At 48.0% G+C, this 115343-nt stretch carries 70 protein-coding genes (2 of these 70 only partly in view); 23 read left to right on the forward strand and 47 right to left on the reverse strand.

Going from position 1 to position 115343, the window contains the following annotated elements:
• The 14 genes from KOD92_RS20640 to KOD92_RS20705 form a co-directional block, all read right to left on the reverse strand.
• Window positions 1–3164, reverse strand: the 5' portion of a protein-coding gene (locus KOD92_RS20640) for a VCBS repeat-containing protein (RefSeq protein ID WP_215235488.1). It extends 250 nt beyond the left edge of the window; 3164 of the gene's 3414 nt are visible here — the first part of the coding sequence; it begins with the start codon at window positions 3162–3164; the stop codon falls past the left edge of the window.
• Between the two features lie 100 nt (window positions 3165–3264).
• Window positions 3265–4806 (reverse strand): RagB/SusD family nutrient uptake outer membrane protein, encoded by a 1542-nt coding sequence (locus tag KOD92_RS20645; RefSeq protein ID WP_215235489.1) that lies wholly within the window; start codon window positions 4804–4806, stop codon window positions 3265–3267.
• A 25-nt stretch (window positions 4807–4831) separates the two neighbouring features.
• Complete coding sequence (locus KOD92_RS20650) at window positions 4832–7975, reverse strand: SusC/RagA family TonB-linked outer membrane protein (RefSeq protein ID WP_215235490.1); 3144 nt, start codon at window positions 7973–7975, stop codon at window positions 4832–4834.
• A gap of 228 nt (window positions 7976–8203) precedes the next feature.
• Window positions 8204–10336: an alpha-glucuronidase family glycosyl hydrolase gene (locus tag KOD92_RS20655; protein WP_215235491.1), complete on the reverse strand. Its 2133-nt coding sequence runs from the start codon at window positions 10334–10336 to the stop codon at window positions 8204–8206.
• A gap of 20 nt (window positions 10337–10356) precedes the next feature.
• Window positions 10357–13026 carry a sialate O-acetylesterase gene (locus KOD92_RS20660; RefSeq protein ID WP_215235492.1) on the reverse strand — a complete coding sequence of 890 codons (2670 nt, stop codon included), beginning with the start codon at window positions 13024–13026 and terminating at the stop codon, window positions 10357–10359.
• Window positions 13027–13055: 29 nt separating this feature from the next.
• Window positions 13056–14138, reverse strand: coding sequence for an endo-1,4-beta-xylanase (locus KOD92_RS20665; RefSeq protein ID WP_229254774.1), 1083 nt, complete (start codon window positions 14136–14138; stop codon window positions 13056–13058).
• Window positions 14139–14226: 88 nt separating this feature from the next.
• On the reverse strand, window positions 14227–16161 hold the full coding sequence (locus tag KOD92_RS20670) for an alpha/beta hydrolase-fold protein (protein WP_215235494.1): 1935 nt from the start codon (window positions 16159–16161) through the stop codon (window positions 14227–14229).
• A 46-nt stretch (window positions 16162–16207) separates the two neighbouring features.
• Complete coding sequence (locus KOD92_RS20675; protein WP_215235495.1) at window positions 16208–17125, reverse strand: ThuA domain-containing protein; 918 nt, start codon at window positions 17123–17125, stop codon at window positions 16208–16210.
• 74 nt (window positions 17126–17199) lie between these two features.
• A complete protein-coding gene (locus tag KOD92_RS20680) occupies window positions 17200–17721 on the reverse strand; it encodes a VOC family protein (RefSeq protein WP_215235496.1) in 522 nt (173 codons plus the stop codon).
• A gap of 3 nt (window positions 17722–17724) precedes the next feature.
• Entirely contained in the window at window positions 17725–19404 is a 1680-nt protein-coding gene (locus KOD92_RS20685) for a glycoside hydrolase family 43 protein (RefSeq protein WP_215235497.1), read from the reverse strand.
• 33 nt (window positions 19405–19437) lie between these two features.
• Window positions 19438–21897, reverse strand: a complete 2460-nt coding sequence (locus tag KOD92_RS20690; protein WP_215235498.1) for a glycoside hydrolase family 95 protein — start codon at window positions 21895–21897, stop codon at window positions 19438–19440.
• A gap of 156 nt (window positions 21898–22053) precedes the next feature.
• The gene (locus KOD92_RS20695) at window positions 22054–23109 is read right to left on the reverse strand and encodes a glycoside hydrolase family 43 protein (RefSeq protein WP_229254775.1); all 1056 of its coding nucleotides are present in this window, start codon (window positions 23107–23109) and stop codon (window positions 22054–22056) included.
• Between the two features lie 12 nt (window positions 23110–23121).
• Entirely contained in the window at window positions 23122–24936 is a 1815-nt protein-coding gene (locus tag KOD92_RS20700) for a RagB/SusD family nutrient uptake outer membrane protein (protein ID WP_215235499.1), read from the reverse strand.
• A gap of 7 nt (window positions 24937–24943) precedes the next feature.
• On the reverse strand, window positions 24944–28183 hold the full coding sequence (locus KOD92_RS20705; protein ID WP_229254776.1) for a SusC/RagA family TonB-linked outer membrane protein: 3240 nt from the start codon (window positions 28181–28183) through the stop codon (window positions 24944–24946).
• A gap of 318 nt (window positions 28184–28501) precedes the next feature.
• On the opposite strand from KOD92_RS20705, the gene KOD92_RS20710 reads away from it, so the two are divergent.
• From KOD92_RS20710 to KOD92_RS20720, 3 genes are all read left to right on the forward strand, one after another.
• Complete coding sequence (locus KOD92_RS20710) at window positions 28502–32617, forward strand: hybrid sensor histidine kinase/response regulator transcription factor (protein ID WP_215235500.1); 4116 nt, start codon at window positions 28502–28504, stop codon at window positions 32615–32617.
• Between the two features lie 89 nt (window positions 32618–32706).
• Window positions 32707–33402 carry an SIP domain-containing protein gene (locus tag KOD92_RS20715; protein WP_215235501.1) on the forward strand — a complete coding sequence of 232 codons (696 nt, stop codon included), beginning with the start codon at window positions 32707–32709 and terminating at the stop codon, window positions 33400–33402.
• A 3-nt stretch (window positions 33403–33405) separates the two neighbouring features.
• Complete coding sequence (locus KOD92_RS20720) at window positions 33406–34278, forward strand: helix-turn-helix domain-containing protein (protein ID WP_215235502.1); 873 nt, start codon at window positions 33406–33408, stop codon at window positions 34276–34278.
• Between the two features lie 107 nt (window positions 34279–34385).
• Here the strand turns inward: KOD92_RS20720 and KOD92_RS20725 are convergent, their stop codons facing one another.
• The 7 genes from KOD92_RS20725 to KOD92_RS20755 all read right to left on the reverse strand — a co-directional run bounded on the left by KOD92_RS20725 (window position 34386) and on the right by KOD92_RS20755 (window position 42673).
• Window positions 34386–39314 carry a T9SS type A sorting domain-containing protein gene (locus KOD92_RS20725; RefSeq protein WP_215235503.1) on the reverse strand — a complete coding sequence of 1643 codons (4929 nt, stop codon included), beginning with the start codon at window positions 39312–39314 and terminating at the stop codon, window positions 34386–34388.
• Between the two features lie 42 nt (window positions 39315–39356).
• Window positions 39357–39665: a DUF6916 family protein gene (locus KOD92_RS20730; RefSeq protein WP_215235504.1), complete on the reverse strand. Its 309-nt coding sequence runs from the start codon at window positions 39663–39665 to the stop codon at window positions 39357–39359.
• Window positions 39647–40150 (reverse strand): GNAT family N-acetyltransferase, encoded by a 504-nt coding sequence (locus tag KOD92_RS20735; RefSeq protein WP_215235505.1) that lies wholly within the window; start codon window positions 40148–40150, stop codon window positions 39647–39649. Before KOD92_RS20735 ends, KOD92_RS20730 begins: the two co-directional genes overlap by 19 nt.
• A 40-nt stretch (window positions 40151–40190) precedes the next feature.
• Window positions 40191–40709: a phage tail protein gene (locus KOD92_RS20740; RefSeq protein ID WP_215235506.1), complete on the reverse strand. Its 519-nt coding sequence runs from the start codon at window positions 40707–40709 to the stop codon at window positions 40191–40193.
• 49 nt (window positions 40710–40758) lie between these two features.
• Window positions 40759–41274, reverse strand: a complete 516-nt coding sequence (locus tag KOD92_RS20745; protein ID WP_215235507.1) for a phage tail protein — start codon at window positions 41272–41274, stop codon at window positions 40759–40761.
• 42 nt (window positions 41275–41316) lie between these two features.
• Window positions 41317–41835, reverse strand: a complete 519-nt coding sequence (locus tag KOD92_RS20750; protein WP_215235508.1) for a phage tail protein — start codon at window positions 41833–41835, stop codon at window positions 41317–41319.
• A 283-nt stretch (window positions 41836–42118) separates the two neighbouring features.
• Window positions 42119–42673 (reverse strand): dihydrofolate reductase family protein, encoded by a 555-nt coding sequence (locus KOD92_RS20755; RefSeq protein WP_215235509.1) that lies wholly within the window; start codon window positions 42671–42673, stop codon window positions 42119–42121.
• A gap of 190 nt (window positions 42674–42863) precedes the next feature.
• Between KOD92_RS20755 and KOD92_RS20760 the strand changes: the two genes are divergently transcribed.
• Both KOD92_RS20760 and nhaA read left to right on the forward strand, forming a co-directional pair.
• Window positions 42864–45224, forward strand: coding sequence for an ABC transporter permease (locus tag KOD92_RS20760; RefSeq protein ID WP_215235510.1), 2361 nt, complete (start codon window positions 42864–42866; stop codon window positions 45222–45224).
• A gap of 72 nt (window positions 45225–45296) precedes the next feature.
• Window positions 45297–46481, forward strand: a complete 1185-nt coding sequence (nhaA, locus tag KOD92_RS20765) for a Na+/H+ antiporter NhaA (protein ID WP_215235511.1) — start codon at window positions 45297–45299, stop codon at window positions 46479–46481.
• 11 nt (window positions 46482–46492) lie between these two features.
• On the opposite strand, the gene KOD92_RS20770 is transcribed toward nhaA, so the two are convergent.
• Window positions 46493–48157, reverse strand: a complete 1665-nt coding sequence (locus tag KOD92_RS20770) for a mechanosensitive ion channel family protein (protein ID WP_215235512.1) — start codon at window positions 48155–48157, stop codon at window positions 46493–46495.
• 195 nt (window positions 48158–48352) lie between these two features.
• On the opposite strand from KOD92_RS20770, the gene KOD92_RS20775 reads away from it, so the two are divergent.
• Window positions 48353–48769, forward strand: coding sequence for a BLUF domain-containing protein (locus KOD92_RS20775; protein WP_215235513.1), 417 nt, complete (start codon window positions 48353–48355; stop codon window positions 48767–48769).
• Between the two features lie 86 nt (window positions 48770–48855).
• Here KOD92_RS20775 and KOD92_RS20780 read toward each other — a convergent pair whose 3' ends face one another.
• From KOD92_RS20780 to KOD92_RS20800, 5 genes are all read right to left on the reverse strand, one after another.
• The gene (locus tag KOD92_RS20780; RefSeq protein ID WP_215235514.1) at window positions 48856–51336 is read right to left on the reverse strand and encodes a bifunctional YncE family protein/alkaline phosphatase family protein; all 2481 of its coding nucleotides are present in this window, start codon (window positions 51334–51336) and stop codon (window positions 48856–48858) included.
• A gap of 31 nt (window positions 51337–51367) precedes the next feature.
• Window positions 51368–53359: a TonB-dependent receptor plug domain-containing protein gene (locus KOD92_RS20785; protein ID WP_215235515.1), complete on the reverse strand. Its 1992-nt coding sequence runs from the start codon at window positions 53357–53359 to the stop codon at window positions 51368–51370.
• 280 nt (window positions 53360–53639) lie between these two features.
• Window positions 53640–55055 (reverse strand): TolC family protein, encoded by a 1416-nt coding sequence (locus tag KOD92_RS20790; RefSeq protein ID WP_229254777.1) that lies wholly within the window; start codon window positions 55053–55055, stop codon window positions 53640–53642.
• A gap of 14 nt (window positions 55056–55069) precedes the next feature.
• Entirely contained in the window at window positions 55070–56401 is a 1332-nt protein-coding gene (locus tag KOD92_RS20795; RefSeq protein ID WP_215235516.1) for an HlyD family secretion protein, read from the reverse strand.
• On the reverse strand, window positions 56382–58067 hold the full coding sequence (locus KOD92_RS20800) for an ATP-binding cassette domain-containing protein (RefSeq protein WP_215235517.1): 1686 nt from the start codon (window positions 58065–58067) through the stop codon (window positions 56382–56384). The genes KOD92_RS20795 and KOD92_RS20800 overlap by 20 nt, the downstream gene beginning before the upstream one ends.
• A gap of 145 nt (window positions 58068–58212) precedes the next feature.
• On the opposite strand from KOD92_RS20800, the gene KOD92_RS20805 reads away from it, so the two are divergent.
• From KOD92_RS20805 to KOD92_RS20830, 6 genes are all read left to right on the forward strand, one after another.
• Window positions 58213–58890, forward strand: a complete 678-nt coding sequence (locus KOD92_RS20805) for a TetR/AcrR family transcriptional regulator (protein ID WP_215235518.1) — start codon at window positions 58213–58215, stop codon at window positions 58888–58890.
• Between the two features lie 113 nt (window positions 58891–59003).
• Entirely contained in the window at window positions 59004–59321 is a 318-nt protein-coding gene (locus KOD92_RS20810) for a hypothetical protein (protein ID WP_215235519.1), read from the forward strand.
• 237 nt (window positions 59322–59558) lie between these two features.
• Complete coding sequence (locus KOD92_RS20815) at window positions 59559–60218, forward strand: RNA polymerase sigma-70 factor (protein ID WP_215235520.1); 660 nt, start codon at window positions 59559–59561, stop codon at window positions 60216–60218.
• Window positions 60219–60317: 99 nt separating this feature from the next.
• The gene (locus tag KOD92_RS20820) at window positions 60318–61343 is read left to right on the forward strand and encodes a FecR family protein (RefSeq protein ID WP_215235521.1); all 1026 of its coding nucleotides are present in this window, start codon (window positions 60318–60320) and stop codon (window positions 61341–61343) included.
• Entirely contained in the window at window positions 61336–64857 is a 3522-nt protein-coding gene (locus tag KOD92_RS20825) for a SusC/RagA family TonB-linked outer membrane protein (protein ID WP_215235522.1), read from the forward strand. Before KOD92_RS20820 ends, KOD92_RS20825 begins: the two co-directional genes overlap by 8 nt.
• A 30-nt stretch (window positions 64858–64887) precedes the next feature.
• Window positions 64888–66471 carry a RagB/SusD family nutrient uptake outer membrane protein gene (locus KOD92_RS20830; protein ID WP_215235523.1) on the forward strand — a complete coding sequence of 528 codons (1584 nt, stop codon included), beginning with the start codon at window positions 64888–64890 and terminating at the stop codon, window positions 66469–66471.
• 160 nt (window positions 66472–66631) lie between these two features.
• Here the strand turns inward: KOD92_RS20830 and KOD92_RS20835 are convergent, their stop codons facing one another.
• Genes KOD92_RS20835 through KOD92_RS20865 form a run of 7 tightly spaced genes read right to left on the reverse strand, consistent with a single transcriptional unit; the run spans window position 66632 to window position 79124 of the window.
• Entirely contained in the window at window positions 66632–67792 is a 1161-nt protein-coding gene (locus KOD92_RS20835; RefSeq protein WP_215235524.1) for a sialidase family protein, read from the reverse strand.
• Between the two features lie 2 nt (window positions 67793–67794).
• Window positions 67795–69021 carry an AGE family epimerase/isomerase gene (locus KOD92_RS20840; protein ID WP_215235525.1) on the reverse strand — a complete coding sequence of 409 codons (1227 nt, stop codon included), beginning with the start codon at window positions 69019–69021 and terminating at the stop codon, window positions 67795–67797.
• A 6-nt stretch (window positions 69022–69027) separates the two neighbouring features.
• Window positions 69028–70545: a sialate O-acetylesterase gene (locus KOD92_RS20845; protein ID WP_215235526.1), complete on the reverse strand. Its 1518-nt coding sequence runs from the start codon at window positions 70543–70545 to the stop codon at window positions 69028–69030.
• Window positions 70542–73145: a sodium:solute symporter family transporter gene (locus KOD92_RS20850; RefSeq protein WP_215235527.1), complete on the reverse strand. Its 2604-nt coding sequence runs from the start codon at window positions 73143–73145 to the stop codon at window positions 70542–70544. Before KOD92_RS20850 ends, KOD92_RS20845 begins: the two co-directional genes overlap by 4 nt.
• A gap of 47 nt (window positions 73146–73192) precedes the next feature.
• Entirely contained in the window at window positions 73193–74134 is a 942-nt protein-coding gene (locus tag KOD92_RS20855) for a dihydrodipicolinate synthase family protein (protein WP_215235528.1), read from the reverse strand.
• Between the two features lie 24 nt (window positions 74135–74158).
• A complete protein-coding gene (locus KOD92_RS20860) occupies window positions 74159–75739 on the reverse strand; it encodes a RagB/SusD family nutrient uptake outer membrane protein (RefSeq protein ID WP_215235529.1) in 1581 nt (526 codons plus the stop codon).
• A 1-nt stretch (window position 75740) separates the two neighbouring features.
• Entirely contained in the window at window positions 75741–79124 is a 3384-nt protein-coding gene (locus KOD92_RS20865; protein WP_215235530.1) for a SusC/RagA family TonB-linked outer membrane protein, read from the reverse strand.
• A gap of 181 nt (window positions 79125–79305) precedes the next feature.
• Here KOD92_RS20865 and KOD92_RS20870 point away from each other — a divergent pair, with 181 nt between their 5' ends.
• From KOD92_RS20870 to KOD92_RS20880, 3 genes are all read left to right on the forward strand, one after another.
• Window positions 79306–80007 carry a FadR/GntR family transcriptional regulator gene (locus KOD92_RS20870; RefSeq protein WP_215235531.1) on the forward strand — a complete coding sequence of 234 codons (702 nt, stop codon included), beginning with the start codon at window positions 79306–79308 and terminating at the stop codon, window positions 80005–80007.
• 16 nt (window positions 80008–80023) lie between these two features.
• Window positions 80024–80959, forward strand: coding sequence for a polysaccharide deacetylase family protein (locus KOD92_RS20875; RefSeq protein ID WP_215235532.1), 936 nt, complete (start codon window positions 80024–80026; stop codon window positions 80957–80959).
• A 115-nt stretch (window positions 80960–81074) separates the two neighbouring features.
• A complete protein-coding gene (locus KOD92_RS20880; RefSeq protein ID WP_229254778.1) occupies window positions 81075–82535 on the forward strand; it encodes an amidohydrolase in 1461 nt (486 codons plus the stop codon).
• Between the two features lie 62 nt (window positions 82536–82597).
• On the opposite strand, the gene KOD92_RS20885 is transcribed toward KOD92_RS20880, so the two are convergent.
• The 12 genes from KOD92_RS20885 to KOD92_RS20940 are packed head-to-tail and all read right to left on the reverse strand — an operon-like array spanning window position 82598 to window position 97863.
• Window positions 82598–83341 carry a 3-keto-disaccharide hydrolase gene (locus KOD92_RS20885; protein ID WP_215235533.1) on the reverse strand — a complete coding sequence of 248 codons (744 nt, stop codon included), beginning with the start codon at window positions 83339–83341 and terminating at the stop codon, window positions 82598–82600.
• Window positions 83342–83367: 26 nt separating this feature from the next.
• Entirely contained in the window at window positions 83368–84090 is a 723-nt protein-coding gene (locus KOD92_RS20890) for a hypothetical protein (RefSeq protein WP_215235534.1), read from the reverse strand.
• Between the two features lie 17 nt (window positions 84091–84107).
• The gene (locus tag KOD92_RS20895) at window positions 84108–84953 is read right to left on the reverse strand and encodes an N-acetylglucosamine kinase (protein ID WP_215235535.1); all 846 of its coding nucleotides are present in this window, start codon (window positions 84951–84953) and stop codon (window positions 84108–84110) included.
• 5 nt (window positions 84954–84958) lie between these two features.
• Window positions 84959–86206: a sugar MFS transporter gene (locus tag KOD92_RS20900; RefSeq protein WP_215235536.1), complete on the reverse strand. Its 1248-nt coding sequence runs from the start codon at window positions 86204–86206 to the stop codon at window positions 84959–84961.
• Between the two features lie 3 nt (window positions 86207–86209).
• Window positions 86210–87940 (reverse strand): hypothetical protein, encoded by a 1731-nt coding sequence (locus KOD92_RS20905; RefSeq protein WP_215235537.1) that lies wholly within the window; start codon window positions 87938–87940, stop codon window positions 86210–86212.
• Between the two features lie 3 nt (window positions 87941–87943).
• Window positions 87944–88756 carry an N-acetylmuramic acid 6-phosphate etherase gene (locus tag KOD92_RS20910; protein ID WP_215235538.1) on the reverse strand — a complete coding sequence of 271 codons (813 nt, stop codon included), beginning with the start codon at window positions 88754–88756 and terminating at the stop codon, window positions 87944–87946.
• 8 nt (window positions 88757–88764) lie between these two features.
• Entirely contained in the window at window positions 88765–90123 is a 1359-nt protein-coding gene (locus KOD92_RS20915) for a DegT/DnrJ/EryC1/StrS family aminotransferase (protein ID WP_215235539.1), read from the reverse strand.
• Window positions 90124–90165: 42 nt separating this feature from the next.
• On the reverse strand, window positions 90166–90840 hold the full coding sequence (locus KOD92_RS20920) for a DUF3823 domain-containing protein (protein WP_215235540.1): 675 nt from the start codon (window positions 90838–90840) through the stop codon (window positions 90166–90168).
• A gap of 32 nt (window positions 90841–90872) precedes the next feature.
• Window positions 90873–92645 carry a RagB/SusD family nutrient uptake outer membrane protein gene (locus KOD92_RS20925; RefSeq protein WP_215235541.1) on the reverse strand — a complete coding sequence of 591 codons (1773 nt, stop codon included), beginning with the start codon at window positions 92643–92645 and terminating at the stop codon, window positions 90873–90875.
• Window positions 92646–92654: 9 nt separating this feature from the next.
• Window positions 92655–96113, reverse strand: a complete 3459-nt coding sequence (locus KOD92_RS20930; protein WP_215235542.1) for a SusC/RagA family TonB-linked outer membrane protein — start codon at window positions 96111–96113, stop codon at window positions 92655–92657.
• A gap of 32 nt (window positions 96114–96145) precedes the next feature.
• Window positions 96146–97162 (reverse strand): FecR family protein, encoded by a 1017-nt coding sequence (locus tag KOD92_RS20935; RefSeq protein ID WP_215235543.1) that lies wholly within the window; start codon window positions 97160–97162, stop codon window positions 96146–96148.
• 53 nt (window positions 97163–97215) lie between these two features.
• Window positions 97216–97863, reverse strand: a complete 648-nt coding sequence (locus tag KOD92_RS20940; RefSeq protein ID WP_215235544.1) for an RNA polymerase sigma-70 factor — start codon at window positions 97861–97863, stop codon at window positions 97216–97218.
• Between the two features lie 210 nt (window positions 97864–98073).
• On the opposite strand from KOD92_RS20940, the gene KOD92_RS20945 reads away from it, so the two are divergent.
• The 8 genes from KOD92_RS20945 (at window position 98074) to KOD92_RS20980 (ending at window position 114017) form a co-directional block, all read left to right on the forward strand.
• Window positions 98074–98634: a DJ-1/PfpI family protein gene (locus tag KOD92_RS20945; protein ID WP_215235545.1), complete on the forward strand. Its 561-nt coding sequence runs from the start codon at window positions 98074–98076 to the stop codon at window positions 98632–98634.
• 53 nt (window positions 98635–98687) lie between these two features.
• A complete protein-coding gene (locus tag KOD92_RS20950; protein WP_215235546.1) occupies window positions 98688–99269 on the forward strand; it encodes an RNA polymerase sigma-70 factor in 582 nt (193 codons plus the stop codon).
• An 81-nt stretch (window positions 99270–99350) separates the two neighbouring features.
• Window positions 99351–100544, forward strand: a complete 1194-nt coding sequence (locus KOD92_RS20955) for a FecR family protein (RefSeq protein WP_215235547.1) — start codon at window positions 99351–99353, stop codon at window positions 100542–100544.
• Between the two features lie 273 nt (window positions 100545–100817).
• Entirely contained in the window at window positions 100818–104276 is a 3459-nt protein-coding gene (locus KOD92_RS20960) for a TonB-dependent receptor (protein ID WP_215235548.1), read from the forward strand.
• A gap of 32 nt (window positions 104277–104308) precedes the next feature.
• Complete coding sequence (locus tag KOD92_RS20965) at window positions 104309–106054, forward strand: RagB/SusD family nutrient uptake outer membrane protein (protein WP_215235549.1); 1746 nt, start codon at window positions 104309–104311, stop codon at window positions 106052–106054.
• A gap of 123 nt (window positions 106055–106177) precedes the next feature.
• Window positions 106178–108802, forward strand: a complete 2625-nt coding sequence (locus tag KOD92_RS20970) for a glycoside hydrolase domain-containing protein (protein ID WP_215235550.1) — start codon at window positions 106178–106180, stop codon at window positions 108800–108802.
• Between the two features lie 23 nt (window positions 108803–108825).
• Entirely contained in the window at window positions 108826–111687 is a 2862-nt protein-coding gene (locus KOD92_RS20975; protein ID WP_215235551.1) for a hypothetical protein, read from the forward strand.
• A gap of 32 nt (window positions 111688–111719) precedes the next feature.
• On the forward strand, window positions 111720–114017 hold the full coding sequence (locus KOD92_RS20980; RefSeq protein WP_215235552.1) for a hypothetical protein: 2298 nt from the start codon (window positions 111720–111722) through the stop codon (window positions 114015–114017).
• Between the two features lie 797 nt (window positions 114018–114814).
• Here the strand turns inward: KOD92_RS20980 and KOD92_RS20985 are convergent.
• Window positions 114815–115343, reverse strand: partial view of a zinc-dependent alcohol dehydrogenase family protein gene (locus KOD92_RS20985; protein ID WP_215235553.1) — the 3' portion only. The gene runs 440 nt beyond the window's last position; 529 of the gene's 969 nt are visible here — the last part of the coding sequence; the start codon falls outside the window, past its right edge — the gene reads right to left on this strand; its stop codon occupies window positions 114815–114817.

The following is a 115343-nucleotide window of genomic DNA, read 5'->3' on the forward strand; positions in this document are numbered from 1 at the left end:
ATCACATCTTCGTGCCCGTCCGCATTTACATCCGCTGTAACTATGCCAAAAACCGGCGATTTCTGGGCTTCTATGGGCAATGCATGGACTTTGAAATTTCCCTTACCCATATTTTCAATGTAAGCACTTTGCAGATAAGTTACCTCTGCTGAATAGGCGTCTTTCAATTCATCGGCCGAAAGCAGATCATCAAAGGTGACCTGCGCATAATCTGCGTAATGCGGGAATTTGCGGCGAAACTGGATTACCTGCTGGTTCAATGCATCGCGCGGAACACTCGGATACCGCTTACCCTGGATGAAATAGCCCATTAGCGGGTCAAAAGTCCCATCGCCGTTAAAATCCTTTGCTACAATTTTGATAGGTTCTTTTTCAGAGGCGCGGTAAAATGTATTCAAACCTTCATTTCCGGCGATAAAATCAATATCCCCATCGTGGTCGAAATCACCGGCTGCCAGGCTGTTCCACCAGCCCGTAAACTGGTTTAATCCAGTTGCAGCTTTTTGAGATTGCAGTGATTTCCCCTTTTTGTTTTCAAATATCCTAATAGGCATCCACTCTCCGGCGAGCACAAGATCGTCAAATCCATCCTGATTAGTATCAGCCCATAGTGCGCTGCAAACCATGCCGATATTGCGTAGTTCGGGACAAAATTTGGAAGTGATATCCGTAAAATGCGGCTGGCCATTTTTTGAGTCGTTTCGCAGCAGATAACTGCTCGCGGGAAGCGGATATTTTCCCGGAATACTCCGACCACCAATGAAAATATCCAGATCGCCGTCTTTGTCAAAATCGTTGGTCACCATGCAGGAACTGCTCAGCGAAATCGCGGGAAAGGCAGTTTGGGCGGCTGGCGTAAAATTTCCCTTACTATCGTTCAGATACAGTTGTAAACTGTAAAAAGACTTTTCTGTCACAGGCAGCTCGTTTCCTCCATTCGAAACCAGCAGATCTATATCTCCATCCCTGTCCGCGTCCAGAAACACAGCAGCTGCATTTTCGTGTAAAGAATCCTGGGAAACGACACGCTTTTCAAACCGGCCCGATGCCATTTGCAGAAAAATTGTCGGCTTGTCTCCCCTGTAACTTCCACCCGCAAAAATATCTTCCAAACCATCTCCATTCACATCACCCGACGCGATTGCAAAACCGCTTTTGGACAGCATTTTGTGCATGGTAGCAGTTTGTTTGAAATCTATAAAAGTGCTTTCCAAATGCTGAAAATCAATATTCAGTTCTTTGGAAATGTCGGTAAAGTATGGTTGTGACTTCGGCTTGACTGGGACAGGTTTGTCCGAATATAATGCGTCTTTCTGGTTCATAATCAGGCGTTTAGTCGCAGCAATCTTTAATAGCTTTTGTGATTTTCCGCCCGGCCACACCACTTCCAGACTATCAATGAATGCTCCGTTTCCAATTCCAAAATGCAATACCGGATCCACCGAAGACTGAAACCCCCTTACCACGCTCAATTCCGCATATTGCTTCGTCTTGCCCGTCCAGATCGTAACCTTGCTGCCGATTCCCGACAGGTTTCCCTTTGCTCCTTTCAATTCAATGGTCAGGAAATTCGCTGTTCCTTTTTCGCGACTATTGTTTTGATATATAAATGGCTCTGAATCAATATTGTTCACCACCAGATCAAGGTCGCCGTCTCCGTCCAGGTCTGCATAGGCGGCACCATTGGAATAAGAAAGCTCATCGAGTCCCCAATCTTTGGAAGTATTGGAAAACGTAAGGTTACCGGCGTTTTTATAGGCGTAATTGGCGATCTGCACCTCAGGCACTTTTTCGATCAGTTCCAATGCATTCTGCTGCTTGAAATTATTGGTACCAAAATTTGAAAAATCTTCTTTAAACTGAATAAAATCACGATCTGTCACGTCGCGGCGGTAACCGTTTGTGATGAAAATATCTTTTTGTCCATCGTTATCAAAATCTGCGATCAGCGGCGCCCAGCTCCAATCCGTTTTGGCAATGCCGGACAACAAACCAATCTCACTGAACATCGGTACGCCACCCGGATCGGCAGCTCCCTGATGCAGCTGCAACATATTGCGCATATACTGCAACTGGTAACCATACTGATCAGAAATACTCATTTCCTTCCGGTCGTAATCCTGGCCGGCAAGCATTTTCTTCTGTCGGAAATTATCTTCCGGAAGCATATCCAGCTGGAAAATATCGGGGTAAGTGTCATTATTAATATCAGCAATATCCAACCCCATTCCGTACAGACTCGTATGCGCAGTCGCTTCGCGGATCACATTGTTGAAGCCGGGCATTCCTGCATTTTTAACACCACTATTCAGATAAAATATGTCACTGCTGATGAAGTCGTTTGAACAGTAAATATCTGGGTAACCATCTTTGTTCAAGTCACTTACAGCCAGCCCAAGCCCAAGTCCCTCATACCTCACACCCGCTTCTTTTGAAATGTTTGCAAAAACAGGAATACCATTTCCACCTGTTCCTTCATTGCGAAACAACTTACCGGTACTGGGATACGAACCGTCGTGATAGGTCTTGCGGAGGTAATTGGGATTTTGCAGATCGGGCGCGGAATTCATCATAAATGCATCCAGATCGCCGTCGAGATCGACATCGAAAAATGCAGTTTGAACCGTAAATGAAGCATCATTCAATCCATAAATTTTCGCCATTTCCTTAAATACCGGCACCTTATTTTCCCCAGAACCCTGATTTACAAAAAGCAGATTTTCGGTATCTGCGGCAGGCATCTTGATATGTTTTGCGACAGAAACATAAATATCAAGCAATCCATCCTGATTAATATCCACCATAGAAATTCCCGTGCACCAGCGATCCGTTTTCACTCCAGCGGCCTCCGTAATATCTTCAAATGCCCAATTTTTAGATAGTGTATCAATTTTGCTCAGATATAACCGGCAGCTCACCTGGTTTCCACCAAAGAAAATATCCGGCTTACCATCATTATTCACATCCCCGATCCCTACCCCGCCGCCATTGTAGAAGTTTGTAAATGTGAAGGGGTTAATAGAGTCGTTGGGAGTTAATGTATTGGAAAACCTGATTCCGGTTTCGGACGATTTGTGGGAGGTAAAAAGGGTTTCCTGCTGCTTTTTACAAGACCAATTGAGGAGGAGGAAGAAGATGTAGCTTAGGAAGATACATTTTTGCATAGCAATGAAGCTGGATTTTAAACTTGTCACCCTGAACTTACCGGGCGGCCGGTATGCTCAGGGTGACAAAAGATAAGTGATTAGTAAGAACTATCCCGTTCTAATATCCAGGATTCTGATCTCCCGGCTCAATTTTCGCATTATTATCAACTTCCTGCTGCGGAATAGGCAGTAATTCATGCTTGTTAGCCTGGAAATAAGCCAGCGGTTCTGCTTTTTGCTTGGCCAATTTTCTCCATCTCACAATATCCCTGTTACGGATCTGTTCGCCGCTGTGCTCCACACGTTTCTCGTGGACGATAGCTGCAAAAACCTGGTCTTTATTGGAAACAGGAAATTTGGCTGTCGGATAAGGCGGCATACTTACGCTTTTGCGCGCGCGGGTCATATTCAGATATTTCACGGCTTCGGCTGTGTTACCCAGTTCGTTCTCCACTTCTGCAAGTGCCAGGATCGTTTCGGCAAATCGCATGATGCGCTGGTTAATACCGCCCGTCAGAAACGATTCGTTCATTTTATACATGAGCGAATATTTCTGCCAGCTCACTTTTTGCGTCACACCGTCCACAACCGATGCATTACCATTTTGCTGGCCGTCGGTCAAAGTATTGGCGCCTTTGTTGTATTTCTCTCCTGTAAAATAGAAAGAGTCGTCGTAACGAGGATCTGTCTTCGCGTCGCCTTTCGACGTTTTTTCAAATTCTGAAAGCAAACTGTTAGAAGGGATCACATTACGCCACCCTATTGCCGAATATTCCTGGGTGCGTACCGTTTCTGTACCGGCAGTAGCGCCGTTTCCGTCACCGTCCCAATTGTATACACCTCCGGAAGGAAAGAAATTTACCTCAAAAATAGACTCTTTATTAAACTCTGTTTCTTCCAGGAAGTTGTCATTATAGTTATCAACCAGCGCATATACATTGGAATTGTAAACTTTCAGTAACTCCGTTTTCGCGCTGGCATAATCTCCTTTTTGCATAAAAACCCTTGCTAAAAGCATCTGAGCTGCTCCTTTTGTAGCCCTACCCTGGTTTGCCGCATCGTAAGTTGCCGGCAGGTCAGCCTGGATCGCCTGCAATTCGGAGATGATATAGGCATAAACTTCCTCCGCCGGAGCGCGTGGCAAGCTGCCGTCGACAGTCAGTACATAGTTCTTGTAAAGTGGCACCCCGCCCCACATACTCACCAGCTCATAGTAAGAATAAGCCCTCAAAAAACGCGCTTCTCCCAGCAGTCTGCCTTTTTCTGCGGCCGAAATGTCCGTCACTTTTTCCGAGTTGTCCACCACTGCATTGGCACGGTGGATCAGCCGGTAATAGGCAAGCCACACAGTTCCTAAAACCGAATTGACAGCGTCGTGCGTCCCCAGCAGCAATTGGTTACGCGGCGTTTCGAGCTGGCCGCCACCCGCCGCCACATCGTCGCTCCGAAGATCGTGCAGGAAAAACCACTCCCGGGCTACCAGGTTGTTCGATTTCAGCATGGAATACACACTCGTCACGCCGCTGTTCAGCTCAGCCCCGTTTTTGTAGTAACCCTCCACGGTCACACCGTTTGGGTTGGTTTTTTCAAGGACATCGTCGTTACAGGCGAACACGATGCCAAACAGAAAAACATATAGGATAATCAGTCTCTTTTTCATTTCAATTCCTTTAAAAGTTTCAATGTCAAAATCCTACGCTCAATCCTACCTGCAAAGTTCTCGGCTGCGGATACATGCCGTAATCAATCCCGTTGATCAGCTGTGTTGCGGTATCGGTTGAAGATCCGTTCACGCCAATTTCAGGATCCAGTCCTGAGTACTTCGTGAAAGTCAGCAGGTTCGTTGCGGAAACGTAAATCCTTGCTTTCGTGATGAATTCATTTGTCAATGCAGATAGTACTTTCGTTGGCACAGCATAGCCGATGCTGATATTTTTAATCCGCATATAGGACCCGTTTTCCACAAAACGATCACTTGTACGACTGTTGTTGTTTGGGTCGCCACTGATCGCTCTTGGCACATCGGTATCCGTGTTGGTTGGTGTCCATGCATTCAGAACCTCCGTTCCTGCATTGAACAACCGCAGCATTCCCTGCTCGATCACCTTCGTTCCATTGTAAATTTTGTTACCCTGAACACCTTGCAGATACAATGTAAAATCGAAGTTTTTATAATTCCCTCCCAAATTCGCACCGTAGCTGAACTTTGGAATAAAGCTGCCCAGATAAGTCCTGTCCGCAGGCGTGATCTTGCCGTCGCCATCCCGATCTTTGAACCGGATATCCCCGGGTGCAGCTGCGTCCTGGTACTTGGTTTTGTCATCTCCATCCAGCGAATTGGCAGCATTGATCTCGCCAGCGTTCTGGAAAATGCCATCTACCTGGTATCCAAAAAATGACTGAATCGGATGTCCTGCTTCGGTTTTTGTAATGTCGCCGCCCCCAAAGTCTGCATTAGCACCTGAGAAAAGTGTCGCACTTTCTGACGCAAGGCTCAGCACTTTGTTTCTGGTAATGTCGAGGTTTGCAGAAGCATTCCATTTAAAATCACCGTCGTTCTTGCTATAACCCAACTGAAATTCATAACCCCAGTTTTTCATACTTCCAATGTTTGACAAAGGAGAGGTAGAATATCCCACCGAATTCGGGATCGGAACCTGCAACAATAGCCCGTCCGTATTACGCTGATAAGTTTCCGCAGTGAACGTGACGCTGTTATTGAACAAAGCCAGGTCTACACCCAGGTTGGTCATCGTAGTACTTTCCCATTTCAGCTGCGTATTGGCAAGTGAACTGAAATATGAACCCAGCACCTTATTCCCACCAAAAACATAATTACTGTTATCAGCTGACACAAGCGCCTGCCAGGCATAGCTACCGATACCATTGAAACCGGTTTGTCCGTAACTCGCGCGGATTTTCAGTTCGGAGATCTGCGGAACTGATTTCAGGAATTCCTCCTCGCTGATACGCCAGCCCAGTGAAAGAGACGGGAATGTACCCCATTTGTTGCCCGGTGCAAAACGGGAAGAACCGTCGCGGCGAATGGAGCCGCTCAGCAGGTATTTTCCGGCATATTCATAATTCAAACGTCCCACATACGAGAGCAGCGAACTTTCATCTAATGTACTCGTAGCATTTGGGTTGGAAGCGCCCTGCAATTCGTCGATGTCATTATTCGGGCGATATCCCGATCCATTCAGAGTACTGGTGCGGAAAGTTTGCTTGTCCACGATCGCCGTTACATTCAGTAAATGTTTGCCAAAATTCTTTTCAAATGTCAGCTGGTTAGTCAGCACCGGAGAGAAAAAGCTCGTGCGGTTGTCCTGGATCTCGTATTGTGTACGCGATTTAAAACCATCATTATAAATAGGAAACTGATTAACAGTGTTCGCAGAAACGATATCTGCACCAAAACTGAACCGGTATTTTAAGAAGCTGGCCAATCGCACTTCTGCAAAAATAGAGCCGAGCAATTTGAGGCGCTGGTTGCGGGTTACATCCATCAATGCAATGCGGACCGGATTGTCGGGGTCACTTCCATCTGCGGCGGTCGGCGAGCTGTAACCGCCGGGTTTTGTCGGGTCATTAACAGGCCAGTAAGGCAGGTTCCGTATCATTTGCATCACCGCAGTACGGCCTCCTCCGAATCCCTGTTCGCCGCGCGATCTGTCATAAGATACGGTCAAAGTCTGCCCGATATTCAGAAATTTAGCTACCTGGTGATCCGAGTTGAGACGCACATTGGCGCGTTTGTAATTGGTACCTATCAATATTCCTTCCTGGTCAAAATAGCCCGCAGACGTAAAGAACCGGGAAACAGCATTGCCGCCGGAAACGGAGATCTGGTGCTGCTGGATCGGCGCGTTGCGGAACATTACGTCCTGCCAGTTGGTATTGGTTTGCGCAAAAGTCTGCGTCGCTCCCGCATAAATAGGCTGGTTCAGATCTGTCAACCGGCCTGGCATTGCAATGCCCGCGTTACCCAGCAGTGCCGTCGCATATTGCTTATATTGGTCTGTATTGAGCACATCCAGCTTTTTCCAAGCAGATTGTGTACCTACATAAGTATCCAGGTTTACATGCAGCTTTCCGTCTTTTGATCCTTTTTTGGTTGTGATGATGATCACCCCATTGGAAGCCCTTGAACCGTAGATCGCGGCGGAACTTGCATCTTTTAAAACTTCCAGCGATTCAATATCTTTCGGATCGAGGTTATTCAGGTCACCCGCAGGAATTCCGTCGATCACATAGAGCGGCCCGGAAGCGTAATTAATGGAACCGATCCCCCTTATACGTACAACCGGCGTTTGCCCAGGACTACCGTTATTGACCACGCGAACACCGGGCACCCGGCCCTGCAAAGCCTGTTCCGCGCTCACTACCGGCAATGCAGTCAGTTCTTTGGGCGAAACCGAAGATACTGCTCCGGTTAGCGATGATTTCTTTTGGGATCCATATCCGATTACCACCATCTCTTCCAAAGCCTGGTCTTCGGCGGTAAGCCGGATATCTATCCGAGTTTTGGTACCTACCTCGACTTCCTGTTTGGCATAACCTATAAAGCTGAATACCAGCACGCTGCTTGGTGAAGGCACGCTGAGTGAGAACTCCCCTTTCGTATCTGTGGTGGTTCCTACACTACTGCCTTTCAAAGTAACATTCACTCCCGGCAAAGCCTCGCCATTGTCGGCAGTAACCTTACCAGCAACCTGTTGATCTGCAAATCCTCCGGCCCATACGACCTGAAAAGACAGTAGTAGCAAAATCACAGACCCGCTTAACCATGTACCCTTGAAACAGGGAAAAGTTTGTAATCGATTTTTCATAGATTCGACTTAAATGTTAAGATGACACTTGTTAAACAGCACAAAATTTTCCCTGAAAGGAACAAAAGAAAGAACAGCACGCGGAATAAGGAACGCTGAATTTATCCAATTTTTCACCAGATAGATCCTATATACAAATATAAACTCTTTTAATTATCTGTCAAGGCTACACTTAATAAAAATATTATTTTTTTACGATTATTTATTATTCTTTGAACAGAGAACGGTTTACCTGATCAGGTACACGTTTACAGACTTTTTTACTTCTTCCAAAGTCTGCTTAGGCGGTTCAAATCCTGTGGGAACAGGTTGTTTGGCAAATGTCTGCAAGTATAAAACCCAGGCATCCCGCCACCAGATAGCCTCCCGCCGCTGAACTTTTAACCGGTCTGCAACTTCAGCATACACTTGCAGATCAAGACCTGGTTTAGCCAGGTCCCATTGCTGCTGCATCCACATGACGGAATCCGCGCCCGTGTAAAATCGGGTGCACAGTTCCTCCCACAACGTTCGTCCTGTATTCAGTTTTTTGTCCCAGCGTACATGGTGGAACCACAGGAGGTAAGGCAAAGGTGTCTGGTCGGGATTGTGCCATTGTTGCTGCACTTGCGGGCGATACTGAGCCAGTGCATTGCTTCCCGAAACTGTCCGGTCAAAGCCAAGCCCGATAGAATCGGCGCGGTGATAATATACGGCAGTCCAGTCGGGCCGTGAACCCTTGTTTTGCCAGGGTTCGGGCGCAAAGTGAACGCCCATCCAAGGACGCGAAAGGCCGATCGGCGTGTTATAATCGACGTAAATTTCTCTTGATCGCAACATTAATGCAGTAATGTGCCCACTTGCTTTTTGATTTTGGGTCAAAGTCAATGCAATCCATTCACGCGCGATCTGCTCCGAACTCAGCTGATGGTCCCAACTCAATCGTCCGAATGCATACCAGTTGGCCTGTGCCAGCGGATGCCCGGTCCAGTTCCGGCTGTTGCCCGTATTGGCCACGCCCGCCATTAGCGTGCGTGCGTAACCATGCAAGCTTCCATCGACCACTTTCGCCACGGTGGATCCGGCACCATTTACATAAGTATCCGAATCCAGGCATTCTTTAAAAATAGGTGCTTCGTAAACGGCGTGGGTGGCAAATCCCAGATATTCCTGGGTGATCTGAAATTCCATTCCCAGGGGCGTTTTTGGCATATTTCCAAAAAGTGGGGAAAACGGCTCGCGGGGCTGAAAATCAATCGGCCCATTCTTAACCTGCACGATCACTTTCGGATCAAATTTGCCGTCGAGCGGCACAAATTCCTCGTAAGCGGCTTTGAACCGATCCGCATTGGGATCGGCTTTGTAAACAAACGCCCGCCAGACCACAATCCCTTCATAAGGTTGGAATGCTTCGGCCAGCATGTTGGCACCATCCGCGTGCGTGCGCCCATAATCCTGAGGCCCAGGCTCTCCTTCTGAATTTGCTTTTACCAAAAATCCCCCGAAATCAGGAATCTCTTTATAGATCTGCGCGACCTTTTCTTTCCACCAGGCACGCACCTGCGGGTCGAGCGGGTCGGAGGTTTTGAGCCCGCCTAAGGTTTTTGGCGCAGCAAAATAAACGGATAAGTAGGTCTTTATCCCATATTTACGCATCACATTGGCTACCGCAGCAACCTTTGCAATGTATTCCTGAGACATGAATCTGGCGCTGGCGTTCACATTGTTCAGGACCGTTCCGTTAATTCCCAGAGACGCATTGGCCCGCGCATAATCCGTGTACCGCGGGTCTACACGCTCGGGCAGTTCGTACCATTTCCAAAGCGATTGTCCTGCATAACCCCGCTCGATGGTCCCATCCGGGTTATCCCAATGATTCAGCATCCGGTAACGCACTTTGGGGCTACTGGCAATGCTTAGTCCCTTGATCGGAAGCTGCATCTGCATGTGTCTCAACAGGGCAAATGTTCCGTAAAGAATGCCGTTTTCCGATTTCGAGCTGATCACAATGTTGCCTCCCGAAAGCTGAACCTGATAACCTTCGGCTGGCTTTGTTGTATCCGCGCCGGGTTCGATTCTGAATATAATTCCGCCCGTTTTTCCACCGGATGAATTGGTAACATTAACCGTTTTGCCCAAAAGCTTTCCCAGTCCCATTTGCAGTTCCCGCGACGCACTTTGCAGGATTTCGCCTTTTCCTGGTTGCGTGATAAATGTTGTGTATTTGAGATATTCAGCTTTTACGGATGCGGTGCTAACCGACTCATATTTAAGCCATAAACGATAACCATCATCGCCATCAGAAGCCAAGGGATCAGCCGCAAGGATTTTTGAGCAAATCAAAAAACAGCTGAAAATTGCGAGTAAATGCTTTCTGGTCATGATGGATTTTTGGCAAAATTTTATTTCTTCAAATGTTGAATATGCTCCGATACATTGCGCATCGTATCAATGTAAATGTCCTTTTCATTTTCTTTCAAATAATGCAGTAACTCGCTGTGCGCCTGGTTGGAGACATTTAACGCGTGCTCTCCGCCCACGCCGTGAAAAAGAAAAACAAGCAACTTCCCGCGCTCTTGGGCTTGCTTAACCAGCCCGATCATTTCCTTTCCCGATTGTTCCACCATCGAATAGCAGTTAATGTCCATCAGCTTCTGTTCCTCAAAAGTGTGCATTTCATGCCTGACAGCTCGTGCGGCTATAAATTCGTTGGAAAGTGTTTGTATAAATTCGCCCTCGGCCACCTTTTTATGTCCGCAAGTGAAGGCGAATGTGCGCTTATCAAGACCATCGATAGACTTCAAAAATGCATTGCACATCCGGATTTCATCCTGGATCCGGCCCATGCTGTATTTGCTGAGATCATACTCCGGCTTCACCCAGCTCATGCCCGGTCCGGTTGCGTCACAGGGATGGTAAAGCGTGTGGTTACCCAGCTCGTGCCCGTTGGCAGCGGCGGCGCGCCAGTCTTTGATCCGGTTACGGGCAGCGTCCGAGGAAGCGGTCAGGTAAAATGATCCCTTCAAACTAAGCGAATCAAGCGCGGGGATTACATTGTCCAAATGGACGTTCAGGGCGTCATCATAGGTTAATACGACCGCACATTTTTTTCCTTTCCAGGGTTTGGTCTCGTCCAGCTGCTGCCCATCCGTGCGAAATGGCGATGCTGGAAGATTTGCAGCATTGTAAAAGTTGATTCCTTCCGGGTTATCCTGCCAGGCATAACGCACGTATTTGGGCGTTGCTACTTTTTCGCTACTTACCTCGACCTGATTTTTCCCAATGATTTTTGCATCAGCCCAAACAAATTTCTCATCATCAGCAGCGACTGCAAACCAGCGTAACGCTTCTCCGTCAATAGACTTTATGCCATCGGCTACATTGTCGAAAGTCAACACAATCTTGTCGCCCGAAATGCTTTGCGATTTCAGTGTCGGGCCGCTGTAAATCACATTCTTGTCTTCGTAAGCCAGGTTTCTGGCAGACAGCGCCAGTCTTTTTCCGATTTCCTTTTTGTTCAGCGGGTGAATGTCATTCCATTCTCCCAGATCGAGCGTGACTGTTACAGCCGTGTTTTTTAATGTCAGTGCCTTGTTTTGCGCTTCGCGAAGCAATGCCATATTGCTTTCCGCGGGAGAAAAATCAATGTCTTCAAAATTAGGAAGTTGCACAACCAGAAATGGCAAATCCTGATCATTCCAAAGGCTACGCCGGTCGTTGATCAGTGCGGGTAAAAAGGCATTGTATGGTTTGGGATCGCCGACATTCGTCTCGCCCTGATACCAAACGAAACCTTTCAATTTCATCGGCAGCACAGGTGCGATCATCGCATTGTAAAGTGCAGCGGGCTGGTTTTGCTCGACGAACGGAATTTGCTGACGATCTGCCATTTCCGCCCGTTCAAAAACCTGTCCGACCTTATATTGCCACGTTCCTTTCAGATCTATTTCCTCACCATTAGCTGTCATGAAATACGACTTATCCGGCACGAAACCGCCCTTTCCAGCTGAATTCGTAACCCGGATCACGAATGTATTTTTGCCAGCCTTCAACAAACTAGCCGGAATTTCATAGCGCCGGGGCGGATACTGGTAAGTTACCCTGCCAATGCTTTTTCCGTTGACAAACATTTCATCCGCATCCACAATGCGTCCCATATACAACTTTACCGGCTTGCCGATCCAGCTTTCGGGCACTTCAAAATCCCTGCGAAACCACACCACACCATTCAGATCTTTCAACCCCTGATCTTCCCAGTAACCCGGAATGTTGAAGTTGCGCCAGCTTTTCGGCTCATATGATTCGCTTTCCCAATGTTCTGCTAGTCCCCGATCTGATAATTTAGGCGTCTTAGGCGTATTGTTAAATGTGCTTTGCCTGCTGCTCTGCACGTAAGCAGTATCTTTATTTTGATTAATCACTTTTTGAATGTCGGCAAAATCCTTGTAGCCGCCTTCGCTGATCCACGCTTCAATCGGCGTGCCTCCTACCGAGCTATTAATGATGCCGATCGGCACTTTATATTGATCGTAAAGGTCTCTGGCGAAAAAATAGGAAACGGCTCCCATGCGCAGCACATCTTTTGGATTTGCCGACTTCCATTCCGCATTGGGGAAATCATCTTGCGGACTGTTAAGATCGGTTAATGTGGGGATAAAAAAATTGCGGATGTCGGGGTAATTGGCTGTGGCGATGTCATCGGGATAGCGTTCTTTCACCCGCTCCATGTTGATCACCATATTGCTCTGTCCGTTGCAAAGCCACACGTCGCCAAAAGCGATATTCTTTATGGTCAGCTGGTTTTTCCCCTTGAAGATCATTTCAAAACCGGTCCCGGCAGACTGTGCAGGCAGCTGAATTTTCCATTTGCCATCCGCACCCGTCACCGCACTGTAACTCTTGTTTTTGAATGTTACCGTCACCTTTTCCTTCGGCGCAGCCCACCCCCAGACCGTAATCGGCTGGTCGCGCTGCAAAACCATGTTGTCAGAGACCAGCTTAGGCAGCCGGACCTGGGCAAATGCATGGCCGGAGACGAAGATCAGTAACAGTAAAAACTTTACAATGCGCATTCGCAGGATGGGTAACAACATTAAGCTTTTCAGAAATTTACAACACCTTCAAAAGCCTTCTTAGGCTTGAAATTCTGATCAAAAAGCAATGGATAATCTTTACGGCCGGGAACCGGGAAGTTATCCAGCCAAGTCGTTTTATCTGAAACATTCCAGAAAGTAACACCTGTAATGGTGCCTTTGTGTTTTCTGAATGTGTCGAAGATCATCTTGTAATGCGCAGCTTGCTTCTGCTCCATTTCTGGGGTAAAAACACTGTTTTCATCGCCGGCCTTTCTTTGTCTGCGTTCATGCTCTTTTTGGTGAACGGAAACGTCCAGTTCCGTGATCTGAACGGCTAGTCCAAGGCTTGCAAATTGCGTGATTGACTTTTCAAGCTCGGCTTGGGTTGGTTCAAAAATAGACCAATGCGCTTGCAGGCCTACGCCATGAATCGGGACATTTTTTTCCTTTAATTTTTTGACCAACTGATAAATTTTCTCCCTTTTTACAGTGCTTTCCGTATTATAATCATTGTAAAAAAGCTTGGCATCAGGATCTGCGGCGTGCGCATATTCGAATGCTTTCTGAATATAATCCTCCCCGATGATCTGGTAAAATTTGGATTCCCTGTAAATGCCTTTTCCCGTATCCGGAACGGCCTCGTTGACAACGTCCCAGGCGTAAATCTTGCCTTTGTAATGCGTCATCACATCGGTAATGTGCTGTTTCAAACGCGCTAACAGTTCGTCACGCGAAACCTGCGCGCCGGTTGAATCTGTGAAGAACCATTTGGGCGTCTGGTTATGCCAGCAAAGCGTGTGGCCGCGCACCTTAATGCCGTTTGTTTCTCCAAATGCAACAATCGCATCCGCATCTTTCCAGTTGTAATGGTCCTTTTCGGGATGGATCGGCCCCATTTTCATCGCATTTTCAGGCGTAATACTGTTGAACTGCTGCTTGATAAGCTCCGCTTCCGGCCCTGCTACGCTTCTCGGCGAAACTGCTACTCCGATTGGAAAATAATCCTTATATGCTTCCTTAAGAGACTTTTGAGCCAGAAGATCTTGCGAAGAAAACAATGCCGCTGAAAGCGCCGCCGTTTTTAGCCAGGTGATTGATGATGAATACATGTCCATATTGACGATAAATGACTGAAATGATTAATGACTGAATTTCTAAACAACCAATGACCTAATGACCCTCTGACCCAATGACTGTTTATTTAAATAACACCTGCGAAAACCCGTGCAAGTCGTGGCGCCAGACTGGCCAGGTGTGGCCGCCGGGATATTCGCTGTATTGGTATTTGATGCCCAGTTCGTCATATTTTGAGAGCATGATCTTGCAGTTTTTGTACGCAATATCCTGCTCGCCGCCCATTGAGATCCAGAAGTTTTTCAGATTGCCATTGATCGCCTGCACATTGTCTTTGGCAAATGCATAATGCGGACCGGATAATGCGTCGTTATTGGCAAACCAGCCGGAACTGAAAACGCCGAGGGACGAGAACATATCGGTGTTTTTGACGCCTGCATATAATGTTTGAATGCCACCCATCGACAAGCCAGCCAATGCGCGGTGCGCTGCGTCGGCTTGTACGCGGAAAGTGCTTTCCACGAAGGGGACAGCGCCTTGTTTTAATTCATTTTCAAAAAGTTTGAGAAAACCATCACCCGCAGTCGACATACTTCCCGGCCCCATCGGGCTGCCTAGGTTTCCATCCATCATCACCACCAGCATTGGTTTCGCTTTGCCTTCTGCAATGAGATTATCGAGAATCAGGTTGGTTTTCCCTTGCGTGGCCCAGCCCCGCTGATCTTCGCCGCCGCCGTGCAACAGGTAAAGAACCGGATATTTTTCAGTGGATTGGTCGTAGCCGGGAGGCGTGTACACATACATTTCGCGCCAGGAGTTGCTGGCTTTGGACAAGTATTTTTTAACCCGGATATCACCGTGCGGCACATCCTTCATGGCATAATAGCCCCCGTTTCGGAAAGGAATTTCGATGCCGCTCGCCATGCGCCCCATGCCATAGAAAGATTCACTGGCAGGATCCGCCAATGCAACACCGTCGATGAGCAGCGAGTAATAATGAAAGCCTTCGCCAATGGAGTCCGTCGTCACCGACCATACACCCGCCGTGTCTTTCACCATATCATACTTTTTACCCAGATCGATCTGCACTTTTTGTGCATTGGGTGCTTTCGTGCGGAACACAACCCTGTTATCCGGCAGGATCTGCGGATATTTTACATTGCGGATGTTGGTTGCCGCAGGTGATCCGAGAATGGTGTATTTGGTCAATGAAGGAACATCGACGGGTTTGAACAAAAATTGAGAAAACATGTACAAACCATTTTTCCAAACTTTAAAATCATGCACACCCGGTTCAATGTAAAAAACGTGCGGGACATTGTTTTCAAACAGATAATCATGTGTCCGTTTGCTGAATGTAATGAGCCTGTCTTCGTCGCCGCATGATAGAAAAAGCAGTTTTAATTTTTTCTTGGCTTCCTCCGGATTCGGCATCAGTTCAGCAGGCGCTTTCGTATTGGGTGCGGAAGAGAACCCTCCTACCCACGCAAACTGATCCAGATTTCCCAAACCAAAGTTGAGTGACTGGCCGCCGCCCATCGAAAGTCCGGCTATCGCACGGTGCTCACGATCCTTCAAAACCGGATATTTACTTTCAACAAAAGGGATCAGATCTTTGAGCAGATCCTGCTCGAACGTAGCAAATGCAGCCACCTTATCAGCCGCCATAATGTTGCCCGTCGCCCTGTCGTCCTTCATGGCCCGGCCATTCGGCATGACCACGATCATCGGTTCTATTTTCTTTTCGGCATACAAATTATCCAGGATCAGCTGCGGATTTCCGCCTTTCAGCCACTCCTTTTCGTCCCCGCCAATGCCATGCAGCAGATAAAGGACAGGATATTTTTTCTTTTTACTAAAACCAGGGGGCGTATAAATCAGCGCCTTACGCTTGTTCCCAACGGTTTTGGAATCATACTGGACCGTATCAATTTTCCCCGCTGCAACACCCGCCTGCGCTGTGTCGTAACCTTTGGGCATTTCTTTCAAAATCTCCTGCGCCTGACTTGCGAAAGCGAGTAGTGCGAGGCACATTGCAATGGGAAAAAGTCGTTTCATGTTAAAAAGGATATTGGTTCTGTACTAATCGATCGGTTTTGATGTATTAAGGCATTTGGAAAGAATCTTCCGCACGCAGACGCTGAGTAGTGGCTGTCGGAAAATTAGCAGGAACGGGGAACGTTACATTACCTGTCGCCAGCCACTCTGCCGCCCTGATAACAGTGGTCTGATAACCAATGCAGCGATAAGCTGGCGGGTAACTTTCTCCTTTCCAAAGATGCCCCAAACTTGAATTGTAAACCCGCCCTTTGCCATATTTCACAACCCATTCCACCGGCCAGGTCCTTTTAGTGCTCGTACTGTCGAAAGCGCATGAAAGCACACGGATGTTTTCTGCCGGTCCGCGGGGAAAATAGTAAACTTCCGTGTTGGCCGTCTGCCACTTCTTGGGATATCCTTTATTAATCGGATGAGGTGTCAGGACCTGAATCAATGCATTGAACCTGTCGCCATGGCCGGTCCCTTTTCCTTCATTTGGTGCGATCCGGGTGATTTTTTTTGCCTCATCAACCTCCAAAGCATATCCTTCGGAAGCCCGCCGCCAACCCAGTCCGATCATTTTATCGTATTCTTTCCAATGGGAAAATGCATTGTTCGCTGAATGCAGAATGTACAAACCACCGCCGTTCCTGACATATTCTTCCAATTGCTTTTCGGCATGAGTTGGCCAGCGCAGATTGGGATTTTGAATGTTGTTGGTATTTTGAACAATCAATGCATACTTGGTGAAATCGGGGTTCCAAGCCCTTCGTTCCAAACTATCCGCAGGAACTGTACTGACCTCCACCAGAAAACGCCCACTTTCTTCCAGTATCCACTTGGTTACGGCCGTAGTTTGTTTCCAGTCATGGTTACTGAACCCATCGACGATCAAAACGCGTATCGGTTTCGGTTTTTGAGCCAGGACATTCAGGGAGACACAGGCAGACAGCATCAAAACAAGACAATTTCTAAGCATCATCGAATTATTAAATTAACCTAAAAAGCACCTGAGATTTATATTGACGGTCTGCTCAAAGCGAGGAACCGCCTTCCCTATTCAAGTGCGCCGATCAGCTCCACGAATGTGCCGTCGGGATCCTGAACCAGGACGAAATGCGAGTCTTTCGTCAGCGGTGTGGGCGTGCTTCCGAGGAAGGTCACATTTTGTTCTTTCAGCCTGTCGATGATTGGTTTCAAGGATTTAACCTGAATGGTAATATACTGCGGGCCCGTATCATCCTGGATGAACTTCGATTTGGGATGGTTTGCCTTTTTGCCGAAACTCATCAGCTTCCAATCCGTGCCTTCGGGGCCGTTTTCAAGTTTCAGAATATTAACTTCAACAGCTTCACCGCCCGTCAAACCACCTCGTTTACCAAATTCTGCATTGATCGTAAAGTTGCCCGTTTTGACCATGCCAATTCCTTTGACATAAAAATCAAGAGAACGCTGCATGTCCGACACCACCACGCCTACGCCGATGGATTTGCTTTTGAAGTTGGATTGTGCGTGAACGAAACCGCCAATAAGCAGCGCAGTAATCGTCAATAGATTCTTAAAAGTGGATATATTCATCAGTTATTTGCTTGTTTTGAAAATGGGATCATTGCCGCTGTATTTCAGGTATTTGAATGAAGCGGAATTAGTTGTTTGGTCACCGGCTGAAGTCGCATACATGCCGAACAAACAGCCGATAAAGCCGCCCGCAACCTCGGTACTCAGGAATTTGGCGTCAACTTTGTCTTTGAGCAGTTCCCAGGAAGCGCCTTTTGAAAAATAAAAACCGTAAGTGTCGCCTTCGGCAACAATGCGCAGCTTAACCGGCTTGGAATCGTCTGAAACAGGCTTTTCGGACACCAATTCCATTTCCTTACCGCCTGCCGCACTCTTAAAAAGCTGCACCATGGGCTTTCCTTCTTTTATTGATTTGCTCAAAAAGTAAAAATGCGATTCGTCCTGAAAAATGGTCAGGCCCGCTTTTTCCTTTTCTGTTTTGGGTGAAAAATCGAGTTCCGTTTCTGCGGTGCAGAACAAATGCTGCTGGCGCTTTCCGATGAATGATGGGTTGTTCAATTCCATGACAGTTTCAGGTTTTAGCTTCATGGTTAATCCCTTTTGCCTGGACAATGCAAAGGAGCTGCTGTCAATCGTCCGCATGAAAAGCAAAGCGGGATCGAGTTTATTTTCGAATGTTAGTGTATAAGCAAAATTGCCAGCCTGCGGAAGCGCGTCTTTTTGTTTTATTTCCTTATAGCTTACTTTATATTGATAATCCACATTCTTGCTAGGCGGGTTAATCACCGGCCAGTCGTTTTGCCATTCCACGGGCGCGATGAATGTTTCGCGGCCTGTGTTGTAATAATTGCCTTCATAAGGTCTTACTGCGAGGAAAATGGCGTAAGTTTTTCCATCCGGGCCATCCACAAATTGTGCGTGACCGGCAGAAGTAATCGGATCCTTGCGATCATCCGGCAATCCTTTTTGTGTAAGTATGGGATTGTTTTCATAAGGAACAAATGGTCCCCAAACCGACTTGCTGCGAAACACGACTTCTGTATGATTAACGGAAGTCCCGCCTTCGGCTGCGTACAAATAATACCAGCCATTTCGCTTCATAATATGCGGCGCTTCGATCCAGACCGGCTTTTTGCTCAGATCCACCCCACCATTAACCAGCTGTTTTTCCTCTCCAACGACTTTCAATGTGGCAGGATCAAGTTCATAAATGCGGATGGTTCTATGGCCGGAATACAAGGGTTTACGATCCGGTGCATCGCTGTTGTAAATAATGTAGGCTTTGTTATCGTCATCAAAAAAGAGCGAAGGATCGATGCCGCGTGCTTGCGGAATGCGGATTGGATTGCTCCACGGGCCAGCTGGATTTTTGGCAGTTACCACGAAGTTTCCATCATGATCAATGTCCGTGCAAGTCACGTAAAAGGTGCCCTTATGATAGCTGATTGCAGGTGCAAAAAGTCCTCTTGTCAGTTTCTCACCCATGAAATCCATTTGCGAAGCGCGGTCAATCACATTGCCGATCTGCTTCCAGTTTTTCAAGTCCTTACTGTGAAAAACCGGGATTCCGGGGAAATAAGAGAATGTTGAGTTGACCAGATAATAATCCGTCCCCACCTGCACGACGCTGGGATCGGGATAAAAACCAGTCAGGATGGGGTTAACCAATGTGGTTTGTGCCGATACAAATTGTCCCAGACAAAGCATGGCAACCAGCGTTGCAGAAATAAATTTTCTAATCATTACAAAAAGGACTAATCAACGAATACCAATAAATTACTGACCAGCAAAAACATAGGTTTTTCCAGCCTGCGTGGGAATGTCATATAGAAATGTTTGCTTCAAATCAGGCGCTGCTGCATTTGCTTTGGGAGAAATGACCGCATTGGCCACTGCTTCATTTTGATAAAATGCATTTGCATTCTGTCCGGAAGCAATTTTCACTGCCTTGTTATCAGCAGATTTTAGTGCGTTCGGCGTGCGTAAGCGGAGGTTGCCGCCTAGTTTGGATTTTACTTCAACCTTCGTGAGCTTGCCTTCTTTCCACTCCATATTTACAACCTCAAAACCGCCTTGCGCAAGTAATCCGCCTATATTTCCAGCTTGCCAAACATCCGGTAATGCCGGGAGCAAATGCACGGAGCCGTCTGCACTTTGCATGAGCATTTCGGTGATTCCTGACGTGCAGCCGAAGTTACCGTCGATCTGGAATGGCGGGTGTGCATCGAAGAGGTTGTTGTAAGTGCCGCCGCCTTCTTTGGAAGTTCCCAATGGCGAAAGCTGACTTTTGATCAATGTAAATGCGTGGTTTCCATCCTGTAATCTGGCCCACCAGTTCACTTTCCAGCCCATACTCCATCCCGTGGACACGTCGCCGCGGTGCAGCAATGTGGTGCGGGCAGCGGAGAACAATTCCGGCGTGCGGTAAGCTGATATCTGGTCTGATGGAAACAGACCGTACAAATGCGAAACGTGGCGGTGGTGATCGTTTGGATCGTCTACGTCGTCGAGCCATTCCTGCAATTGTCCGTGCTGGCCTACGTGCATAGGCGGCAGACGTTTGCGCATTTGTTTAAGTGAATCGGTGAATGCGGCGTCTTTTTTCAGAATTTCTGCTGCGCGGATGGTGCTGCTGAAAACGTCGAATGCGATCTGGTTATCCATCGTCGTTCCGGCGTCCAGCGACGAACCTTCGTGCGCGGCGGGTGCATTTTCGGGAGAACTTCCGGGGTTTACAACCAGCCATTTATACTTGGGATGTTCAATCAAAAAATCCGCGTAGAATGTGGCTGCGCCTTTCAGGATTGGGTAAATTTTGGCCAGATAGGCTTTGTCGCCGTGATAAAGATAATGTTGCCACAAATGCTGACTTGTCCAGCCACCGCCTGCGATCCACATGCCCCAGAATGCGCCGTCGATGGCACCTGTTGCACGCCAGATGTCGGTGTTATGGTGTGCCATCCAGCCCCGTGCGCCGTACATGGTTTTGGCCGTTTCCTTTCCGGTTTCTGAAAGTTCTTCCACCATTTTCAAAAAAGGCTCATGCAGCTCGCTGAGGTTTGTGCGCTCTGCTGGCCAATAATTCATCTGCGCATTGATGTTAATGGTGTATTTGCTGTCCCATGGCGGCATCATTTTATTGTTCCAAATCCCCTGCAAATTGGCAGGCTGCCCACCCGGTTGCGAGCTGGAAATCAGCAAGTAACGACCATATTGATAGTAAAGTGTAACCAGTTCGGGATCATTGACATTGCGGAAGTTTTTGAGCCTTTCGTCTGTCGGTAGTTTTCCCTGGTCGGTCGAGCCGAGATCAAATTTCACCCTTTTGAAATACTTTTGATAAGCTGCAATGTGCGGGTTGAGAATAGCGGCGAAAGATTTGGAAGATGCTTTTTCCAGATACGAAGCCGCGAGCGCGTTTTCATCTCCGCTTACATCATTATAGTTCTTAAAATTGGTAGCAATAGAAACGTAAATGGTCGCTGCATTCGCTCCTTTGACCACTAATAAAGTATCATTAGCAGTTACAGTGCCGCCTTCTGTTTTGATTCTCGCGATTCCCTTGAACCGAACCATTCCTTTTACACCCTCATGATCCTGGGTCGTTCCGGCAATGGTAAGGTCTTTCGAGGCAGTTGTTTTAATCGTTTTGATTTTGTGCAAAGAGGCATAGGAAGCATCAAATGTGAGCTTACCCGGCTTATCAGCAGTCAGCCGGATCACGATCACGCGATCCGGAAAGGAGGCGAGCACTTCGCGGGTGTAATTCACGCCATCGACCTGATAAGTGGTTTTGGCAACCGCCCGCTCAATGTCGAGTTCTCTGTAATAATTGGTAAAATTATCGTGTCCTGGAAATGTCAGCCGCAGGTCGCCCAGCGGCTGAAACATTTGTCCATGTGACTTTTTTGTAATGATGGCTTTGTTGGCAAGCTTTTCTGCTTCTTTTTGTTTTCCGTCAAAAATCAGTTTCCGGATTTCCGGCAAGGCTGCCAAGGCGTCAGGATTATCATTTCGGTTCGGTCCGCCTGACCATAATGTATGCTCATTCAGCTGGATCGCTTCGTTGACAACATTGCCATAGACCATCGCCCCGAGCCTGCCGTTTCCGACAGGCAAAGCATTCTCCCAGGTTTTCCCCGAAGGCTTATCATACCAAAGCTTTTGCACACGCGGCGTTTGCGCGTAGCTCGTAATTGTAATTGCCAGGAATAACAGGTAAAAAAACTTCCTCATAGTGAAATATGAAATTGAAAATTTATTAATGTGTCAATGTGACACTTTAATAAATACAATGGTATGAGGTATTTTAGAAAAAACAAAATTATTTCTTGATTAAAGGCAAGAAAATCGCGTTACAGCAAACCGTGTGCTCCTGTAACGCGATAATTTTTAAGGATTAATCGTTTTGATATTGCCGTTGCTATCCCGGAGCAATTCCCTCACTTTCACATTGCGCAAATGCGTCTTTCCCGAAATGGCTGCATCGTGATAAAAAATATACCATTTTCCTTCCACCTCAACGATTGAATGGTGCGTCGTCCAGCCTTCCACCGGATTCATAATCACGCCTTTGTAAGTGAATGGGCCGTAAGGCGAAGTTCCTTCGGCATAGCACAGCAAATGCGTGTCGCCGGTTGAATAGGAGAAATAATATTTACCATTAAACTTGTGCATCCAGGCCCCTTCAAAAAAACGGCGTTTGGTGTCTGATGCCAGGATTGGCTTACCATTTTCATCCAAAATTTGTACATCCTTCAGAGGCTCTCCGAAAGACAGCATATCTTCGCTCATCACCGCTATTTTGGCACTTAGCGCAGGCTCATTTTCATGACCTTTACCCAAATCCGTCATTAAAGATTTGTCATAAGTCCCTGTATGCCAGCGTTGCAACTGGCCGCCCCAGATTCCTCCGAGATACATATAGCTTTTGCCATCTGTATCCGTAAAAACCGCCGGATCAATGCTGTAACTTCCTTTCATCGGTTGAGGCTCAGCCTTGAACGGACCACTTGGTGATTTGCTGGTTGCCACACCCATCCGGAAAACGCCTTCCTTGTCTTTTACAGGAAAATAGAGATAGTAAGTCCCGTTTTTGAATGCTGCATCGGGTGCCCACATTTGTTTATCTGCCCAGGGCACGTCTTTTACATCCAGCGCCACGCCGTGATCGGTAACTTTGCCACCGATCTTATCCATCGAATACACATGATAATCGCGCATCTGGAAGTGCCCGCCTTCATCGTCCTGAGGCACATCGGCTTCAATGTCGTGGGATGGATAAATGTAAATTTTCCCGTTAAAAACATGCGCCGACGGGTCGGCGGTGTATAAGTCGGTTACCAATGGTTTTACATTGGTAACCTGACAAACACCATTTTGAACACCTAAACCGAACGCCACCACGGACGCCGATATATTTAATAGCAAACTGCGGTTTATCATCATTTGATTTTTTTATCAATATCCAGAATTTTGAGGGAATTTCGGTCCTTCTACAACCCTGTCAATCTGAGTTTGTGGAATGGGGCGGAGCATATTGAAATCTTTCACATAAGTCGCAGCCTCCTGATTCCATTCCTGCACCCGGCGTACAAGCGATCGCGTCCGAACGAGGTCATGCCAACGCTGCCACTCTCCGAAAAATTCGCGGCTGCGTTCGTCGAGGATAAAATCAAGCGTTACCTGCGCCGGGGTGATCGTCAGTGCTGTTGCTGCTGCGGCATTTTCTGCTGTTGAATTGGTTTTTTTGAATGCTGCGCGTTGACGAACCACATTGATCAATGCGGCTGCTTTTATATTGTTACCCGCTTTGAAATACGCCTCCGCGCCCGTCATATACACATCTGAGAACCGGTATAATACAACCGGACGCGTCGAAGGATCGTTGAAATTAGCGCCACGGCTTGGGTCCATGAATTTTTTCAAAGCCGGGAAAATGCTGTTATTCCAAAGACTTGGCGGCACTACAATGCCTTTAAATGGACGATTGCCTACAAATTGCGGCGCACCCGGCACCTCATAATCCGGCAACCAAACGGCAGTATCCACGCCCGGAACCGTTGTATAAGAAATTCCGCGAAGGTTATTCGTTGCATTTGCCTCGTTTTTTACAGCAGTATTTGAAATATAAACCGTGTAAAATGAATTGTTATAACGCGAATCTACATTACGGTTGGTGAATGCCTGATCCAGGAAATAGTTTTTACCAGCCCGCGGTCCGGTAGCGATTTTATCAGAATTAGGACGCATCCGAACATACGGACGGCCATAATACGAGTCACGGAGCATGCCGGAAGTTCCACTATGAACAAATGCACCGGCGGCATTTTTGATCGAGTTGATGCCGCTGTTGTTCGGGTAGTTCCAGTTGGTAAACCACGGGCTCAGGTTTTGCGCCGCGCCTCCCCCAGCCTGTCCGCCAACCTGGTAGTAACCATATTTCGGGTCGAGCACGTGGTCGCTTACAAACATGGTTTCTTTGCCATAATCGTTTGCAGGCACAAATGCATCTCCATAATCCTGCCATAAATCAAGTGCGTAATCTCCCTTTTTGGCGATTATATCATCGCAAATGGTCGCTGCCTGTGTAAAATCGGAAGCGGTGTTGTTCAACCAGCCGCGCGTTAGATATGCTTTGGCGAGCAGCAGTTGTGCAACTGGTTTGGTGGCTGCTTTTCCCAAAAATGGCGCAGTTGGTTGGTTAGGCAAATCAGCGGCTGCTTCGGTCAAGTCTTTAATAATAAGCTCGTAAACCTCCGCTGCCGGCTGACGTGATGCCGCCTGTGAAGGCACGGTAATGAACTCGGTATGCAACGGTACATCGCCCCAGGTCTGCACGAGATAGAAATACCAGAATGCTCTCAAAAACTTTGCCTGCGCCAGATATTGCTTCCGCGTGGCTTCCGGCAAATCAATCGTTGCGCCGTATTGGAGCACGCCGTTCAATGTATTAATGTCCTGAAAAGCAACGCCCCACGCTGCCCCGAAGTTGCTGCTATTGAGACCATTGTACGTATAAGCCGGCCCCCCGCCGCCATTCACGCCTTGAATGAATTCGTCGGTCCCGGCCTGCATTTCCACGGTGAAACCTTCGGTTCCCCACTGGCCGCGAATGTCATTGTAAACCCCGGCGATTCCACCTAGAACGCCCGAGGGGCTGTTGAAATAAGTCGGAACGATCTGTGATTGGGGATGTTCTTCGAGCACTTTTTCGCATCCCGAGCTGAATGAAGCGATCAGGGCTGCGGTGATCAGTATTTTTATGGATTTCATAGTCGGATTAGAATTTAAGGTTTACGCCCACAGTGAATTGTTTTACCGGCGGGGAATTCAGGTTTACCGAGATCTGGCGTTCCGGCGCGCCACGATCGCTGGCGCCTTGCGGATTCAGCGTAGACTGGCCCGTTGCGTAACTGTTTCCTTCGGGATCAACAGCCAGATCGTCTCTAACCAATGGTGAGTAAATAATAAACGGATTGGTAAGGTTGACATAGATCCTGGCCGAGGTCGCGCCGATTTTTTTAATCAGGTCACTTTCAAAAGTGTAACCCAGGTTAATGCTTCGGCATTTGATAAATGAACCGTCGTAGTAACCCAATGTCGAACCAAAGTTGGCCACAGCGCCGCCGGCATCAGGAGCCGGAAATGCATTGGTTGGGTTGGTTTCTGTCCAGTAATCTGTTTTCACCTGGTTTACACGGCCTTGGTTGAAGAATGCAAATCCGCCTGAACCCGTGGAGTTACCCGTCAAGTAAGGCACCAGCACCTTCATACCCATTCTCGCATAAGTCACGATAGAAGCATCAAAGTTTCTGAAACTGAAACGGCTCGTAAGTCCTCCCTCCCATTTCGGCTGGAAATTGCCCAGGATCTGGCGGTCGTTTGCATCGATCTTGTTATCCCCATTCAAATCTTCCACACGGATCTGTCCTGCAAATTGAACCGGTGAAGTTTGCTGCGCCAATGTTCCGTTTTCAGCGTCAGCGGTCTGCCAGATTCCTAATTTTTTGTAATCAAAAATCACAGAAAGCGGCTGCCCTACAAACCATCCCGCGCCCAGATTGGACTTTTCTTCCGGCGTTGTCAGCTGCGTAATTTTTTCGCGGTTGAAGAAATAGGTCGCGTCAATGCTCCAATTGAAGCCTTTTGGTTTTCTGACAATCTCAAAAGTTGCAGCCACTTCCAATCCCTTTCCTTCTGTTCTACCCAAATTTTTCAAAGTAGAACCTGCACCATTGCTTGGCGGGAGCGGCACAGATAGCAGGATATCCTTGGTTTTTTGGTGATACCAGTCCACTGAACCGGTGATGCGGTTGTTGAACAAACCAAAATCAATACCAATGTCCAGCTGCGAGGTCGATTGCCAGCTCAGATCGCTGGAAGGAAGGCTGGTTACGGTGTAAGCCAGTTGTTGCCCGGCTGTGCCCAATCCAAAGTTGTAATAACCCGCAGATAATGCACCCAATGTCGAGTAAGCTCCCACATTGCGGTTTCCGGAAATCCCCCATCCGCCGCGCAGTTTGAGGTTAGAAATGAATGGAGCCGTTTTCATAAAACCTTCTTCCACCACATTCCAGCCTAAACCAATCGCAGGATAATTGAAATATTGATTAGCCGGGGACAATGTTGAAGAGCCATCGCGACGCAGTGTCAATGTCAGCAAATATTTGTCGGCATAACTATAATTAAGCCTTCCCATGTAGGATAGCAAGCCGGTTTCTGAAAACGAGTTACCAAAGTCCGACGGCGCCACTGGCTGGCCGGCCGCGAGCGAGAAATTGGAAGTTTTGATATAATCGGCCGGCACACCTGTTACAGTGAAGCGGCTTCCCAGCGAGTGGTTTTTGGTGTATTCGTAAAGCGCCGTGAAACCCAGTTTGTGCTTGTCTGCAAATGTTTTATCGAAATAAAGCAAATGTTGTAGGTTCACATCCCAATATTCGGTGTTGCTGATCTCTGCTGTGGAGCCAGCCTGCGTCGTGGCCGTATTGAAATAGGTCAGCGGGCCATTGTAGTTATTCAGGTTGGACTGGCTGAAATTGAGACCAGCATTGAAACGATATTTCAATCCCGGCAAAATATTGACCTCTGCATAAAGGCTGTTGAATGTCCGTATTGACCGCGTGCGTCCCAATGCCGATTCCTTTTTAGACATGATCGTCAGCGGACTCACGATGGCTGCATCGATGGAACCTTCGGCCGGGAATGTGTTCACCGTTCCGTCTGCATTATAAGGCGAGGCTAACGGAGTAAGGCGCACAAGTCCGCCCGGCACACCTCCGCCACCCGGCGTATTGGTGTAAGTCAGCGTATTTAATGTATTCAGACCGATTTTGATGTTTTTACCAATCTTCTGATCAATGGTGGCGCGCAGGTTGTAACGCTGGAAACTCTGGTTTGGAATGATCCCGGTTTCGTTGAAATAACCCAAACCCAGCGAGTATTGGGTGTTTTCAACGCCGCCTTGCAAGCCCAATTGGTGATTGGTCATGAAACCCGGCTTGTAAATCAGATCCTGCCAGTCTGTGGAAACGCCATTGTCGAGTGCTTCCTGCTCTTTTTGGGTTAACAAATAGCCCGAAGTTCCCGGCGCTGTGCGGTTGTATTTGGCTGCATCGGCTTTGAACTGCGCATATTCCTGGCCATTCATGACATTGAATTTGCCCATCACCTGCGTTTGTCCATGATAGCCGTCGTAACTGAAAACGGGCTTTCCGATCTTTCCTCTTTTGGTCGTTACCAGGATCACCCCGCCTGCGCCGCGCGAACCGTAAATGGCTGTTGCAGAGGCATCTTTCAAAACTTCCAGGCTCAAAATATCATCCGGGTTAATGTCATTCAACCCACCAAATGGAATCCCATCGACCACCACAAGCGGACCATCCAGACCGTCGCTCGATCCTGAGCTGGTTGTTAATGTGCGGTTTCCACGGATCCGGATCTGTCCTTGCGAGCCCGGCGTACTTCCATTACTAATGATCGAAACGCCAGCCGCGCGGCCTTTGAGCTGGTTCACAAGATTAGGCGCAGGCACTTCTTTCAATGTGCTTTCACTAACCGATACCACCGAACCGGTAACGTCCCGCTTCCGCTGAACGCCGTAACCGACTACGACCACTTCTTCAAGTGTCTTGTTGTCAACCGCTAATGTTACATTAATGATCTGCTGCGTGCCTACAACCACTTCTTTCGGTGCGTAACCCACGAGTGAGAACACCAGAACGGCATTTGCATCCTGAACCGTCAGCCGGAAATTACCATCCTGATCTGCGCTCGTTCCTCTGGTTGTAGATTTCACGAGCACACTTACGCCAGGCAGCGCCTCGCCGTCCGGGCCGGTAACTTTTCCGGAAACCTCAATGTCGGCCGCGGGTGCTGACCTGTGTCTCGTGCCATAATCGGCCCAAGCTGCGCTGCTGGCAACCGCATCCATGGAAGCGCCTCCGAGCAGCAGGATCGGAAGACCAGAAAGTCCGAGCATTCTGGCCAGCGTTTTATTGGTTAATAAACGTTCATGCATTTTGTGTATGATTTGATGTTTAAATTAGATAGAATCATGTGGTTTAATTAGTGTTGTCTTGAAAGTGTCAATTTGACAATACTTGAATTGGGTGTAACTTAGGCTTTTGATCATCTAAATAACTGCATCACTTTTTCCAGATATTATTTGATTTATTGTCGACAAAAGTAGCGAAGCGGGGCAGCCTGCTGTGAGCACATTTGTTCATATTAAGGATACAATTGTTCAAATTGGCCAAAAAAATGCCTGATTCTGGGACAAACTTGCATTTTTGAGATAACTTTCGTCCTGGGCTCCGGTTTTAACCCACTCATATCAATGCGCTTGAAGATTCTGCTCACACTCCGTTTGCTCTACCTGATTGTTGCCTGTTTGGCAGCGACGATCACGGCGTGGGCGCAGCCTGCCGAACCCAAATTCACTTCACTCACTTCGACCGATGGATTGTCGTCCAACACCGTCACGGCTATCCTGAAAGATCGCTATGGATTGATGTGGTTCGGGACCGACGATGGCTTGAACCGGTTCGACGGAACGGATGTGATGGTTTATCGGCATAATAAAAAGGATTCGACATCGCTTAAGTCGAGCGACATTTCTTGCTTGCACCAGGACCAAAAAGGGCGGATCTGGGTGGGTACGATCGAAGGCGGACTGCACCTATATGATCGCCGGAAAGATGCATTCATAAGCATTCCGTCACCGCACAGTGTCATCAGCATGACCAGTGACGCTTCGGGCAAACTTTGGGTGGGAACAACAGCGGGCCTCATTCAGGTAAACCCGGAAAACTATCAGATTCGCACATTTACTTCGGTGGCCAACATGCCTGATCAGATCTCCAAAGGAATGATCCTGAGCATTGCCGTGGATCGTAAAAAAAGGGTCTGGGTGGGAACGCGGACGGGTTTGTATAAAATTGACCCGGCGGATAAAACCGGGGAATACATTAATTATCTGCAATCCTTGCCCGAAGAGGTCGGCGCTCGACCGGTAAAGTCCATTGTCGAGGATCAGGAAGGAAACATTTGGGCAGGCACATTCAGCGGCGTTTTTAAGCTCAATTCAAATGGGCAGATCATCAAACACTTTAAATACGAGCCGGATAACAAAAATTCGCTGAGCACGAATATGGTCTTTGCGGTGACGTGGGAAAATCCGCAGCGGCTCTGGATCTGCACGGATGCGGGGCTGAACATGCTCGATACGCGCACAGGCATCATTACGCGTTATGGCCCGGATGCGCGGACACAATTTAGTCTGAGCAACAAATCGGTGCGCAGTATTTTGTTTGATAATGAGGGCATTTGTTGGTTGGGGACTTATAAAGGTGGTGTCAATAAATATGATAAGAATCTGGCCATTTTTGGGTTAAAGCGTTCTGATGTAAATGATCCCTACGGTTTGAGCGGCCCGTTTGTTACTGCTTTTGCAGAGACCGAATCGGGCGAATTGTTTGTAGGAACAGACGGTGGCGGGCTGAATTTGTACAACCGCCAAACCAATCTTTTCAGGAAATTTCCCATTAACCCAAAAAACAAAAACGCTGCATCCGGACTCGCCATTTTAACATTAGAACTCACAGCCAGCAATGAGCTCTGGATCGGGACATTTGGAGATGGGTTATTTCAATTTAATCCCAAAACAGGCGGTTACACGCAGTTTTTAAAAGGAAAAGACTCCACCAGTTTGAGTAATAATGAGATTTTTTGTTTCGAAAAGGACAAGTCTGGCAAATTATGGGTGGGCACCAATGGCGGCGGCGTGCATTTGTACGATCCTTCTACCAACACTTTCAGGAGAATGTACGATCCAGGCATTCCGGTAACCCAACGGAGCATTCCGTTGAATGGTTATATCAGGGACTTGCTGCTGGATCGGAAAGGAAAGCTTTGGATTGCTTCGCACGGAACGGGGATTGCGGTTTTTGACCCGATAACCCAAAAATCAATGCTGCTTGACAGGCAAACCAGCGACCTGGCCAGTAACATCGTTTTCTCTCTTTTGGAGGATAGCAAAGGGAATATCTGGGCGGGCACTTCGGGTGAAGGATTGGCTTTGTATGATCCGCGTTCGAAGAAATTCATTACTTACGGAGCAAAGGAAGGCTTGGCCAGTAACATTGTCAACAAAGTGTTGGAAGATGCGCAGGGACGGATTTGGGTAAGTACCAACCAGGGAATCAGCTATTTTGATCTAAAGAACAAAAAATTCATTAACTACACGTCGTATAACGGCATTCAGGACCGGACATTTGTGCTCGGCTCGGGCATTCGCGCGAGTGATAACACGCTGTTTTTCGGTGGCATTGCCGGATTTAATTACATCGACACCCGCAGCCTGCCCAACAGCAAACGCATTCCACCGATCATTTTAAAGGATTTGAAAATCGGGAACCGCAGCATTACGCCCGCCGATTCCAATTTTATTGACGCGGACATTGCGGTTGCCAGAACCATCAGTTTGGATTACAAACAGAATTTTTCAATTGGTTTTGCAGCGCTGGATTACACCAATCCCAAACAAATGCATTACCGGCACCGGCTGGTCGGCATGCAATCGGAATGGAACGAGACGGGACTTACCAACTTTGCGAGTTACACCAATCTGAGCCCGGGCGAATATATTTTTGAAGTGCAGGCCAGCGGGGACGGTATCAACTGGGGGCCACAAACCAAGTCGGTGGCTGTGATCGTCAAACCGCCTTTTTATCTGACCATTTACGCCTACATTTTTTACATTCTTGCACCATTTGCAATTGTTTACTGGATGAGACGGCGCGGCATTCAGAAGCTGCAAAGACAGTTCAAAGAGCAGCAGCAACGTGCCGAAGTGGAACGGGCGTTAGAACTGGACCGGATGAAAATCAAGTTTCTGACCAATCTGAGCCACGAGTTCAGGACGCCGATTTCGCTCATTCTGGCGCCGGTCGATAACCTGCTCGTCAAAACCAAATCGACCGAGCTGCATCCGCCCGTCACGGCCATCAAACGGAATGCAAAACGACTGCTTAACCTCGTGGACCAGTTGCTGGATTTCAAGAATATGCAGGAGCAGGAAGTGAAGCTGGATTTGAAACGGCGCGACATTATTCTGTTCATCAAAGACACCTGCGAGCAGTTCAGCGATCTTTCCATTCGAAAAGGAATTCTGTTCAAAGTGGAAAGTACATTGGATCAGCTTGACATGGATTTTGACGCGGAAAAGCTCGAACGCGTTTTGTTCAATTTGCTTTCCAATGCATTTAAATTCACCCCAAAAGGCGGCGAAGTGGCTTTACAAGTGCAGCTGCAAACGGATCCCGAGGGAAAACACTGGCTGCAAATCAACATTGCGGATAATGGAATTGGCATTGCAGAGGATCAGCATGAAAAGATTTTCGACCGGTTCTTTCAAAGCGACACGGACCTGACCGTGCTGAACCAGGGAAGCGGCATTGGCTTGTCCATTGTGCGGGAATTTGTGCAGCTGCATCACGGAAAGATTAATGTAGCCAGTCAGCCTGGCGCAGGAAGCACATTCACGGTGGAGCTGCCTATTGCGGATGAACTTTTGCCTAAGGATGAGCAGCCCGTCGAAACACCAAAAACGCGTACTGGTGACATTGAAAACGGATTCAATAAGCAGGAAAAAGCCGGTTCGGAAGATCCTTCCAATGTGCTGATCATTGAGGATAATGATGAATTCAGGCATTACCTAAAAGAAAGTCTGGCGCCATTTTACCATGTTATCGAAGCAAGTAACGGAAAAGAAGGCTGGCAAAAAACGCTCAGTCACCACCCCGAACTGATCGTTAGCGACGTGGCCATGCCTGAAATGGACGGCATCGCGCTAAGCCAGAAAATCAAGTCGGACAAGCGCACCAAGCACATTCCCATCATTCTCCTGACCGCCAGCACCGGCGAGCAGCAACAACTTGAAGGCCTCAGCTCAGGAGCAAATGACTACTTGACTAAACCATTCAATTTTGACATTCTGAATGCAAAGATTAACAACTTGATCCTGCTTAACCGGCTGTTAAAAGGCGTTTATTCCAGACAGATACAGGTTGCTGGCAATGCACCGCAGATGGAATCGAGCCAGGAAAAGTTGCTGAAAGATATGTTATCCTATATTGAAGAAAATCTGCACACTGCACAGCTTAGCGTCGAAAATTTGAGCAAGCATGTAGGCATGAGCCGGGGAACATTATACAGCAAAGTCCTGGAAATGAGTGGTCAGACGCCTATTGAATTCATTCGCTCCATTAAACTGGAAAAAGCCGCATTGTTACTTGAAAACAGCGATCTAAGCATTTCGCAGATCTCTTACATGACCGGTTTTACGGCACCGAATTATTTTGCAAAATCGTTTAAAGCTAAGTTCAATATACTTCCTACTGAATACAAGCTCGCGAAGCGCAGACATCCAGAGGGAATGGCATCGGAGCGGTAACTTAATGCCATTCGTCCACCTACCCCTGCCTTTTGTTGGACAAATACCCTTTTTCGCTCCCGTACCTTTGTCGAAAAGAGAAAGGTAAAATGGTCAATATATTTAAAAAAGCAGCATCGGGATTAATGGAGCGAATGCTGAGCAGTGGCACTGTAACTTCCATCCAAAAGTGGGAACCCGGCACGCTGTACGAAATAGAGCTGCATATTCCACACATCAATATGAAAGGCTGGGATTCTATCAAACGGCTAAAATGCAAGGTGGACGAGCTGGAATACCGGGATTATACGCCTGTAAGCTGGAATTCAGAACTGAACATTTGTACCCTGCTGATCGACGGCGGACACGACGGAGCCGGAAGCCGCTGGGTACGGGCATTGAAATCGGGCGACCCGGTCCTGTTTGGTGCAGCGCATGCAGCTTCGCTACCCTCGGCGAAAGGGCCGGTATTAGGTTTGGCGGATGCCAGTGCGCTGGGGCATTTTCTGGCATTGAGACAACTGACAGATCCGAGTGAACATCCCATGGAAGTGGGCGTAATTGTGAATGGCGGTCAGGAAATACCAGACGCATTTACAGAGGAAAATCCTGAATTTCAGTTTATCCAAGATTCTCAAAATGAAGGAGCTGATTTACTGGAACAATGGTATAGCGGCAAATCGCTGGCGGATTATAATTCCATTTATATTGCAGGAAACATTCCTATGATGAAAGCGCTGAAAAGAAAATTGAAATCGGATCCCAGGGTGCACGCCAAGATATATGGTCACGGGTTCTGGTCTTAAAAAATGGCAAATCAGGATATTCAAATCAGGCATTTACAGCAGGACCTGACGGGCATTGAAATCACGTATGTCTCCGGCGATAAGCAAATCGGCGACATGGCAGGTCACCTCGGCCGCCCGCATCGTCATGACCATTATTTCTGTTTTTTGCTGGAAAGTGGCTCAGTGAGCGGCGCGATAGACTTTCATGATGTGGAAATGGACGAGCCTGCGCTGATGTTATCCTGTCCGGGACAGGTACACGATTTCAGGCGGGCCAAAAATGTCAAAGGCTGGGCGATTGCTTTTGATCCCAAATACATTGACCAAAATGCCCGAATGGTGATCGAACATTCGCTAGCCAATATTGCCATTATTCGTCTCAATGAGACTGATAAACAATGGTTTGCACACATTTTCCAGCTGCTATCTGCGGCGGTAAACGACAGTAAATCGGCTCAGTTTGAGCAGCAACTGGTACAGGCTTTGCTCAATGCGCTTTTTTACAAAACGGTCAACATTTTTCAATTTCAGGAAAACGAGCGTATCCAGGCGGTATCGTTACGGAGTGTCGAGATTGTCAAAGTTTTTAATCTGCTCGTCAGAGCGCATTTTCATGCATTAAAGAAACCCGCCGATTACGCTTCGCAAATGAACATTACGGTAAGCTATCTCAACGATACGGTAAAGTCGATCACCGGCTTTTCGTCCACCTGGCTCATCAGGCAGGAGATTTTACGCGAAGCGCAGCGCCTGTTGATGTATACGTCGAAAAGCGTGAAGGAGATCGCATTCCAACTGGGTTACGAAGATCATAAATATTTCATCCGGCTATTCAGCAAATCCATCGGGACGTCGCCGGCCATTTTCCGCAAACAACCCGGAAAACTGTCGTAATCGAAATAAAAAAAGGCCCTCTCTTTACATGGTAGAGAAAGGGCCTTCGCTTTTTTAGTGAGCAGCCTGACTAACTCGCCGGCTACTCAAATATGACATTCGCTCTATTACCTGTTGATCAGCAGTTTTCTACTCACCGTCTCGCCATTCGAGTGGGTGATATTCAGAATATACATGCCGACAGGCAGATCTCTCACCGATATGGTTTTCGATACCGTTTTAGCCGAACGATAAACTGAGGTTCCAGTCATGTTGTAAATTTCAACCGATTGGACCTGCTTCCATTTTGTACTTGACAGCGTGAGTACGTCGGCAACCGGATTTGGAAAAAATTCTGACTTCAAAACATCGTTAGCGAAACGCACTTTGATCACCTTGCTGTAAGCAAAAGTATTATCCAGATCTATCATTTTAAGGCGGTAAAAATTGTCCCCCTCCGCAGGTTCCTGGTCGATAAATGCATAAGATCTCACTGCATAACTTTCACCGTGCGATTTTTCCGTGCCAACGATCTGCCAGTTCCTACCATCAGTACTCCGTTCAATATCAAACCGGTCGCTATTGGTTTCTTCGGCAGTTTTCCATTGCAGAACAGCTGTGTTTTCGATTTTGGAGCCTGAGAAGCCGATCAGAGTTACCGGTAAATTACAGTCTTTGAAAACGCTAAGCGTAGTTGAACAGCCGCCGAAAGTCGCGGTCAGTATTGCCGTCTCACCGGTTGGAATGCCGGTGACCGTATTGCCGCTGACAATACCTTTGTCCGAAGTAACTACTGCTCCCGCCGACGCCGTGAAGAAAACCGTATAGGTATTCCGGTCGCTCATGCATGCGTACTGATCACCGGTGAGCGCAATCGTCGGTGCCACGTCCACTGTGATCGTAGCAGTTTGTCCCGCAACAGATGCGGATGCGTCGCCTGCGCCACTGACATTCGTCAGAGTGTAAACAAACGAACCCGTAGTTGTGGTAGGCGCAGCTACCGTGACAGTTGTGTTGACACCGGTTGTAGATATGGTCTGATCAGATCCCCCGTCGATGTTGTAAGTAAATGTAAACGGCCCGATCCCATTGACAGCTGTAAATGTGATCACCGGCTCGGTTGTGTTCTGGCATGCCGTTGCAGTGCCCGTTATCGTGGCGGAAAGGTCAGATGCGACGGTTACAACTGCCGTCTGCGCCGAAGGGGGGGTCAGCGAACAGGACTGTGCATCCGATACACTCACCAGTTCATACGTAAATACACCGATAACATTCGTCGGCTGGCTTACTGTTACAGTTGTCTGGATTCCCGTCGTAGAAACGGTCAGATTGCTGCCTCCGTTCACCGTGTAAGTAAATGTGTAAGGTAATGTACCACCCGTTGCCCCGAAGGTTACTACCGGCGCAGCTTCTCCCTGGTTAACACTCATTGTTCCGGTTAAAGAAGAGCCTGTGATCTCATTGACCGTCAGAATTGCAGCGGCGGAGGTAGTACTGTTGCATGGATTTGAAACAATGCAGCGGTATTCCGACTGGTTATCCTCAACCGGTACATTGGTAAGTGTCAGCGTCGCATCGTCAGCAGTTGCATTTGATTCAACAGTAATATCAGCAAATGCACCTCCGAAAGGTTTTTTCTGCCATTGGTAAATTACATCGCTCTGAGAAGACGCGACTGTGAATGAAGTTCCTGAACCCGCACAAATGGTCTGGTCATCAGGTTCATCCGTAACTGGTGGCGCTGGCGTAGGAGTGACAGTCACTGTGAATGAGCAGGTAGGAGCCGTTCCGATGCCATTCGAGGCTGTTACAAGCACTGTTGTAGCACCTGCCGGAAATGCGTACGGGAAAGTGATCGGATTTCCATCCACACTATATGTAACGGTCGCAGCAGGACAGGCATCTGCGGTTGCCGCCAGTGTTTGCGTAGATGTACAGGTACCTGCATCGGGCGATACCGTCTGGTCGCCAGGGCAGAAAGTGATCACTGGTACCGATACTACCGGTGTAACTGTCGGGTTGTTTGTCCCGGCTACGGTCGGATCGTCGGTCAGTACGTTGTCAAAATTGCTTCCGGAAACAGTACCCTGGGTCGAAACTTCGCAGGCGGCCGTCGGGATGTCGTCGTTTATAGTAGCCTTGAACACGATGATCACATTTTTGCCAGCCGGGATATTAAAACCGCTGCCGCTGCCATTGATTGTGATCGTCTCTCCGGCTTGTGTACCGTCCAAACGGGCAGGACTTGCCGTAGCGGCAGGTGCTGTTTGCACGACATCCTCCGTGACTGCTCCGTTTACAGCTGTCTGGCGCAATGGCGCAGGAGGGTTTTCTTTCGGTGCGGTTTGCGATATTTCTATTTCCTCGGCGCCCAGTCGTGCGTTTAGCGGAGGTACATTAGGTGTCGCGCAGGCTACGCCTGCACCGATTGTAAATGGTCCGTCACCGCTCTGGTTTACTGGTCCGACGCCGGGCGTATTGCCTCCGTTGTTCCAGGTTTCCGCGAAGGTAGTTCCTGTTCCCTGCAAGCGGATCTCGGTTGAGCCGATTACTCCTGACCGGGCTCTCGCTGCATAGTTAACAACAGGCGAAATGGTCACATCATTATTAATGATGTTGGCGCAAATCTTTGCATTGTTCGAGCCGCCGCCGGCAGTAATCACGTCGATTCCATAAAGCGCGTCGACACCCGTCATCGCTAAGGTGTTATTATCAATAGTAACGTTGCTCAGCGCGCTGGTAGAGGATGTTGCTTCTACCGCAATACCGTTCCCCGTAGACCAGCTATTAATAGTATTATCTTTAATCAGTACAATTGAGCGCGCGCTTGGCGTGTTGTTACTTACCCGGATTCCCGAACCTGCCTGGGCGGTTTTTGAAACAATATTGTTAAGAACGTTTCCTTCCAGATAGCCGTTGCCCGTCGTGAAGAAGTTCAGTGCCGGGCCGTTCCACGTAGATACTGTGTTGTTATTTACATTAAATTTCGCAGTAGCATTGCCTGAGCTGGCGATATCAATACCCGTTCCGACGTTATCAGTCGGGTTGACAATACAGTTAAGCACGTCAGCCTGGATCACTGCATTATCCGTCGCATAAGCTTCTACACCCGCTGTACGACATCTGGTGAACTGGGAATTATCAATCCGAAGGTTCATTGTTGAGCTCCCGCGGGCATACATTTGCAAGCCTGAACCGTTATCGGCATTATCGAAAGTGGAGCCGGAAACCGCAATCCTGGTAAGGTTGGTGTTTGTATTGTCAAAATAAACGGCACGTCCGCCGGGATTGGAAAAAGAAGAATTGGTGATCGTGCAGGTGCCGGTCGTGTTGATAGCGTAAATACATCCTTCTTCGCTTGTGATTGCCGAACCCCCATTAGCTATGGTACCATTGGTAAAACTAAAATTATTTACACCTCTCAGGTTAATACCTTCTTGCGAAACCGTGCCGGTGATCTCCACATTATCCAGTGACAATCCCGCTACCGAATTTGCATGAATTGCTGCATTGGCATTTGAATTGTCAAGGGCTACGGGCAAGGTCCCATCTGTGGTATTGGCGTTAAGCATATTCACGTTCTTAATCGTGATCCCGGCTGCCGAAATGAACTCCATGCCACGGCTCGTGATATTCTGGATCGTACCTCCGGATCCGTCTGTCGTCCCGTTACCGGTAATCTGGAAAGAACCTGTTGTACCCGAAACAGAGATACCTTTTGACGCGCCGGCGCTTGATACCGAAACGAAATTGACGTTCAAAGCCAGTGAGGTTCCCGAAATCCTGATCGCGCCTGAATTAACAGCGTTGAGAGTTCCTGTCGCGATCGTGACAGAACCACTGCCGGCTTCTATCGTAACCGACTCGCCTGACGCAGTAGAGCTCGAAGAAACTTCTGAAAACTGGGCGTCAAAAGTACCTCCTGATACCGCCAGTGCACGTCCGCTTCCGCTAAGAGCCATTTCCCTGATAGTCAGTGTACCCGTGAATGTGCCAGCAAGTTTGGAACCGGTAGTATTGCCGATGTCGAAACCCCTGATTGTGTTACCCGCTCCGAGTGTGACTGCGGTTCCGGAAGAAATAACGGTCGGACGTGTTCCGCCGGTAGCTGGCAGGAGGTTGTCACCGCTTGGTGTAGCGAATGGGCCAAGGGCAAGTATTGTCTCTCCCGCGCCCTGGCCGATCAGTTTTTGGCTGGCCAGCAACGTCACACTGCCGTCGTAACTTCCGGTGTAAAGAAAAACAAGATGCCCGGCTTTGGCGTTTACGCCTGTATTATTATTGATGCTCTGAAATGCGTTCAGGGAGTTGAATGGCTTGGATAGCGTTCCTGTTCCGCCTGCTGGGGCGTCGGCCTTGATGAACCAGACAGCGCCCGACGAAGTGATCGTAGCAGTAGCGGTGGATGCGGTACCTGAGTTATTTCCGATGGTATAGTCGAACGTATCTGCTCCGACATAACCCGCTGGTGCATCATAAGTGAATGCACCGGTATTCTGATCTAGTGTGATGCTTCCGCCCTGGGCAGTGGCAACCGTCGCGGAGCTGGTAATAGTCAGCGCAGTTCCGTTCGGACTGACATCATTGCTTAGCAAACCGCTACCTGCCGGGATGCTGAGCCCCACGTTACCGATCGTATTGTATGAGTCGTTGACAGCGATCGGGCTTACGGTTACTGAACCCGGCACCAGGGTGGTGTTTGGGTCAAGCGTTTCCGAGAATACTACTCCGGTAGCATCCGTGCCGCCATTGCTGATTGTGACAGTATAGGTGATTTCGTCACCTGCTGAGCCTCCGCTGAGCCCGGTATCATTGGAGATCACATAAGTATTGGTAGCCGAAATGCCGGGCACAAGCATTAATGCTGATCCCTTCTTTGCGGCACGGGATCTTGCGTAGGGAACTTTGACCGAAGCTGATTTTTCGGCGCGCACGCGGTCGTTCTGTGTCAGGGCGAATTGCTCTTTTCGGGTGCTGTCAGTACCGAGCCTGTCGACCATTTCGATGCCGGAAGCGAATAGCACCAGCCCTGTAAGATATAGGTAAAAATTTTTCATGCAGCTAGTTTGTTTGATGTAGCCTGTTGTGTTAGTTCAGTTTCAGGAAAATACAGCCTCATACCTCATCCCTTTTACATCGGTCCCGACCGGCACCAGGAACACTTCTATGTTCCCGATTTCAGGATGTGCGATCCTGTAAATTCCCTGGGGGCGGGGAGCGTGATCTCCGCTCGTCTGGAGTTCCAGCGAAAAGGGCCCGCGTTCGAGTGGCGTGTAGCTGCTGAGCCGGGTAACTCTCGTTAAAGCGGAGGGTACTATTTGTGTTTCAGCAAAATAGACGTCGAACGTCTGGTTCATGTATTTGCTGAAATCATCAGCCGTTATGGTACTTAGGTCGTATGCTTCCATTCCATTAAATGATAAACTCCGTTTGTTTCGCTTACAGTTTTAAATCCCAGGCGGGTATACAGATTCTTGGCAGGATTGAAAGTTTCAACATGAATGCTCAGCGGCCGTCCGAGTTGGGCGGCCCTGTTCATCAGGTCTTTCAGGATTGATTCGCCTATGCCGCGGTTCCGGTATAAAGGAGAAATCGTAATGTCAATGATCCGCATACCCTTATCCTGGTAGTTTTCGTGGAGGTAGAGCCTCCCTATATTGTTTCCTTTGTCTTCAATCACCCAGAAATTGCCCCCGACATAGTTTTTTTGATAGTAATCATGCTGGGCGTTGAATTGCCCCGTCACAAATTCCCGTTTCATCAGGTCGGTCCAATCCGGGACCCTTTCCAGTTCTTCCGCACGTGTACTTGCGTAGGTATCGAGCAGGAATGCCCTATCATTGGCGTTTATAGGCCTGACTTGGAGATCGGTGCGGGTAAAACTCAACTTCATAATGGTAACTATAAAAAATCGGTAATCAGGTGGTTGTCGATTATGGTCTTGGCGGGAATACGCCTTGCAAAGCGATATTGAAGTAGCAGGTAAGATAAGGCTGCATATTATTATGCGGCAGAGATCCGCCCGTCACTTGCAGGGAGTTAAGTGCCATTGGGCTGGTTGGAGTACCTCCTACATATACGCTACCTTCGTCTGCCTTTCCAAACGTGGTCGTGCTGCTGGGGGTAGCGGTTTCTGAAACGTCGCTGGCAGCGCGCAACTGGTGATTGTGAAGCGGCATTTCAGATTGGAGCAATGTTACGGATGTGCTTCCCGACATTTCCCCAAGATCGTGCAGCGACAAGCCAGCTCCCTGTCCGGGATGCATTGGCGCCGCGCCTTGCAGGTCTGGCAATGCAAATGTCGACTTGCCATCGCCGCCGTAGGTTGTGCCTAGCAACGAGAACAGTGCGGTATTTTGAGAAATCGGCATTAATTGACCATTACAAAAAGCCCAGCCCTTGGGCGCAAAATTGAATGGGAATATTCTTACTTCAGCTACGAATGGATCCATGATATTTTCTTGTTTTTAAATTTTTATACATCACCTTTCTTGCCGGATTTCAGGTCGGCGACGGGAATATCCCGAAGAGAGAAATGATAAAATTGAGACACAGATACGGTTGAAAATTGCTGTGTGGCTGGCTTCCGCCGGCAGGTCCGATATCGTTGGCGTTAAAATTTACCACAGGGGGATCCGCAAAGAAGATTTTCGCTTTGGTGGACACGCCGATGATAGAGCCGCTCGGACTGGGGACGTTCCCAATGTCGGTAGTCACCTGAAAATTGTGCGTATGGTTGGGAATCTGGTTACTTGTGAGCGTTTCTTGCTCAGTACCTGCCTTTTCCGCGATGATATAGCTGGTACCCTGGTTATTGCCCATGTGGACCGGCAAACGGCCCTGCATGTCAGGAAGGGCAAATGTAGACTCGCCGTCGCCTCCGTAAGAAGTGCCTATTAATTGAAAGAGGGTTTCGTTTTCGGAGATCGGCAATAATTGACCTTCGCAAAATTCCCATCCGGCAGGCGCAAAATTGCCCGCAAATATCCTTATTTCGCCAACATATGGTTGTGCCATGTATTTTCTGTGTTTGATGTGATCGACTGGAACACCGGGGGATTAATTCTGGCTGGGGAAAATTCCCTGCAGCGCTATGACGAAATTGAGCACCGAGTAAGGCTGCATATTATTGTGAGGCTGACTTCCCCCGACAGATGATACTGTGCCCGGTCGAAGCGACAGCAGATTGTCGTTGATCGCGTTGGAATACAGGTTACTAGGTTGGGAGTTTGAAAACGAATTTCCGGTAGGGTCGATCACATTGGTACTTGCATCCCCCGTGTCGCGCGCCTGCAACAGGTGGCTATGCTGCGGTAGTTCGTTCTGAGTGAGCGTGTGACTTATTTCGCCGCCCGTTTGCCCGAGATTAAACCCGTTTCCCACGTGAATGGGCACTTTTCCCTGGAAGTTGGGTAATGCAAAAGTTGTCTGTCCATTACCGCCATAAGTAGTGCCCAGTAAAGCGAACAATGCCTGGTTTTGATTGATAGGGAGAAACTGCCCGCTGGCATTTGCCCAGCCTTTTGGAGGGAAATTGAAACTCACCATTCGGATTTCAGATAGAAATGGTTCTGCCATGTAGAAATAGGTTAAAGGATGAAAAATGGATGTACGCCATCGATCCCGGGTGGTCAGCCGGGAGCGGTGTAAAGAAAAGTGTGCGGGAAAATATGTGGAAAGACCGGCCAGGAACCGGCTACACGCTACTCAGGAAGCAGCTGAATGTAATTTCGGAGAACTGTAAGAGGGGATGTACATTTTCATAGAGGTCAGTAAGTTAGGCTCGGAATATTTTCTTAGCCCAATATTAACACTATCCAAGAAAAAGTAGGAATTAACTTAGTTATCGGTAAAAGTTATTCTATTGCTGCGTCGACGGAGCATAGTAAAGTAATATAGCACCGCTGGCAAAGGTTTGCGTTTTTGTTAATTTCAAAACCACTCCGTCTGCGAGTTCGTCAAATAAAGGCAAACCTTTTCGCGCCACCACCGGGTGTACCATCAGCTGAAACTCATCCACGAGGCCCTGGTTGATTAGCGCAATGATCAGGCTGCGGCTGCAAATCAGAATGTTACCGCCCTCTTCTTCCCGGAGTGCCAGCGTCTCCGCTTCGAGGCTGCGGGTAGCAACCCGTGCGCTTTTCCAATCTACGCTTTGCAAGGTGCGGGAAAACACAACTTTCGGAATAGCATCCATATTCACTGCAAAATCATCCATCGATTTTTCTCCACTGGGCTGTTCTGCCAAGCCTTTCCAAAACTCCATAAGCAAATACGTTTTCCTGCCATACAATGCAGTATCGGCATTTTTAAGGAGCTCACCATAGTGAGCGTGCACTGCTTCGTCGGGCGAGACTGCGGTGTGATCGCAAAAACCGTCGAGCGTCATATTGATAGCGGCGATTATCTTTCTCATACTTAGCCAGATGTTTTGATTCGATTTTGGACAGCAGCAAAAATAGCGAACTTCAAATCCATTACTGCGGCCATTTCGAACATATAGAAGGGGTATTTGAGACAAAAATATCAGCCCTCAAAATTCGCGATGCTGCAACATTACTTCTAATGAGTTGGTAATACTTATAAACACTTAGTATCCATACCTCATGATCCGAAATTATTTAAATGTCGCGGTTCGCAATTTGCGTGCGGGCGGCTGGTATACGGCGCTGAACATCGGAGGCCTTGCCGTAGTGCTGGCTGTTAGTTTACTCTTGTTCTGGTGGGTCCGGAATGAGCTCAGCTTCGATCGCTTCCACACACATACCGACCGGATTTATCAGATCAATACTCATTTTGGCAAAGGTGAAGATGAGTATACATCTACATCGACACCGGGACCGATCGCAGTGTCGGCTCTTAGGGAAGTACCCGAAATAGAGAATGCCGTCCGCATCGGAGATTATCCTTCGGCTACATTCAGGGTTAACAACCAGACGTTTACTGAAAAGGGAAATCTTGCTTATACAGACTCTAATTTTATAGAGATATTCGATGGCTTCAAGGTGATCTTTGGTAATAAAAATGCGCTTTTTCCTGCGCCTAATTCTGTGGTATTGTCCGAAAAACTGGCTCACAAGTTCTTTGGCACTGCCGATGCGATCGGCAAATCGTTTGTTAGTGTTGAAAGCAACGCTACTTTCACAGTAAGTGCGATTTTGAAAGATGCTCCCTATAATTCATCATTCAGACGCGATATGTATGTCAATCTCGCCGTCTTGAAAAGTCTTGATCCGCAGAAAGGAGGCCGCCGCTCAGTTGATGACAACTGGGATGATTATAGTTTTACCACATATGTAAAGCTTGGTGCGAATACAGTTCCGACGAAAGTTGAAGGAAAGCTGACCGCCATACAAGGCAGGGCACACCGCGACGCAACTAACCCTTCGGACTTTGTCTTACAGCCTCTTTCTGAAATCCACCTATATCCGGTGGAAGGAAATGAATCAGCCAGTAAGCAGGTAGGCATGATGGGAGCTGTTGCCTTACTTTTGCTCAGTATCGGCTGCATTAACTATGTGAATCTTACCACCGCACGGGCCACCAGGCGGTCAAAGGAAATTGGCATTCGAAAAGTAGTAGGCGCGGGCTCGCGACAACTGGCCATGCAGCTACTGGTGGAATCACTGCTGACATTGAGCCTGTCGATGTTCCTTTCGGTCGGGCTGCTGCAAGGTATTATTCCTTTTTATGTAAGTATTACCGGCGAATCGGGTCACTTTTCACTTTTCGATCTGCACACGTGGCAGATTCTGCTAGGCGCACTGGCATTCTGTTTTGTTTTGGCAGGGCTTTACCCCGCGTTTCTGATCTCCGGATATAATCCGATCCAGGCCTTAAAGGGACGTTCCAGCAAGGCCGGTGGAGCGCTGCTTCGCAAATCATTGGTGGTAGCGCAGTTTGCGCTCGCAAACATGCTCATTGTGGGCACCTTTGTCATTGGCAGTCAAATGCGCTTTATCAGAGACCGCGATCCGGGGTTTGACAGAGAACATACCTTCACATTTGTTGGACGAAATTTTACACCGCAGTTTAAGCAAGCACTAAGAGCTGAGTCAAGCATTCTGGCCGTAAGCACTGCCACAGATACACCCGTCAATGTGCTGACTGGCACTGTGTCCACTGATTGGGATGGGAAAGCCAGGGACCGGACGATCATCATGGCGCAGCTAAGCGTAGATCAGGATTTCATCCCGAATTTTAAATTAAGACTAATTGCCGGCAGGAACTTCAGAGGCGACAAGACAGATTCAACCTCCATTATTTTAAATGAAACAGCTGTAAAACAGACTGGTATCAGAGACCCAATTGGCAAGAGATTCAAACTGGACGGTACAGAAGGGGTGATCATCGGTGTTGTGAAAGATTTCAATATCACCTCCATCCGCGAACCCATTATGCCGCTCGTTATATATAGTCACCCTAACCAAAATTACCGCGTTCATGTGCACACGACGGCACAACTTGCGCCAGTTGCTTTGGCGAAAGCCGAACGGTTATGGAAGCAATACATTCCGGGTTACCCATTTGAGTACGCTTTTCTGGATGCCGATTACAATGCACTCTACCGTACCGAGGAGAAAACCAGTCAGCTATTTAACTTTTTTGCAGGGATAGCAATTGTGATCTCATGCCTGGGATTATTGGGATTAACTTCCTTTACTACTGAACAGCGCACGAAAGAGATCGGCATTCGAAAGGTACTCGGAGCGACGGTTCTGAACATTACAACATTGCTTTCCAAAGATTTCATGAAACTGGTTGTGATCTCGATCGTCATAGCTTCGCCCATCGCCTGGATTGTAATGGACCACTGGCTGAAAGATTTTGCCTACAAAGTGGAGATTCAATGGTGGACTTTCCTGCTGGCCGGCCTGCTGGCATTGACAACTGCGTTAATTACCATTTGTTTTCAGAGTGTAAAAGCCGCCATGGTCAATCCGGTACAATCGATCAGTTCAGAGTAGAAGCGTTTTTTAGTCTCGCATTTTGACCAGGCTTTTGGAAGTAGTTTAAATGTTAGTTATTAGTTTTACCCCATGGCAAATCTAATTAACCTGAATTCGTTTAAGAAATTTTTCCAGTCCAGTTCAACGGGCGGCATCATCCTGATCATTTGTGTGATGATTTCGCTGATCATTGCAAATTCAAGCGCAGGGCCAGGCTTTGAGGCACTACTCGCTACGGAAATTGGCGCCGATATGGCTGGTGTTCACCTGCGCTACCCCGTCCTGCTCTGGATCAATGACGGATTAATGGCCGTTTTCTTTCTCTTGGTGGGCCTTGAAATCAAGCGGGAAATGGTGGAAGGTGAACTTTCATCTTTCAAGAAAGCATCACTGCCGATCCTGGCCGCTATCGGGGGCGTTCTGGCCCCTGCGTCGATTTATTTCTGGTTTAATTCAGGCACCCCGACCGCCAGCGGCTGGGGCATACCTATGGCGACAGATATTGCTTTTGCCATCGCCATTATCTCCATGCTCGGAAAGCGTGCGCCATCTTCCTTGAAAATATTCCTTTCCGCGCTGGCAATTGTTGATGATTTGATGGCAATCCTGGTGATTGCTATCTTCTATTCAACCGACATTCATTACACTTACCTTTTATATGCGTTTGGAATATTTATTTTCTTGTTGCTTCTCAACAGGCTTAAAGTCAAAAGTCTTGCAGCATATCTGATCCCGGGTCTTTTCATCTGGTATTTTATCCATCACTCAGGAGTCCATGCTACCATTGCTGGTGTGCTGACTGCCTTTGCGCTACCTACCACCCCGGATGCAACCGAGTCACCTCTTGAAAAGCTTGAACATATATTGGTCAACCCAGTGAACTTTGTCATTATGCCGATCTTCGCACTCGCCAATACGAATATTGAATTCGAGCCTGGCATGCTGCAAGGACTGACCACTGTGCTGGGCCTGGGTATCATCGCGGGGCTTGTAATTGGCAAGCCTTTTGGCATTACCCTGTTTTCATGGATTGCCGTTAAACTTGGAATCGGTAAAATGCCAAAGCATGCTTCCTGGATGCACATCATTGGTGTAGGTATGCTTGGAGGTATCGGCTTTACCATGTCGATATTCATCGCCTTGCTTTCTTTCGCTGGCGAGGAGCTGATCTTATCGGAAGCCAAGTTCTCAATATTAACTGCTTCGGTAACCTCCGGAATTTTAGGGTATTTCTGGCTGCAACAGGTGAACAAGAGAACGCATAAAAATAAATAACGACAGCCACCTCATTGTGGGGGAATGATCGGGCTTTCCTGCTGGGGTAGACCGTGATCTTTGGCATAATAAACGGTTTGGGAAGGAAGCATCAGGCTTGTACCGCTGCTGGTGATCACTTCCATCATTTTCAAAAGCAGCTCTTCCTGTATTTCAAGGAAAACATCGAAGTCCGCTGTGTCAACGTAAGCATATACCTCGATTTGGAGGCCGCCAGGCCCTACTTCTACAAACCTGACACGGGCAGGCGAGGGATTAACCCGTGGGTGGGTAAGCAATACCCTTCGCAGATCCTGGATCAGCTGACGGATCTGGTCCGGTGTGGTTTCAAGCCGCAGATTGAAAATGGGGTGAAACCACAGACGTTCGCGATGCGCATAGTTTTCAATTTTCAGTGATGAAAGTTCTCCATTGGGAATTGTAACAACGGTCCGGTCATTTGTACGGACCTGCGTAGCGCGCATTCCGATGCGCTCAATGGTTCCGGAAATGTCGCCTATCTTGCAAAAATCACCGACCCGAACAGGCTGATCCGCGATGATCGTCACGCTGCCTACAAAGTTTTCAACGGTTTTCTGAGTGCCTAGCGCCAGCGCAATACCACCTATCCCGAGCGCGGCAATACCGGTTGTTACATCAAAACCGAGCGTATCCAGGATCATAATCACACCCACAACGACTAATGCCGTTTTTAAAGCTCTTCTAAAAAAAAGGATCGCCGACACTGCTGCCTGATTGCGATGCTTTTTAAGGCGGTGTTCTGTTACCCCGCCAATTACATCGATTAACTGCCAGATGAGCAGCATTACCGCCACTACCCCAACAATGAGATTGAGGTTTCCGAACCGTTGCCGAACTACGAGCGAAATACCCGCCTCCCGGCTCAGGAACATAAATAACCAGGTTGAAAGGTATAACTGAACAGGCAGAGAAAAAGCCCGGATCACGCCTGCATGCGGATCTTCGCCTGCTTTTTTGTAGAATTTCGGCAATAAGAAAATAACGAGCCTGGCCAGCCCAAACGCCATCAGATAAGCAAAGATCAGCAGGATGATCGAAGCAACCCAGTGTGATACTGGCGCGCCTCCCCATTTGTTTTTTTGCATGAAGGCAGGCGAAATGTCACTGATCAGCGTACTCGTCTCGATATCACTCACATTGAGTGGAATGCGCTCTATGGTTTGTGTCGAAAACAGCCAGATTGGATTGCCTTGCTTGTCTTTAAAGCTTTCGAGGATCAGGTCAAAGGATTCATTTTCAATTGTGACGGCACCGATCCTGTCCAGGTTTGGGCCGAGGTTGTCGTCGGTTTTTCCTTCCGGCTCATTGCTGATCCAGGAATACGGGTAGATCCGGCCATTCACTTCCAGCAGCGCCTGCAATGCTTTTGCCTGCGCCAGGGTGTTCTGACGCTTTTTGAGCGCCGGGTCGCGGCGAATGTACAAGGCCGCTTTCCGGTAATCGTTTTCGTAGCTGGCTTTCAGGAAACCGTCGATGGTACCGCGTGGTGTACGTCGGCCGAGCGAATCGGGCGGATACACCGGTCGAGCTGGTTTCGCAGTATCCTCCGGCATCGGCGGCAGCTGCGCCATAACAGGAACCTGTGCTGCGATCATCAATATGATGCCCAAAAGCGGGCTGATCAGAAAGGCATTCAGTCTTTTTTTGTAACGCATTGTTCAAGGCAAATTGGTGCATCGCCCCGTGTAAATTGTATGCCAGCATGTGGGAGAATGCGAAAATGGCTGTAAAAATGGTTGCGACAGGATGCCCCCGATCATCACTTACACGAACTTCCAGTGGCATGATTTTAGTTATGAAACCACAAGTGACAAAAACTTTATCAAACGTTACAACAACCCAAACTATCGATGGAATTCTGCCTCGTCTACATTAGTTCTTCCGACATGCTTTCTGCTCCTGAACTAGATGAATTATTAAATAAAAGCCAGCAAAAGAACCGCAAATTGGGCATTACAGGCGTATTACTGTATTGCAACGGCAGCATCATACAAGTGCTCGAAGGGGAAGAGTCAACGGTAAGTAATCTTTACAGTGTCATTTCAAGCGATCCTCGGCACAGTCAGGTTATCAGATTATACAGTGGAAAAATTGGAGAAAGGTCGTTCCCAGACTGGCAGATGGGTTATAAAACTTTGACCCAAAACGAAATGACTTCCTTATCCGACCAGCTTCCATTTATAAGGAATCCGTACGTAAGTCCACCCGAAGGCGGTGTTATAATGTCGCTATTGAAGACTTTTTACGTAAATAATCACCGTAATTAACCTCTGCTTTAAATCTTCCCGCGCTGCGGTTTCAGGTGATTAATCGGTTTCAGGTGAATCTTTTCTGCTGAACATCATCGGGTCAATTAATCTTCCTCTTCTTCATCTTCTTTTTCAAGTCTTACAAATGCACCCCGGCGCGGCGCGGGCATAATGCTTTTTTCACCCCGCACCGTCTGCCACACAATCCGGCTGAAAACAAGGTCGTCAATCGCATCAGGCACGGATAGATCAAACTGATCGGATTGGCGCGAATTGGAATTCACTGCCACATTTTTTTGAGTCAAATCAACCCCTGCTTCCAGCGAAGTAAAGCCAGCCGGATTAGCCGTTTTGTTAAAACACCTCCACATCGGCGTGGCAGCAGCATCATACTGGCTCATGGGTTTTATGCCCAGGATCAGCTCCATCGTGCGGAGCATTCCAGAGGTTGAGTACATAGTATGGTCTACAAAACCTCTTTTGACAAAACCTCCTGCAACAAAAGCAATGGAGCGGTGTGCATCCACGTGATCCGGTCCGTTTTGCGCGTCGTCTTCCAGGATAAATACCACCGATTCATTCCAGACCTTACTTTTGGAAAGATGTTCAACAAAACGCCCTACGGCCAGGTCATTGTCGGCGACAGCCGCAAACGGCGTCGGTTTCCCAACACTGGCACCGGAAGTATGGTCATTCCCAAATCGCAGTGTATTTAACCTTGGAAGTTTGCCCGCTGCTAAAAGTTCATCAAAGTCCTTTTCCCAGGCAGCTTCCCGGTCTATATCCTTATAACCAAGATCGTAGCCTTTAAAAGTTGGACAATAGTTCCCTTCCAGTGTTTTGATATTTGCTTTTCCTTCGTCCGCAAACCAACCATAGCTCCTGAAAGTCAGGCCCGCACGCAATGCATGGTCCCATATAAATCCATCCCGTGGGTGTGCGATATCCTTGCTACCCTCATAGTCATAAGTGCCACCGCGACCGCCATAGCTTGTCACCCAGTTTTTTTCTACATAATCATTGGCATATGCAGCCGATGACCAGTTGTGCCCATCTGCGCTAACTTCGGCATCTACGTAAAAATTATCGAGTAACACAAATTGGCGGGCCAGCGCGTGCTGATTTGGCGTCACCTTTTCTGGAAAGAGGCAAAGTGAAGCATCGCCATTACCTTCTTTCATATCTCCCAGGATCTGGTCGTAAGTCCGGTTTTCCTTGATGATGTAAAAGACATATTTGATCGGTGACTTATCACCTACTTTCATCGGGATCGGGTTTCCGGCCTCCCCTTCTGCATTCAGTTCTTTGTTCTTTGTGTAGGGTGTATTTGCGTAAACAACCCGGGAATAAGCCGAAAGTGTCTCCGCAGAAGGTGAATCAATGATCGACAAAGTGCCTTTAAACAAGCCACCGATATACTGCTCTCTTCCCGTGTAAGCCTGGGGGTTAGGTCCTATCTGCTGGGGTACTTTTGATAAATTAGGATTGGGACCTTTTGGATTGGCCTTGGAAGAAAAGCCTTTTCCATTGGTAACAAAAATCTTTGAACCGATCGTTTTCACAGCGGTCGGATACCAGCCGGTAGGTATAAATCCGACGGAGTGGCTGCGCCCTTTGATTTCTACATCAAATACCGCCAGGCAGTTATTGTCTGCATTGGCAATGTAAAGTATTTTCTCATCTTCACTCAGCGCCAAGCCATTTGGAGTAGTTCCAACCGGCGCATCAGGGAAAAGTGAAGTTGTTAGTGTTTCCGATATCTGACGTTTGGTAAGATCGATGAGCCCGACGGTGTTATCATTACCATTGGCCACGTATAAAAATTTGCCGTCTTTGGTCAAAAGCAGATCGTTCGGGTTCTTGTTCGTCGCGATTTCTGCGGATATTTTTTGTGTTTCTGTGTTTACGATTACTACCCGCGATCCGCCCCAAAGCGAAACGTAAAGTTCCTTTTTATCATTGGATAGCAAACAGGTGTAAGCTGCTGCCCCCAGACTTAGTTTTCCAATGGTTTTTTTGGTTTGAGTATCACAAATGTAAAGCGAGCTATCTTCTTTGGTCACTACATAAATCCTATTCTTGGCATCGTCGACAGAAATTCCGGTAGGCGAAATCTTAACCGGCCAGGGCTTGCCCAACACGATCGGCTCAGCTGGCACAAGCTGCTGATTGTCAATTTTAAATACCAATATCTTATTATCATTCCCACCCGAAGCATAAATGGTTTTTTCATCCTGACTGAATGCCAAACCAAGGTAAGACTTGGCGACTATGGCTGAATCCAGCACTTTTTCCAAAGTCGCATCAATTAGGATAATGCTCTGCGTGCTTTGCCCGTTGTTGGTCACAGCCAAATATTTCTTGGACGGAGAAACTACCAAATTCAAAGGCAAATCATCCAGATCCAAACTTCTTCCAACCGGCGTAAGTGACCAACCATTGGGCAGACCAATGCGCTTGGACGAAAGCGCTTTAACTATGGCCGCCTCCTCGCGACCAGCCGACGAGCCGGCATTTTTCTTACAGCCGTAGGTGAGGACACCGCAGAGCAGCAAGCAAAGTCCGAGTTTCAAATAATTTGTCATGGTGAGTTATAAGACTTATGGATGAATGCGATTAAAATCTTCCTGTTAATGTCAGCCACAGGCTCCGACCGACGCCATTAATTCCCGACCCGTGCGTACGATAGTCTTCATTGGTAAGGTTCTGAGCAACAGCATTTACTGCGAAATGTTTGGTATCAAAACCGGCCATTAAATTCACGACTACCCAGCCCGGCGTGCCTCCTTTTGGAATGCGGTTATCACCGGCATCTCCGGCTGCCAGCCGTGTTTGTTTTTCTGCAAACCAGGCTTCGGGACGTACATACCATTGACTCCTGCGATATTCTAGTCCAAATCTTCCGTTTAATGGCGGAATGCGGCGGACCGGCTCATTTTTAGTAACATTCTTACCAAAATTATAAGCTCCTGATCCATAGATTTTCCAGTACTCGCTAAACACATATTCCACATCCAGCTCTGCGCCCCGAATGTAGGCGTGCTCCACATTTTCCTTCCGGTATACGTCAATGCCGTCTATTTTCTGTCCGGCAACTTGCACACGTGTAATCAGGTTACGCAGGTTATTTTGAAATAAAGCCGCGCTCATTGCAAAGCCGTCCGACCTAAATTTGTAACCCGCTTCAAAATTGTAGGATGTTTCAGGTTTGAGATCATAGGCGGGCAGCTCGTACCGAAAATCAACGATCCCTAATGTTCCCATATCATCAATATTGGGCGCCCTGAAACCGGAGTGAAAGGATGTATAAAAATTGGAATGGTCTTGAAGTAGATACGAAATAGAAGCATTTCCAACCAAAGCTGTTGGCTTCACAGACACATTACCCAGCGCTTCATCGGCAACTTTTATACGAAAACCATTAAAACGTCCCCCGAAAGAAAACCGCCAATCATCAAGCTTTAACTGGTGAAGCGAGTAAACCGCGTAATTGAGATATTTACTGTCGTCAGGATAAAGACCGCGGCTCGCGACCGGGCCAGCACCGTCAACCTGATCGATCTTGTCGCTTGCAACCTGATCATTATAGATTTCGATTCCGGAACTGGCATTCCAGAACTCGGCAATGTTAGATTGAACATTGAATATCAATCCCGAGGTTTGCACCTTATCCGTCTCTGTGCGCAGGCTGTTACTCCCCTTTTTTCGGCTGAGCCTACCCTCATTAGTCGCCTGCCACGATCCGGTCAGCGATATTTCCGAAGCCCATTTACTGGTTGTTGTACCATTAAGTTTAAAATAACTTAAAGACCGTTTTTGCGGATTGAACTCGTTTAAGGCGAAATTTTCGAGCTTATAGCGATAATAAAGTGGTACGTGTTTTTGAGAAACTGATTGATGCGCAAGGGTGAGCGTCCACGAGTCGCTTAGAGCGAAAAGCAACTTCGCATCGAAAGCCCGGTCCTTATAGCCACTCGGAGATTGTTTGCCGGTGGTATCCCCTCCTACCAAATCTCCAAAGTTGCGGATACTCACGCCGCCAGAGAATGCAACACGCGATGATGAGAGCGCAACTCCTGCCCGTAATGTTTTCTCCATATCGCTCGTCGCATACCGCGCAACTGCTTTGCCATGAACAGCCGGTTTTTCAGAAAAGGCAGGATTGGAAGTAAGCAGTTGAAGTGTTCCACCTAATGCATCGGAGCCGTATGCGACAGAACCGCCGCCCCTGAGGACTTCTATTTTGTCAATCGTGAAAGGGTCAATCGTGTTCAAATACTGGTTGGGGCCGTAGCGGAATGTGCTGTTATTGAGTCGGATACCGTCAATAAGAATGAGTGTTTGATTACCTGTCAATCCTCGTAGAAATGGCGAACCGGCTCCATGGGTTGTCTTTTGAACGAAGACGCCGGTAGAACCCATTAATGCCTCCGGCGTGGTGCGCGGCTGGTAGGTCTGCAAGGTTCTGGCAGAGATTACTGATATGGAGCCCGCTGTTTCCAGGGTCTTTTGTTGTACCCTATTCGCCGTGACATTTACTTGATTAAGCAGTTCGGTACGAAGTGAATCACGCTCCTGGGCGAAACTGGAAAGCGCGGATAGCACCATGAAAAAACAGCAGTAGAATACCCTCATAAGTGAATGCTAACATTAAAATGAGATCAAATAAGGGGGTAAAACTAAGTCTTCTGTTTGCAGAAAAGCCGGCAATAAGATTACCAATTTGTTAAGGTTGAATCCAGTTCCGCTCCCGACGTGACGGAATACCTTTTACAAAGATTTAATAAACGCCAGACCGGCAGTCCAGGTAATGTTAAGATAACGGTTATTGGCTAATGTTCGAAGCTGCGTTCTAAATATCTCCATCATTTCCAGACCCAGGCCTTTTTCAATTCAGCAAGCCTGCACTCCATTGTAAAGCATAAATAACCTTAAAGTATTTGGCTTTTAGCTCGATCAACTTCTGCCTTGCTTCAATGGCTTTATTTTCGCGGGTATTAATTAAAAACAGCGAGCTTTCGCCATTTTTGAACCTTACTTCTTCGGCTTTAACCAGTTGCTGGTAATTGCTCAGATTAAGATTCTGCAATTGGATCTGTTCCCTGAGGTTGAGCAGATCATTATGATACTGCCGGATCTTGACTTGCAGATCGAGCCGTTTTTGCATTTGCGCCAGTTGAGATTCTTCAATTTTTAGTTTAGCCTTTTTGTACTCACCGCGGCCGGCCGACAGTCGCATTGGGATTTCAAACTTGAACCCATACTGGTAGTTATTGTCAAAAATGGGAGCTTCGGAAACGCTGGCAAATGCATTGTAACCCTTGCTCAAATGGTTATATCTAAAATCCGCTTTGGGTAAAAGCTGCTGAAATTTGAGTTTTTTCTCAATGTCAAGCGCCCGTAATTTGAAATCATAAGCTTGTAATTCGGGATGGTTTTGCTCGGTTGTCGTAAGCAGGCTGGCCAGGTCAAGGTCAAAGTCCTTCGTACTTTGCTCGTTGTCCCAGTCTGCGGGAGGAACTATGGTTTCCGGTAAGTTATAGGGCTCGCCGCTCGCCGTCCATAAAAATGCAGAGAGTTGCAAACCAGCGTTGCGGAATTCTACGCGGTATTGATTCTGCTGATACTGAAAGCTTTGCAGTTGTGCCAGCGTCTCAATCGTGTCAATGGCCGCACGCTCGCCGTTCTGTAAGGATTTTCGCACGAAATCAAGCCGTTGCTTATTGATATCGACATTGGCCTGCATAAGGGTGTATTGATTGTAACTGCTCACCCATTGCCAATATGCATCCATCGCATTCATTAACAAGTCGTTGAGCACCAGTCTTTGCTCCGTATCCGCCAGTGTCCTGAATATCCGGGCCTGCTTCAAAACTGCGCGCCGTTTGTCCATCAGCAAATCTTTGGCAAGCGGAATACTCACACCCACGTAAGCCGATTGTCCTTTCGTCATCGTCGGATCCAGCCGCTCCCCGGTATAATTTTCAATACCACTGTGAATTTCAATGCCGTACCAGGTTGGAATAGCAATTTCTGGCGAGACCCGGTTGTAGTAATTGGTGCCGCCAAAACGCTTTCGGGCCACATACGCACCGAGCACAGGATCAAACCCGCCACGCGCCGTGACCAGGTCTGCCTCCGCCTGCCCGACCTGGATTGCTGACTGTTTGGCGACAGGATGAAACGCCCGCACCAATTCAAGAACCTGCTCAGCCCGTAAAGTATTGGCTGAATCCTGTGCGACGACGGGCGTAAAAATCCACGTCCCGAGCAGCATTTTTAGCACTATGACAAAGCTCTTCATAACGGACGGTTGTTTTATTTTTTTGTAGAACCTTTGCCCGCAGCATCGTCCAATGTGTAATAATCCGGCGGGAAGCCGTTGATATTACGCCATAGCTCATACCATACCGGCACATCTTTCAACAAGGCAATCCCCTGTGCACCCGTGCCCAGTTTCAGCTGCTGCGGCCAGGGCCTGTCCGTCGGATCTTCGGCTACCAGCACGCGGAACATTCCGTTGGCGCTGATCGTGTGCTCAAATGCAACCACTTTGCCCCCGAAAGTCCCGTAACTGTTTTCGGGCCAGCCGCTGAAAATGATCGCCGGAAATCCATCAAACATAAACCGAACCTTCTGCCCGATGCTAACCAGTGGCAGATCCACCGGCCGCACATACATCTCGACGGCATAGTTCACGCGGGTAGGAACAATAACGGTGATCCGTTCGCCGTCTTTGAGAATTTCGCCGATCCCGGCCTTGCTAGCCTGCACGATCTGGCCATCTTGCGGGGCCAGGATGAAATACATGCCATTGCGGATTTTGTAATTGGTCACCTGGTTTTCCAGCTTCGCCATTTCCCCCTGGCCGGAAGCAATGTTGCTCAGACTTTGCAGCCGGTCGCCCTCGGCCTTACTGATCTTTTCCGCATACTCCTGCTCTACCCCATTCTGGTCTATCTCCACAATCAGCAGTTCCTGTTTTGTCTGCGCGATCTTGTTTTCAGCGGTAATTTTTTTCGCCAATGCATTCTGAAAACTCGTATTGCGCTGTTGCAGCTGTGTCTGGGATACGAGTCCTTCCAGAAACATTTTTTGCTGGCGGTCATATTGATCTTTGGCCAAATTGAATTCGTTCGTGACCGCTTCCAGCTCGGCCTGCTCGCCATTAAGCTTGTTATTGAGTTGGACGATCTTGTTTTTAAGTTGTTCAAGCTTAAAATTCTTTGCTGCCAGCAGCGCTTGCATTTGTGATGACGACGTTGCTGCTTTTCCTTTATAAAAATTAATCGCGCCCTTTTTTGCTTCCACCTGTTCCTGGGTGCGGCCTACCAGATTGGGGTCCAGGTAATCCTCCTTGATTTCAGAAATCTGCATGATCGTGTCCCCCATTTTTACAAAATCGCCTTCCTTGACATACCATTTGGCTATTTTGCCGGGAATGGGTGAGTTGATATTTTGCGGGCGCTGCTCCTGAAATAAAGTCGTAATGTCACCTTTTGCCTGAATGTTCTGCGTCCAGGGCAGAAAAAGCGCAAGACCGAGCAACATAATGATGCCATAAAACCAATATCTGACCTTACTTTCCTGATCACGCAGATAAATGGTGTCCAGGGATTTAAGCGGGATTTTATACGTTGCCTGTTCCATTTTCATGATTGTTAAGGACGGTGATCGCTTTGTTGTCGAGTATAATCTGGTAATCGCATTGTCTGGAAAATTCCGGATCATCGGCAACCACAATGATAGTCGCGTTATTGGGTTCGCTCAACAGATATGCCATCATGCGCTGGCGCTCAGGCCCGGTGAGCATTTGCCAAGGATCTTCCAGAAGCAGCAGATCAGGCTGGCCCAGCAGCGCTCTTAACAGACAAATGCGCTTGATGTAGTCGCTGGGCAGGTTTTTACCATTTGGGTCAACCGGCGTCTCGAATCCATCAGGCAGCGAATCAAGGAAACCAGACAACCCACATTTAGCAGCGAGTGCCATGATTTCCTGTGAGCTGATGTTGTTTCTGCCCATTAAAATGTTGTCCAGGACCGAGCCGATGAAAATTTCCCGCTGATTCAGATACAGGCCGATCCTTTCCCTGAGCGATGAAAGTGAATAGTTGCCCAGGGGAATCTTGTTGATCAGCATGGAGCCCGAAAACTGCTGATAGTGCCCTGCCAGGATCTTCAAAAAGGTTGATTTACCCGAAAAATGATCCGACGAAACGGCGACCAGACTCCCTGCCGGAATGTGGATAAGGACATGATCAAACAGCTTGCGGCCATTCGGAAATGCAAATGAAAAGTCGATCAGATCAAGGGTAAGGCCTGCATTAGTGGGTTCCAGGGTAAGTTTCCCGTCCCGTTCCGTCAGGTTTTCGGTCACCGTTGCAATCTTTTCCAGACCAGTAGCCACATCATACACGCTATCCAGGTTGATGATCAGCTTTTCGACGGCATTTATCACCATAAGCACTACGATTTCGGCTGCGATAAACTCACCGATATTAAGCTGTTGCCGAAGCAGCAGGAACGAACCGCCCGCCAGCATGGCCAGCGTAATCGCCACTTTTGTGACCACCAGCGTCTTATATTGGACAAGCAGTACTTTGAAGTGATCCGTGCGCGAATGCAGATATTTGCTTACGTGGTCATCGGTTTTGGTCAAATTTAAATGCGATCCGTAGCTCAGCTTAAAGGGATTGATCACTTTGGCCATTTCTTCGAGCCAACCCACCGTTTTGTATTTATTGACGCTTTCCCGCAAACTCGTTTTCAACCCATTAACACCGGTAAACCTGAAAATCAGTGTCAGAACCAACAGTAATGTCAATCCGAAAACAATAAAGAAAGGGTGATAAACCGCCAGCAGCAGCAGACCGAAAATGAGTTGAATACTCGCAATAGGCACTTCCAGCAGCAGTTTTGACAAACTTTTCTGCACGATCAGCACATCAAAAAAACGGTTCACTTTCTCAGGCAGATAAAACCGGTCGGTTGTCAGCAGGTCGAAACGCGGGATCTTGTCGGCGAACTCAAATGCGTAGCGGGTGAATATCTTTTGCTGGATCTTCTCAATGATCTTCATCTGATTGATCTGCATAATGCCGACTGCGGCGACACCAAAAACGACGAGAATGATCAGTATATAAATCGAAGTGACCATTGAAGCACCGAGAACAAAGCCGATGATCGCCTGTATACCCAGGGGCAGACTGAGGTTGACCAGACCACTCAGCAAAGCATAAAAATAAACGGCGCCGATGTCGGACCGGTCCAGCGAGATCAGATTCCAAAACCTTAAAAAGGGGTTTACCTTTTCCATACCTATTGCGTTCAATATCCACAAATATAAAAAGCTTTCTTTTATTATAGTAATACTATCAATAAAAGTAGTTAAAGTATTTTTTACGATACATTAGCTGTTACTTGCAAATAGTTTACTATTTTCGATGAATAATCGGCTTCGTATGGATTTCCAGGTAAGTTTTAATTTAAATGAAAAGGTCTTTTTGAGAGACCCGGAGAGTAGTGAGGTAGGAAAAAAGCTTGTGAAAAGCGCAATAGACTTGATCTACGAGCTTGGATTTGAGCATTTTACCTTCAAAAAACTTGCGGCAGAAGTCAATACAACCGAGGCTACCGTATACCGGTATTTTGAAAACAAGCACCGCCTGCTGCTGTACATTCTCAATTGGTATTGGAATTACATGGAGTTTCTTCTGGAATTCAGATTGCAGAATGTGACGGATACCAGGGTGAAATTGCAGACCATCATTGAGCTGCTGACCCAGGAACTGCCTGAGAGCTCGGGGAAAATGGACTATAACAAGCGGTATCTGAACCAGATCATTATATCGGAAAGCAGCAAAGTTTACCTGGTCAAAGAGGTGAAGGAAATCAACAAGTCCGAAGTATTTAAGCCTTACAAAGACCTGTGCGGAAAAATCGCGGAGGTGGTCAGCGAATACAACCCTGCGTATCAGTTTCCAAGATCACTGAGCAGCACGCTTATCGAAACATCGCATTACCAACAGTTTTTTTGCAATTATCTTCCAAGACTTACCGACAGCAAAGGCGGAGATCAGAAAACCTTCACTGCCGGCTTTTTGTCCGACCTGTTATTTAAAACGCTGGATCATAGTTAGTTGAGAAAAAGCAAATTGACTTAATTGTAAAATATTAAGATTAAACATGGGGATTCTCCTAAGAAACTTGTCTATGAGAAGATGTTCTAATTTTCTCACCAAAGACTTGAAGTATGAAAAGATTACTCCGAATGATGAGCCTGTTGATTGCATTAACAGGAGCCCTGAATTTTGTAGCCAAGGCACAGACATACAACTGGAAACCTGTCCGGATTGGCGGCGGTGGTAATGTCACCAGTATCAAAGCACATCCCAAAGTGCCTAATCTCTATTTTATTACGACCGACGTAGGCACACCTTACCGCTGGAACCACGCGGCGCAGAAATGGGAAGATATGATGTGGTCTGGTAAAATTCCGACGACAATGCTATTCATATGCAGGAAGAGAAAGCCGAACATTAGAAATGGCGAGCCTCGCATTTCGACATAACAAAATGCGAGCTTCAACCCATAAGAAGTCGTAAAAATAATCCGTGAGTAAATTATCTATCCAACCGGCCTATGCCGGTTTTTTTAATTCTCTGAATTTCCATTCCACGCTAAACCACATCCTCTTCAAATAGAATTATTTTCTGAAAAAAAAATATTATTTATAGTATGGGGATAGAGCTAGTGGTTTTGTCTGTGTGAGAGAACTGCAAATGTGCAGCCGCGTTAATGAAACGATATGGCAATAAATTCTATCAAAAAACTACCGTCAGCCGAAAAAGACGTAGCGGACTTGTCTGCGCAGGATAACGGCCCCATGATGCTAGACGACGAATACCTGATCCGCAAGACGTTCAGCCAGGACCCGCAGAAAGGGTGCGAGCTGCTGTTCAAAAAGTATTACACCAATTTATGCAACCACGCGATCCGCTTTGTGCATTCCAGCGAAGTCGCGGAAGATATTGTATCAGAGGTCTTTGCAGCTTTCTGGCAAAGCCGGACTTTTGAGCTCATCAACACTTCCTACCGCGCATACCTCTACAAGTCTGTCCGGAACCGGTCCTATAATTACCTGAAATGGGACCTCAACCGCACGTCCCCCATGGAAGGTATGACCACGCCCTTCGAGGCCCATACGCTCAATCCGTGTGACGCTTTGTTATACAGCGAGTTGCACCAGCAAGTCGAGCGCATTGTGCAGGATATGCCGCCGCAGTGCAGGAAGGCTTATTTGCTTAAACGCGTTGAAGGCAAGTCGCTCGAAGAAATTGCAGCTGAGCTTCAGATTACGCCCAAGTCTGTCGAAGCGCTCATTACCCGCGCCATTGCAAGGCTTCGTACCGGCTTGAAGGACAGCTGGTTTATCTGCCTCGCGCTGATGATTTCAATTAAAGTATAAACCCGACATGGGGTTCGGGCCAGTGCACTTGTCTGTTGTTGACTGCCGCGAATTATCCAAGACAGCCCTCACAGGACTGTAAAAGCTAAAAAATATAAAATGAAAGAATCCCTATCCAAAGACGTCCTCTTCGATTTTTTTGACGGAAGGACCACATCCATTCAACGTAAGCTCGTCGAAGACTGGCTGGCCGACCCGCGGAATGAAGATCTTTACTATCAGTATCTCGACGAATGGGAAAGCCGCCATCCGCAGTTTACACCGCAGGTGGAAAGCGCTCTCTCTGAATTTGTTGCGCTGGTCAATGATCAGGATGCAGCGAAGGCAATCCCAATGTATCAGGCAGAAAAAACGCATTTCAGCATCTGGCAAAGTGCGTGGGCTTACCGTGCCGTGGCGGCCACTGCCGTAGCGGCTTGTTTCCTGGTGGTCGGTGGCTTTGTTTTCAATCAGGAATTGATGTACAAATCATTGACATCCGAAAACGGCCGCATATCTGCCTATGAACTTTCTGACGGAACGAAAGTCGTGCTCAATGCCAATTCAGTTTTACGCGTTCCAAGGTTGGGTTTCGGATCGGGTAACCGGGAAGTAATGCTGGAAGGCGAGGCGGAGTTCAAAGTCGTTCATACCGAGCAGGATAGCCGGTTCATAGTGAAAATGGATAAAGATTATTCTATCGAAGTGCTTGGTACTGAGTTTGTTGCTTACTCTCGTGAGCGTGGTACGAAGGTTTTTCTGACCAAGGGAAAAGTAAAGCTGAGCCTGCCGAAAGGAAAGCAGCTTTATATGAAACCCGGAAATCTCTTTTCAACCGAAAAAGACGGAAAATTCACCCTTACATCTTCATCGACACCAGCAAAGTTCGTGGCCTGGAAGCAGGACATGTTTTATTTCGACAATACGCTATTGTCCGAAGCGGTGCAACAGCTTAACGAACGCTTCAAAGTCGATGTGCGTATACTTGATCCCGTTCTTGGCAACCGTCGCATTGGTGGCGTGTACAAGGCCAGGCAAGCCGACGACCTGCTGGCCATTTTATCGGAACTGCTTCATCTGGAAGTGGTAAAACACAATGAATTTATTGAATTGAGAACATCAGTAACCAACCCTAACCATGAGTAGCAGATTTCTACAAAAAACCCGTATCGTGCTGACCATGTTATTTGTTCAGCAGCTTTGCACGGCGCAGGGTATCTCATTTGCAAGCCAGCCCACCCAACGGAGTGCCGCCCAACGGAATGCCGCCCAACTGAATGCCGCCCAACGCGAAGAAAGCAGCGCCAAAAACCTGAAAGATTTACTAGTAGATCTGGGCAAGCAGCACCAGGTAAGCATATTATTTGAGGAAGAAACCGTTAAAAATATCACCATTACCGGGGCGGATTTCCGTCAGGAAGGCGGTAAGCTGGAAAAGCAACTGACCGATCTGCTCAAACCATTCAATCTTCGTTTCAAAAAAGCAGGAAAAGAAGCATATGTGATCGTCTCACGATTTGAGAAAAAAGCTTCTGAGGCTGGAATAGCCACCATTGAAAGCGCTACCATCGCCCCAAGTGTGGCTCCTGAATCGTTGAGCAGGACTGATATTGCTGTTTCTAAAATAGCAAAGGAAAATCCAGCGGAAGAGACAATCAAGGGAAGGGTTACAGATGAGCGAGGCGATGGACTTCCGGGCGTGAATGTGGTGATTAAAGGTTCGCAGCGTGGCGTAACGACGGACATTGCGGGCAAATATGAGCTGACAGCAGCAGGTCCTGACGATATTCTGATATTTTCATTTGTAGGGTATCTGCCTAAGGAAGAGATCGTTGGGAATCGTTCTGTCGTGGATATTTCGCTTTCGGTGGATACAAAAGCGTTGGAAGAAGTGGTGGTCATTGGTTACGGAACGGCCAAGAAAAAAGACCTGACCGGCGCAGTTGCCGTGGTCGGCCGCAAGGAATTCGGGGATGTATCGGCTACATCTGCCCAGCAACTTTTGCAGGGCAAAATCGCCGGTGTACAGATCGTGAATACGGGCGGGTTACCAGGTTCGAATGCGAAAATCATCATTCGCGGCGTGGGCTCGCTCACCAATTCCGATCCGCTTTATGTGATCGACGGGATTCAGGGGGGCGATATTAATTCAGTAAGTCCTTATGATATTCAGGATATTACGGTGCTGAAAGATGCTGCTTCCGTGGCGATTTATGGCGCATCGGCAGCCAATGGGGTGGTGTTGATTACCACAAAAAAAGGCAAAGCCGGAACGCCGAAAGTAACTTACAATGGCTATGTAGGCGTGGCGCAGGCCTGGAAAAAGCTGGATATGCTCGATGCCGCGCAGTATGTGCAGCTCGTGAAAGACATTGATGCAGTACAGGGAAATAAGGTCCCTGACAAACTGAACACCCCCGACGTGCTGGTAACCCGGACCGACTGGCAGAAGGAGATTTTCAGGAATGGAAAAATCACCGAGCACCATGTGAATGTAACGGGCGGAAGTGATAAAGCGACCTACAATTTCTCGGCAGGTTATACCAATCAGGAGGGTATTATGCGGGATTATGGATACCAGCGGATCAATTTGCGGACGCAGCTCGAAGAGCAGATCGGCAAGAGAATTCGACTCGGACAGACCATTAACTTTAAATACAACAGGACAACGGGCAATGCAGCCAGCTTTGTAGAGGCGCTGCGTATGCCACCTTACGCACCGACAATGGATCCGACGAATTTGGGCGGGTACAGTAAAGTAACGACGATCATCGACCAGAACGACGCGCTCAATCCGCTACCAGGAATTTATCTCACGGAAAAACTCGGAAGAGGCGTTTCAAATCTGTTTCAACTATGGGGTGAGGTGGACATTATCAATGGCCTCAAATTCAGGACGCAGGCGAACATCGGCCTTTCCAATGCCAACAGCTACAATTACACAGGCGAATATCTGAACGGGAATACCAAAATTGACCGCAAGATCGAGGAAAGCTACTCATTCTCAGTGTCGCCGATCATTGAAAACATTCTGAGCTATACGAAAACGATTGGCCGCCACGATTTTTCACTCATGGCCGGTAACACCTACAATGAAGGCAACCGGAGTCGGAGCGTGAATATGACTGGTTCGGGTTTTACCAATGACCTCATCAAACAGATCGGTGTTTCCAAATCCAACAGCATTACCGGCACCGGATCGAGTATTTATGCGTCGCGCTCGTATTTTGGCCGTCTTACCTACGCTTTTCATGACAGGTATCTCGTGAATGCCTCTATCCGTCAGGACATTAACCCTGCATTTGGAAAGGCTTACCGCAAAGGGAATTTCCCATCGGTAGGTGTGGCCTGGAAAGTTGCTAATGAGGAGTTTATGAAAAATATCTCGTTTATCTCCGACCTTAAACTGCGCGGCAGCTGGGGCATTACCGGCAATGCGAATATCGGTTTGTTTCTTACTGATCCGACCGTTTATCGAGGCTATGGAAACAACAACATCGTGTATTCTTTTGGCGAAAACAAAGCATTCCAGCAGGGAGCGACCGTTACCCGCGTTCCTAACCCGTTCCTGAAATGGGAGGAAACCACGCAGATCGATTTCGGTGTTGATTTCGGCCTTTTGCAAAACAGACTTCAGGTGAGTCTGGATTATTACAAACGCGATAGCAAGGATTTGCTGCTGGATGTGAAACTGCCCGTTTCCACAGGTTTGGGAGATGTTTACAATGATGCGAGCATGGTTCAGAATGCAGCCAATGCAGTTAACAAAGGTTTTGAAGCCGCGTTATCTTATGCAGGGCAGTCAGGAGATTTCAGTTACAGCATTTCGGCTAATACAGGTTATAATAAAAACAATGTAGTGTCACTTGGCAATGGCGCGCCTATCGTGAGTGGCAGCACCAATGGCGGGATCAATATTACCAAAACAGATGTAGGCGCGGCGATTGGTTCATTCTACGGATACAAGGTGGATCAGGTGGTGTCCAGCGCTGCGGATGTGGCCAGGTATAATGAGCAGGCAGTTGCCAAAGGATTTGCAAGTTACCAGGATGGTTTGAAGGCGGGTGACATTGTTTATAAAGATCTGAATGGGGACGGACGCATTACCGACGCGGACCAGTCATTCCTCGGCTCGGCGATCCCAGTATGGACGTATGGTGGCTCGGTCAATTTGTCCTACAAAGCTTTTGACCTTTCAATGGGTTTGGCTGGAATCGGCGATGTGAAAGTTTACAATGCATTGCGTTACTGGACAGAAGGCACAACCCGCCCGTTTAACTCTTCAACGGCTGTGCTGAATGCCTGGAAAAAGGACGGTGACATGACGGATATGCCAAGGTCCGGCCAGAATACACCGTCGAACCTGCGTGCTTCCGACCGATTTCTGGAAAACGGCTCGTTCATGCGGTTGCGCAACCTGACCCTTGGATTCTCGGTCCCGAAAACAATTTTGAATTCGACAGGCGGCAAAGTGTTTTCAAGCTTCCGCATTTATGCCACCGCAATGAACCTGCTCACATTGACCAAATACAAAGGGTATGATCCCGAAGTGAGCGCCAGCGTGAACGATGCCAAGTCGTTTATTTTCACCAAAGGCGTCGATACAGGTCAGTATCCACAGCCGAGGACATTCCTTGTCGGATTGCAGGTCGGGTTTTAATTTTTTCTATTCAAATTCATTTTCATCATAATGAAAAAGCAAATACTTTCGCTGGGAACGCTGGCCTGCCTTACCCTCGCCGGCTGCGACAACTCACTGGATAATGTCAAAAACCAGTCGAGCTACAACGACGATACTTACTTTACAACGCCCGCTACGATTTCGGAAGCCGTTACAGCGACTTACGGGCTGCTGCTTTACAAAGGCTTGTATTCCAGGGATTTCTATTATTTAATGGATCTTACCGGCAATGAAGCGGAGGCTGATGCGCCGTTGCTGGGGGACGTTTTGCAGCTGCACGATTACAGTTATGCACCCAATCATGCGCAGATCAATGACCTTTGGTCTACCACTTATAAAATGACTTTCCGGGCGAATCTAGTGATCGATAAAGCTGCGAAAATAACGCCCGCAAATGACGCAGAGAAACAAAAACTAGCCCAGTATGTCTCAGAAGCCTATTTTTTGAAAGCCTATGCCGAGTTTTTGCTCGTAACGCTTTGGGGCAGGGTGCCAGTCCGCAAGGATTACAGTGGTAACGACGAATTTTATCTTCCAAGGGCGAGCACTGAGGAAGGCTGGAAAATGGTAGAATCCGACCTCGCCAATGCAATCAACGGACTGCCTGTCACGTACGCCAGTGCGGGTGACCTGGGCCGCGTTACCAAAGGTGCGGCGATTGCATTATTGGGTAAAACCTATTTATACCAAAAGAAATACGCCGAAGCTGCCGCGCAATTTGACCTACTTACAAAGGCGCCTTACACGTATGATCTGGTCAAAAATCTGGACGAGCTCTTCACTAAATCACCCGTGAAAAACGCAGAATCGGTTTTCGACGTCCCGCACAAAGAATGGGGCGGCTGGGCCGAAGGTAGTCCGTACTATATGTTTGGCTCGCAGGAAGGATCGGGAAGCGGTAAAAATACATTGACCGGCCGCGCTATGGAATACGGCTGGAACGACTGGCGAAACGTGTTCATCTCCGATGCCGCCGTGAAAGCATTCACTTACAAAGACGAAGCCGGCAAAGCTTATGTTGATCCGAGAGCCCAAAACACATTTTACGGTGACAAAGCCAGCGGAGGCGACGTGACCTATTGCGACAAATGCACGACTGGGGTGAAAACTTATCCGTTTGCAGAGAATGGCAACGGCTACCGGTGGAGGAAATACGAACCTTACGAATACAAGGAAAAAGGCGAACTACCGCAATCGGACATCAATTCCCAGATCATCCGCTTTGCCGATGTGCTGCTGATGCTCGCGGAGGCGCAGATCCAGGTCGGAAAAATGGGTGAAGCTTTGCCATTGATCAACAAAGTGCGCGCCCGGTCCGGCGCATTCGCTTACACCACGCTGGGCAGCAAGGACGAAGCAATGAAAAAGCTCATGCTGGAACGCCAGCTCGAACTCGTCGGTGAGCAGGTGCGCTGGTTCGACCTGATCCGCTGGGGTGTTGCCAAAGAAACGCTCAATGCTGAAAAGAAAGCGAAATATCCGGCATCAAGTCAGTCTTTCTTCCAGGACAAACACGTATTATTTCCTATTCCCTTAACCGAGAAGAACACCAATCCGCTCGTGGCCAAGGACGTTAGTAATGACTGGAATTGAGGATCAGGAGCTTGTAACCTTCATTTAGGCATATCGGGTCGGGAGCCGACTCTGGCTGCATACAGATCCTGGTGACTCAGTGATCAGTATGCAGCCAGGCCGCCGATTCGTGCAGACATATGTAAGCAATAGTTACCACCGTTTCACAACAGCAAGAACGCTATTCCTTCCAAACAATCTCTTTATAAACAATGGATTTGTAGCCATCAAACTCATACAAAACCCCAACGCTTTTCTTGCCCGTTTGCACCAGGTCCGAATAAGCTGTGTAATCCTTTTCGCCGCTTTTGCTTTTGTCAACCACGTAACTTTGCTTCCAGGTTTTGCCGTCGTCAAAGCTGATCCTTAATGTGAGGTTGTCGCGTTCTTTGGTGTCGGCTGCGTTGGAGAATGCGAGAATGTTGTGTTTTTTGGTTTTACCAATGGTTAAAATGCTTCCTTCGCAAACGGGATCAGGCAGGTTATGGTCAAAATAAGTGGTATCCCATTTCACTCCGCCATCGCTGCTTACCGCCACAATGCGCGCGCGGACATCGCCCTTTTGGTTTCTCGCATTGAACATGACCCTGCCTCCCGAAATTTCGGCGGCCGTGGATTCATTGGAACCTTCGAATGAAATCGTTTCGCTTAATTTGAATGTTTTGCCATGATCATCGCTGTAAAAACCGTGTGCCTGGTAATCCGCACCTTTGGGTTTGGGGTCACCGGCGGAGTGGTTGGCGGCAATGTAGATCCTGCCTTTAAACGGTCCTTCCGTCATTTGCATGCCGTGCCCGGGCGTGTTGGCGTAACTTCTCCAGTCCTCACTGAAATTGTAAGCCGCATTCACATCCGGCATTTTCGGTTTGTGAACTTGCGTCGTAATGTTGACAGGTTCGGCCCAGGTTGCGCCCGCATCCGTCGAGGTTTTATACCAAACCTCACGCAATCCTTTGCCTTTGCGCACTTCGCCTTCATGGTTATTTCCTGTGTTAAAAAACAAAAACAATCGTCCTTTTGGAAATGCCGGATCGCTCAGATCGAACACCGGGGCCGGATTTCCGGCTTGCAGCTTGTCGTAGCCCGCCACCACTTGTGATGCCGACCACGTTTTGCCTTTGTCTTTGCTACGTTTCATGACAATGTCAATGTCTCCAAAATCCCCGCTTCCGGCCACCCTACCCTCTGCAAATGCCAGCAGATCACCATTCGGTGCGCGCACAATGGCGGGAATACGGAAGGATTTATAACCTTCTGCGCCGGAAACAAAAACGGGCGTCTGCGCCTGAACGGCGAGCTGGCAAATGAGTAATGCAATGAGGGTTAGTTTTATGATTTTCATGTTCAAGCGTTCTGTTTTTCAGTTTCAAAAATGTTGTTCTCCACGCCCATTCCAACGAGTTCCTGCATCAGCTGCGCACAATACCATTCCTGCCTCGGCAGGTGGAACGGGCCTTTGAACAAGTTGCCTTTGGCGGTTTGCGCCACACTTCCGTCGCGGTGCAGGTAACCAAACCATTCCCCATTTTCCTGATCGTGAAAGTGGGTGTAGGCCCAATCGTGCACCATCGTGTGCATTTTCGCGTATTTTTTATCCTGGGTAAGCGTATAAGCCAGCAGCGTGGCAATAATTACTTCATTGTGCGGCCACCAGAACTTCATATCCTGCCAGTATTCCTGCACGGGCTTGCCATAGACATCCCTGAAATAGAATATGCCGCCAAATTCCTTGTCCCAGCCGCGCTCCCACATGTAATCGAGCATTTTGCAGCCGAGCGCGATCAGATGCGGGTCATTGTTCCGGTATTTGGCCTCGTGTAAAATAAACCACGCACCTTCTATCGCGTGGCCCGGATTGAGCGTGCGGCCGTCGATGTGGTCGATAATGCTGCCGTCGGGCGCGACTTGTTCCATCACGCATTGAATGTCTTCTTTGACAAAATCGGTTTCAATTTCCCTGATAAATTCGTCGATCAATCCGTCGCAGCGTGGGTCACCGATGGTTTCGCGCAGTTGCTGGGCGGTGTTCATCAGGATCATCGGCACGCCTATTCCCTTGGCTGGTCTTGTGGAAGCGAACTTGGGTTCGAGCAGTCCGGGTGTGGTTGCGTACTCCATGCATTTACCAAATAAATAGCGCGCCTTTTCCGCGGCTTGCTGGTCTCCGCTCGCTTTTGCATAAGCTGCATTGGCTATTACGGCGAACGTTTCTGAAAAAAAATAACGGCGTTTGCGGATGGGTTCACCGGCGCGCGTCATGTGGAAAAACATGCGTCCGTCGGTGTCAAAACAATGTTTATTCAAAAAATCAATTCCTGATTTGGCTCCTTCCAGCCATGCTTGTCTGGGCTCCACGGTGTTGTATAATGTCGCCAGCAACCATGCCGTGCGGCCTTGTATCCAAACGGCCTTGTCGTCATCGATCAATGTGCCGTCGTGATCGCGCATTAAAAGATATCCGCCAAACTCCTCATCCAGCGACCTCGGAAACCAGAATGGCAGCGTGTCGTTCAAGAGCTGATTTTTGTAAAAATCTCCCAGGTTTTGCAGTTCTGCTTTTGTGTAATGCATTTCTTTTTATTTTACTGCTATTGAAAAGGTCGAAGCAGGCAAGCCCGCCTCATTATAAAGATTAGCCCGCGTAAAAGGCTTATATGCGTACAAAACGGTGCTGATCCGTTCACCAGCCGGAACGTTGATCACGATTTCATTGCCTGAAATTTTTGCATTTGCAGACATTTGTTTCCCATTTTCCGTCAGTAATTCAAAGCCCGTCAGCGGTGCATTGTTTTTGGTCAAAAGGTTTTTTTGTTTTGACCAAAAACCTTTCCCATTAAAAAAACGAATCCTGATCTCGCCGTTTGTAAGTGTTGCCTTTTCAGGAACCGGCCCTTCGGCTACGACATTCTTTTTATATGTGTCCCGAAGTGCCAGCAATGCGAGCCGTTCGCCGACTTCCTTCTTTTGTGTGGGATGCACGTCCAGCGAATCGCCAAAATCGTAGCTGACCGCCATGCCGGAATTGGGGATTGTGGTCAAAAGCTTTCGTTGCGAATCCCTGAATTCGGGCCAATTGGGTCTTTCAATGCTGGATAACTGCACATAGTAAAACGGAAATGCATAACCCCACTTCTCCCGCCAGTTTTTGACCAGCATTTCGAAAAGCTGCTCGTGCAGCGAAACATTAAACACATTGCTTTCACCCTGATACCAGATCACGCCCGCAATGGGGAAGTCAGTCAGCGGAACAATGCTCGCCTGAAAGTTGTAACCTGGCTGAAATGGATGTTTTTGATCCTTTGATTGCGCGTTACTGATATTTTTCGCAGCACGTTCACGGCACCAATCCATGACTAGGTTTGAATGTTGCCAGTCGGTGAGCATTCCGGTAAATTGCTGATCTTGTTCGAGAAGCGCACGATCAATCCAAGATTCGGTTGGAGAACCGCCTAATGCAACCTGTATGAGGCCAATTGGGACGTTTGTTTCTTTTTTAATTTGTTTACCAAAATAATAACCGATTGCTGAGAACGTGGCTGCCGATGATTTATCCAGCGTTTTCCAGCTGCCCGCGAAGAATTTATATTGATTGATTTTATGGAGCGAAGCAGAATCCCAAGCTGCATTCCCAGTCGAAACGGTTCCGCTCATTTTCAACAAACGTAAGTTATAATCAAATTTTCCCGCTGCCAGTTCCTCCGGCCCTGTTTTCGCATCCTGCAATGCAAAAGCCATATTCGACTGCCCGGAGCAAAGCCATACATCGCCGATCAAAATGTCACGAACATTGACTTCCTGATTCTTCGTCGAAACTGAAATATCATACGGCCCGCCTTCTTTTGATGCCGGAAACGTCACGCTCCATTTTCCTGAACCGTCCGTTGTTACAGTCCGTATTCTTCCCAAAAACCCAACAGTTACGTCAGTTCCACTGGCCACATTTCCGTAGATCTTAATGGGTTTGTTTCGCTGCAAAACCATGTGGTCCGAAAATACGGGAGCCAATGTGAGCTCGGTTTCCGCCACATTTTGGGCTTTGGAAAAATTAAATGCTAATACATTCAGCAGCAATAAAAATACGATTCGCGCCATCATTCGTACATGGTTAAGCCTTTCAAATCGCGCTCGGCGGGCATGATCAAACTAAAAATGTAACCGAAAACCACGCAGCTTACCAGTCCGGTAAATGCGTACATGAGCAAGTGAATGTTGGTATAATGCTGGATCAGGATCTGCGTAAAACAGCTGATGACCATGCCGATCATCACGCCATTTCCGCTGGCTTTTTTGGTAAAAATTCCCAGAATAAATGCGCCACCAATGCAGCCGGTAAACAGGCCGAGAATGGTGTTAAACTTATCCCAGAGCGAAGAAACGCCCTTGTGCGCCATATACAGCGCGATGCAGGTGACAAAAATGCCGAGCAATAATGTGGTGGTTCTGGCAAAGAACAGCGTTTGTTTTGGCGTAACGCCGGGTTTGAATTTTTGATAAAAATCCGTCGTCAGCAATGTGGCAGTGGAGTTCATGCTGGCTTCCGTGCTGCTCATGGCCGCGGCGAAAATGCCTGCGATGAGCAACCCCGACAAACCGGCCGGAAGCTGGCTTACGATATACCACGGAAAAATGTTGTCCTGATCATTCAAAGCCATATTCACCTCATGCGGATGCTCGCGGAAAAACAAAAAGAGCAACGTGCCGATCGAGAAAAAGACCAATGTGGAAGGCAATGTCAGCCACGCGCCGAGTTTCAAGCTTTTGATAGATTCCTTCTCGGATTTGGTGGTCAGATAGCGCTGCACGGTGGTTTGATCGGTGCCATAAGTCAGCAAATTGATTGCTAACCCGCCGATTACTACAACCCAGAACGTCGGTTCGGTGAAATCGAAACGGAAGTCGAAAACCTTTAATTTATCAGCATGATTAATGGCATTGATGCCTGCATCCCGGTCGGTAATGTGAAATGGAAGATAAAACAGGCAGAACAATGCGCCCGTGGCCAGGATCAGAACCTGGATCACTTCCACCCAGATCACCGCCTCAATGCCGCCTTTGACCGTGAAGAAAATACTGATCGCACCGATCATAATGATGCAAATGTTGATGTCGATGCCCGTTACCAGCGTCAGCGCAATGCTCGGCAGCAGCACCACAATGCCCATCCGTCCGATTTGCAGCAACACGTAAAGCGCCGAAGCCATGACGCGTGAACCATAATTGAAGCGTTTGCCCAGATATTCGTATGCCGATGTCACCTGTAGTCGCCGGTAAAAAGGAATGAAAAATTTGGCAACCAGCGGCATTACCATAATGATCGTCATGAGCAGGAAAAAGTAAGTCCAATCCGTGCCGTAAGTCTTGGCCGGAATGCCCATGAATGTGATGGCGCTGAGCTTTGCACCAAAGATGCTGATGCCGGCAGCCCATTGCGGAATGCGCTCACCGCCTTTGAAATAATCGTCTGTGTTGCTGGTTTTGCCGGTGAACAAGAAGCGGCCTGCCGTCATTAATAAAAAGCAAATTCCCAAAACAGCCGAGTCGATCCAGGAAAAGAATGGCTTGTGCTGAATGCTGCCTTTCGTGATCACGGGCGTGCGGGTTCCGGGGCGGATCTCGCCGCTAGGAATGATAATGTCGTTGTTCCATTTTACCGCTGTGGTTGTCACCTGCGCTGCTCCCGGGAGCTCGCCCACGCTCGTCCAAGCGTTGGTAATGGTGTTGTATAAATAAATGTCCTTGCTAAAACCTTCGTGGGAATTCAGTAATGCGACTTTTTCCGCTTGCAGCTTTTGTTTCAGCTCGGCGGTTCCGGCTTTCGCAATTTGTGCATTGAATGTTTCGATCTGGTGAAACACATTCCCCTTATCGCCGCCGATCAGCAGAATGTAGGAAGCACCGCTGGCAACGCCCGTCCCGGCTGACCATGTGGTAACCTGCTTTCCATCGCTGATATCGCCGAGTTTTTGCCAGGATTTTTTAGCAGGATCATAACTAAAATTGCTGCTATGCAGATCACTGATCCCGCTCGCCGTAGCACTTCTGCCGCCGAGCACATACACCTGCGCATGCTTGCCATTATGCTGTGAAACCACCACCGAATGCGACATAGCAACCGGCAATGCAGGTAAAATCTCCCATTTCGGTGCTGCCTCAGAAAGATTCAATGCAAAAAACTGGTTGGACGGCTTGCCATTGTTTTCGCCGCCCGCCACATATATCGTGTTACCGATGCTGGTCGCGCCAGCATTGGCCAGCGCAACCGGCATATCCGGTAAGGGTTTAGAAATGATTTCATTTTTTGCAGCATTCCACTGCATCATAAAAGCCTTGTTAGTCACACCATTTTCCAGCTCTCCACCTAGACAAACGATCCCATCCGGCACGGAAACGCTGGCGCCATATGCTGCTTTTACGTGCAAACGAGGCATCTTTGGTGTAATCCACTCATAACTGTCCTGCTTTTTTTGCAAAACATACATTTCATCCCGATACACTTTTTTGCCACCTTCCCACGGCATTCCATTGGGGAAATTGGCTCCGCCGGCAACAATCAGCACGCCGTTATGGACGCCTGTGAATGCGCCGGCCACGCCCAGCTGTTCTTCGTCCTTTGCGGGAGCAGGCATGTTGGCAAGTTCCGACCAGACGATTTCATTCGCCTTCTGATCCTGGGCGCGCAGCGTTGGTGACCACATAAGTTGTAAGCAAAAAAGAAGACAGAAAAAAGCGGTTCCGAGCTGCATTAATGAATGGTTTTGGTCATAAGCTGACCTGATTTAAACGAATCGAAATCAAGCGCGGCCACATCCGATTGGAATGCTTCAAACTGCGCGTCGCTCATATTTTTTACGGGTAAGCGAAATTTACCACAATCCATCCCCACCACTTTCATATAAGCCTTACCGACTGAAATTCCACCATATTTGCCTAGCAAACGGATCATATCAATTGATTTCTGCTGTAATGTGCCTGCTTTAACAATATCGTTCTGTTCAAAAGCTTCTATTAATTCATAATAAAGCGGCGCCGCATAGTTGAATGTGCTGCCGACCGCGCCCTTCGCACCGACAGCCAGGGCAGAAAGCATGTTTTCATCGCGGCCCCAAAGCATATCGTATTTGCCATTCCGGAAATTCAGGCATGATTGAAAATCCATGAAATCCTCGTGCGTATACTTGATCCCGGCAAAGTTTGGAAGCCGCCCGTCGATGGCTTTCAGCAGATCAAACATTGGGAAACCTACGCCGGTGAGCACCGGAATGTGGTAATAATAGAAAGGCATTTGCGGCACCGTTTCGGCAACGGCGATGATGCATTCGGCCAGCATTTCCACATTAGCCGGTTTGAAATAAAAAGGACTCGTGAATGAAACCGCGTCCAAACCGATTTGCTCGGCATGTTTTGCCAATTCAATGCAATCGGCAATGCAAGTCCCGCCCAGCAAAGGCATAATGGTGAAATCCTGATCCGCTTTTGCACAAACTGCCCACGCCTCGGCCACCTGCATTTTCTCCGAAACCGTCAGCGAAACGCCTTCACCCGTGGAGCCGCAAATGAATGCGCCGGTCACGCCATTTTGTTTCAAAAATTGATAATACGCTGGAATCAGATCCAGGTTAAGGCTGCCGTCTGCGTGCATGGGTGTAAACGGAGCGGCAATGAGGCCTTTCAAATGTAAATTCATAATATAATGTTGATAATCTGATGCTTAATTTGGTCTTGCGGTTTGGTAACCCGGCGTTTGCGCCACGAGCGGATCATTGGTCCAGATGTTAGCCTCAATCGGCCATAGAATCCGGTAAGCTTGTGTGGCTTTGTCGAGCAGGCCGTAAGGATGGCTTGCACTCTTAAATATAAGTGGTTCAGCGCCATACTTCATCCTGCGGAGGTCGTACCAGCGTTTTCCCTCGTGCACAAATTCCTTGGTACGCTCTTCAAAAATTGCCAGTTCATTGGCATCTTTTCCGGCGTTTTTAAATGGCTTCGGATCCTTTGCAGGTGCAAAAGCGCGGTCGCGCACCGGCTGAATAAACGCAGCTGGATCACCGCCTTCTGCATTGGTAATTTCGGCAAGCATCAGCAAGCGGTCTGCCTCCCGATACACCGGCCAGTCGTCGGAAAAGTAGCGTTTGTTGGCATCGATGGTTCCCAGGAATTTCACCAGCGCGGTGTTTTTAATGGTTGTTACATAAGGCTTCACGTCCGTATTGACTTTATAAAAATCATAAAAAGTAGCATTCCGCCGCGTGTCGGCTATATCGTAAGATTGGAACAGCTCAAAAGTGTAAGCATAGCGCTGGATCACTTGCATGGAATTAGGCGCAGCCAATGTCAAAGGATCAACCAGAAAATTGCCCACTCCTGCGCTGACCGTTGAATCCTTGTAATGCAGTCCGTTGAAATTAAATGTGGAATAAGTGTAAGCCGCCACATTACCCATTTCAGCCTCACCTACCCGGAAGCGGATCGCAAAAATGATCTCAGCATTATTCTTTTGATTATAGGCAAAAACGTTGGCAAAATTGGGAAGTAACGCGCTGCCCGTCACCGCATTCAAAGCCGTTTTGGCTTCTGCCAGATCGGCTGTTGCATTATACACTTTGGCCGACCATAGGAAAACTTCTCCTTTGAGCATTAAAGCCGCATTCGGTGACCATTGACTTTTGTCCGTAGCCGCACCCTGCGCGCCAAATAACGAGATTGATTTGTTCACGTCCGCCTTGATCGCCGCCAGCACATCCGCCTCGGAAGCACGGGCTTTTCTGAGCAAAACCGCGTCCGTTGTGCCATTCAAAACATCCGCTTCGAGCACCAGCGGCACGCCGCCATATGTCCGCAGCAAGTGAAAATAATAGTAAGCACGCATCGCATAAGCTTGTCCTAAAAGATAGCTTTTGCGCGTTTCGGAAAGGAAAGAGATCGCTTCAACTTTCTGGATAAATAGATTTAGCTGCAAAATCGGGCCATAAAATCCTGCCCAGTTACTAACGCCGGAAGATGTTTCTTCCAAACGCTGCTCGATCACCGGAAGCTCATTCAATGAAGTCGCCTGACGGTCCACGGTGCTGTAATTGCCGCCGCGCATTTCGCCCAGGCGCAGAAACTGGAACTGGTTGTCCCGGAATTGCTTGTGCAAACCCACCATGAAATTGCTAACCTGCGATTCGTTTTGCCAAAAGTTGCTGTCGCCGAAATAATCCTGCGGCGTGAGTTCAAGCGCATCCTGGCAGGCGCTGCCCAGCACCGAAAGCAGAGCCCAGCAAATGTAAATTCTGATCTTTTTCATCATGTCAAAAAGTGAAATTGGCTCCAAGAATAAGGGTTGTAGGAATAGTATAAGCGCTGTTTTGTGAGCCGGTGCGCTCGGGCAGGCTCAGCATTTTGTTGGTAACATAGCCCAGGTTCTGCCCGGTGGCCGTGAATGTTAATCCCGCAATTTTTGCACGCTGCAAAAGGGAAGAAGGAACAGTGTAGCTTAACGAGATCTCACGGAATGCGAGGTAAGACGAGTTGACCCAGAACATGCTGCTAGGCCGGTCGAAATTCTTGGAATTCAGCTGATCTGCCCAAGTATAGCGCGGATATTTCGCATTAGGATTCTCCGGCGTCCAGGTGTCTTTTACCAATTCGGTTGCATTGAATTCTCCCTGGAAGCTGCCCAGTGCCCACATTTGCTGGAAGTCCATTTGTTTGTGACCCAAGGCAAAATCCATCCGGGCGAAAAGGGAAAGGTTTTTCCAGCGAACTGTTGTGTTGAAACCACCCGTCCATCTCGGGATTGTGCGCCCAAGTGAAACCATATCGCGGGTGTCGATGGTGTCGTTTTGATCCAGGTCTTTCCACATCATATCGCCCAGTTGGGTTGAAATGTAGGTGGCCCTGTTCAGGTTTCTGGAATTGATCAATGCATTGCTGGCCACCCGTTTTCCGGCGGATGCGCCATATTGCACTTCGCCGGCGGCAATGTCTATCTTATTGTATTTGTCCAGATCTTCGCCCGTGCGGATGATGCCATCGCTCACGTAACCGAAAATCTCGCCTGGCTCCTGCCCTTCCTGCAAGCCGCCCGCCCAGATCACATTACCCGACCTCGGATCATACACGCGCTGGCCGCCCTGACGGTTATTTTCATTGCCGTTGAATGGCAGTTTCAGGACCTTATTCTTGTTCCAGGCCGCGTTAGCACCGATTTGCACCGTAAAATCCTGCTTTTGAACTGCCTTAAAAACACCTTCCAGTTCTACCCCGCGGTTGCGCATGCTTCCATTGTTGGTGCGAACGCTGGCCACACCAGCAGACGTTGGCAACAATACGCTGGCGATTTTGTCCGTGGTTACGCGGTTGTAGACGGCAATGTTCGTGGTGATGCGGTTATTGAAAAATCCCATTTCCACGCCTGCTTCCACCGTGTTGCTCTTCTCCCATCTCAGGTTTGGATTGGCTACGCCGGTTTGCAAAAAGCCGATGCTGCCGTTGTAAGGAATTTGCGAACCATATGACCCTTGCAGTTCGTAAACGCCGATCCCATTGTTTGTGCCAATGCCAATGTTCCCGTTCTTGCCATAACTCGCGCGGAGTTTCAGGAAGGAAAGCCACTGCTGTGTAGAAGCCATAAATTCCTCTTTATGCACCAGCCAGCCAGCCGAGAATGCCGGGAAAGTACCAAACTGGTTGTTGCCAATCAATCGGGAATAGCCGTCACGCCTTACTGTAAACGAAGCAAGATATTTGCCGTCGTAATCGTAGTTCAACCTTGCAAAACCAGACATAATGCGCTCCTGCGTGTGGTAGGAATCAACGCTGCGCGTGTTTGCGTCATTGGTCGTCAGGCCCAGGTCCTGAAAATCGTCTGTGGGTGCGAGACGGCCTGCAGCACTGAAACCACGGGTGGCTTCATCGTAATATTCGAATCCTGCCATGGCGTCGATGTAATTCTTGCCGAAAGATTTTTTGTAGTTTAAAATGGCATTGTAAGTCTGGCGAATGGTGCGGTCGAAACCGGCCGATGATGCCCTGTCGCGGTTCCAGCCTGTATTCGGATTGGCCGGGTTCATAATTCCAATCCGGTAATCGCGGTTGAAAGATTCACTTTCGGCTTCGTCGTACATTAAGATCCCGCCGATCCTCAGAAACAAATCATCACTGAAATCGACCTTGAATGCCTGCCCGAGCGTGAATTTGTCCGACTGATTTCTTCTTTTGTACTTATCAATGTTCAGGCTTGGATTACCATCGCTGGCGTCGCGACCGAGGATCAGGTCGCCATTTACATTGGTACCACGCATGGTTGGCGGCGCAGAAAGCATCCTTCCCCAGTAATTGGCTTCACCGTTTTGAAGCGACTGATCGCGCCAGTTGGCTCTTGCAAAAGCAATGCTGCTTTCGGATTTCAGCCAGCTTTTGATCTTATAATCACCATTCAATGTGAAGGTTAACCTGCGGTAGAATGTGCCGAGCGAAAGTCCGTCTTCATTGTAGTAGCCCAAATTGGCATAGTAACCGCCTTTTTCATTCCCACCATTCATACCAATGTTATAATCCTGGGAAATAGCAGGCGATTTGAACGCATAATCACCGTAGTTAAAATCTTTGTAAATCAGGTCCGCATTTGTTCCGTTGGGGTCGTAGGCTCCTGCCTCATTGGTTTTGATGGGATCTTTCATCGTTTTCCAGCCGTCATTTGCACTAAGCAATTCGCGGTTCTGGTCGGTGAGGCGCATGGTGCTCCATATGGCGCGGGAATCATAATTTCCGTCCAGAATGGCTCCGTTCGCATCTTTATATAAGTTTCCTGTTCCGCGCGGACCAACGCCGCTGAGTAATGAGGAAGTAGTGACGCCGTTTTTGATAGCTTCCACCACGCCCATCCGTGTCCATTTGATGTAGTCCTCCGCATTGAGATAATCATAAGGAACATTCAGAAAATTGATCCCGGTTTTGGATTTGAATGTAATGGATGAGGAGCCGGCTTTTCCTCTTTTGGAAGTGATTAACACCACACCATTGCTTGCACGCGCTCCGTAAATGGCTGTGGCAGAAGCATCTTTCAACACTTCCATGCTTTCGATATCGTCCGGGTTAATGTCGCTTAGTGAACCGCGGACCTGGCCGTCCACCACGATGAGCGGGCTGCCGCTGCCGTCGAAGTTGGTGCCGCCGCGCAATGTAATGCTGGCAACCGAGCCCGGGCGGCCTGTTGAAGTGGCAACCCTTACGCCTGCGATGGTTCCCGCCAGAGCCTGCGCCGGGTTCGAGCGCATTCCCGTTTCCAGGACTTTGGAATCTAGCTTGGCAATGGAAGAAGTGATCTTGGTCCGGCTTGCGGAGCCATAACCGGTTACCACGACCTCATTTAATGAAGAAACATCCGGTTTTAGAAAAATATCGAGCTTTTCAGAAACACCGACGGGCACTTCCTGCATCACATAGCCAACCATCCTGAATTGTATCACATCACCACCGCTCACCTGGATCGAGTAATCACCGTCCACCGAAGTTTCCGTAGCAATGCTTTTTCCTTTGAGCAAAACCGTAACGTTGGGAAGCGGCTGGTTGTCGTCCTCGGAAATCACCTTGCCGGTGAGCAACCTGCCCGACTGCGCTTGCAAAGCCACTGCAAGGAACACGCCTGCGAGACTGAGAAGCACTTTTAAGCGCGTAATGTTGAATTTCATAAAAGGCTAAGTTTTAGGATTTGTATTATGTATGACATAATAAAGGTAAAGGGATCAGCGTGTTGATTCCAAGCTTCTTGTGAAAATTATTTTTTATGATGTTAAATTGATAATAAAAAAATCACTTGCAGATTGGAAGAAAACCACCACTTTTGTCAGACATAATACGCAATACGCATCAATGGACGACATTTTTCAGAGCATTAAGACGATTGACACGAGCTCGCTGGTAGACAAGGTTGAGAGTAACCTTATCGCATTATTTATTGAAAAGAATTTCAAAGTGGGTGATTCCATTCCAAAAGAATTGGAACTCGCACAGTCGCTTGGGGTAAGCCGGACGGTGGTTCGGGAAGCAATGTTACGCCTGCGCCTGATGGGTTTGGTGGAATCCAAAAAGCATCGCGGTGCCGTGATCACGAGTCCGGATCTGGTTTCGATTCTTGAAAAAAGCATGAACCCTAAAATCTTGGATGACAATACATTAAGGGAGATTTTCGAAATGCGCTTGTCGCTGGAAATCGGAATGGCCGATTTTATCATGGAGCGCGTTACGCCGGAAGACATTGCGGCATTGAAGGTGCTGGTCGAAAACGAGCCGTCGGCTTCGGACCGGATGCTTTTTCAGATCGAGCATGAGATCGCATTTCATGGCAAGCTCTATGAAATCACACGTAATGAAACGATGAAGAAATTCCAGCGGATGCTATTGCCTGTGTTTGATTATGTGCATAAAAGCGGCTTGCTCCGCAAATATTCGGCGAATGCGAGCTTTGTTTCCCATAAAGGCCTTGTTGACATTATAGAAAGCGGCAACTCGGAGCAGCTGCGCAATTCCATGCGAAGCCATTTGGAAAACCACTTTGCGAGACTTTTTGAATAACAAACCTGCCCTCCTCATGAAACTGCATATCCTGCTGCTAGTCATTTTTCTTCAATTTTGGTCAAAAGAAGTCTTCGCTCAAAAACAAATCGCCATCACCATCGACGACTTGCCGACAATTAGCAGGACCATGAATACCGATGCGTTGAGAGCGGAGCTGACAGATCAGCTTTTGGGTCATTTGAAACAACATAAAGTCCAGGCCACAGGGTATGTCATCGGGGAGAAACTTGTCAAGGACGGAAAAATTATTCCCGCTCAATATGGGTTACTTAGCAAATGGCTGAAAGGTGGCCATTCACTTGGTAACCATACTTTTGGACATTTAGGCATCAACGATATTTCGGCAGCTGCCTATGAAGCGGATGTGCTTGGTGGCGATACACTGCTTCGGGATTTTCTCCAAAAAGAAGGCGCTGAACTCAAATATTTCCGGCACCCCTATCTACACAGAGGAAATACGGTTGCGAAACGGGATTCGCTGGAAATGATATTGGCCAAACACAAATACATCCAGGCACCGGTAACGGTCGATAACGAAGAATACATTTTTGCCGCTGCCTTTGACAAGGCAATGGGCAGCAAAAACCAGCTCCTGGCCGATTCGATATCGAAGACATACGTCAACTATATGATGGATTATGTCCATTACTATGAATCCCAGGCGGATTCGCTATTCCACCGGCCCATTCCGCACATTCTGCTCATGCATGCCAACCTGCTCAATAGCAAGGCACTTGGCCAGTTGCTTTCCAGATTGGAAGCAGATGGTTATCAGTTTGTCACGATTCAAAAAGCGCTGCAAGATCCTTGTTACCTCACGGAAGATCAATATATCGGAAAGAGGGGCATCTCATGGATTCACCGCTGGGCTATTACCCAAGAAAAGAATGGTGCATTCTTCAAAGGCGAGCCAACAGTTCCAAAATTCATCTCCGATCTGATGCAATAGCAATTTTAACTTCACTGACGTTTCTCTTATAAAGTCCAGAAAGTCCTCTAAGGCGCTGGATCAGTTTCCGGCACTTTTAATTCTTTTACGGAACAATTTGCATTCAAACAAGCTGATGCTTAACTTATTGCAATATAGGCCGGTGCACGGATTTTCTCAACACAGAAAACTTACAGTGAAAAATCGCAGTCAATATTTTCCCATTATCTTAATTGCCGTCTTGGCAATTATTTCCTTATCAATCGCTGCAAATGGTCAGGCGCCAGCACCGGCAACCAAGGGCGTTTCGTCAATGCTGGCCGCGCTTGAAACTAAGATAAAGCAACAATCTAATGCCGTAGAAGCTAAATTAATAGCTTGGCGGCAGGACATCCATCGTAATCCGGAACTGGGTGATCAGGAACAACGAACAGCCAATCTGGTAGCAGACCACCTGCGTAGTCTTGGCATTCAGGTGCAGACAGCAGTTGGTGGGACGGGCGTCGTGGGCATTCTCAAAGGGGATAAGCCGGGCCGCTTGGTTGCCCTGCGCGCAGACATGGACGCCTTGCCCATTCAAGAGCCATCCGGATTACCATTTGCCTCAAAAGCCACTCAGCAGCAGAAGGGTGTAACTGTGCCTCTGATGCATGCCTGCGGACACGATACCCACACAGCCATGTTGATGGCCGCCGCCGAAGTACTCACCAGCTTGAAAAGCGATTTACCTGGCTCAGTCATGTTCATTTTCCAACCTGCCGAAGAAGGATCAAGCCTCGTCGAGCCTGGTAGCGGTAAGAGTTGGGGGGCCAAGCGGATGCTGGAAGATGGCTTGTTTGCCAAAAACAAACCGGAAGCTGTTTTCGGATTGCACGTTCATCCTGGCAAGTCAGGACAGATAGATTACAAACCAGGACCAGCCGCCGCGAGCAGCGACGTCCTGAATATCTCTGTAAGCGGCCAACAGGGTCATGGAGGGATGCCCTGGAACACGATTGATCCTGTTGTGGCTTCTGCCCTGGTGATTACGGGCTTACAAACCGTAGTTAGCCGCCGGACCGATTTGACAACCTCTCCGGCAGTCGTTTCGGTTGGCATGATCCACGGAGGGTCAAGTCAGAATGTTATACCGGATACCGTGAAAATGGTTGGGACGATCCGCACCTACGACGCTGACGTGCGCAAGCAGCTGCACGCGGATATTAAGCAGGCTGCGGAGCATATTGCCGAAGGCACATATGCCAAAGCTCAGGTTACCATTACGCCGATGTACGATGTTACAACAAACGACCCTATGCTGGCGAGCCAAATGTTGCCGGTACTGAAAAGGGTAGCCGAAGCGGGGGTGGTTCCGGGAACACTCCAGGGCGCATCTGAGGATTTCTCATATTTTGCCAAAGAAGTACCGGGCCTTTATATTTTTCTGGGTATTACGCCAGACGGTGAAGATCCCGCTCAGGCCGCTCCGAATCACAATCCTAAATTTTTCGTTGATGAAAAGGCACTAGTGGTAGGTACACGTGCAATGGCAACTATGGCTGTCAATTTTTTGCTCACTGGCCCCATGAAACCAGCAGCAATCAAACAAGAAAAGTGATGAGATCCTGCTTATTCGTCGGAGGTTCTGATCCGGAGATCAGAACCCCGAGCCTAGCTGGTTTAATTCAACTTCTTGATCCTGATATTCTTAAAATAGGCTTTGTTCCCGTGATCCTGTAGTGCGATCTTGCCTTCATCAGCAATCGCGTAATCCGGGAAATCATTCCACTTTCCGCTGTTCCGCTCTTTTTTCCACTCTTCTGAGCCTACCTCAAAAGAAAGAATAAGCGCGCCGTTGAGCCAATGTTGCACTTTTCCATTGTCGTACACAATCCGGCTGCTGTTCCATTCGCCTACGGGTTTCAGCTTTTTTTCAGGTCCCGCAATTTTCATCGCATAATCAGCACCCGTTTTTTGCCAGTCTTCCAGCTTTTCGGGAAAACCAATATCGTCAATGATCTGATATTCAGGTCCGGTTTCATATGGAGCTTTGTATTTCGGATCTTCTACCACATGGTACATCACGCCGCTGTTACTCCCTTTGTCCACCTTCCACTCCCAGCTGAGGTCGAAGTTCTTGAATGTGCCGTCGTACACCAGATCTCCCCCGTGCGCATCTTTGGCAGCGCCCAGACAAACCAATGCACTATCCTGCACAATCCAGTTCTTCACCTCCTTACCAGGCTGGTTGAATACGTGCCAGCCCGACAGCGAAGCCCCGTCAAACAAGACTAACTCCTCTCCTGCCCCCGACGATTCAATTGATACAGAATCCTGGTCATTTTCAGAATCCGACTCGGGTTTGGAAGTACAGGATAACGCAACGGCCACAGTCACAGCGGCTAAAAATGATGAAACTTTCATACAATTATATTTGGTTTGGTGATTTTTCAAATTGCCTTTTCCTGGCCGCATTCGCCTTCTTCCGGCCTTTCAATGAAGCCGTCTTTTGTATTGACCGGCATTTCAGCGTGATCGATTTTCTTAAACACTTTCCCCAGAGAATACGGACTGATCTTCGAAGAGGCTACAATTTGCCCGGAACCGGGCGGTGTACTGTCATACCAGAAGGTGCGCAGATCGCCGGGCGGAAGTTTGACGTTCAGGGTTTGCAGAATATCCACACAAATGCCCGCCCCTGTTCTGTCAGCCTGCATACTTCCCCTGTTTTCGAGTGAAGAAAGGTAGCTGACCAGCAAATCAAACTGGGCGCTATCCAGCTGAAAGCCGACAGCCAGATCGATACTTTGCAGCGGCCTGGCCATATTTACAATATGGGCCGCATTGTTGGTAGAATCTGCGTAAAAAGCGATGGTTCTCGTGATTATAGCGCCCTCCTGGTCCTCCGTACTCAACTGCATGTACACCCTGCCCGCAGGGTACCCGCTCGGATTGAACGGATTAAAAGGGAAATTGACATTTGCCACAGGCTGGTCGACCAGTATCCGTAGCGTGCGCATTACCTTCTTGTCCCGGACAAAACAAGCGAAGTAGGAATCGGGATCGGCGACCAGTTCGGCTGGCTGCTGCCTGGGTTCCACGGCTATAAAATTAATATAGCATATATACATCACCGGCAGCAGTACCGCCAGTATTTCCGGGAAGCGTTTCATGGATTTTTTGCTTTTAGTTAGTTGTCGTGAAGATGATATGCGACTAAATGATCGATTAAATTCGGCACAATTGCGCCGGTTTCCATGCCAAATGCATCTGCCGTTTCCCTGAGCGTATCTGCATAATAGTACCCGACCGAACCCACGCAATTGAAAATCAAAGTGCGAAACTCAGGATATGCACTGACGAGATTTTCAAAAAAATCATGGAAACTATCCCTGATCACACCTTCCGAGTAGGCTTTGTCCATCTCGGGATGGTTCAGAAATAATACATAGTTCGCACAATACCGATTCGGTAACGGAGTACTATATACTTCGTCCATGATTACGGCCGGTGTCTTTTTGTATTCCTGATAAAAAAGCTTTCGGGCGGCTTCGGGCATGCGGCCCCGGATATAGTCAGACAATATCTTTCTGCCCATATAAGAACCGCTGCCTTCGTCTCCCATTAAAAAACCTAGTGACTCGATTTGCTGGTCGATCTGCACACCATCGTAGGTACAGGTATTGGTGCCGGTACCGAGGATCGCTACAAAACCGGCGTTTCTTTGAAGCAAACCGCGGGCTGCTGCGAGCAGGTCCACCTCCACCTGTAATGCTGCTCCCCGAAAAAATTGTTCGAGTGCGTTGACCACCAGTACTTTCTTCTCGTCCTGACAACCTGCACCGTAGAATACCACTTCGCTGATTTTTGACGTATCTATAAACTGAGGAATGCTATTTCCAAGAGAATCAAAGATGTATTTTGAATCAACAAAAAATGGATTATATCCCTCTGTAGCAAACTTACAGACTTCCTGACCCGCACTGATCAGGCACCAATCTGTTTTGGTTGAGCCACTATCCGCAATCAATTTCATAGCAATCAGGCATTAATCGTTTGCTCCCGCTTGCCGGCTTTGTAACCCGACAGGGAGTAATAAAGAATAAATAAATAGCAGGGCACCAGCAGCCAATAGGCAGACTGCGGATCGTGGTGATCGGCATAGTAACCGTAAATCAGGGGGATTACCGCCCCGCCCGCGATCGCCATCACCAACAAAGCCGAGCCCAGATTGAGCAATGAACCAAGTCCGTCCAGCGCCAGCGGCCATATCGAAGGAAAAACGAGCGCATTGGCGAAACCCAGAAAAGCAATGAAGAAAACAGACGTACTGCCTTCGGTAAAAATCGCGGCCAGCGCAAAAGCAATTCCCAATACCGCAGAGCCTGTGAGTGCGGTGCGCTGACTGATGAACCGTGGAATAGTGAAAATTCCGATCAGATATCCAGCAAGCATGGAAGTGAGTGTGAATGAGGTAAAAAACCGCGCGCTCGCCATATCCACGCCTTTGAAAGATGCATAACCGATAATCGTATTGCCCGCGATCACCTCCACGCCGGTGTAGAAAAATAATGTTGCCACACCCAGCAGCAAATGTGCGTGAGACCATATTCCCGCAGGCTTTTTGTTATCCAAAATAACAGAATCGGTTGCTTCTCCGTCCAGTTCGGGTAGTGTTGATTGTTGCACAAAAATTGCAAGTGCAACGAGAACGATCGTAATGACAATGTATGGATTGATCACTTTAAGTGCCAGCGCATCCAGTTCCTGCGCGCGTTCCACAACTGACAGCAATGCGATCGCATCAATTTGTTCCTGGGTATTGTCAAGAAGCACAAAGCCCAGTGCGAGCGGCCCGAGTATGCCCGCGACGCCATTGCAGATCCCCATCAGACTGATCCGCTGCGCGGCACTTTCCATCGGCCCCAAAACGGTAACGTAAGGATTGGAAGCTGTTTGTAAAATAGCCAGACCTGTTCCCTGAATAAACAATCCGATCAGGAAAAGTTCGAATGTTCTTGCCAGAGCCGCCGGAATGAAAACCAGCGAGCCAACCGCCATAACCGCCAAACCCAGCGCCATTCCATTTTTAAAACCGGTTTTTTTCAAAAGCATTCCCGACGGTACCGCCATTACGAAATAGCTGATATAGAAAGCAAAGCCGACCAGCTGGGATTGAAAATGATTGAGCTCGCAGGCAATTTGCAGGTATGGTACCAGCACGGAATTCATCCAGGTCACAAACCCGAATACAAAAAACAGAAACCCGATGATAACGAGTGGGCGCATAACTTAATAGTTTTTAGTAGAGATCCGGTTCACCACGCGATCCAGAATATCCAATGGAAATACAGACGGAAGTCCGTACCAGAAACAAGATCCTTCGCCCTCATACACCCGCGTTTTAATATGCCGCTCCACGGGCAGGTAACTGGATACATCATTGCAATACCCGGCTACGGAAACCAGTTTTTCCGGCCAGAGCTTTTTAATCGCCAAACCATATTCCGTCACCACTTCGCGGGAAAGCCCGATCAGTTTCCACTCTCCTATGTTGATCGTCTGGATATAAACCGGCATTGATTTGGGCATCGTATTTTGTTCGAGGTGACTGAGCATCAGATCGGCCCAGGCTACATTCCGCTCCGGCTCCATTTGTGCACCGAGCTTACTATTTGTCTCCCGGAATTCGACCAGCTTCTCTTTGCTCCATGGCGTAGTTTCGGCCAGCACACTGTCCATGTGAAAGGTAACTGGCCCCGAAAGCGGCTTCATATTGCTGTCCATCACTTTTAATGCGTCGGCAGCAAGCTTTGCGCCTGTAATTTCAGGTTCGTCTATCGGGTTGATATCACCCGCGCAACCCTGCATAAAAAGCGCCGTAGTTTTGATCTTGCCAGCTTCTTCGAGTGCATTTCTCATAAATCCCGGATAGTTGCTGCTTACCGTGAAATGTTTGATACCGGCCGTACCCGCTACCGGGTGGCAGCCACTCAGCACCATGACCGTTTTTTCGCTTCCGTCTGTCCGCTCGGCGGTCAGCACGTCCACGGCGTTATCGTAAGGGGTAGCCAGCTCTCCGTTACTCCTGTTGCGGCCAATCGCGGTTGTGCCCCGGCCCACTTTCACGTATGAAGGCGCCGAAGAGGCTAATGCCCGGTCGGCCGCTTTCAGCATCGCGGGACGCACTACTTTGTTCATGTAAGCCTCGTCGGGATACCGGTTATGCGGAGCCCAGGTCAGCCATTTTTGTGTGCCCGGCGCAAAGTGCGTGTGCGACGCATTGATCAGGATCGCTTCCTCGGGTAACCGGTGCTTTTTAGCAATATCTTTCTTAATTTCATTGATAAAACTACCGTCAAACCCGCACAGGTCCAGGCACATCAGCAGCACCTGGCTTTGCTCGCTTTTCAATGCAAGCGCCCGCGCAAACAGTTGTTCCGGCTCCTTTCCGTGGATCACAGCAGCTTCAAAAAGTGAATCGGTTTTAGTTATTGCATATAATTTATCCTGCGACACAAAAATCTCTTTCGGCACCACACGCGGGATCTGTCCGTTGTGATATGCTGCCCGCATCCAGCCCCTTTCCGGATTGGGCAGATGCAGCCGGTACAGCGTGTCGCTTCCGGCAGCTGCGTACATATCATTGTTTTTGACGACAAAACCTGTGATTCCGGGTAATGCAGGAAGGCTCTTCCCGGACTTTCCGGCTGTGATATTTCCTTTGCTGTCGAGCTTGTAAGTTACTTTACCGACAACCGCAGTTTGCACAGAGCCTTTACCAACTTTGGGGATTGACCTGGAAATTGCAGGGTTGCTGCTTTTTAGTCCTTTTGGAAGCCAGGTGAATGCAAACCGCCCCGCCCACGGGCCGGCGTAGCCTGAAAGTGCGACGGAGAAAGACTCTTCTCCCGGTTCCAGACTTTCACTGGCAACACCTACCTGGTACACCTGCTGGGCATTTACCAACTCACAACCTCCGAGCAATACCATCAAAAACAATCTTGTCAGACTCCGCATCATTTTCTATTTTGTTTCCAAAAAATCCATTGCATTGCTCACGCTTCCCCGGCTCACCAGCAGTTCCTTCGCTTCGGTATAGTCTGAGATATTCCCCATCCGCATCAGCATTTTTACAGCGCGGTCCACGATCTTGTCGTTGATCAGCTTCACATTGACCATCTTATTGCCCTTCACCCTTCCCAGCCGGATCATGGTGGTTGTGCTGATCATATCAAAGATCATTTTCTGCGCAGTCCCGCATTTCATGCGCGTGCTGCCCGTGATGAACTCAGGGCCGGTAATTACTTCCACTGGAAAATCGGTGTAGCTGGCTATTTCCGAACCGGGGTTGCTCACAATGCAGCCGGTTGCAATCCCCGCCGCAATGCATTGCCGCAATGCGCCGAGCACAAAGGGCGTGCTGCCACTGGCCGAAATGCCCACGACGATGTCATTTGCATTTACTTCTGCCTCCCTAAGTGCATCCCACCCTGCTTCGGGATCATCTTCTTTTTCTTCGAGCGCATCCGCAAGTCTGGGGATTCCGCCTGCCAGGATTGCATTAAAAACACCTTTTTCGATACCATAAGTGGTGGGCAGCTCGATCACGTCCAATACCGAAAGTCGGCCGCCGCTGCCTGCACCGACGTAAAACAAGCGACCGCCCGTTTCAATCTTCTGTACAATGGCTGCGATCAGGTTTTGTAGAGCGGGCAATGCGACATCAATCGCCTCGGCCACCGTTTTATCTTCCTGGTTGATCAACGAGGTAATTTCTTCAATGCTCTTTTGTTCGAGGTGATCGTGCCGGGAATCACTTTCTGTAATTCTAGTCATATTCGTTATCATGCTTTGGCCAGCTGCGGCGCGTATTTTTGAATTCTTTTAATCGCATAGGCGATCTGCTCCATATCTTTTTTGGTACCCAGCAACATATTCTGGAAAAACCAGACTGATTCGTTGTTGGTCAGATAATCGTTTTGCGGACACTGGTTTCTTTCCAGCCAGTCTTTCATGGTTTTTTCTCCGTACACTTTCAGGTAATGCCGGTTGCTCGCCAATCCTGTCACATACGAATTCTTGTTCATTTGACCATAACCTACTGCGCACGGAACCCCTTCTGCATCAAGCGCTTTCAGGAATTTTTCACGACTTAAACCGGCAAAACCTTCTTTGTTATACCTGAACATATAAAGGTGGAATGCGCTCTTAGTAACTCCTTTATATAGTTTCGCGGGTGTGATTCCCTTTATTTCGTTCAAAAGGCTGGTAAGGTAAGCCGCATTCTTCCAGCGCGTTTCAGTCTGCTCCACCACGCGCGACATTTGCGCACGCAACAAATTTCCCTGAAACTCGGTCAGCCGCAGGTTTGTACCACGCGTACCAGACGAACCCGGCAGGAAACCCGTCGATTTTTCACCTTGTCCCTGGTTGTGAAAATCGTAGCAGGTTTGGGCAAACTTTTCATTGTTGGTAATGATAGCGCCGCCTTCGCCGGAGTTGAGGTTCTTGGTAGCCTGAAAACTGAATGCCCCGCCCAGGCCCAGGTTTCCCACTTTTTTGCCCTTCCATTCGGCCAAATGCGCCTGGCATGCATCTTCGATCACAGGTATCCCTGCTTTTTCCGCCATTGGAATAATGGTATCCAGATCAGCCGGGGAGCCGCCGATGTGCACGGGCATGATCAGCTTCGTTTGCTTCGTGATCGCCGGTGTGATTTTCGAAGGATCGATCTGAAAGCTTTCAGGATCAGTATCCACCAGGATCGGCAATGCGTAGTTGAGTGTCACCACATTGTAAGTGGCGATGAATGTGTACACAGGGATAATTACCTCGTCGCCGGGACCGATATCCAATGCGCCCAGCATGGTTTGCAGCGCGCTTGTTCCGCTTGAAACACCGAGTGCGTGCTTTGCGCCGAATAGCTTGCTGTATTCCTGTTCAAACTTATCGACAACGCTGTTACCGCCGAGCCGGCCCCAATTTTTGCTGTCCAATGTTTGTAAAATTGCGGTTTTCTCAGTGTTGTCGGCGATCGGCCAGGCTGCGAACGGGCCGGGATGCGCTTTACTGCCACCCAGTAATGCAGGCTTGGAATCGTCCGCCGTTTTTCCGATCGAGAACGTTGGAAAACTGACCGCAGCGCCCAATGTCGCGAGCGACGCGCTTTGTATAAATTCCCTTCTGTCAATATTCTGGTCCATTGTTAATATCTGTTTATTAAGAAAAAAAATAATAATGCTTTGTTACTCGGTTTTCAGCACCAGCTGCGGGCTGTAATTGTAATAGTTACCAGGGTTAACCGTCCGCGCAGCCGCCCTGATGTAATAGGTCGTTTTGGGGCTCAGGCCCGTGAGCTGATAGGTACGCTCGCCAGAATCAGGAATTTTATCAGCTGAAACATCATCCAGAATCGTTTTTCCGTGCGGGAAGACAAGCATATTGGGATTTGGAGAAGTGCTCCACGTAATGCCCAGCGCCGCGGCTTTCTGCTGCGCGTTCACTTTCTGGTACGAGATCTTCACCGTGGCAAAGGTCGCGGACGAGCTTACCAGCGTGCTTTTTACCCGCATATTTGGCATCACTTCAATATCCACATTTTCATTTTTGGAAAGAGAAACCGGTTGCTCGGCACGGACGAGCGTAAAAGGTCCCTCCGCCACCAGCCGGTACTCGGCCGGGAACATTTTGCTGTTCACAAAATTTCCGTCCGGGAAAGTGGTCAGCATCAGCGGCTGCTCCGAACTTCCTTCATAGGTTTTCACAACGGTACCTGCATTGATCCCGCCCGATTCCACCAGTTCTTTGCTTTCCGAATCGATGATCTTCCCCGTCAGTTGCAGGGAAGGTTTTTCGTAATTATCAATGGAGCAGCCGGAAAGCAATGCGGCTACCATGAAAATGCTTACAGATCGTTTCATAAGGTTGTCGTTTTTGATTACCATCCGGGGTCTTACCATCCTGGATTATTGCGAATGTTGGCATTGGAGCGGATATAGGCGGATAAATCGCTGTAATAGTCGCGCTCCTGGAACAGCCGCGTGTAGCCATTATCGATCGGCGCTCCCGACTGCTTCCTGAATGTGTACTTGTAATTTCCATCCTTGTATTGCAGGTAGGGCCACAATCCGTGCATCTGGGTATTGCGGAAAAGGCTGGTTCCGATGCGCCATCTTCTCATGTCCCAGAACCGTTTGTCTTCAAATGCCAGCTCTATCTTTCTCTCGTTGCGGACCTTTTCGAGCGTCAGCTGCGCGGTGGTCAGTTTGGCAATACCTGCCCTGGAACGTATCTGGTTGATCGCATTCAATGCAGCGGCTTTGTCAAGATTTGCCTCAAAATTGGCTTCTGCGAGGTTCAGCAGAATCTCTGCATATCTGAAATCAACGTAGTTTTGAGCTGAGCGTCCGTCCGGTACGATCCCTCCTTTTGTATTGATGTATTTACGCAGATAAAATCCTGTTTTCCCAACGTCGCCAAGCGGCGCAGGTCCGTCCAGTCCGACCTGCTTGCGGCTCGGATCTAATGGAAAATCAGCTCCCGGCGCATCGTACACAGTTCCGTTCGGTCCCACAATCCCGCGGTATATTTGGATATTCCTGCCAATAAACGGAGATTCAGACCTTGAAACCGTCGCTTTGAACCTGGGGTCTTTTTTCTCAAAAAGCGCATCTGGCGTTTCAAAAACCTTATTTTCATAGTCAAGCTTTCCAGGTGTACCATCGATATTCTCGTAAGATTCTACCATTTCCAGCGTCACCGAACCCACACTTCCGCAGCAGGCCGGCTTGAAACTATGCGGCAGCACGTAAGTATCATACAAATGCGTTTTGTTAGGATCACTGTATGCTTTTTGAAAGATTACTTCCACGTTGTTTTCATCCGTAAAAATGCTTTCATAGTTAGCCGCCGGATCGCCGGATCCACTTTCATGATCGTAGCTTTTTGCATAAAGCGAGTATTTTTTTCCATCGATAATCGCTTTGGAAGCACTCAATGAATGCTGGTAATATTGCTGGGCCTGGTCTGCCGGAATGCCTATCAACCCGTTGAGTTGAACCGCACCATACTTAGCGATCGACGCGGCGTACAGCATCGAACGTGATTTGAGCGCCAGTGCCGACCATTTGGTGGCTCTGTTAGAGTTGGTCGCATCCCAGCCTTCTGGCAATCCAGCCGCTGCCGCATCCAGTTCCGCGAGTATGTAATCATACACTTCCTTTTCGGTATTGCGCGAAACTTTGAGTGCCTCTATATCGCTGTCAAAGCTTTGCACTTCGGTAATAATCGGCATGCCGCCGTATTTTTTGACCAGATCAAAATAGTAGTAAGCGCGGATAAACCGGCACTCGGCAGTCCGTGTAGCGATTTCCTCCGCTGTAAGTGCGCTCGTCGGGATCATTTCCAGGAAATAATTGGCCTTTCTGATCCAGGAGTACATGGTCGTGTTCAGCGCCAGCGCCTGAATGCCATAATCGGATACGAATATAGAACCCGCGTAAGGGTGGGAAGCTTCGTCGGTATAATGGAATTCAAAGGTAGCGCCGCCTCTTACCATGCCCGTTGGAATGTTGTCGTAAAGCGCAACCAGGTAAAGATCGACCAGCTGGGTTGACTGCCACACATCCGCGTCTGACACCAGGTTCAGCGGCTTGCGGTCGAGCACATCATCAACGCAACCCATAAAGGCCAGCAGCATAAATGAAAGTAATATTTTGCTCTTCATCTTAGTCAATTAAAAAGTGATGTTAAAACCCAGGTTGTACGTTTTTTGCAGCGGGTAAACCGAATTTCTGCCGGTAGGCGTTTCCGGGTCCATGTATTCGAGACCTGAAAAAGTGACCAGATTTTGTCCGCTGAGAAAAGCTGTCAACGATTTCACTCCAATGCGTTTCAATTGCGGCAGGTCCACTGTATAGTTGATATTCAATGCTTTCAAACGAATGTAGGAGGCATCTTTTAACCAAAAAGAAGAAAACCGATTGTTGTTGTTCGTACCATTGTTGCGGATCGCCGGGTAGCGGCCAGGTATCCATTCCGAATCCGGGTTGGTAATATCCGCACGGTGCCACCGGTCCATAAAGTATGCGTAGGTACTCATATCGTTGGCAAAAGGCTGGATCAGGAAATGCTGCATTTGCATGACGAAATTGGCCCCGCCCTGCCAGTTCATTGTCACTGAAAATTTCTTCCAGGATGCATTGAGGTTCAGTCCGTACATGATCTCCGGAATCTCGCCACGCCCCAGCGGCTGACCATCGTAGTCGTTGATCACGCCGTCGTTGTTGAAATCCTGGTATTTAATATCTCCGGGAAGCAATGTCGAATTGCCAAGTGCGTCCTGTACTGGCGAGCTGAGAATTTCTTCTTCCGACTGAAACTGCCCGACCGCTTTCAATCCCCAGAACCTGTTTTTCCACCTGCCCTGCACGCTGTTCCGCCAGTAGGCATCCTGCGAGGGGAATTCTCCCTGTTCGTAATCCGTCCATTTCGATTTCGAGAAAGACACATTTCCCGAGATATTGAATTTCACCTGACTGATCTTGTTGGAATGACTTACCACAAGCTCCATCCCGGAAGTCTGGTCTGCATTCAGGTTCTCGGCAGGCAGTCCGGCGCCGAAAGTACTTGGCAACTGCAATGCCCTCGTACCCAGCATACCTTTGCGCTGGCGTCTGAAAATATCGAATTCAACGTCCAGCAGGTGATTTTTCAGGCCAAAATCAATACCCGCATTAAACATACTCGTACGCTCCCAGGTAATGTTGGGATTGGGCACACCTGCATCAACCAATCCGCTTGACACTTCATTACCGCCCATAATGTAGGTTTGCGAAGGATAATTATAACCCGCCAGGTATTGAAAAGCGCCGGTATTGTCATTCCCGGATTCCCCATACGAGCCGCGCAGTTTCAGGTTTCCGAGAAAAGGAAGGCGATCTGAAATGAATTTCTCTTCCGACAATCTCCACCCTGCTGAAACTCCCGAGAACAGTCCCCAGCGTCTCTCCACAGGAAAGCGCGGCGAGCCGTCGTAGCGAAAACTGTATTCAAGGAGGTATTTGCCATCGTAATCGTAGCTGAATCTGCCCACGAGGCTTTGTCTCCCATCATCCATCGCAGTTCCCGAGTTGGTCTGGCCAAGGAGCGGGCCGGCGAAGAGCTGATCGATCGGTACTACGTAATTATCTCTCCTGGCGGAAATGCTCGTTCCTTTGATCTCATTTTCCTCGTAAAGAAGCAGCGCGCCCACATTATGGTGATTGGCAATGAGCTTGTTGTAATTGAGCGAAGCCTGGATGCGGCTTGATGAATTCTCGCCTTTTCCCAGTACAAGAAAATTACTGTCACGCCCGCCTACTACGCGTGACGTTCCTGTGGCAGGGTCCCAAACGTGGTGCTTGATCTGCTTTTGCCAGTGCTTGGAATCGTCATAGAGCAAATCGTAAGCCGCCAGGAACCGGGCATTTAAACCATCAATGAAAGGGATTTTGTAATCGATAGCCAGGTTACCCTGCAATGCATTCCGCCGGTTTCTGGCATATCCTGATAATTCAGGTTCCAGGTATCCCGAAAGTCCGTAATTATTATTGGATATCTTCCCGTCCGGTGTCTTCGGGTTCACGATCGGCCACGAGTATTGCAGCCAGGAAGCCATTAAGTAAGCGTCCTGCACGAGGTCGTTCCGCGTTTCGCTTCTTGCTCCGATATCCACGGACACTTTCAGGTTGTCGTTGATCTGCGCCTCTACATTCGACCTGAAATTGTATTTTTTGTAAGTCTGGTCACCCTCGCCCCACATGGCAGTAGCTTTGTGCCCGCCCAGCAAAAAGAAATATTTGATCTTGTCGCTTCCTCCTCTCACACTTAGGTTTTGCTGTACAACCGGCGTATAGTCCCTTACATACAAATCGTAATAGTTATAGTTTGGAAAATTGATCGGGTCACTGCCGTCGCGGAATTTCTGTACATCGGCCTGGCTGTAAACCGGTGTACCTCCGATATTTACGGCTGCCTCGTTTTTCAATGTTGCAAATTCTTCGGAGTTAACCAGTCTTGGGTACTTGGTCACATGCTGCACGGAATAATTCATGGAATAACTCAGCTCAGGCTTGCCCGAAACGCCCTTTTTGGTTGTTACAAGTATTACACCGTTTCCGCCGCTCACGCCGTATACCGAGGCAGACGCAGCATCTTTTAATATGGTGATACTCTCGATTTCATTCGGATCGAGCCGGTAAAAATCCCTGCCGACGATACCGTCAACCACCACAAGTGCATTCCCGAAACCACGGATTGACAAAGTAGGGTCATCTTTTCCGGGTTCGCCGCTGCGCTGTACGGATATCAGCCCCGGCAGGTTCCCGGCAAGCAGGTTACCTACGTTGCCCGACGGAACGACAGACAGTTGCTTCGCGTCCATCGTGGCTACGGAGCCGGTAAGGTTTACTTTTTTCTGCGTTCCATAACCCACTACCACCAGCTCTTCCAGTGAATTAAGCGCCGGCTGCAATACCATCGACACAAAACTTTTGGTACCAACCGACGTTTCCTGGGAGGTAAATCCGATAAAGCTGAAAACTAGTACCGCGGAAGTATCTGCTACCTTAATCTCAAATTCACCTTTTTCATCCGTAATCACGCCGGCCGTGGAACCTTTGAGCAGCACACTCACGCCGGGTAACGCTTCGTTCTTTTCGGAGTCCGTCACTCTGCCTTTCACCACAATTTCAGCCTGTTGCGGCGCTATCATCACGCGCGGCACTTCACTGCCAAGTGTTTTCAGATTGCTGTGATCGGGTCCTTTTCTTTGATTGGGTGTTATTTCCGGCGTACCTGCTGCATTTGTGCTCGCGGGCAGGATTACAAATGAATTTCCTTTTACTTTTCTGTGTCTGAGCCCGACCGGTGTGAGCAACTGCCTGAGATTTTCTTCAAGCGTACTTTTGGGTTTCACCGTCATTCCCCTCGCTTCCAGTCCTTCCAGGAGTTTTTCCTCAAAAAGAATATCTGCTTTGTAAAGCTCCTTCAATTGCAAAATTACCTCGCGTACCTGTTTTACCTGTGTTTCGGTTCTTTCCTGGCTCACTTTGTGCTGTGGAGACAATGCCAGGATCTGCGCTGAGACCTCAATGGAAAGGGAAAGAAATACAGCCGCGGACCAAATGCTGATAAACCTAAATTTTTGTCTCATGTAGCAAGAAAGGTTTAGTAATGGACATGGGTTTAATTGGTGTTTGTGGGTTTAGGAATAAGATGCACTTGCTTTTTAACTTTAATCACTTCAATACCAAGCATTTCTTTAAGGACTTCCAGAAGGTCATCGGCCGTCTGAGCTTTGAAAGTTCCTGTGAGCTGCCTGCTCGCCAGCGAAGGGTCGTTAATCCGGATATCTGTTCCGAAAACATCACGGATCTGCACTGCGATTTCTGTAAGTGTAGTGTGGTTGAATGCAAAACGCTGCTCCTTCCAGGCTGTCTGGCTGGAAAGTTCTCCGGGAGAAAGTGCGTGGATATGAATACTTCCGTCGGGTGCGAAACTTCCCTTTTCACCGGGCTTCATAACAGTTGGTTCGGGTGAGTTAACCGATGCCAATTCTACTTTTCCTTTATTTAATGTTACGTCCGTCTTGTTATTCCTGCTGTATACCGAAAACTCAGTTCCCAATACCGTAACTGTATTATTGCCAGGTGTATGCACTACGAAACGGAGCTTATCACCGCGCCTTCTCACATGAAACTCTGCCTCTCCTGAAAGACGGACTTCTCTTGACCAAACGGCGAAGGTGAACCTGGGCACGCGCAGGGTACTGTTGGAATTGAGAACTACGCTGCTGCTGTCAGAAAGTGTAAATGAGCGCAACTCGCCGTATGCGGTTTCATAGTTTTCATAAATGATGTGATCGCGGAAAAAGTAGCCGGTCAGTCCGAGTACCAATATACAGGCAGCTACCCTAATAGCTAATAAACTGGTTAAAACGTGCAGCGGGTGGATTGCGGCACCCTTCCGAAGCCGGCGCGGCTGCTGTTCGGTACTGTGTATACGTTCAAGATTTTTAGTGAATGCGGCTGGAAGGTCAGGCAGAAATTGCGGCTGGCATTTTTCCCATTCTTCGAGATATGCATAATAGATTTCGAGATTTTTTGGATCTGCCAGGCTCTCTGCAATCAATTTCTTTTGCAACGCCGAAGCATGTCCCGAAAAATAGTTGAACATGATCTCTTTTGTAATTATAAATTCCATTTCAATTTCTGTTGATTCTCTTGTTAAATGGCTAACTCTGTCTGCTCCAAACCTCACTTCCCCGGCATTCGGTAAGCGGTAAGCGCCTTGCGGAATACGGCCAGCGCCTTGCTCATGTGACCCTCTATCGCCTTCACGGATACACCCATTGCTTTCGCAATTTCAGCGTAGGATTTCCCTTCAAAGCGGTTGAGCAGAAATACCTTGCGACATTGCGGCGGCAGCGAGGCGGCGATCTTTTCTATGTACATATAGAGTTCATCGTATTCAAGGATCTGATCCGGCTCAGGTGTTCCGCCCGTTTCTCCATCCTCCTGTAACTCAAAATGATCTTCTTTGAAAAACTCCCATTTCAGATAATTAAGCGCCTTATACCGGACAGAAGCAAACAGGTAGGCCCGGAAAGATGTATTGATCTGCAGATACGCCTGATTTTTCCAAAAAGTATAAAACACTTCTGAGACCAGATCCTCGGCAACCTCCCGGGTATAAACGTACCTGGCCGCGTGGCTGCATAGTGAGCCGTAGTATTGCCGGAAAAGCAGTTCATAACCAGTAAGCGCGTTGACGTGAAAAGCCTGCCGGATAAAGTACTCCTTATCCTGCGTGCAATCGGATGCGGGAATCTCACCGATCGTCACCGAAGCTTCAATTGGTATGCTGCCCGAAGCGGTTGTTAGCTCAGTTTGTTTCTGATTCAATGTCCTGATTGATTGATGCTTTCAATAGTAAAGACAAGTTCTGTCAGGAACACCCTAGCTCCGCCTAAATAATTTAAACCGGTATCGTCTCACGCTGGGGCGACAGGATTGGTTTTTCCATCCCTGATCAAGGTAGTATGCGCTTGGTTTTGGCTTTTGGTGTTTAAGAATGTTAAGTGGCCAAGCTAACCCAAAGTTTATTTTAATACCATGGATCGCAAAATCTTGATCGTTACCGGAGACGGTGGCGAAAGTTATGAAACCCTTTATGCCGTTCACCGTTTCCAGGAAGAAGGCGATATCGCATTGATAGCTGCCCCGAGCAAACGCAGGCTTAACCTCGTCATGCACGATTTTGAATTAGGCTGGGATACTTATGTAGAGCGCCCGGGCTATTGTCTGGCTTCTGACCTCACAATTGAAGAGGTAGTAGTGAGTGATTACGACGCCATTCTGCTGCTGGGCGGCCGCGCCCCCGAACACCTGCGCAACCATGCCGGGTTACTGGAAGTAGTACGGGAGTTTGACAGGCAGGGCAAGTGGGTCTTCGCAATTTGCCACGGGATCCAGATTCTGGTTACAGCCGGATTAGCCAACAACCGGAACCTTACCGCTTATGAACATATTCGGACCGAAATTGAAATGGGAGGTGGCACGTATTCAACGCAAGAAGCAATTCGCGACGGAAATATAGTAACTGGACAAACCTGGCAGTCGCACCCTGATTTTTACCGGGAAGTTTTTTCCTGTCTGAACAGCAATCGGTTTTAATTACGGGCCATTTCTTGCATTATATTTAAGTTATATTTAGCCTTTCTTATGATATGGCTTCTTATTACCTAAGTAGTGATCTGGAATTAGCTGAACTGATAGCGAATGACGATGACCAGGCGTTTGCCGAAATCTATCGTCGCTATAAGGGTGTGCTCTTTTTGCATGCTCACAGGATGCTGGGGGATCAGGAAGAAGCCAAAGATATTTTACAGGAGCTTTTCACTACACTCTGGCTTAACAGAAAGGAGATCAAGCCACACACCTCCTTCTCTTCCTATTTATACAAGGCGCTCCGAAATCGCATTTTTGATGTCATTTCCCACAAAAAAGTGGAGCAGAAATACATCAGTTCCCTGGCTGCATTCATTGAACAGGGTGAATGTATTACCGACCAGCAGATAAGAGAAAAAGAACTCACCGTACTCATTGAGCAGGAAGTTTCATTGCTACCTCCCAAAATGCGTGAGGTATTTGAGATGAGCAGAAATACAGACCTTTCTTACAAGGAAATTGCTCAGGAGCTTCATATATCAGACAAGACTGTCAAAAAACAGGTTAGTAATGCCCTTCATATTCTCAGGCAGAAGCTGGATTTGGCTTTCGTGCTGATGTATATTTCGAAAGACCTTTAAAAAAAACAGCTTTTTTTTGCGCAAGCCTACTACTTCCACCCGCGCAGCCCGTCTTATATACATTAGCAGAAAACATGTATCATGGACGAATCTCTGGCAAAGGAGCTATTTCAAAAATATAAGGACGGAACATTGACCGAGGAGGAAATGGCGCTGCTGGAAAGCTGGTATATCGCTCACGGAAAATCGTCCAACTCAACCATTACTACCAATGAAATTGAAAAGAACCTGGATCAGGTTTGGGAGTCCCTTCCGGTAAATAAGGATGAGAAAGCATCGAATAACAGCACGGTGAAACCACTGCTCAAATGGCTTGCAGTTGCCGCTTCCATTGCCATAGTTAGTACAATCGGCGTGAATTTTTTCTTTAAACAAAAAAATGAGCCCAACATTAAAACTGTTGCCATCGTTCATGATGCGGCTCCGGGGGATAACAGAGCGAAGCTTACATTGGCAAACGGTCAAAATATTATGTTGCATGAAGCTGGCAACGGTAAGCTGGCGCAGCAGGGACAAACTGCGGTGATTAAAACAAAGCAGGGAGAAATTGTTTATGAATTTGATATGCAGGAAGCGGGCAGCCGTGCACAAACGGTGACCTATAATACCATTTCCACTCCAAAGGCAGGGCAATATCAGGTAAAGCTGCCCGACGGGACGCGGGTGTGGCTTAATGCGGCTTCATCTATCCATTTTCCCACTGTTTTCCCGACAACGGAACGGGTGGTTGAAATTGCTGGCGAAGCATATTTTGAAGTGGCCAAGGTGACAAAAAATTCAAAGCGCGTTCCATTTAAAGTGAAAGCGGGCAACCAGGTTGTGGAGGTGCTCGGCACACGCTTTAATGTGAACAGTTATGCCGATGAAGCTATTATTCAAACAACCTTAGTGGAAGGCAGTATCAAACTGGGATTAGCAGGGAAAGAAAATCAGGGAGTATTGCTGAGGCCGGGAGAACAGGCTTTGTTAACCAGAGATCTGCGAAAAAGTGCTGACATAGCTGCTGGGTCATTTAAAGTCAAACAGGTGGATACCAAAACCGTAATCGCATGGAAAGAGGGATATTTTCGCTTCAACAACGTAGGCTTGCCGGAGTTGATGAGACAACTTTCTCGCTGGTATGACATGGAGGTAGTTTATGAAGGACCTATAAAAGAATACGAATTCGTAGGACAAATCGAACGGAATACCAATTTATCGAAGGTACTGCAGATACTCGAACTGGGTGATGTACACTTCCGGATAGAAAATAAGAAAATAGTAGTGACTAACTAACCCTCTGATTTAAACCTAAACCTGCCGATTATGGATAAATAAAAAAGAGAAATTGACACCCACGTTCCAGGAACAAAAAAACCGTCTCAGATCTGACCTGAAACGGCTGATGTCCGGAATGCTCCCAGCCGCGAAGCGGACCAGGAAAGAACTGCCCTTTTTTGATGGAAAAACAATCTTAACAATCCAAACCCAAACAAAAATATGCAAATTATTTTACACAGGAAAGTGACGTGTATTAACCTCCGTTACTTTATTAAATCGATTTTGATAATGAAACTGATAGCGCTTTTGATAGCAATCGCTTGTGTTCATGTATCAGCCGACGGCGTCTCGCAGAAAATAGTTCTTTCTGTCAAAGACGCGACGCTTTCAAACGTGTTTAACCGGATTGAACAACAGAGCGGTTACAAGTTTTTTTATGATAATAAAGTCGTTAAAAGGGCTAAGAACGTAACTGCGTCCCTTCAAAGCGGCTCAGTTCAGGAGATCATGGATGAAGTATTGAAAGGTCAGCCGCTTACTTATACCGTCTTGGATAAAACCATTGTGGTCAAGAAAAAAGAGGAAAAGCTGCCTGCGCCACAATCCGGCTTATCACCGGATCTCTCGTCGCCAACAGAAGGTACCTATCCCGGCGCACATCAGGATATGGAAAAAAGAATGCAGGGAATGCTCATCGATAAGCTGAATCGTGCTCAGCAAAAGGACATTGCCGTGCGGGGCACGATTACGAACGTAGCTGGCGAAGGCCTTCCGGGAGTTAGCATCCTGCTGAAAGGCGCACAATTGGGGACAACTTCCGATGAAAACGGGAAATTTCAGCTGGATGTGCCCGATCAGAATGCAAGATTGGTTTTCAGTTACGTGGGATATGTGTCCCAGGAAATTGCTGTGGGGACAAGGACCGTTTTTGAGGTCAGCCTGGCAGAAGATGACAAAGCCCTCGAAGAAGTAGTAGTGGTGGGTTACGGTACGCAAAAGAAAACCTCTGTTACCGGAGCTATTGCTACGATGAAATCCGATGACGTTAAGAACAACCCGGTACCCAACCTGTCGAGCTCGCTGGCGGGAAGATTAAGCGGGGTGTATGTAAGCCAGGCATCTGGTGCGCCTGGGTATGCGCCGCCCATCCGGATCCGGTCTGTTAACACCTGGAAAAGTACCGGGAACGATCCCCTCTATGTGATTGACGGTGTGATCATGGACAAAAGAATGTTTGACGCCCTGGATTATTCCGAAGTGGAAAATATTACGGTGCTGAAAGATGCGGCGTCCGGGGCAATATACGGTGCGAGAGCTGCGAATGGCGTAGTACTTGTCACTACGAAAAGAGGAACGTCGGGTAAGTTTCAGCTTAATTATAATTATTCGTACAGTTTTGACAATCCATCCAAAATACCAAGTTATGTGGATGCCCGCGATATGGTCAGGCTGAATAATTACGCACGGACAAGCAGGGGCCTTGCACCTTCGTATGATGCCGAAGAAGTCGCCTTCTTTGAAAATAATGATCCGGGACGGGGCTGGTATAAACAGGCTTATATAGATCCTGTACTACAAAGACATTCCCTTTCTGCCAGTGGGGGAAGTGATAAGGTGAAGTATTTTGTAGCTGGCTCCTACTTCGACCAGTCGGCATTCATCAAAAATGCAGATTTTAAAAAGTATAATTTCCGCTCTAATGTTGACGTAAATCTTACGAAAAACTTGACAGGTACCTTCAATGTAGCCTACAACGAGGGTAAAAAGACGCGGTTTGCTATGCAGGAAGACCTGGACGGTTTTGACACAAATCCGACTTTTGGTAGTTTGTGGGGCAGGCTGCTTTATTACCTGCCCAACACGGGACCAAAAACATCAGACGGCAAATTCATCAATCCGGGGTGGATAGGCAATCCACTTGCCTTTGTGGAAGAAGGCGGCTCAGTGACGCGCACAGAACGCAACATTGCGATGGTTTTAGGATTAACCTACAATGTTCCGTTTGTACAAGGGTTGTCTGTGTCGGGTAAATTCAGCCCGAATTATGAGTCCAGGACGATGAAGCTTCATGAGCTGAAAACGACTCTGTATGATGTAGTGAAAAAGGGAACCAATGGCGCAATCTTCACAGACGAGATTACCGGCAGCATAAAATCCTCATATCCCAATAAAGAGCGGCTGGTAAGAACCCAGGAAGCAACCAACAATTATCAGTTGAATTTCAGCGCCAATTATACCAAGCAGTTTGGCAAACATAACATAGACGCAATCGCCGTTTATGAGCAGAGCGAGGGCAAATACGATTATTTCTATGGTGTAAGAGAAAATTTCCCGCTCGTACAAAACGACCAGTTCTGGGCAACATCCTCGGCCAGGGCTGACTCTTATGTAGACGGCACCGAATCGGAAACCGGTCGCGCATCCTATATTGGCCGGGTCATTTATAGTTATGACGACAAATATTTCCTGAATGTAACCGCTCGCCGTGACGGATCAATGCTTTTCGGACCTGAGTACCGCTGGGGCTTATTTCCTTCTGTTTCGGCTGGCTGGGTATTGTCTAAGGAGAATTTTTTCAAAGTAAAACACATTGAGTTTCTAAAACTGCGCGGCTCCTGGGGCTTGGCAGGTAATGATGCTGTCGGCGGTTGGAAATGGAGCGAATCTTATGGCGTGAGCGGCGACTATCTGTTTGGGACCACGCCGCAGCCGCGCGTAGGTTACAATGGGATTGTGAACGAAAAACTTACCTGGGAGAAAACCAGTGAGCTTAATGTAGGTTTTGATGCACAAATATTCGACCGTTTTTCACTTTCAGGGGAGTATTTCAAAAGACATAATTACGATATCCTCGATACCCGGATCGCGTCGCTGCCCAACTCTTTCGGAGGAAGTATGCCGCCTGAAAACTATGGTATTGTCGATGGTCACGGCTACGAAATCGAGCTGGGTTACAATGGCAACGCGGGTGATGTAACGTACGGGGTTAAAGGCAGCTTCTCTTATTCTAATAATAAAGTAAAAGTAAGGGACGTGGCTCAGAATGCGCAGGACGTGGATAACCCGAACGGACGCCCGACGGACTATATCAGAATGCTCGTATCCTCTGGCATCATCCGTACAAGCGAACAGTTGGACGCTCTACCATCCGGCTATACAATTTATGGGAAACCGGCTGTTTTAGGTATTATCAATTTTGAGGATGTCAATGGTGCACAGGGAGTTCCCGATGGCAGGATCGATGACTATGACAGGCAAGTTCTGAAAGGCAAGCATGCTCTTAACCCCTACACATTTGGATTAAACCTTAGGGCCAGCTGGAAAGGCATCGGACTAGACGTGTTTGTTCAGGGTGTTACCGGCGGTTCCAAGCTGTATGACGATGGATATAGCAGAAGGTTTTTCGACGGCGCAAGACCACCTTCATTCTGGCTCGATTCATGGTCGCCCGAAAATGTGAATGCGGCCTATCCGCAGCCGGTTACCTGGGATGCTTCCAATGACCATCTACCATCCACTTTCTGGCTGAAAAATGGCAGTTTCCTGCGCTTTCAGAACATAAACCTGAACTACTCCCTCCCCAAAACTCTGACTAAAAAGATCGGCATGGGAGCGGTTAGCTTTTACTTGTCCGGGGCCAACCTGCTTACGCTTTCAAAATATGATTTTCATGACCCAAGTGTCGGCAATATGAATTCATATCCGACGATGAAGACTTATACCATGGGCGTAAACCTTTCATTTTAATCAGTTTGCCAATCTTTTATCGAAATACAGATATGAAAAAAGCATATATATTCTTGTCGAGCCTGTTTTCCCTGATGATGCTGGCCGGCTGCGATCCTTTGGACAAAAACAACCTTGCAGCACTCAGCAGCGAGGATGTTCTCACCAATCCCAAGGTGGCTGAGGCTTATGTGAATGACATGTACGCCAACTTTATGCCATCCTCGTTTTCAGTTGGGCGACTTACGGATGAAACCATGGTGATCAACGGAGAGAATGCAGGAGGACTCAGTGATTATCTGAAAGGCACCCTCACGGCTGACACTTACAATGATTTCCCCTACGAAAACATTCGGAAAATCAACATTTTTCTCGCTCAGGTGGATAATGCAACCTTTGATGAAAACATCAAAAAGTCGTTGAAAGGCGAGGCGCTTTTCTGGCGTGCATTCGCTTATTTCAGAATGGTTAAAGCTTATGGAGGGGTTGAACTGATTTTAAAGCCTGAATCACCGGCTAATAAAGACGCCATTTTTGTTGCCAGAAGCAAAACCTCTGAGTGCATTGCACAAATACTTAAGGATTTGGACGAATCAATCCCGCTGGTAGAACCGCTCAGCACGATCGGGCGGATTGATAAAGGCGCTGCAATGTCTTTCAAAGGACGCGTTCTGCTGTATTGGGCCAGTCCGCAGTTCAATCGTACGAATGACCTCGCACGCTGGACAGCCGCCTATCAGGCAAGCAAAGATGCACTCACGTTCCTGGATGCAAATGGAAAAGGACTGTACGCAAATTACAAAGACCTGTGGACGGACGAGATGAACAAAGAGGTGATCATGGTCAAAAGATTCCAATATCCCGGGTTTGCCAACGGATATTCTCAAGCAGGAATGCGCCCATTACTTTACTCCCGCGGCGCAGTAGGTGATAATATTCCGTCTCTGGAACTGGTTAATGCGTATCCGATGAAGGACGGATCGAAGTACAATCCGGCTACGATGGATTACAAAACCTTGTTTAAAGACAGAGATAAGCGTTTTTATGCTTCGATTGCTTACAATGGCGCTGAACCTTACCTGGCGGAAATGTTTGGAAAGGAAAATATGTGGACGTATTTCTATGATGCGGATGGCAATGCGGCTACCGGGATTAATGGGAAAGAAGCCAGGGCAGATAATAGTGAAAACCTGTATTCGCATTCAAGTTTTTACCCCGCCAAAATGCTGGACCGGAACATTACCCGAACCACCGTTGAAGACGGGCAGGTTGACTGGATCGAGATCCGATATGCAGAAGTGCTGATGAACATGGCAGAAGCCGCAAACGAGATTGGTAAAGCAGATGAAGCATTGGCTGGCATGTATAAGATCCGCAGCCGCGCCGGGATAGAGCCGGGAGCAAAAGCGAATTATGGTATCACCGCAATAACACTTCCCGAGATCAGAAAAGCGATCATGGATGAGCGTTTGGTCGAGTTTGCTTTCGAAGGACAACGCTTCTGGGACCTGCGGAGATGGCGGGTTTATACTTCCACATTCAACAGTTTCAAGGATAAATATTTCCATGGATTAAGAGTTGAGTGGAATGGTACGGCAGCAGACCGGCCAAAAGGTCTCGTCGACATCAATACCATCGCCGATAAGTTCACTATAACAGAAGTCAGGGATTACCGACCGATTGTGATGCTGGATGAAGAAAAGTATTCCTTTTTTGGTATTCCAAAATCGACGCTGGATCGCAGTAGTAAAATCGAGCAGAATAAAAGCTGGGGAGGCACATTTGACCCATTGCAATAGAAATTACCTAAACCCTTTACAAATCCGGAGCGCACTACGGTGCGCTCCTCCTATTGACGGGCAGAATACGCGGAGAAGAGTCTTTTGTTACCGCGCAGCATGTTATCAAAATCCTAGACCTTAATGAAATACATTCTTCTGAGTACACTGCTGTTTTTGGCGGCCGCCGTAACCGGGCAAGACAGCGGCGAGCAATACATCTCTGCTGAAACCGCCAAAAAGCAGTACGGAAAGCTGGCAAAACAGTCGCATTATGTTTTTGCTGAAAGCCGGGAAAACCCGATACGGTGGAACGATTCGTTGAAAATATCGTGGTTAAAAAATGATTTTATCAAAAACAATTTTGAATTAAAAGCCCGGCCCGGTGAGTACTTTGTGTACCAGGTCGGCGTGTGGGCTAGCAGCGGCGACATTCAAGACCTCGAAATCAAATTTTCAGATCTGAAAAGCAAGGATGGGAAAACCATTCCTTCAAAGCAGGTAAGTTGCTTCAATGCGGGCGGAATCGATTATTTAGGAAAACCATTTTCCAAAAAAATCAATGTCCAGAATAGTAAAGTGCAGGCATTGTGGGTGGGGGCAGATCTTACCGGCGTGGCCAAAGGAATTTATAATGGTACCACTACCATTTTAGTCAATGGTAAAAAACAATCTATAAAAATACAGCTCACGGTTGACGGCAATGCTGTTGAAAACCATGGCTACAACGAGGGTAAAGGGCTATCCCGGATGAACTGGCTGAATAGCACCGTCGGCATTGATGCAGAAATCACGAAAGGTTTCCAGCCAGTAACCCGCAAAGACAAAACGCTGCATATTTTGGGAAGATCTTTTGTGATCGGAAGCGACGGACTACCTGCGGAAATCAATAGTTTTTTTACGAGTTCAAATCAGCGCATCTCTGAAAAAGGTGAACCTATTACCGGCGGCGCATTTCGTTTTGTAGTGGAAAAAGCAAATGGCGAGATTATCAGGCTAACGCCAGGAGCTGTGAAATTTATCGAGGAAAAGCAAGGCCATATTAATTGGCAGGTAAAGAACACATCGGCTGAATGCGAGCTAACCTGCTCGGGCAGCCTGAACTATGACGGGTTTGTGGATTATAAAGTTTCGGTGAAGGCATTGAAACCATTAAAAATCAAAGATATCCGTCTCGAAGTGCCGGTAGCGAAGGAAAAATCTACTTACATGATGGGACTGAACCGCGAGGGCGGTTTGCGGCCCGATTCCTGGAAATGGCAGTGGGATACAACCAAAAATCAGGATGCACTTTGGCTGGGCGCGGTAAATGGCGGGTTGCGTTTGAAATGGAAGGCTGAAAACTACAAGCTGCCGCTGGTTAATATCTATTACAAATTCGAACCGCTGCGTCTTCCTCCCTCGTGGGGAAATGAGAATAAGGGTGGCGTAAATGTGGAGGAAAAAGGCAATTCCATCCTGGTGAGCGCCTATTCCGGCAGCCGGGAAATGGCCGCAGGAAGTGTCCAGAATTATGATTTTGAGCTTCTGATTACGCCATTCAAATTTATCAGCAATGAAAAAAAATATGGCGACCGCTACTTTCACGGGGGAGGCACCAATGCGATCAGCAAGGTGGACAAAGCCGAAAAAGCAGGAGCCAATATCATCAATATCCACCACGCCGAAGATATTTACCCGTTCATCAATTATCCTTATTTAGACGAAAATACAGCTGAACTCAAAACACTGGTGGACAAAGCCCACAACCAGAAAAAGCGGCTTAAACTGTATTACACCACCCGCGAGCTTACCAAGAACATTCCAGAATTTCAGGCTTTTTACAGCCTAAACGGGGAAATACTTTTTCCTGGACCAGGCAATGCGAGCCGCACCGAAGCATTACATCCCAAAGGCCCGAATGAATGGCTGGTTAAGAATTTAAGAGAAAAATATGTTCCGGCATGGTATAACCCGGTGAGCGAAGGCAAATTCAAGGGATCGATTGATCTGTCTGTGATCACCACGCCCAATAGCAGGCTCAATAATTTTTACATCGCTGGGCTTGACTGGATGGTTCAGAATTTAAAGATTGATGGCATCTATATCGACGATGCCGCACTGGATCGATTCACTTTGCAGCGAGCCCGGAAAGTCATTGACCAGAACCGCCCCGAAGGCCGGATCGACCTGCATAGCTGGAACCATTTCAATAACTGGGCTGGATTTGCAAGCTGCCTGAATCTCTATATGGACCTGCTTCCGTACCTTGACTTGGTTTGGATCGGAGAAGCAAGAGATTACAACCGCGCACCCGACCACTGGCTCGTGGAAGTTTCAGGGATACCTTTCGGGCTTCCGGGACAAATGCTGGAAGGTGGAGGGAACCCGTGGCGTGGAATGGTTTACGGCATCACCAACCGCTCTGGCTGGACCGGCAATGTGCCTGACGAGCTATGGAAGTTTTGGGATGAACACAACTTTAAAGACAAAGAACTGCTTGGCTACTGGGACAAAGATTGTCCGGTTAAGACTAATAATGAGCACGTTATTAGCTCTATTTTCAAGGGCAAAAATGAAAGTGTCATCGCTATTGCCAATTGGGACAAAGAAGCGCAAAGTGCATCGGTTTTAATCGACTGGAATGCGCTGGGTTACGATGCTTCCAAATGCACGATCTCGATGCCATTTGTAAAAGATTTCCAGGACGAGCAACCTCTGCAATCGCTGAGTTCCGTCAATGTGCCGGGAGGAAAAGGGTTTATGATTGTAGTAAAAGAAAATAAATGACAGAGCTATCTCGAATCGATAAAATGAAAAAAAATATCCTTGCTATTGCGACATTTATCATCACCACGTGCCATCTCGTCGGTGCACAAGCACAGCGAATTGAGATAGGTAACCTGCCTCTTTATGACAAGCAAAGATTGCGGAGCAAAACGGACTGGCTCATTAACGGTAATGCTCAGAAATCAGCTGTTTATAAAACTCAGGAGGGCTATATGGTTTTGAGTAATGGACTGGTTTCCAGAACATTCACCATGAATCCAAATGGTGCAACTATCGGGCTGGACAACCTGGTTACCAACGAAGCGCTGGTGAGAGCAGTGTCGCCGGAAGCTGTGCTCTGGGTGAATGGGCATGAGATCAATGTGGGCGGACTTACCGGCCAGCCGATCGGGAATTACCTGCTGCCTGAATGGATCCCGGGCATGAAAGCCGATCCATATAGCCTGAAACTAATGTCGTACACCTCCTCCCCGATCAAAGAACGTTTCGAATGGAACCGTCGTACTGAATGGTCGTCGCAGCAACTGCCCTGGCCGCCCAAAGGAATAGAAGTAGCATTCACATACAAAGCCGACGAGGACGTGATCAGGAATTTTAAAAACCTGAAAGCGCAGGATTCGAAAAGGGAAGTTTTGCTGAAAGATGATTTCATCAAATTATCGCCGGACTGGAACATTGTTACGTCCCGCACTTTGGCCAATGCATTTAATAATGAAGGTAAAGCAGGGGAAATCCTCGCTCCGGCCAATGCGGTGGTTTTTGGAGAACGCGCATTGCCGCAGCAAACCAAAGTGATTATCTGCAAGCTCAATTCGGGAACAGATGAAAGTAGCGGATATGGTCCGGGCATTGCATTGCAGTTTGAGGGCGACAAATCTTCTAAATTTCATCTTTCGCCGGGTAACAAGCGATTCCGTGTTTATCATGATGGTAAAAGTCAGGACTTTGAAGGTTTTGATACAGGCAAATCTTATTTCCTGAAAATACTGCTGGTGACGGGGCCGGCCGCCGGATCGCCGGCCGCCGGAAAGATGATCTGCTCGGTGTCAGAGGATGGTAAAACTTACCAGATACTTACAGAATTGCAGACCAGCAGCTTTCCGACGCATATCCGGCTGGGAAAAACCGATCCTCGCGGAGGTAACGTGAAAGGCAATGGTGCAGATGGGGCGGTGGGAAGAGGCAAGATAGAACAGTTGCTTTTACTTGGTGAAAATAAAGGATCGGATACCGATTTCAATTTCCTCAAAAACCTGAAAGTGACGGTACACTACGAGCTATACGACGGACTGCCCATGATCAGCAAATGGGTGAGTGTGGAAAATGAAGGTGAAGCAGAATTTATTGTCAATAATATTAAAAGCGAGCACCTGGCTGTGACCGAGGCGGAAAGTGCCGTAGAACACAAGCAGCGCTGGGAAATGCCGCCCATCTTTGCAGAAAGCGATTTTGCATTCGGCTCCATGTCGCCCAATGCCGCCCAAAATGCGTGCGTGGAATGGAAGGTGGATTCCACTTACACCACGCAGGTGAACTACCTGCTGCAAACCCCCTCCCTGCTGGTATGTATGCCTAAAACGGGCATGGGCCAGGAGCTTGCCGGCGGAGCTTCATTTGAAAGCATGCGGCTTTGGGAGCTGATTTATGATAGCTACGACCGGGAACGGAGAGGCCTGAGTGAAAGGAAAATGTACCGAACGATATCGCCCTGGGTTACCGAAAATCCGGTGATCATGCATGTAAGCAGCGCAAAAGATGAGCCGGTGAAAGCTGCGATCGATCAATGTGCCGAGGTAGGTTTCGAAATGGTGATCATGACATTCGGCAGCGGGTTTGATATCGAGAATACTTCGCCTGAAAACTTGCAGCGCATGAAGGAGTTGAAGGATTATGCCAAATCGAAAGGTATTGCGCTGGGCGGCTATTCTCTGCTGGCGAGCCGGGCTATTAGCAAAGAAGATGATGTGGTAATGCCGGCCGGGAAGAAACCTGCATTCGGGAATTCTCCCTGTCTGGAAAGTGAATGGGGGAAGGATTATTTCAAAAAGCTATACAATTTCTACGAAACAACCGGGCATGACCTGCTCGAACATGACGGTTCCTATCCCGGCGATGTATGCGCCTCCACGACCCACCCCGGCCACCGTGGGCTGGAAGATTCGCGCTGGAAACAGTTTGGAGAAATTCAGAAGTTTTACTGCTGGTGCAGAAGCAAAGGCATTTATCTGAATGTTCCCGACTGGTATTATTTGAACGGCAGTACCAAGGGGGCCATGGGTTACCGGGAAACCAACTGGTCGCTTCCGCGCGAATTTCAGGAAATCATAGAGCGTCAGAATATTTATGACGGTACCTGGGAGAAAACGCCGTCGATGGGCTGGATGTTTGTTCCGCTTGTACAATACCACGGCGGCGGTGCGGCTGCAACCATTGAACCCCTCAAAGAACACCTGCCGCATTACGAACAACGACTGGCCAATTTATTTGGCGCGGGCGTGCAGGCGTGTTATCGCGGCCCGCAATTGTATGATGCCCCTCAAACAAAAGCTATGGTCAAAAAGTGGGTCGATTTTTACAAAAAGCACAGAAGGGTACTCGACTCGGACATTATCCACATCCGCCGGCCAGACGGCAGGGATTATGACGCGATCATGCACGTAGATCCGCTTGGAAAAGAAAAGGGTTTGCTCATGGTTTATAACCCGCTCGACGAGGCTATCACCAGGGAAATTGACATAGACCTTTATTATACGGGACTGCAAAAGCAGGTTAGTATTTCGGAAAATGACGGGGCGGCCAGAAAAATGGCATTGAACGGTACCAAAATGACATTAAAAGTGTCGATCCCAGCCAAGAGCCAGAAATGGTTTTTGCTGACACCTTAATGCGTTTATTTTTTTTTACAGAGATGATTAACATGCAATTTCAGATCCTTAAAACCCTTATTTTAAATGCATTAATGTTAATAGTTGCTCCGTACTGTTATGCCCAGCATGACTTTGCTACCGACTATTTTAAAATCCATATCAACAATAAGGGATGGATTACCAGTATGAAGAATGTAACCGGAAAAGGTTCCCAGCGGGAATTTAGTCCAGTTGACAAACCGTCGCCATTGCTTTCTCTTTACGATAGTAAAAAAGCGAAGTATTACCAGCCAACGAAGGCAACATATAATAAGTCAAAAAACACTTTCGCGCTGCAATATCCCAATGGTTCGGTCGCTACTGTCGCATTGATTGCTAACAAAAAGTATTTCAAACTGACTTTGCAATCGCTTGGTCCCCGAAATGGTATTGACAACATTCAATGGGGTGCCTATCATACCAATATTACCAATCTGTTTGGAGAAATAATCGGGGTAGCTCGCGATACCAGCGATGCTGTTAATTATGCGATCGGCATGCTGGCCCTGAACGATAACACACTGGGCGGTACATCCGAAACCATAGCAGACGCGGCGCCTTTTCAGTATATCATTCATAGTCCTGACAAAAAGCGCTTCCCGCTGCCTTCACACCTGCACGAAGGTCAGATTTTTCCAATTGGAGGCGATGGTATCAACGACGTTGCCTTTTATGCGCACAAAGAACCTTATTACCGGATTTTATATGGCAACGCTGCTCAGATCGACATTCAGGGTAGAATTTCCATTGCGTACAGTTCGAGGGACCGGGCACCAAAGCGGGAGGTTTACTTTTCGCTGATTCCAAATATGGCGGTTAACAAACCGAACCATCAGGAAGTGCAGCCATTGCCTGGGATAGATTACAACGGATCTTCGGTTGCATTTTGGGGAAGTCCGGACAGTACCGCGCTGCTGGACGTGGTTCAAAACATTGTGCTATCGGAAGGCCTGCCTTATCCTACGATCAATGGAAAATGGGTGAAAGATCCGGCCGCATTTGTGCCGGACGCTCTTACTGTCGGCGGGGTGTATGATAGCATTGTACCTTATACCCACCGTTTAGGTTTCAGAGCAATCAGCTTATATGATCAGGGTTTTGTTAGGCCCGACCGAGCGAATGCAGGATATCTGGACGGAAAAAACTTTGAAAAGAAACCATTAAAAATGGTGGCTGGTGATAAGTCGCACAAAGAATTTGCCGAAATGGCCGCCAAATCCGGATTGATCATAGGCCGCACGCCGATCACGACCGCATTGGCACCGGGTACCAAAGACGCCAGCCCGGTTCCGAGTGATAGCTTATATTACCAGCAAAAACGGTTGCTCGTCAAAAGTATCGCACCCGGTGATACGATCATTGTCGTCAATGATCCCAAATATTTGGACGAAATCGCCAGCTGGGAAGGTCATGCCAAGAACCTGAATATGATCAAGATAGGCAAGGAACTCATTTATTATATGGGAGTTTCAGATAAAGCGCCATTCCGGCTGCTTAATGTGAAACGGGGTTACTGGAAAACGACGGAAGCCAGTCATGCAGCCGGTGATACGATTTACAAATTGCAGGTGACGATCAATTATGGCTACGACGGGCTCATTCCCAACATGCAATTGCAGGACAAAATAGCCGAGTACTACGCCGAAGTATGCAAGATCAATGGACTGGCATACTATGATTTTGACGGCCAGGAGTTTCTGTTTAACAATGGCCACGGATATTATTCCGTCAAGCGGTTTTTTCGTAAAATGTTTGAGAGGGCAAAAGAGCTTAGCGTACCCTATATCCGGTTTACCGGATCCACCTTGTCAGAAGGCTCCTGGCATTATCAGAGTATCTGGAATGTGGGTGGCGGTAAAAATCTTTATGACCTTGAAACCAGGGAATGGGGCAGTGCCACCAGCCAAGGGAAAGACCTGAGAGATGTTACGTACGCCAACTTTTTTCCTGCCGGAATGGGCGCAAACTTCCCGATCAACGCAAAATCCACCGTCGCTGAATATGAGCACATCCAAGCAATTTCAGTAGGAATTGGCTCTACTTACAGTTTAAAACTTGATCAGAAAGAAGTCGAAAGTTGCCCACATAAAGATGCTATTTTCAAAGCCATCAGAACCTGGGAAAACGCCCGTGCTGCAAATGCTTTTCCACGCTGGCTCAAAAAGCAGCTTGCCAATCCCGCCCATCAATTTCACCTGGAAGAGCTCACTGATGATAGCTGGCAGCTATATAAAACGGACATAGATGGTGCTAACACAAAACCTTACTGTATTCTCAGAAGGGATATAAATTATGTGAAAAGGGATTGAGAAGTGCCGCATCGTCGCCTGATAAACACTACTTCGCAATTTTATCAGGAATTTGATGCACGGCGGATCTATGCACTTGTGGCACATTTGCATACAGATGTAAGCCGGCGCAACGACTGGGAAGCCGGCTATTTATGAGAATGGAAATTTCAAGCTCCGGAGGAGCTACCTGCTTGTAGAAAATCAATTATCATAAACATTTAGGCCCTGGCGGGGCCTCCTGTGAATTGGCGATCAATCAGGAGGCCCCGCCGGGGCCCTTGCTATAATAATGGAATGTACTTTTCTATAAACAGGGAGCCGCTCTGCGGCTAGACTTTTGTATCCGATTTGTCCCATCTTTCGGATTGTTTTCTGAATTAGGTGTTTATATTTAACTTACTCAAAATCCTTCATTTTAATATCTATGAAATTTCCGAAATAGCCGGCTGCTTAACTAACCTCATACTATTCCCCTGAGCGGAACATTTGCATCTCGATTTAGGCTACTTAAGGTGAATGATGTTACGTGGTTTTATCCCGGTTAACAATTTTGAGAATAAAAATGAGAAAGGCAGCTGTTGAGAAACCTAGTAGGACATATTTAAACGAGCCATTGATGAACAGGGCTGCCGCAAAGGCGACCAGAGCTAACGATACAATTACACGATCATTTTTCATACGCTGTTTTTGAGTAGAAGTCCGAGATCATTAAATATACTTAAAGTGCCTGGGTTTTAATATCTTCTGTGCAGTTGGTAATGAACTGATCATAGTCTGCCTCCGTCAAAGCTTACCCTGGGTAAGCTTGTCATATTTTACTTGTCAATTTCGATTCCGATCTTGCCGTAGAAATCCTTATCGCCGGTTTTGTTTTCCAGCAAATCATGCGCTTTGCTGATCTCCGACAACGAAAAGACTTTATTAAGAACAGGTTTTAACTTGCCAGTTTCCACGAGTTTCGTTATCTCGTCCAATTTATTTCTGTTTTGTCGGGTAAATACAAAATGGTAAGTCGCATTTTTCCCCCAGGCGTGAATCAGATTTTGCGGTTTTTCGATGTCTACGATAGTTACTACCTGACCCAGTTGGCTAAGGATCTGTCCACTATCGGAAAGTGTATTGCCTCCGATGGTGTCAATCACAACATCAACTCCCTTACCGCCCGTAAGTTGCTGGATCACTTCAATGTAGTTTTCATTTGCATAGTCGATCACATAGTCTGCCCCTAATTCGAGCAGAACCTGGTGATGGACTTTCCTGGCAGAGGTGAAAACGATCGCTCCCATTGCTTTGGCAATCTGAATGGTCAGCATTCCCACGCCACCGGCTCCGCCATGGATCAGG

The sequence above is a fragment of the Dyadobacter linearis genome, assembly GCF_907165045.1.
GTDB classification, from domain to species: Bacteria; Bacteroidota; Bacteroidia; order Cytophagales; family Spirosomataceae; genus Dyadobacter; species Dyadobacter linearis.

Coding starts and splice junctions, on each gene's coding strand:
- KOD92_RS20645 (WP_215235489.1), bottom strand. CDS start 4,806: ATGAAAAAGAGACTGATTATCCTATATGTTTTTCTGTTTGGCATCGTG.
- KOD92_RS20650 (WP_215235490.1), bottom strand. CDS start 7,975: ATGAAAAATCGATTACAAACTTTTCCCTGTTTCAAGGGTACATGGTTA.
- KOD92_RS20655 (WP_215235491.1), bottom strand. CDS start 10,336: ATGACCAGAAAGCATTTACTCGCAATTTTCAGCTGTTTTTTGATTTGC.
- KOD92_RS20660 (WP_215235492.1), bottom strand. CDS start 13,026: ATGCGCATTGTAAAGTTTTTACTGTTACTGATCTTCGTCTCCGGCCAT.
- KOD92_RS20665 (WP_229254774.1), bottom strand. CDS start 14,138: ATGTATTCATCATCAATCACCTGGCTAAAAACGGCGGCGCTTTCAGCG.
- KOD92_RS20670 (WP_215235494.1), bottom strand. CDS start 16,161: ATGAAACGACTTTTTCCCATTGCAATGTGCCTCGCACTACTCGCTTTC.
- KOD92_RS20675 (WP_215235495.1), bottom strand. CDS start 17,125: ATGATGCTTAGAAATTGTCTTGTTTTGATGCTGTCTGCCTGTGTCTCC.
- KOD92_RS20680 (WP_215235496.1), bottom strand. CDS start 17,721: ATGAATATATCCACTTTTAAGAATCTATTGACGATTACTGCGCTGCTT.
- KOD92_RS20685 (WP_215235497.1), bottom strand. CDS start 19,404: ATGATTAGAAAATTTATTTCTGCAACGCTGGTTGCCATGCTTTGTCTG.
- KOD92_RS20690 (WP_215235498.1), bottom strand. CDS start 21,897: ATGAGGAAGTTTTTTTACCTGTTATTCCTGGCAATTACAATTACGAGC.
- KOD92_RS20695 (WP_229254775.1), bottom strand. CDS start 23,109: ATGATGATAAACCGCAGTTTGCTATTAAATATATCGGCGTCCGTGGTG.
- KOD92_RS20700 (WP_215235499.1), bottom strand. CDS start 24,936: ATGAAATCCATAAAAATACTGATCACCGCAGCCCTGATCGCTTCATTC.
- KOD92_RS20705 (WP_229254776.1), bottom strand. CDS start 28,183: ATGCATGAACGTTTATTAACCAATAAAACGCTGGCCAGAATGCTCGGA.
- KOD92_RS20710 (WP_215235500.1), top strand. CDS start 28,502: ATGCGCTTGAAGATTCTGCTCACACTCCGTTTGCTCTACCTGATTGTT.
- KOD92_RS20715 (WP_215235501.1), top strand. CDS start 32,707: ATGGTCAATATATTTAAAAAAGCAGCATCGGGATTAATGGAGCGAATG.
- KOD92_RS20720 (WP_215235502.1), top strand. CDS start 33,406: ATGGCAAATCAGGATATTCAAATCAGGCATTTACAGCAGGACCTGACG.
- KOD92_RS20725 (WP_215235503.1), bottom strand. CDS start 39,314: ATGAAAAATTTTTACCTATATCTTACAGGGCTGGTGCTATTCGCTTCC.
- KOD92_RS20730 (WP_215235504.1), bottom strand. CDS start 39,665: ATGGAAGCATACGACCTAAGTACCATAACGGCTGATGATTTCAGCAAA.
- KOD92_RS20735 (WP_215235505.1), bottom strand. CDS start 40,150: ATGAAGTTGAGTTTTACCCGCACCGATCTCCAAGTCAGGCCTATAAAC.
- KOD92_RS20740 (WP_215235506.1), bottom strand. CDS start 40,709: ATGGATCCATTCGTAGCTGAAGTAAGAATATTCCCATTCAATTTTGCG.
- KOD92_RS20745 (WP_215235507.1), bottom strand. CDS start 41,274: ATGGCACAACCATATGTTGGCGAAATAAGGATATTTGCGGGCAATTTT.
- KOD92_RS20750 (WP_215235508.1), bottom strand. CDS start 41,835: ATGGCAGAACCATTTCTATCTGAAATCCGAATGGTGAGTTTCAATTTC.
- KOD92_RS20755 (WP_215235509.1), bottom strand. CDS start 42,673: ATGAGAAAGATAATCGCCGCTATCAATATGACGCTCGACGGTTTTTGC.
- KOD92_RS20760 (WP_215235510.1), top strand. CDS start 42,864: ATGATCCGAAATTATTTAAATGTCGCGGTTCGCAATTTGCGTGCGGGC.
- nhaA (WP_215235511.1), top strand. CDS start 45,297: ATGGCAAATCTAATTAACCTGAATTCGTTTAAGAAATTTTTCCAGTCC.
- KOD92_RS20770 (WP_215235512.1), bottom strand. CDS start 48,157: ATGCGTTACAAAAAAAGACTGAATGCCTTTCTGATCAGCCCGCTTTTG.
- KOD92_RS20775 (WP_215235513.1), top strand. CDS start 48,353: ATGGAATTCTGCCTCGTCTACATTAGTTCTTCCGACATGCTTTCTGCT.
- KOD92_RS20780 (WP_215235514.1), bottom strand. CDS start 51,336: ATGACAAATTATTTGAAACTCGGACTTTGCTTGCTGCTCTGCGGTGTC.
- KOD92_RS20785 (WP_215235515.1), bottom strand. CDS start 53,359: ATGGTGCTATCCGCGCTTTCCAGTTTCGCCCAGGAGCGTGATTCACTT.
- KOD92_RS20790 (WP_229254777.1), bottom strand. CDS start 55,055: ATGAAGAGCTTTGTCATAGTGCTAAAAATGCTGCTCGGGACGTGGATT.
- KOD92_RS20795 (WP_215235516.1), bottom strand. CDS start 56,401: ATGGAACAGGCAACGTATAAAATCCCGCTTAAATCCCTGGACACCATT.
- KOD92_RS20800 (WP_215235517.1), bottom strand. CDS start 58,067: ATGGAAAAGGTAAACCCCTTTTTAAGGTTTTGGAATCTGATCTCGCTG.
- KOD92_RS20805 (WP_215235518.1), top strand. CDS start 58,213: ATGGATTTCCAGGTAAGTTTTAATTTAAATGAAAAGGTCTTTTTGAGA.
- KOD92_RS20810 (WP_215235519.1), top strand. CDS start 59,004: ATGAAAAGATTACTCCGAATGATGAGCCTGTTGATTGCATTAACAGGA.
- KOD92_RS20815 (WP_215235520.1), top strand. CDS start 59,559: ATGGCAATAAATTCTATCAAAAAACTACCGTCAGCCGAAAAAGACGTA.
- KOD92_RS20820 (WP_215235521.1), top strand. CDS start 60,318: ATGAAAGAATCCCTATCCAAAGACGTCCTCTTCGATTTTTTTGACGGA.
- KOD92_RS20825 (WP_215235522.1), top strand. CDS start 61,336: ATGAGTAGCAGATTTCTACAAAAAACCCGTATCGTGCTGACCATGTTA.
- KOD92_RS20830 (WP_215235523.1), top strand. CDS start 64,888: ATGAAAAAGCAAATACTTTCGCTGGGAACGCTGGCCTGCCTTACCCTC.
- KOD92_RS20835 (WP_215235524.1), bottom strand. CDS start 67,792: ATGAAAATCATAAAACTAACCCTCATTGCATTACTCATTTGCCAGCTC.
- KOD92_RS20840 (WP_215235525.1), bottom strand. CDS start 69,021: ATGCATTACACAAAAGCAGAACTGCAAAACCTGGGAGATTTTTACAAA.
- KOD92_RS20845 (WP_215235526.1), bottom strand. CDS start 70,545: ATGATGGCGCGAATCGTATTTTTATTGCTGCTGAATGTATTAGCATTT.
- KOD92_RS20850 (WP_215235527.1), bottom strand. CDS start 73,145: ATGTGGTCACCAACGCTGCGCGCCCAGGATCAGAAGGCGAATGAAATC.
- KOD92_RS20855 (WP_215235528.1), bottom strand. CDS start 74,134: ATGAATTTACATTTGAAAGGCCTCATTGCCGCTCCGTTTACACCCATG.
- KOD92_RS20860 (WP_215235529.1), bottom strand. CDS start 75,739: ATGATGAAAAAGATCAGAATTTACATTTGCTGGGCTCTGCTTTCGGTG.
- KOD92_RS20865 (WP_215235530.1), bottom strand. CDS start 79,124: ATGAAATTCAACATTACGCGCTTAAAAGTGCTTCTCAGTCTCGCAGGC.
- KOD92_RS20870 (WP_215235531.1), top strand. CDS start 79,306: ATGGACGACATTTTTCAGAGCATTAAGACGATTGACACGAGCTCGCTG.
- KOD92_RS20875 (WP_215235532.1), top strand. CDS start 80,024: ATGAAACTGCATATCCTGCTGCTAGTCATTTTTCTTCAATTTTGGTCA.
- KOD92_RS20880 (WP_229254778.1), top strand. CDS start 81,075: ATGCTTAACTTATTGCAATATAGGCCGGTGCACGGATTTTCTCAACAC.
- KOD92_RS20885 (WP_215235533.1), bottom strand. CDS start 83,341: ATGAAAGTTTCATCATTTTTAGCCGCTGTGACTGTGGCCGTTGCGTTA.
- KOD92_RS20890 (WP_215235534.1), bottom strand. CDS start 84,090: ATGAAACGCTTCCCGGAAATACTGGCGGTACTGCTGCCGGTGATGTAT.
- KOD92_RS20895 (WP_215235535.1), bottom strand. CDS start 84,953: ATGAAATTGATTGCGGATAGTGGCTCAACCAAAACAGATTGGTGCCTG.
- KOD92_RS20900 (WP_215235536.1), bottom strand. CDS start 86,206: ATGCGCCCACTCGTTATCATCGGGTTTCTGTTTTTTGTATTCGGGTTT.
- KOD92_RS20905 (WP_215235537.1), bottom strand. CDS start 87,940: ATGATGCGGAGTCTGACAAGATTGTTTTTGATGGTATTGCTCGGAGGT.
- KOD92_RS20910 (WP_215235538.1), bottom strand. CDS start 88,756: ATGACTAGAATTACAGAAAGTGATTCCCGGCACGATCACCTCGAACAA.
- KOD92_RS20915 (WP_215235539.1), bottom strand. CDS start 90,123: ATGGACCAGAATATTGACAGAAGGGAATTTATACAAAGCGCGTCGCTC.
- KOD92_RS20920 (WP_215235540.1), bottom strand. CDS start 90,840: ATGAAACGATCTGTAAGCATTTTCATGGTAGCCGCATTGCTTTCCGGC.
- KOD92_RS20925 (WP_215235541.1), bottom strand. CDS start 92,645: ATGAAGAGCAAAATATTACTTTCATTTATGCTGCTGGCCTTTATGGGT.
- KOD92_RS20930 (WP_215235542.1), bottom strand. CDS start 96,113: ATGAGACAAAAATTTAGGTTTATCAGCATTTGGTCCGCGGCTGTATTT.
- KOD92_RS20935 (WP_215235543.1), bottom strand. CDS start 97,162: ATGGAATTTATAATTACAAAAGAGATCATGTTCAACTATTTTTCGGGA.
- KOD92_RS20945 (WP_215235545.1), top strand. CDS start 98,074: ATGGATCGCAAAATCTTGATCGTTACCGGAGACGGTGGCGAAAGTTAT.
- KOD92_RS20950 (WP_215235546.1), top strand. CDS start 98,688: ATGGCTTCTTATTACCTAAGTAGTGATCTGGAATTAGCTGAACTGATA.
- KOD92_RS20955 (WP_215235547.1), top strand. CDS start 99,351: ATGGACGAATCTCTGGCAAAGGAGCTATTTCAAAAATATAAGGACGGA.
- KOD92_RS20960 (WP_215235548.1), top strand. CDS start 100,818: ATGAAACTGATAGCGCTTTTGATAGCAATCGCTTGTGTTCATGTATCA.
- KOD92_RS20965 (WP_215235549.1), top strand. CDS start 104,309: ATGAAAAAAGCATATATATTCTTGTCGAGCCTGTTTTCCCTGATGATG.
- KOD92_RS20970 (WP_215235550.1), top strand. CDS start 106,178: ATGAAATACATTCTTCTGAGTACACTGCTGTTTTTGGCGGCCGCCGTA.
- KOD92_RS20975 (WP_215235551.1), top strand. CDS start 108,826: ATGAAAAAAAATATCCTTGCTATTGCGACATTTATCATCACCACGTGC.
- KOD92_RS20980 (WP_215235552.1), top strand. CDS start 111,720: ATGCAATTTCAGATCCTTAAAACCCTTATTTTAAATGCATTAATGTTA.